Origin of the sequence: Dinoroseobacter sp. PD6 (genome assembly GCF_028807315.1) — a bacterium.
In the GTDB taxonomy this organism is placed as follows: domain Bacteria; phylum Pseudomonadota; class Alphaproteobacteria; order Rhodobacterales; family Rhodobacteraceae; genus Dinoroseobacter; species Dinoroseobacter shibae.
On the sequence record NZ_JARAMN010000003.1, the window covers coordinates 226,893 to 339,197 of the forward strand.

Here is a 112,305-nt window from a genome sequence, read left to right on the forward strand (position 1 = left end):
GTTCACCGGCCCCGGTGCGAAGAGGGCGCAAAGCGTTCTCTACGGGCTGATATTCTCCGGACCTCATGACTACGCCGATTTGGTGAATTTCTTATAGGTACACGTGAGATATAAAGAAAATCCAGCGTCCGAAATTGCTTGGATTGAAGTCGCGTTTGCGTTTGTTGCGACCGGTTTCGGAATTTCTCAGGCCATGGCCCATTCGAGCCTTTGCTTCCGACGCTCCCAATCGGGCATCCTCATCCATCTTCTCGGTGATAGCCCGGCGGGTCGCGCTGGCGATGCGATCGGCCTTTGAAGCCTCGGAGACCCCGGTCTCTTCGACGACTGCCTTAAGCGCGTCGGGATCGTTGATGTTCACCACCTCGATGATGGTTTCCGCCGGCATCGCAACGACATGGTCATCCAGCAGTTTCTGGATTTTCGGTTCGAATTCGCGGACGTCCACCGTCTCCTGGTAGCGAAGCTGGACAGACCGCTTCAGTTCAGAGAACTGCTTCCAGTCCCGCTTGAGTGCATCGATCCTGGTCTCATCGAAGACATCGAACAGCTTGTCCGACGAGAGCGAAAAGCCTGCCGGGGTGAAGGGTTTGCCCTGTGCTGTCACGATGTATGTCAGTTGTCCCGAAGATAATGTGTCAAGGACTTCGAGCAGCTGATGCAGGACAGGGAAGTGTACCGTTGTGCCTGTCTTTTGTTGCTTGATCGTCAGCCCGGCCTCGATCTGCGCGACATGTGCGCGGGTGTCGCAAGAAGTCTCTGAAAGTGTTCGGGCCTGATTACGGGTTCGGCAGACCAGGTCCTAATGGCTCGCCTGCCAAGCCGCGACGAGATGGGCGGGACCCTTGACCTGCTGTAAGGCACTCCACCCACGGAATCGCGAGCGCAGTGCGAGACTCGACACCCTAAAGGTCCTTTTTCCAAAGAAACACGAATTCACAAGCTTTGGTCGGATGGCGCATATGCAAATCCAATGAATGGCTCCGAATCGTCCAAGTCCGCAAGGTTACGCGCTGTGCGATGCTGGGCGAGGGCAACGTCGGGCCAATTCCGGAGGGATCGGGTCTTCTTTCACGACGAGGCGGCCAGCAATTTGGCATTGCCGCCTGCCGCCGTCGTGTCGATGCACAGGTGGCGTTCGAGCACGTACCGCTCGGGCGCGATTTCGTCGACGATCAGCGGGATGATTGGTCCGTCGCGTTGGGACAAGGCGACCCGCAGGGTGCGCGTCCAATCCGAAGCGCCGGCAGCGGCGACGACCTCTATGCCTGTGAGCTCTGTCAGGGTTACACAGTCGACCGTGCCGTCGAGGGTCACGACAGGGGCGCCCGCGTCGGAGAGCGGTTGGGACAGGGGCGTGCTGTCGGGCAGGGCAATCACCACCGCGCATCCTGCGCCAAGTGCCTGCACCGCCTGGGCCATCGCGATTTCCGGGGTGGGGCCGAGGCACAGGACCGTGCCGCGCGGGACCATGCTCAGGCGGTTACTCTCGCCGGTCGGCCCCGGCAGCGTCTGCGGGGACATGTCGAAGGCCGCGGTTTCCGACAAGGCGCGGCGCACCACGCCGGTACTGCCACTGAGCGCCATGCGCAGGATGTGCACCCGGTCCGGCCGTGCGGCCCAGTTTCGCGCATCGAGCGACGACAGGGCCGTGCTCAGCGCCGCTTTGCCGAGCACAGCCCCTTGCGGGGCGGGATGGCTGGTGGACTTTCCGACCTTGCGGAAGCGGGTCAGGTAAAGCGGCCCTCCCGCCTTCGGACCGGTTCCCGAAAGCCCTTCGCCGCCAAAGGGCTGACTGCCCACGATGGCGCCGATCTGGTTGCGGTTGACGTAGACATTGCCGACCTGGATTCGTTCGACGATCTGTTCGACCCGGTCGTCGATCCGCGTGTGAAGGCCGAAAGTCAGGCCGTAGCGGCGCGCATTGATGGCGTCCACCACCTGGTCGATCTCGTTCGCCTTGAAGGTCGCGACATGCAGAACGGGGCCGAAGATTTCGCGTTCCATGTCCGCGATGCCGCCCACCTTGACGATGGCCGGGGTGACATAGGTACCGCCGTCGGGTGCGGCGAGCGTCTTGATCAGGGTGCCCGCTTTCCGGTGCTGGTCGATATAGCCCAGGATATCGCTCTGGGCGTCGGCATCGATCACGGGGGACACATCGACATCCAGGTTCCAGCTGTCGCCGATCACCAGCGCATCGAGCGCGCCCGACAGCATCTCCATCAGCTTGTCATGCACGTCTTCCTGAACGTAGAGAATGCGCAGGGCGGAACAGCGCTGGCCAGCCGACTGGAACGAAGAGATCAGGATATCGCGCACGGCCTGTTCGTGCAGGGCGGTGGAATCGACGATCATCGCGTTCAGACCACCGGTTTCGGCGACCAGAACCGCCTCTGGTCCGGCGTTCTTCGCCAGTGCCTTGTGGATGATCATCGCCACTTCGGTGGAGCCTGTGAAACAGACCCCGGCAATGCGCGGATCGCTGGTCAGCGGACCGCCAACCATTGGACCGTCGCCGGGCAAAAGCTGGAGGGCGGCGTCGGGCAGGCCGCAGTCGCGCATCATCTGCACCGCGCGAGCGGCGATGATCGGCGTCTGTTCGGCCGGTTTGGCCAGCACCGCGTTGCCCATGACGAGAGCCGCCGCGATCTGGCCGGTGAAGATGGCCAGCGGGAAGTTCCAAGGACTGATGCAGACGAAGATACCGCGCGGACGGCCCGGATCCTCTTCTTCCAGACGTTCGGCCTCGTTCGCATAGAAGCGCAGGAAATCAACTGCTTCGCGCACTTCGGCAATGCCGTCGAGGACGGTCTTTCCGGCCTCGCGCGTGGTGATCGCGGTGAGTTCGGCGATGTTGTCTTCGTACATGTCGGCCAGTTTGCGCAACATATCGGCGCGCTCGGACACGGGCCGGGCCGACCAGTCTCTGAAGCCGGTTTCGGCGGCATCGAGCGCGCAGGCGACATCCTCGGCGGAGGCCTCCTGAACGGTGCCGACAAGGCGGGTCTTGTCCGCGGGCGAATGCACCTCGCGCGTGGGCCCGGTCGGGTCACGGCCCCCGGCCAGCATCGGTCGTGCATGCCAGGTGGTCTCGGCGAAGGCTTCGCGCGCAGTCATCAGCGGGAGGATCGATGCCGGTTCGTTGACGCGGTAGCCTCTGGAGTTGCGCCGGTCGGGGGCAAAGAGGTCGGATGGTTGCCGGATCGCCGGGTTCGGGATCTGATCGCCCAGCTTCTCCATCTCGGATACCGGATCGGCGGAGATCGCCTCGGCGGGGATGTCGGGATCGACGATCTGGTTCACAAAGGATGAGTTGGCCCCGTTTTCGAGAAGGCGGCGGACGAGATAGGCCAGAAGATCCTGATGCGCGCCGACCGGCGCATAGATCCGGCACCGGGTGCCTTCGGTCTCCTTGACGATCTGATGCAGCGACGCGCCCATTCCATGCAGGCGCTGGAATTCGAAGCAGTCTCTGGCGTTGCCGGCCATCTGCAAGACGGCGGCACAGGTATGGGCGTTGTGGGTGGCAAACTGCGGATAGATTCGGTCGCGCCGGTCCAGCAGCATTTGTGCACAGGCCATATAGCTCACATCGGTATTGTTCTTGCGGGTAAAGACCGGAAACCGTTCCACCCCCAATTCCTGCGCCAGTTTGATCTCGGTGTCCCAGTAGGCGCCCTTGACGAGCCGCACCATGATCTTCCGATCATACCGCTCTGCCATGTCATACAGGGTCTCGATGACGGGCCCGGCACGGCGGCCATAGGCTTGCACGACAACGCCGAACCCGTCCCACCCGTCGAGATCCGGGTCTGACATCATCGCTTCGATCACATCGAGCGAGAGATCGAGCCGGTCCTGTTCCTCTGCGTCGACATTGAAGCCGATACCGGCCTGGGCGGCTTGTTTTACCAGTGCCGCCGCGCGGGGCACCAAGTCTGCCATCACCGAATGTCGGTGGGTGTATTCGTAGCGCGGGTGCAGGGCCGACAACTTGACCGAGATGCCGGGCGAGGAGCGAACATCCCCCGTGGCCTGCCTGGCAATTGCCGTGATTGCCTGGGCATAGGCGGCATGATAGCGCCTGGCATCGGCGTCGGTGCGGGCCGCTTCGCCAAGCATGTCGTAGGAATAGGTGAACCCCTTTTTTTCCAACTCGCGGGCGTTCTTCAGGCCTTCCTCGATGGTCTGACCTAGAACGAACTGTCGTCCCAGCACCTTCATCGATTGGCCGACAGCGGTGCGCACGACCGGCTCGCCCAGGCGCTTGACCAGCCCGCGCAGGGCGCGCGCCGGCCCCCTGGGGTCTTCATCCAGAACCTTGCCGGTCAACATCAGCGCCCAGGTCGATGCATTCACCAAAGAAGACGAGGAATGGCCCAGATGCGCGCCCCAATTCGATGGCGCAACCTTGTCCTCGATCAGATCATCAATGGTGTCCGCATCCGGGACGCGCAGCAACGCTTCGGCGAGGCACATCAGGCCCACGCCTTCGGATGTCGAGAGACCATATTCGGCCAGAAACGCCTCCATCATAGAGGGCCTGGTCTCGTTTCTGACCCTTGTCACGTATCGGGCCCCGGCAGCGGCGGCCTTCTCGCGTTCGTGTGCCGACAGTTTGATGCGGGCGGCCAGAGATTTCAGAAGCGCGGTTTCCTCGGCGGTGTAATGCGCGCGCACCTGGGCGCGAAACGGATTGTCGATCTGACTGGATATGTCGAACGCCCTGTTCATTTTCGTCTCTCCCAAAGGTGCCTTGATCTCCGGCCCTGCCAGATTGCCCCTTGCTCGGTGTGCCTCCCGACCGGACAGGTTGACGTCCCGCCTGCAATTCGGGAGCATAACGTGGACGCGCGGGTTGCGCATCTGCCGTTCTTCGATCGGCTCGCGGCGACGTGCAAAGCTGCGTCTTGATGGCCGCTCAGCGAGGTCGCGCGCGCTGGATCATGCCGAACAGATCGCGGGGGTCGTCGGGGTCGGCGATGATGTCGAGGTCCTCGTAGAAGGGATGGTCCTTCAGCTTGTCACGCAGGTAGCGCAAGGCCGAGAAATCTTCGATGGCAAAGCCCACGCCGTCAAACAGCGTGATCTGGCGGTCATTGATGCGCCCAGGTGCCGCTCCGGTGATGACTTGCCACATCTCGGTCACAGGGAAGTCCTCCGGCATCTGCTGGATCTCGCCCTCGATCCGGGTCTGTGGCGGATACTCCACGAAGACGTCGGACCGGGTCAGGATATCCTGGTGCAATTCTGTCTTGCCGGGGCAGTCGCCTCCGATGGCGTTGATGTGCAGGCCTGCGCCGACCATGTTGTCGGTCAGGATCGTGGCGAATTGCTTGTCGGCGGTGCAAGTGGTGATGATCTGCGCGCCCTCGATGGCCTCTTCCGGCGTGGCGCAGGGGATCAGCTCGAAACCTTGTCCGGTCAGGTTGCGCCGCACTTTTTCTGTCGCCGCCCGGTCGATATCGTAAAGCCGCAGCGTGTCGATGCCGCAGATCGCGCGCATCGCCAGCGCCTGAAATTCCGATTGTGCACCGTTGCCGATCATCGCCATGACCCTGCTGCCCTTCGGCGCGAGGTGGCTGGCGACCATGGCAGATGTCGCCGCGGTGCGAAGCGCGGTCAGCACCGTCATCTCCGTCAGGAGTTCCGGATAGCCGGTATCGACCCGCGCGAGCAGACCGAAAGCGGTCACGGTCTGTAGCCCATCCTTCGTGTTGCTGGGATGGCCGTTGACGTATTTGAAACCGTAATCCTCACCATCGGATGTCGGCATCAGTTCGATCACCCCCTCCGGCGAATGGCTGGCAACGCGCGGGGTCTTGTCGAATTTCTCCCAGCGGCGGAAATCGTCTTCGATATAGCGGGCAAGGTCCCTGAGCATGGTCTCGATGCCGATACTGTGGACCAGCTTCATCATGTTCTCGACGCTGACAAAGCGGATATAGGCAAGGTCGGAGGGGCCAGGGACCGGGTCGTTGGCAGATGCGGACATGAGTTTGCTCACGAATGGCTGCGGGTTGGGCGGTCGAACACTCGCCGACCGAAAAGCGACGCGGTGAGATCGACCATGAGCGATGCGGTGCGCCCGCGATCGTCGAGGAAGGGGTTCAGTTCCACAAGGTCGAGGGAGGAGACAAGTCCGCTGTCATGCAGCATCTCCATCACCAGGTGCGCCTCGCGGAAGGTGGCGCCGCCGGGGACGGTGGTGCCGACGGCGGGGGCGATGGCGGGTTCCAGGAAATCGACATCGAGCGAAACATGCAGCATGCCACCCGCCGTTGCGACTCGCGCCAGGAACGCGCTTAGTGGGGCGGCGATACCATGCTCGTCGATCTGGCGCATATCGATCGCAGTCATGCCGGATTGTGCTATGAAATTGCGCTCCGATGCATCGACCGAGCGCAATCCGATGAAGCAGATGTTTTCCGGCGGTACTGGCGCGGTGAGTGTCGGGAATCCGTCAAACCCGGCTTGACCCGTGATGTAGGCGACAGGCGTGCCGTGCAGATTTCCCGATAGGGTGGTTGTCGGCGTGTTGATATCAGGATGCGCATCCAGCCAGAGCACGAAAAGCGGACGATCCTGGCCCGCGGCATGAGCTGAGACGCCGGCAACCGTGCCCAGTGACAGCGCGTGATCGCCCCCCAGAAAGATCGGAAAGCCTTGCCCGATGGCCGCCTGCGCGGCCTCCGACAGCAGTCTTGTCCATGTGATCGTTTCCGAAAGCGCGTGCACCTCTCCGGGTGGGGTGTCGGCCACCCAGGTTGGGCCCGGCAGGTTGCCGCGATCCTCTGTTTGCCAGCCCAGATCGCCGAGGGTGTCAATCAGTCCGGCGGTGCGATACGCGTCCGGGCCCATGATGCAGCCACGGCGGCGCTTGCCGCAATCCATGCCGGCCCCGATCAGAATGCATTTCTGCGTGCGCATGCCTTGGTCCCTTCCCCGCGTGCTGCGGTGATCGCCCCTTTACCATACATGCCGCGCCGGTTTGCTGCGCGCCTTCACAGGGGCGTGCGAGGGGCAGTCTCTCCAAACCCCGAGCGTCCCGAACCGCCTTTTCGTATCCGGGGCACATAGGCCAGCGGGCAGGATGGCACCTCCCAATCGGGGATGATGTTTCGAAGTCAATTCACAGATATGTCGACAGAGCCATTTTGCCTTACCATCCGGCTCATTCCCGCATTTACACCCGCTGTATCACGGAGCGCCGGTGGGTCAACGGTTTGCCTGCGGCGCTTGGCTGATCGGGCTGTCCGCCGGGGACGTCGAAGAGCAGAAACCAATCTTTTACCGGTAACAGTGCATTTGACGCTGATGCTCCGCCAGCGCGCGGTTTTCAGTATCGTCCCGAGAATGGTTGTTTGAGCCGTGCCGGTGTCGGCGATACGTCCCTGCGTGATGTGGTTCGCCGGTCTTTGGGTGACGCAGGTCGGATCTTTGCCCATGGGACAGGGCCATCACACTGCGATGCCTGCCTCCGGGCCGAGGCTGCGGGCTTCGACTGCTCCTGCGGATGTGGCCCCGGGAAAGGTGCTGGACTCGGGCGGATAGCGTGCCGCGCGGACTGAGGTTAAAGACGACGTTGGGCAGAGCCTGTTTCTCAGGTTGCCCGGCCCGGTCTCGGGGCGTCGAAGCGGGTCCGCCGCAGAACCTGACCGGTATCGTCGATGGTCAGTCGAAACGCACGACCGGCGTGATAGAAGGTCAGGCGCCAACGCCCCGCATCCGATCCCTCGCCCTTTTCGCAGAGCGATGTGATGTCTCCCGACTTCATGCCCGGGTGCACCATGGACGGCGCTATGCCGAAGGCTTCGGCCAGCAGTTCCGCGTCCACGACGATACCGTCTGCTCCGACTTCCACCTGCATCATGGTGTGTCCCTCCAGTAGCCGTTGGCGGCCGCCACGGTTGCGAAATGAGTCGCGACCACCTGGCTGACGGCGATCAGCGCGTCGGCGTCTTCGGCATACTCCGGGCGCATGCGATCGCGGGCCTCCGCATCCGGCTGGGTCAGCTTGATGGCAACGCGCGCGAGTTTGACGGCAAGATCATAGCCCTCCTCGGGGGTGGCGGTGGTCAGGGTGGGTAGCCATGATGACATGGAGTTTCCTTCCGTTTCAGGGTGTCAGGCGGCGTTGCGGGGCTCCGACAACGCGATATCGGCCAGGGTGGAACGATCGAGGTCGGTGAGAAAGGCGCGTTCCGCCGCACGAAGCCGAGCCTTCAGGCCGCACTGGCGGTCGATCGTGCAACTATGCGGGCCGGAGCCGAAGCATTCCACAATGGGCTGATCCTGTTCCAGCACGGCGATCACGCGTCCAAGGCGCAGCTCCGACGCCGGTTGCGCCAATGTCGCGCCGCCGCCGCCCCCGCGCCGGGTCTCGACGATCCCGGCCCGGGACAGCCGCTGCATGATCTTGCTCAGATGATGGCGCGACAGCTCGAACTCCTCCGCCAGATCTGCCGTGGAGAAGGCACGCTCTGGCGCACTGGCCATGCGCATCAGCATCCGCAGTCCGTAATCGGTGAAGGAGGTCAGGCGCATCGGGTCGCACTCCGTTCAATTGGTATTTACAATGCGTATTAACAGGTCTACCGCTGGATGCAAGGCACTTGACCCCGGAGGCCCGTTTGGCCGAGTTCAAAAAACAAATACCCCGCATTGCCTCGGCGCGCCCCGAAATGACACGCACGGTCATGCGTGATACCGGCCTGGACGAGGCGCAGCTCCGGGAGTTGGTCCACCGCTTCTACAAGAAGGTGCGTGACGACGGCACGCTCGGACCGATCTTTGCGGACCGCATCTCGGACTGGGACCCACATATGGCCCGCATGGTCGATTTCTGGTCCTCGGTCGCACTGATGACCGGGCGGTATCACGGTGCACCTGTGCCGGCGCATACGGGCCTGCCGGTCACGCGGGCGCATTTCGATCACTGGCTCATGCTCTTCCGCGAGACTGCGCGCGAGGTCTGCACGCCGCAAGGCGCGGACCACGTCATCTCCCGCGCCGAACGCATTGCGCGGTCTCTGCACATGGCTGTGCAGAATGCTCAAGCCATCTGCCCCCATGCCATCCCAAGCCTGCAGTGACGAAAGGACGTCATCATGACTGACCAGCCTCCCCTCCACGATCCAGCCGAGCTGACCCGCTACATCGAGACACGGTATCACGCCCGTCACCGAGATCAGCTGCCGCTGCTGGCGGAATTGTCCGCGATGGTCGAAGCGGTGCATATCGATGATCCTCGTGCGCCTGCCGGGCTTGCCGCAGTGCTCGATCGCATGATCGGTGACATGGAAGTTCACATGAAAAAAGAGGAGTTGATCCTGTTTCCCGCCATTCGCAACGGGGGCGGCCCTGGTATCGAAAACCCCATCGCCGCGATGCGCGCCGATCACGATAACCATGCGTTCGAGCTGTCCGAGATCCGGCGTATCACGGGTGGTCCGGACCTGCCCGACGATGCCTGCGGAAGCTGGACGCGCCTTTACATGGGTCTCGAAGAGTTCATGGACGATCTGCAGGAGCATATCCGGCTGGAGAACGACGTGCTGTTTCCGCAGTTCGAGAGGAAAACGCGGCTGGAGGCCTGAGAACAGGCCGCAGAGGGAGTCTGGGCGGTCGCGCCCAGGCGCCCGAAGGCCGCCGGGCAGCCGCAGAGGGAAGAGCGCCATGACCGGCGACAGATCAGGTGGATCTAGCGCATTGCCTCATGAGTTGGCGCTGAGAGGCCGCGAACCTTGCGACGCGGCTGCCGAAGGAGCCGATGACGAGCTGCGATGGCGCAAGATCCCATGGGGGGCTTCTGCTGCACCCCCTTGGCACAGCCCGCGAAATCATGGGATCGAAAGCGAAGTTCGACAGAAGGAGCGCGTGACGTGAGGACCACAAGCGAACAGATGCGTGCCTGGACGGGGCCTGCGGTGTTGTCCTACGGGTTCCGACCGTTCTTTTTGGTTGCCGGCCTGTGGGCCGCCGCCGCCATGGTCGCTTGGATCGCCATGCTTTCCGGGCAGGATGTGCTGCCCACTGCGTTCGATCCCGTGTCGTGGCATGCCCATGAGTTCCTGTTCGGGTATCTGGGGGCCGTGGTCGCGGGGTTCATGCTGGCCGCTGTGCCGAACTGGACCGGGCGGCTTCCCCTTGTGGGTTGGCCGCTGGCGGGACTGTTTGCGCTCTGGCTTGCGGGGCGCTTGGCGGTATCGATTTCGGAGGTCCTTCCGGCCCTTGTGGTTGCCGCCGCCGATCTTTCCTTTGCTGTCCTTCTCGCGTTGGCCATGACGCGCGAGATCGTGGCGGGCCGTAACTGGCGCAACCTGACGATCCTGGCGCTTCTGGCCACGTTCATCCTGGCCAATGGCCTGTTTCACTGGGAGGCGGCCCGGGGAGGTTATGCGGCCGGTAGCGCTGGTCTGCGCCTGGGGCTGGCGGCCGGGTTGATGATGATCGCCGTGATCGGGGGACGGATCATTCCGTCATTCACCCGCAACTGGTTGGTCAAGCGGGGCGATACGGTCCTTCCCACGCCGCCCATGCAGGTGTTCGATAAACTGACACTTCTTGTCTTGCTGGGCGCACTGCTGGCCTGGGTGGGCTGGCCGCTGCATATTCTGACTGGTGGGCTACTTGTCGCGGCGGGCCTGCTTCATCTGGCGCGGCTGGCCCGGTGGTCATGGCAACGCACGGCGGCCGAACCGTTGGTCTGGGTGCTGCATCTCGCGTACCTGTTCCTGCCGATGGGGGCGGTCCTGCAGGGTCTGGCGACCCTTTGGCCGGAACTCATCGGCACGGCACCGGCACAGCACGTTTGGATGGCGGGGTGTATCGGGCTGATGACCCTTGCGGTCATGACACGGGCGACCTTGGGCCACACCGGCCGGGCGCTCACAGCGGACAGGGGCACGACGGCGATCTATCTTCTGGTCGTGGCGGCAGTCCTGTTGCGGGCGCTGGCGGGCGTCTGGCCGGCATGGGCAAGCATGTTGCACGCGCTTTCGGCGGTGTTCTGGATCGCGGCTTTCGGGGGTTTCTCGCTGCTCTATGGCGGATTGCTTCTGCGCCCTAAACCAGCCGCATAGGCGCCGGGCCGGACCCGCGACGTGTTTGTGGAGCTGACTGCGACTGACCGACATGGCGCGAGCGCCGCGGGCGTGGTTCGCAACGACGCGTTTACCGTGTCGGAAGATGACGTGTTGACCGGCACCGTGCCGGCCAATGACACGCTGTCCGGTAACCTCACCGGGCTGGGACTGGTCGGTCCGGCCCCCGAGGGCGAAAGGCTGGATCTGGCCAGGGGCGGCACCTTCACCTTCGCACGCGCCCCGGCGCTGCAGGCGCTCGCACAGACAGGACGTTGCCAGTTTTGCCATCGTTGCAATCTTGTTGTTGTTAGGGTACCTTGACCGAAGATCAGTCATCGTTGGGTGCAGGATCAAGTAACGCGCCGTACGTTTGCTGACCGTGTGTCCATCTTGAACATCCGGTGGTCGGCGCCTCGACATTGGGCGCGTTGATCTGCCGCTCGCAGACGCTTTGCCGCGGACCCCCAGCGAGGCCTATCTACCTCGTTTTTATCGGACCAAACCGTCACCTGGGGCCGAGACCCGATCGCGGTTGGTGTCGGCCGCGAGTGCGGGAGCGCTCGTCTGCCAAAGGCATCTACGGCCACGTCGCGCCAGATAGGTGTGCAGGCGAGCTTTGTCATGCTGCATCGGTTACAGCGACCAGGAAAGCGCGTTGGCCCGGGATCGGGCCTGCGCACGTAGTTCGACAAAAGTATGGCGGCGCTTCCTCCGTCAAAGGATTCAGCATGACTTTTCCAGAATGGACGAAACCCGGCATCTACAACGCTCTCGGCGGAGCGATCGCGACATCGATCCTTGGTTTCAACTTCGGTGGCTGGAGCACCGGCGGCAGCGCGCAGTAGATGGCGAAGGACATGGCAGGCGAGGCGATAACCACCGCCATGGTGCCAGTCTGCCTGAGCATGGCAGCGGCCGATCCTGCGCGCGTGGAGAAGACGGCCCTCGTCCAGGAAGCGTCGACATTCAACCGCAGCAGGGTCTTGATGGACACCGGCTGGGCAACCTTGCCCGGTACCGATACCCTTGTCGCCGAAGTTATCGAGGCGGGCTTCAAGTCCTTGCCAAGCCGGGCAATCAAGGCCACCGCGTCTGGTCGCAGGATCCGACCCAGCCGGACAACGTGGCTCATCCTTGCCCTTGGAGTGCAGGACACGGATGTGCAGGGGCTGGTCATGCCCGTCGGCACCACCTTTGTGGGGGCGACCAGCGGTCACCTCGTCGTCGTTACACAGAACGCACTGCCAAGGCCGGGCGGTGAGATGCGCTTCCAATTGAATTACAGTGCCTTGATGCGGGCAATGGCAGCCCCGGACGTCGAGACGGTTCTTCGCTGTGACCGGCCACCAACGGATGCGTCCTATGCCGTCGCAGACCCTGTACTCGCGCAACACTGACATCACCAATATTGAGGAGGCCAAACCATGGTTAATCGCCCGAAATCGAGTGTATTCAAGACCCAGACGCCCAGAGCGGAAACGCCGATGGACAAGACCACCCGTATTGTCCGCGAAATCGCTGACGAAGAAGCCGAAAAGAGAAGGATCAAGAACGCGCGCTTGCGCAGCGCGCGCCTCGAGCGTGAGGCCAACACGCCGGCAGAACCTGCGAAACCGCCGCGCAAGACGCGGGCTGCCAAAGCGGTCTAGGGTCAGGACCCATTGATTTCCTTGGGATGGCGTGACTCGCGGTCCACAAAACGAGCGGTGAACATGTTTGATCTGTTTTGGCTGACCGACGCCAGATGGCGCGTCTTGAGCCCTTCTTTCCCAAGTCACACGGCAAGCCACGGGTCGATGATCGGCGTGTGCTGAGTGGGATTATCTTAATCAACCGCAATGGCTTGCGGTGGCGCGACGCGCCCGCCGCCTACGGTCCGCACAAGACGCTCTACAACCGTTGGAAGCGCTGGAGCGACAAGGGCATCTTCGCTCGCATGATGGCGGGTCTTGCTGTCGAACACGGCGAGAAGCAGACTGTGATGATCCCCTCTCATCGAAACTGCGTTTCGACTGCCGGGCAGTGGACGCCACCGACCTGAAGGCCCACCGCACAGCGATGAGTTTGGGCGTCAAAAAGTGGGGCGTGGACGCCTGATCACCGCCCGGCAGGGTATTTCCGTAGGAAATGTCCCGAGAGGGAGGCCGCACCGAATGCGGCATGAACACCAAGCTGCACGCCATCTGCGACAGACAAGGACGCCCGCTGAACCTGTTCGTGACCGCTGGCCAGGTCAGCGACTATATCGGCGCACGAGCATTGCTGAGTAGCCTGCCGGATGTCGACTGGCTGCTCGGGGACCGCGGATATGATGCCGACTGGTTTCGAGAAGCGTTAGAGGACAAAGGGATACGCGCCTGCATCCCTGGTCGGAAGCAACGGAAGAAGACCGTCAAATACGACAAGCGCCGCTACAAACGGCGCAACCGGATCGCAATCATGTTCGACAGGCTCAAGGATTGGCGAGGCGTTGCCACCCGCTACGACAGGTGCCCGAAGGTCTTCCTATCAGCCGTCGCCCTCGCAGCAACCTCATTTATTGGCTATGAGGCCTGACCCGAATATCCAACGCGGTCGTAAGAGTGAACTCCTTTTCTTAAAAGCGTTGACAAAGTCATAGCATTCCCGTTCAAGGTCCGACATCCCAGACGTGTTTCGAGCAAGGAGATCGGTCATGAAAGTCCAAACGACAGTACTTCTCGGTACCGCGGTGTCCGCGCTCGTTGCCGTCCAAGCACTGGCGCAGGATATTCCTTCGGAAGTGACGCTGTTCAAGGATGTGAACATCTTCGACGGCAAGAATGACGCGCTTCTCGAGGGGTATGATGTCCTCGTAGTCCGGAACCTGATTCAGCAGATCGCCGAGGATATCCCCGTCTCGGGCACCTATGAGCTTGAAGTGAGCACTGGTGCGCTGGAGCGCGTCGAGACCCTGCCGGGATCGGGCGTCAACGGCTACTCGATCACGATCCGCGATGCGGATGGTGTCGAGACACAGACACAGCAGGTCGCTGTCAACGTGATTGAGGGCGGCGGCAGAACCCTGATGCCGGGCCTGATCGACGCGCATTATCACCTGATGCTCGCGGCCAGCCAGGGGGATAGCTGGCGCCTCGAGCAACCCGATTACACCCATGCAACCATGGTGGTCGAGGCTAACAACCTGCTGCAGCGCGGGTTCACATCTATCCGCGATACGGCTGGTCCGGGCTTCGGGATCAAGAAGGCGGTCGACGAAGGGATGATCCCCGGCCCAAGGATGTACCTGTCCGGCACGCTCATCACCCAGACCTCCGGACACGCGGACCGCACCCTGCCTTTCGAGGAGCCCCGCATCTTCAGCGGCCGCGCGCCCGTGGGTGAGGAAGTGATGAAGCTCGACCGGGTGGTGAATGGCCGTGACGAGGTGCTGGCGGCAACGCGCCAGAACCTCAAGCAAGGCGCAACGCAGATCAAGATCGCCATCGGCGGCGGTGTCTATTCGCTCTACGATCCGTTGGACGTGACGGAGTTCACCGAGGACGAAATCCGGGCGGCTGTCGATGCCGCGTCGGACTGGGGCACCTATGTCACCGCTCACGTCTACACGCCCAAGGGAGTTCTGCGCGGCATAAGGAACGGTTTGAAGACCATCGAGCACGGCCAGTTGATGGACGAAGAAGCCGCCCGCGAAATGGCCGAGCGTGGCGTCTACCTCATCACCCAGCCCTTCGAGGCCGAGGAAAACCTGCGCGCGCTCGCCAACGACATCCAGTGGGCCAAGTACCTGCAAGTCGTCGAAGGCTGGCAGCGCACCGCCGACCTGGTCAAGCAATACGATATCAAGATGGGCTTCGGCACGGACCTGGTCTTTGCGCCGGATACCAACGGGCAGCAGGCCGACTTCCTGGCGCGTTTCGGCAAATGGTTCAGCAATATCGAGATGCTGCGCATGATCACTTCGACCAATGCCGAGATCCTGGCGCTTAGCGGTCCGCGCAACCCGTATCAGGAGGGCCCGCTCGGTGTGATCGAGGAAGGCGCCTACGCGGACATAATCCTCGTGGACGGCAATCCGCTGGAGGATGTCTCCATCCTCGGCAGCAACGGCGCGAACATCCCGCTGGTCATGAAGGACGGCCGGATCTTCAAGAACACGATGAACTGACCCGGGGACGGGTCGCGCCTTCGATTTCCGCTGCCCCGGTCGGGATCATTTCGTTTGCGCATAGACTGCGAATCCAAGTTGCGCCAGCTTACACAACCCAACTCGGAGCTAACATCTTGACCAAGCTTTTCGGAGCCATTCTCGTCCTTGTCGGGGCCCTCATGTTCGTGCCCGGCATCTGGCTGATCGCACTCGGCGGATCGTGGTATTACAGCCTTGCGGGCGCAGGGCTCGCGGCCGCGGGCTTTTACTACTGGAAGGGACAGCTCCAGGGGGCCTGGATTTTCGGGGCGGTATTCGCCGGCACCGCGCTCTGGGCCGTTTGGGAAGTCGGGTTCGAGCTCTGGCCGCTGGTGCCGCGCCTGGTCGCGCCCATGGTGTTGGCCATCCTCGCTGTCCTTCTGGTGCCATCCCTGAACGAGGGGCGCGGACGCAAAGCCAGCCTCGCGGCGGCCGGGGTGCTTGCGCTGGGGATCGCCGGGTTCTTCTGGGGCATGGCCACGCCGCAGAACGTCATCGCCAACGCGGATCCGGTCCCGGTCCGCGAGGTCGCGTCCGACGGCGAGAACTGGACCCATTACGGGCGCACCCCGAGCGGCACGCGCTTTGCGCCCTTCGACCAGATCACGCCCGAGAACGTGGGTGAGTTGGAGGTCGCCTGGACCTTCAACCATGGCGATGCGCCTTCGGGCACGGGGCAGGACCAGAACACGCCGCTCTACGTAGACGGGCTGGTCTATCACTGCTCGCCCAACAACATCGTCAGCGCCATCGACGCGGTCACCGGCGCGCAGGTCTGGCAGTTCGATCCCGAGGCCAGCTCTCCCCTGTGGCAGCGCTGCCGGGGCGTGACCTATTACGAGCCATCGCTTCTCGACGACGCTCCCGGGGACGGCAGCTGTGCTGCGCGCATCGTGCTCAGTTCTGTCGATGCGCGGTTGATCCAGATCGACGCCAAGACCGGCGCGCTCTGCACCTCTTTCGGCGACGGCGGCGCGGTGGACCTGACGCGCAACATGGGCGAGGTGCGCCCTGGCTTTTATTTCCCGACCTCGGCGCCCACGGTGATGGGCGACCGGATCATCCTCGGCGGCTGGGTCTGGGACGGCATGGCCGTGGACGAACCCTCCGGCGTAGTGCGCGCCTTCGACGGACGCACCGGCGAGATCGCCTGGGCGTGGGATATCGGCAATCCGGCCATCGACACCGTTCCGCCCGCGGGCGAGACCTATACCCGCGGCACGCCAAACGTCTGGTCCACCCCGGCCTTCGACGCAGCACTCGGCCTCGTCTACCTGCCCACGGGCAATGCGCAGCCGGATTTTTACGGCTCTTCGCGTATCGAGGCGGCGAATGACTGGAACTCCTCCATCGTCGCGCTGGATGTCGAGACCGGCAAAGTGGTCTGGAGTTTCCAGACAACCTACCGCGACATCTGGGACTACGATGTGCCGGCCCAGCCGATGCTCTATGACGTGACCACCGAGACCGGCGAGGTCGTGCCCGCCCTGATCCAGGTGACCAAGCGCAGCCAGACCTTCGTGCTGGACCGGCGCGACGGCACCCCGATCGCAGAGGTGCGCGACCTGCCCGTGCCCACGACCGGCGGGGTGGAGCCCGAGTACCTGTCGCCGGTGCAGCCCTACTCCGTGGACATGCCGGTTATCGGGGCGGAGCCCTTGACCGAGGCGCGGATGTGGGGGGCCACCCCGCTCGATCACCTTTATTGCCGCATCCGTTTCCGGCAGGCGTATTACGTGGGCGATTTCACACCCATGTCCGAACAGGGCACGCTGATCTGGCCGGGCTATTTCGGGGGCATGAACTGGGGCACGGGCACCATCGACGAGGCCCGCGGCCTGCTGATCGTGAACGACACAAGGGTCGCGCATCTGCTGCAACTGATCCCACGTCAAGAGGCTGATGCCCTGGGCGTCGAAGTCGTCGGCCCCCATGACGGGCTGGCGCCGCAGGATGGGGCGCCGTTCGGGGCGATGCGCTCGAATTTCTTCTCCTTCGTAGGGGTCCCTTGTCAGGAGCCGCCCTATGGCACGATGACCGCCATCGACCTGACGAACCGGTCGATTCTGTGGCAACGGCCCGTGGGCACCATCGAGGAGACCGGTCCCTTCGGCATCCGCACCGGCTGGCGCATGCCCGTGGGCCTGCCGCTGGTGGGCGGGCCGATCTCCACCGCGAGCGGCCTGACCTTCTACTCGGGCACGCAGGACTATTACCTGCGGGCGTTCTCATCCGAGACCGGCGAAGAGCTGTGGCGCGGGGCGCTCCCGCTCGGCTCGCAATCCACGCCGATGTCCTATATCGGGCCAGATGGGCGTCAGTATGTCGTTGTCACCGTAGGCGGCCTGAACGATATCATGGGACGCGGCGATATCGTGATGGCCTTTGCCCTGCCAGAGGAGTGAAAGGGCCTGGGCGGTGTGGTCGCATGTGAAGATCGGTTGGCAAAGGACGTGACATGAGCGAGACCCAGACATCCCCGCCTTCCGGAGGCAGCCCGGCCAGAACCGTTGCGCTGGTGGTTGTCGTGGCGCTGGTGTTGATCGCGGGGCTTTATGCGCTGATGGATCGCTATGTGCCCAGCAGCCCGCGCGGGATTGTGTCGGCCAACGTGGTGCAGATCGCTCCGCGGGTCTCGGGCACGATCACCCGCGTTCATGTGGCCGACGATGCGATCGTTGAGGCGGGCGATCCGCTCTTCTCGCTCGATCCTCGCCCGTTCGAGCTGGCGGTGCGGCAGGCCGAGGCGAATCTGAACACCGCGCTTCAGACCGTAGATGCCTCGGGCGCGTCGCTGGTCGCGGCACAGGCCGCCGTCACCCAGGCCCGCACCGCGCTTGAAAACACTCAGGCCGAGGCCGACCGGACCTTTCAGCTGGAAGAGCGCGGCATCGTGGCCACCGCCCGCGGCGATGACGCCCGCGCCGCGGTCGAGTCCGCTCAGGCCCAGCTGGATCAGGCGGAGGCCAATCTCGACAGCGCACGAGCGCAGCTTGGCCCCGAGGGTGCAGACAACCCCACCATCCAGGCCGCCACGGCACAACTGGAACAGGCGCAGTATGACCTGGCCTCGACCACGGTGACCGCGCCGCACCTTGGGGTTGTAACCAACGTGACCTTGTCGGAGGGGCAGTTCATCGGGGCAGGAAGCCCGGCCTTGACCTTCATCGACGCCGAGGCCGGTTGGATCACCGTCGATCTGCGCGAGAACCAGCTTCAGAAGATCGAGGCGGGAGATCCGGCCCGCGTCTTGTTCGATGCGCTTCCGGGGCGGATTTTCGAAGGACGGGTCCAGAGTATCGCCTGGGGTATCGCGCCAAGGCGCACGGTGCAGGGCGGGTTGGTTGCGAACCAGCAGACGACCCAGTGGTTCGAGCCGGCGCGCACAATCCCCGTGCGGATCGAGCTGGAAGGCGGGATGGAGAACTGGCCCTATGCCGTCCGCGTCGGCGGCAAGGTCCATGCGGTGATCTTTTCCGAGAGCGAAACCGGCCCCATCGCCTGGGTGGCGCGCGGGTTGCAACGGCTGCGCTCCTGGCTCAGCTACCTGCACTGAGGGGGCTGCGATGTACGTCGCCCCCCGCCCCGATGCCGCCGAGGACCCGCTTTACGGCATCCGCCTGGGGCTGACCGGTGCGCTCGCCTTTGCGGCGATACCGCTGCTGGATCCGGTGATGCCAACCATCGTCGCGGCTCTGCCCGTTGGCCTGATCGCGGCACAGCGGCGGGCCTTCTCTCCGGTCCGGGTCTTCGCCGGGCCTATCGCGGCCTGCATCATGGCTGTGCTGATGGCATGGTTCGTGGTCTGGCTCCAGCCTATGGCGGTGGTTTATGCCGGGGCAATGTGGCTTGTCTATTTTGTGGGCTTCGGGCTGATCCTGCGGACCGGGGCGGCGCCAGGCATGCTCATCGTGATCATGGGCGTGCTGTTTTCGGTTATCGGCATGAGCGGGGCTGCTGCGGTCGAGGTGCTGCGCAACCAGTTCATCCTGGGGGCGCTGCTGACCCTGGTAATCGCGCCTCTGGTCTATGCGATCTGTCCCACGCGCACGGCGGCGCCGCAGGTCGATGCGCCGCGGCCCGAACAGGGCAACGTGGTCGTCGGTGCCGCGATCCGGGCATTCGTCCTTCTGGGACTGAGCTTCTGGCTCTATGCGGTGATGCCGCCCTCTGACATCATGATGGCGATCATGGCGGCGCTGGTGCTGGTCTTCCCGACCCGCCGGGCGGTCTTCTTCGAAGCGGGCCAGCGCATGCGCGCGACGCTCTACGGCAGTGCACTAGCGGCGATCATTCTCGGGGTATTCCTGCTCTCACCGCACCTGCCGATCCTGCTCGGGCTGATCTTCCTCGCCGGGCTCTGGGTGGGGCAACGGATGCTCTTCGACCCGCGGCCCCATTTCGCCTATCAGAACGCCTATCCGGCGGCGATGGCGCTGGTGGCCGGGGCGCTGAGCACGCAAGACCCCGGTGCGGCCATCCTGTCCCGCGTGGTGCTGACTTTGGTCGGAGCGTTCACCGCAGCCTATGCCGTAGCCCTGCTCGACCAGCTCACCGGCTGGCGTCAGGACCCCGGCCCCGCAGGCACCGCACAAGCGTCCTCAGCCGGAGGATAGAGCTCGCCGTGCGCAACTCGCCACATACGATGCGCGCCTATCATGTTGTCATATGTGCGATTTGATCCCGCGCGCTCCATCCTTGCGCGTTGTCGTGAGATGCAGGGGGGATTCCAAGCCATCACCCCCTGCGGCAGGCACCGTTACTCTGCTTGGACGCTAAAAGAATATGTGACACCAGCTCGGGTTTCGATCCGCAGCGTGCGCTCCTCGACCCTGTACGATGTCGCCTGCGAGAGATCCGCCGCCATTTGTGGGACAGGGTCCGCGGCACATGCCATGCGGGTGAGGGCCACCGGTCCGACGCTCAGCGCACCCGCACTGTTCGTCTCCGGCTCGGCCTCCCAGGTCCCCCGTCCGCGATTGCAGTCCGCGCGCAGCACGAGGCCGCCATCGGCCAGAAAGCCGATCGTGTGATGCCCGGTTTTCTCGATCTCGGCTTCACCAACCTGAACCAGTTCCCACACACCGGCCACAAGTGCTGCGCCTCCGGGCACCGCGGTGCAGATCACGGGATCGGTGCCGGTGCTTTCCCATCTGAGCTCGTCGCCTTGCCCCCGCAAAGTGCCGGGGGTGCCCGAGTAGACAAACCCGGAGCCCGAAGGCTGCGCTTCAAGCGTGACCTCCATGGTGACCCGTACGCTGTCCTGTCCAAATTCGGCGACGAGGCTGCGCCCATCGTTACAGGTGAATGGAACGGCTTCCATCGACTGAGCGCTGACGGTCGTGGCGGCAAAGGTCGTCGCTATGAAGACGACGCAGGCGATACGTGGGAGGATCATGGTACTTTCCTTTGCGGTTGTCGGGCCATTCTGTCAGAATGCGGCGCGCAGCCGCAGACCGAACAGGGCGATGGTGTCCTTGTCGGGGTTCAGGGCGGGGTTCTGGATGATCTGCACGCTCGGCGTGATTTCGATCCCCTCGGTCAGTTGCCAGCGGCTGAACGCCTCCACCGTCCATTGATCGTCCAGATCGACCCCGAACGTGTCGTCGTTCGGGCGGCTCCAGTTCACGCCAAGGCCGGTCAGTTGGCGACCGGGGTTTTGGGTGTAGCCGACGCCGACACTGAGTGCCGCCTCGTAGAGGCTGCCGCCCGCATCGGCCCAGCCGCCGCGCACAAATGGCAGCCATGTGTTTTCGATACCGCGAGTATAAGAGAAGGCGATGCCGTAGCCATCGTCACTGCCGGCCTTGGTGCGCTCGTCGATTTGCCATAGGGTCACATGGGCGTTGTCGATGAAGAGCGCCTTCGGTCCGGAAGTCCAACCCAGTTCCAGAGATTTGAAGGTCTCACCCTCGTCGAACAGGGTATCGAAGCCGCCCAGCAGGTCCGTGGCGTCCCCGTTGGCGTCCACGATCCCAACCGCCGCATAGACCCTGTCGGTCAGGAATCCGGCCGCGACCGCACCCAAGGCACCATCAGGCAGGCCGCCGATGGTGCCGGAGCCGGTCTGGAACGCCAAGTTGGAAAACCCGGTCCAAGGGCTCGCCAAGGCAAAGACATCGACATAGTCGGTCACGTCGAGCCATCCGACTGATACCACGGCCTGTCCATCCGCGAGATTCTGCTGCCAGTAGAGGTTCGTGGCCCGCCATCCCTGGTCGTTGAAGACCGAATTGACCAGCCCGACATAGCCAAGCTCGGTGCCGAAATCCGTCACTGCGAGATCGCCATAGGCGTGGCGCTGTTCCAGCTTGAACACGAGGTTACCGGTGTTGGGGCCGTCCCTGCCAACCAGGGCCCATTTCCCGAAAGCGCGAAACACGCCGCTGCCGGCGGTCCGGTCGCCAGGGCTGGAACTGGCCCGGAAACCCAGGGCATTGTAATCGAACCCGAGGGTCAGCCCGGTGCGGGCTTCGAGGTCGGATTTCCACTGGGTCCACCCCTCCTGGATGTCGACGGCGAGCAGGCTGTCCTTGTCCTGCGCGTCATAGCTCAGTGTGCTCGGAGTTGCGGAAGGCCCCGACAAGGTTTCTGCCACGTTCGCGGCCTGCGCGAGGCTCGAAGGCCCGAATGCTAACAACACAGTGGATGCGGCAAGCGAGGGGAGCCGCAGAGACCGGCATGGCGGCGTCGCGGGGCATGTGTCGGGGGGTGGAAAAGCGGTTGGCATCGGTCTGCTCACAGGATGTTCTTGTGGATCACGCCACCCTTCATGATCAGGGCCAGCGAGGTTTCGGGGGTCGTGAGGATCGAGATGTCGTCCAGCGGGTTGCCGTTCACCAGCAACAGGTCGCCATAGGCCCCGGGTTCAATCACCCCGAGCGGTCCTGCCTGGTAGGGATGGCGCGCTCCGCTGCGCGCGAACAACTCGGCATTGCCCGAGGTGGCCTGCATCAGGATCTCGGTCGGGGTGTAATAGGCAGTGCGCGCGACGAATTCGAGCGACTGGAACGGGCCTTTGTCGATGGTGCCGAGAATGTCGGTCCCCCAGGCAACTTTCAGGCCAAACGCCTTGGCCCGCTCATACCCTTCGGTGGCGCCCGCCTTGGCTTGCAGGAATTTCGGCAAAGCATCGCCGGTCAGCCCTGTGTCCTCCGGATTGGCGGCATAGGTCAGGTACTGGGTCGAGAAGAAGACATCCTTGTCCTTCATCATCTGCATGGATTCTTCCGAGGCGAACAGTCCATGCTCGACCGAGCGCACGCCGGCGGTCAGGGCGTTCTGGACCGAGGCGTCGGAATAGGCATGGATCTTCGCGTAGGTGCCCCATTTTTGCGCCTCGGCCACGATGGCTTGCAACTCCTCGAGGGTGAATTCCGTCACGTCGAGCGGGTCATGCGCCCCGGTGATCGAGCCGCTGCCCATGATCTTGATCTGGGTTGCGCCGTAGCGCAGGGCCTCGCGTGTCGCCTTCATCACCTCCGCCTTGCCGTCAGCGGTGATCGTCCAGCCACGCAGATAGGCCGGGTCGAGCTGGCCGGTGAAATGCGGCGAAAGGTAATTCATCCGCGGCTCGAAATCGCCATGCCCGGAGGTTTGAGAGATGAAGAAGCCCGAGGGAAGGATGCGGGGGCCCGCAATGACGCCTGCGTCAATGGCGCGTTTCAGGCCAAAGGCGGGCCCGCCCGCGTCGCGAACAGTGGTGAAGCCGCGCATCAGCATCCGCCGCGCGCCTTCGGCCGCCATCACCCCGGTGTATTCATGGGGCGAGCCGTAGATCAGCTCCTCGATCTCGTCATGCCACATGATATGCGTGTGCGCGTCGGTCAGGCCAGGCGTCAGCGTGAGGCCTGTCGCGTCGATCACTGTAGCCTCTTGCGCCGACAGGCCCGCGCCCACGGCTGCGATCATCCCGTCCTCGACCAACACATCCACGCCGGTGATCAGATCGGGGGCGCGTCCGTCGAAGATCGCGGCCCCCTTGATGAGTGTGGCAGCCGGGCTTGCGGCCTCCTGGGCCCGCAGGGGCAGGGCGGCCGTTAGTCCAAGCGCCCCGGCGCCGCCCAGAAGGGCGCGGCGGCTGACTGTGTTGGGTCTGGTGGTGGTCATGGGGGAGTGGTCCTTGTTTGGGGGGTGGGGTCAGCCCGGTGGGGGAAATGTGATGGCCTCGGGGATCGGCCAGCCGGCCTCACGGTAGTAGCGCTCTGCCCCGGGATGCAGCCGCCCAGAGACCAGAGAGAGCGCCATTTCAGGCGTGATCGTGCCGGGCATCCAGTCGGCGGCGCCATGGATGTCGCCGAGGTTTTCCCAGATCGCCCGGGTGACTTCGTAGACGACATGTTCCGGCACATGCATTCCGGCGCTGAAATTCACGATCGATCCATGGGTGCGCGTGGCCGTGTCGTTGACCTGGTTCGGCCCGTAGGCATCCGGGGGTATCTCGTTGGCGGTTCCGCCGGTTTCCGCCCGGATCGTCACATTGCGCAGATCGACATCCAGCAACCGTATCCGGCTTGTCAGGGCGAATTGCTGGACCGCGGCGCTTGGCAGGTTCGTGGGCAGGACGATCACGTCGATCTTGCCATCCTGAAATGCCTGGATCGCGGCGTCAAACCCGAAGGCCTGGAGCTTCATCTCGCCCGGCGTGATCCCGGTGGATTGTTCGATGACACGCAGGACCACCTCGGTGGCTGCGCCGCCGGGAGGGCCCGCGAACACGGTCCGACGTCGCAGATCGGCCAGGCTCTCGATGCCGGACCCTGCGCGCGTGATGTAGTGGTAAGGCCCCATCTGGTAGGCGAAGATCATGCCCACGTTTTGCTCCAGCGCGGGTGCCGTCTCGAAATGCTGGAATGGGCCGAGGCGATTGACCATCATCCAGTTGATGGTGGGTGCACCGAACAGAAAGTCGACGCGTCCGGTTGCGGCGTCCATCATGTGCCGTGTGGCGGTGCCCGTGGCGCTGACCTGTAACTCGATTCCGTCCACATGGGTGTTCACGACCCTGGCAATGGTCGTGTTGACCACGAAAGGCGTGAGGCCCGGTGCGAGGGAGGTGACCTTGTACCGCTCGGCCAAGGCGCCCCCGGGGAACTGGAGCGTCGCAACCGCGAGGATGCCCGCACCCAGCATTCTTTTGGCACCCGACCGGATCATGTGCCATGCGCCCGCAGGGAGACCCGCTTGAACCAGCCCGCCCGGTGCAGGGGGTGCAGCACCCCCATAGCGATACCCAATGCCAGTCCGGGTCCCCAGATGGCGACCGTCGGCGCCATCACGGCGCAGGCGGCGCCCCCGCGCAGCATGCGATTGTGCCGTGACAAACGTCTCAGCACCGGGTCCGCGCCGCCCAGAGCAGTGGCAAGCAGCCAACTGGCCAATGACAGGCGCAGCGCCGTAGTCAGAAGCTCCGCCCAACTGAAGCTGCCCGCCACCAGCAAGAGCGACGGCGCATAGACGAAGGCGAAAGGCACGATCAAGCCGACGATCGAAATTCGCAGAGCCGTAAACGAGATCCGCAGGGGATCCGCCCCCGCAATGGGGGCCGCCACGAAACAGCCATAGGCAATGGGTGGCATGATCGAGGAAAACACCGCGAAGTACAGAACGAACATATGCGCGGCGAGGGGCAGAACGCCTGCCTCAATGAGCGTTGGTACGATCATGATCGCGACGATCAGGTAGGCCGGCAGTGTCGGCAACCCCATCCCGAGGACAAGCGCCCCAAGCATCGCCATCAGTAATGCCAGGGGCAGATAGGCATCGCCGACCTCGGAGAGCGCGACAGCGAAGCGGATCGCGATGCCGGTCTCGTTTACCACGGCCAGCACTATCCCGATGACCGCAACCGATAGCAGGATCCGTGCCGACGCGAGCCCGCCTGCACAGAGCGCCCACCAGATCCGGATCGGTTGCTGCCGGAGCTGGGGCGTCAACACAAGGCCCGTCATAAGGGCCGCGATCGTACCGGCAAGCCCCGCCATGGCGGGTGAGTTGCCTGACAGGAACGCGATCATCAGTACGGCAAGCGGTACCAGAACGAGGGCCGATTGCAGCCAGTCCTGCCGCGTGAGCTTGGGAATATCCTCGGCAGCCAAGGGGCGGATATCCAGGCGCAAGGCTTCCACATAGACCTGCGCGAAGAGGCCGAGATATTTGAACAGGGCGGGCAGGGCGGCGGCAGCAATCACCATCAGCAGCGGCAGCCCAACGAGGTCGGCCATCACGAAGACCGTGGCTGCCATGATGGGCGGGGTAAGTTGCCCGCCTGAGGACGCCGCGGCCTCGACCGCTCCGGCAAAGCGGCTTGAAAACCCCTGCCGCTTGATCATCGGAATGGTGAAGACGCCCGTGCCCGCGATGTTCGCGGCAACGGAGCCGTTCATCATGCCGAAGACCGCGCTGGCAGCAATGGCGGCATGGGCCCCGCCGCCGCGCACCCGCCCAAGCAGTGCCGTTGACAGCCGGATCAGGCTCTCGCCTGCGCCCGTTTGCTGCAGCACCGCACCCAGGATTAGGAAAATCAGCAGGTTACTGGCAACCAGACCGGTCATGCGCCCGAAGACCCCGTCGAAGGAGTACCACGTGATTTGCACGAAATCGCCCAAGCCTACGCCGAAATGGGCGACCGCGTTGGGCAGGTAAGGCCCGCCGAAGGCATAGAGGATCAAGGCCCCGGCGAGAATCGCCAGCGATCTGCCCCAAACCCGTGCTGCCAGCACGATCACGGTGAAAACCCCGGCCAGACCCGCGAGCATGGACAAAGGCGTCGCCACGAAAAACCCGGTCCACAATTCCGCCTTGACCGCGTGAAACCACCAAACCGCGCAGCCGAAACCGGCCAGGAGAGCAGCGTCGACCGCCCGCCCCGACGGCCTGCCACGCTTGGCGGGGTGTGCCAGACCCACAATAGCCACGGATAGCGCGATCGCCCCGAACCGGGCCGTGGCCTCATCGAGAGTTGCAAAGGCGATCACACAGATCACCAACAGCGCGAAAAGCCCGCCCAGGGGTGCACCTAGCCCGCCGGCCGGCGCCGGGTTCGCGACTGGTATGGTCGCCGGCTGATTCATCCTTCGCGCTGCCGCTCCATGAGCAGGGCATGGGCATGATCGCCAACCTTGTCGAGCAGGCGCAGCAAGGTTTCGCATTCGCTCGCCGTTAACACCGACGCGGTCACCGCGTTCCGCTCAGCGGTGAACCGGATCAACACATCGTGCAGCTTGCGCCCCGCGCTGGTCAGATCCAGCGCGAGCGCGCTCGCATTCGATGCAAGAGGTCTTTTGTGGATCAGGCCCCGATCCACCAATTGATTGACGATCCGACTGAACTGCCCCTTATCCATGTAAAGCCTTTCGCGCACTTCCCGTGAGGGAACTGGCCCGAAGGCGGACACGAGCCCAAGGATCCGCCACTGATTCAGCGTGACGTTATGGTTGAGCTTGTAATGATAGCTCCCGGCCCGGTCGTTGATCGCGTTCAACCGCGCGACCTTGAAGCTGAGCGCGTCGGTGATGTCCGCGATCTCGGGGTGAACGGACGGCCGTTCCGTCGATTTCGGCAGCGGGATCATACACACTCCTTTTTCAAATTTTTTGTGACGACACGTGTTGACCTAGTCAACAGTATTGTGCCTGATACCAGTACGGAACAGTGTCGATGCAATGCGCCAGACGCAAACCATCAGTCCTCCCGCCCGTTTGTCGTCAGAAAACGTCGATCCGGCGCAAAAAAGCAACGCAGCAGGCGGGCGGACGTGGCAGCTGTGAGTCGCCTCGGCGGCTCTTGGCGTGGCGGTCTTCACGATCTCGGCCTGCGCGGGCGTCTGCGCCGAAGGGGTTCCGTCAGACCAGGCACGTCATCAAAGGAGCCCCCTTGTTCAAGTCCCTAAGCCTTGTACTCGGTTTTGTACTGAACTTCGCCCCGGCGGCAGCCTTTGCTGTGGAGCCGCGCGAAGTCACCTGGGCCGACCTGGCCCCGCCGGCGGCGGCCATAGATAACCCGTTCGAGCGGCTGACGCCCGGGCAAATGGATGCGCTCCGATTGATTCTGCGGCACGAAACGCGGCCCACGCCGACCTCTGCGCCCGAAGCGGCCCTGCGTGTGCAGGAGCTGCGAGACACGCTGGCGAAGGATGGGGTCGACGTGGATGCGCTGTTCCAGGCGCGCCTGGACATCATCGCTCACCGGCAAGCTGCTGCTTCGCGCGTCAACGAAGGCGTCCTCGGCGCCCCCGTTCGGATGGCGGGTTTTGTTTTGCCCCTCTCGTTCGAAGGCGAAAGGGCAACCGAGTTTCTTTTGGTGCCTACGGTCGGCGCCTGCATTCATACGCCACCGCCGGCCCCCAATCAGGTCGTGCACGTTGTCTATCCCGAAGGTGTCGAGGTCACCGGTCTCTTTACGCCTGTCTGGATCAACGGGGCGCTTGTTGCACAAAGCTCTCGACCCACGGTACGCTTTTCCGACGGTCAGGCGCCCGTGTCGGTGAGCTATATGATGACAGCCGATATCGTCGACTACTTTTCTGATTGAGACGGGCCAGTCAGCGTCTCGCTGCTCGGGGCGGCCGCCGGTTGACGGCGGCCGCCATGTCTATCAGGCCGCCTTTGCAGCGCGCAGGGACGCGTAGAACGCGGTCTCGAAATCCACGTAGCCGGTGAAGGAAACCGGGTCGCCAAACGGAAGGATTTGTGTGGCCCAGAACCCTCCGAACCCGTTTGTCCGATCGATCCAGTAGAACAGGTTCGCCAGACCTGCCCAGCCCAATGCACCGGCGGGACGACCGGTCGGCGCTTCTTCGTCGTTGACCATGAAGCTGTAGGACCAGGATTTCGAGAGCCCCGGGAAAAACTCGGCATCGTTCGAAAGCGAAGGGATCACCCCCGGTAGCATCCCGATCTTCATTTCGCCCAAGTGGTTCTTCTCGGCCATGGCGACTGTTTCGGGTTTCAGCACGCGGCCGTTGGGGCCCATGCCGTCGTTCAACCACATGCGAATGAACTTCATGTAGTCGCCCGCGGTCCCATAGAGGCCGTGCCCCCCCATGTGGATCTCGGGCGTGTCGGTCAACTCGAACTCCATCGGCGTGAGCGAGCCGTCCTCGCCGCGCGCGTGCATCCCCGCGAGCCGCGAGCGCAAGCCATCGTTCAACTCGAACGTCATGTCCTCGATGCCAAGCGGATCGAAGATCCGGGTCTGGAAAACCTCGCCCAACCGCTTGCCTGTGATACCTTCGACGACCTGTCCGACCCAGTCGATATTTGAGCCATATTCCCACTTGTCGCCCGGATCGAATTGCAGCGGCGTCATGAGCGATGCTTTCGAGGCGGTGATGACGCTGGGCTGGCCTTTTTCCTGCGCAAGCCGGTTGTAGGTTTCGCTGAAGAAGTCGTAGCCGAACCCGCCCGTATGCAGCAGCAGGTGCTTTGTGGTCACCGGGCGCTTGGGCGCGCGCAGGATCGGCTCGCCCGCGTCGTCGAAGCCCTCGATCACCTGAAGTTTGCCGATGTCCGGGGCATAATCGCTGGCAGGCGCGTCGAGATCCAGCCTGCCCTCTTCTACAAGTTGAAGTGCCGCCGTCGCCGTGATCGCCTTGGTGGTCGAAAAGATCGCGAACGCGTCGTCCACGCCCATGGCCGTGTCGCCGTCGATCCGGCGCACCCCGGCGGCGCCTTCATAGATGTTGCGATCGCGATCCGTCACCATGGCGACGACGCCCGGCACGCGCGGCTCGGAGGTGACGACCCGATTGAGAATGTCGTCCGCGTTGAAAGTATGACCCATGTTTTCCTCCCGAATAGATATGTGAACAGCCGTGCGCCCCGGTCAACCCTGGCGCACGGTTGGTTGGTTTCAGGCCACCTTCGTGGTTTTGGCCTTGCTCATCTTGAAGGAGGGATAGCCCTCCTTGGCGATCGCCTCACATTTGTCGCGATAAACTCCAACTCCGCCAGTATAGGACAGCACACGCCGCGGTTTGCCCGGCACGTTGGAGCCGGTGTACCAGGAATCGGTCTTCGCGATCAGCGTGGCCTCGGCGGTTTCGTCGTGATGCTGCACCCAGGCGTCTTCGCCCTCCTTGGTCGGTTCAATCACGTCATTGCCGCTGGCACGGATGTCGCGGATGCAGTTGGTGATCCACTCGGTCTGCTGCTGGAGGCAGGTGGTCATGTTGCAGAGCGCCGCAGAAGGCGCGAGCGGTGCGCCGGTCATGAACAGGTTCGGAAAGCCATGTTTCATCATCCCGAGCATGGTGCGGATGTCCTTGCGCCATTCCTCGGCCAGTTTCATTCCGCCCCGACCGGTGATGTCGATCCGCGCCAGCGCGCCTGACCCGGCATCGAAACCCACCGCCATGATGATGGTGTCGACTTCGTAGACAGTGCCATCTTCGAGTTTCACCCCCTCGGGCACGATCTCGGCAATCGGGTTGTCGCGTACGCTGACGGCTTCGACGTTGTCGCGCAGATATGCCTCCAGGTATTGAGTTTCCAATGGCACGCGGTGGGTGCCGAAGCCGTAATCCCCCTTCTTGGGGACAAGAATGTCGATGAGGCGCGGATCCTTGAGGCGCGCACGCATCTTTTCGCGGACGAATTCGGAGATCTCTTCACTGACCTCTTCGTCGAAGAACATCTCCACAAAAGAAGCAAGCCAGAGCTTGAGCGAGCCATCGGCGTAAATCTCCTCGAGGATCTCGCGGCGACGCTCCGGTGTCAGATCAGCCCATGTGTTCTCGAAATCGTACTCGAACCCGGTGAAGGTATGGGGAATGGTGGTCTTCAACTCATCAAAGCGGTCCTTGTACCAAGCGGCCTCTTTGGGGCCATATTTGGGGTTTTTCATGGGCAGGACATATTGCGGGGTGCGCACGAACACGGTCAGCTGAGCCACTTCGGGCGCGATGGTCTGGATCACCTGGATGCCGGTGGCGCCGGTTCCGATCACGGCGACGCGCTTGCCTTCCAGCGCAAGGCCTTCCTTTGGATAGCGCCCGGTATGGACGATCTTTCCCTTGAAGCTCGCCTGTCCCGGGAAACGCTCGGTCAGGGGGGCCGACAGCATGCCGGTGCACCCGATCAGGTAGCGTGTCGTCACGACATCACCTTGGTCGGTCTCGACCGTCCAGAGCCCGCGCACCTCGTCAAAGCGCGCGCTGGTGATGGTGGTCGAGAAAGAGATATCGCGCCGCAGATCCAGCCGGTCTGTCACGTAGTGCAGCCACCTCTCGATCTCGCGCTGGCCGGGGAAGCGCTCGCTCCAGGTCCAGTCCTTGTAGAGGCGCTCGTCGAACAGGTACTGGTAGATATAAGACTCGCTGTCGAATTTGGCGCCGGGATAGCGGTTCCAGTACCAGGTGCCGCCCACATCGGTTGCGGTATCACAGGCGTGCGCGTTCAGCCCAAGCTCACGCAGTTGGTGCAGTTGATACAATCCGGCGACACCGGTGCCGATGACCAGCGCGTCGATCTCGGTCGGCAGCGGGTTTCTTTTCCGGGTCTTTGTCTCGTCCAGCATCAATCGTATCCTCCTCTGTAGCGGCCATTTTTCCGGCCACTTGGTCTTCTCGTGCCGGAGTTTCTCTCCAGCGCGTGCAGGAAGTCTGACTGCAGATTGAAGGGGCGTCTTGAACGTTCCCGGATCGATTGTTGTACGTTTCCGAATGGGAAACAGTTGTGACCCCTCCGGGAAACACTACCGAGGGGCCACGAAGGCCGACGCGTTGGTTTCAATGCGCCTTGCGACGGAAAACGGCCGGAGTTTCTCCGAATTCGGCGGAGAACATCCGCGTCAGGTGCGCCTGGTCGCAGAAACCGCAATCGGCGGCGATCGCCTTGATCGGCAACCCGGTGGTCGCAAGCAGACGGCGAGCACGCTCCAATCGTTTCGATTTGACGAAGGCGTAGGGCGGCCTGCCGAAGCTGCGTCGGAATTTCCGCGCAAACAGGCAGGTCGTCATGTCGAGTGCCCCGGCCATAGCCTTGAGGTCGAGCGATGTCGCCATGTTCGCTTCGATGAAGTCGACGATCCGCCGCTCCTGCCAAGAGGAGAGCTCGTCGTTGTTGCGGGTCTCCAAGAGGCGAACGGAAGCATAGCTTCGCAGCAGGTGGATGATTAGGCCCCGTGCCACTGCATCGACATAAAGCGCACCGCCCAGTGCCTGTGAGCGGGCCTCCCGCGCAATCGCCTCTGCGGCGTTGGCCATCACCGGATCATCCGTCCGGAGCACGTCGTGCAGCGATACCTCGGTTACGGCACAGTCCATAAGTTCGCTCGCGACCTCGGCCACAAGATCCCCCGACAGGTACACATGGGTCACGTCGATCGGATCGTGCCAGTTCCAGTAGGCGCGCTGGGCCCTGGTCAGCAGCGAGGTCGCGCCAGGCCCCAGCGTATCGCGCTGCCACTTGCCCTCGAAGCGACGCTGCATCGGTGTGGTGCCGGACTTGTAGCTGACCAGCATGAAGTCGCGCATGGCAGGTACGACAACGTCCTGACCATGGTAATGATAGGACCGCAACGCCACGTCTTTCCAGTTCTGGCCATCGCTTGCCAGAAGCACCTTGCCCGGTACATGGTCGGGCAATTCTTCAAACGGTATCAATCCTCCCATCAACCATCCTCCCCCCTGAAGGCTGTCTGGAATATGTCCCGCGCACGATTCTTGCGCAGGCCCGCTCATTCGCGATCTCCTGATATAGCACAGGCGGATCAAAGCACCTATTGCGTTGTCCGTCAGCCGCTTCCCGCTGGCGCGTTCTCTACATTGCTGCTCTTCTCGAAGGCTCCGCAGCAAACAGCCATCATCAGAAAACGTGAACGCAATGCTAGCGGCTTTCTGCGCCATGCATTTCCGGATCTCCGAACAGTCGCAGTTTACGTCAGGGAAGACGAAGACAGCGTACTCTATTGAAGTGTCGGAAAGTACTCTGCGGGCGAGGTCGGTATCTGTCCTAGCGTTTCGTCCCCGGCCCTCAGCAACCGCACCTCCGGACCCACCACTCGTGCTTGACCGGGCGCTTCCGATACAGCTGCAAGCATCGCAAGACGGGCCTGAAACATCGGGTCGTCGAAAGATGCTGCCAGGACATTGCCATTCATAAGGCTGCGCTTGATCGTGTGGCTGACATAGGTCGCCAGCATTTGCGGTCGGTCAGGCGGCGCCGCATGGGAGGCGAAGAGACCGATCGCCGCCTCGATAGCCGGAGCGCTGCCGATCAGGTAGTCGACCTTGGGGTGATGCTCCAATGCCTCTTCTGCAAGGCGCAGTTGCTGCCTCAGCCCGGTATCCGCTCTGTAGATGTCGAGGATCGTGACCGTGCTTCCGGTCAACCCGTCCCGCAGACCGGCTTCGAGCGGCCCTGTCCACCCGGATTCGGCGGGGCCGGTCAGAAGGACCGCGGTTTTCGGTTCTGAACCCGAGGGATGGCGGTCGCGCAGGAACGTTCCCAGGATATGCCCCATTTCCGTCCAGTCCACGCCGATCCGGGCGCTCAATGCATCGCTGCGAATTTCGTTGATCAGCCCGAAGACGGGGGTGTCCGCCGACACTTGGGCAAGTGTTTCGGTGAGGTCAGGATGGTCCGAGCTGACTGCCCCGATCAGGATGGCATCGACCCCTAAAGCCGCACATCGTTCCAGCTGTGCGATCTGTGTCGCCCTGGCACGATAGCCTCCGGCCTCGAAGAACAACAACTCGACGTTCTGTTTCCTGGCTTCTTCCTCCAACCCGAACCCGACACTCAGCCAATACTCGTCCTTGAAATGGGGCACGAGCACGCAAAGAACTTGTCGGTCGGCTGCGGCAGCGGAAACCGGAGGTCCCACCCCCCAGAGCCCAGCGGCAAGACCGATAGAGATGATTGTGCGCAGCATACGGCCCCCGTACTGTCGGAAGATGCGACGCACGAGTTTTGACACGCGATTGATCCAGGTCCTGAGTGCCATGGCTGCCATGGCCATTATCGTGGGTTTGGCCGCAATCGGCGTCAATCGCTATCTTATTTCGACAAAGAATGCCTTTGTCGAAACGACCTTGCCTGCCACAACGCTCGCCAGCCGGATCGGTGCCTCCAGCGAGCTGGTCGGCGCATTGGCCGCGGCATTCGTGCAAGTGGATACACAAGAGGACCTCGCGCAGATTGCAGAGACCCTCAAACTGGCCGTGGACGATATCGAAGATGGCATGCAGGAGTTGGCGGCCATCGCTCCGCCAGAGGCCGATTTTCCGCAGACATCGAGGACTCGCGATATTCTCGAGCGCATGACCGTGAATGCCGGTGCAGAGTTGCAGCTTGCAGCACGGATCCAGCAAGTCGGCGAACACGTCGCGCTGGATGGTGCGCGGCTGGACGCCTTGATCGAGGCCGAGACAGATCTGGCGCGGCTGCGGATCACCGCTGGCATCGCGGACCTTTACGCGAGCCCGGAGGAAGACCCGCGCCCTGGCCTGGACCGATTGGCCGATCGTTACTTTTTTGGTTTCGAGCGACTGACAGAGTTGGCACGCTTGATTGATGCCATGCGAATCCAGTTTCAGCAGGTGCCAGATCTGAACACGCCCGAAGACGTGCAGGCGGCCCACGAGAGCCTAGCGCGGACGCTCGTCCTGGTGCAGCGCCGCATGGTTTTTTTGCCGTCACCGCAGGTAGCCCTGGATGCGACCTCGCTTTTGCAAAGACAGCAGGCGGCAATCGGTTCCGAAGGACTCACTGCGATGGCCCTGGAAAGGCTGGCCCTCCGGGCTGGCATTGCAAGCGACAGCGCGCTTCTGCAAAGCACAATTGCCGAGCTGGCAGCGCGCGCGCGCCTCGCCCGCGATGCGGTTCAGGCGGACGGCGCGGCTCAGATCGCTCTGGCTAGCCAGCGTTCATCGGTCCTTGTGTCCGGGTTGTTCCTTGCGGTTGTGAGCGTCGCGCTGGTCGCCGCAATGCTGCTTGTCTATGCGCGCAGGCGCCTCATCGGTCGTCTTTCCGAAATCTCGCAGCGCATCGTGGCCGTGGCGCGCGGCGACTACGGCAACCCCATGCCGATCAGCGGCCACGATGAGATCGGGCGCATGGAAAAGGCACTCAACATCCTGCGCCGTCGTGCGCAGGACGAGGCTCGGCTCCGTGACAGTCTCGAAGAGGCGGTGATCGCGCGTACGGGCGATGTTGTGGCTGAAATGCGCGCCTCCAATGCCGCAAGGGCCGACGCCGAAGCCGCAAACCGCAGCAAAAGCGCCTTCCTCGCCCGTATGAGCCACGAGATCCGAACGCCTCTGAATGGCATCATCGGCATGCTGGACCTGCTGGAAGCGGAGACAGAGGACCCCGAGCGCAAGGCTCGCACCAAGACGGCGCTGAGCTCTGCGCGCGACCTGCGCGAGATCACCAATGACATCCTGACCTTCGCCAGCGGGGAAACCACCGCGGACCGCGGCAATCCGGTGCATTTTGTTCTGCGAGAGTTGGTCGGCCAGATGGGACACCACCTGCAATCCCTTGCGGCTCAAAAAGGGCTGGCCGCGGTGGTTGATCTCTCAGAGTCCGCGCCCGTTGTTCTTTACGGCGATGCAGTGAAAATCCGTCAGATCCTTGGCAACCTGATTTCGAACGCCGTCAAATACACGAGGGAAGGCACCGTGACACTGACTGTCGATCACGCGATGGATGAGCGGTCCGGGCAGCCCGTTCTCAGTTTCACGGTCGCGGATACCGGTACCGGGATGACATCGCAGGCGCTAGCGCGCGCGTTCGATGCCTATGCGCGGGCGGATTCGGCGCGGCAAGCCGGCATTGAGGGACTGGGGCTGGGGCTGGCCATCTCACGGAGCCTGACAGAAGCACTTGGTGGCGCGCTGAGCGTCGAGAGCGAAGCGGGGGTCGGAAGCCGGTTTTCGCTGACCGTCCCGCTCTCGTTGGGCGATCCTGAACAGGTCGCACAGGCCGGGGACGACTGGCTGCCCGGGCTGAAGATGTCCCGCGATGTGCTTGTGATCGACGACCACCGGGTGAACCTGATGGTTGCACGGGGCTACCTCGAAAAGCTTGGCTGCCGTGTGACCGAAGCGGGCACCGGACGTGCGGCACTGCAGCTCTGTCGGGCGCAGCGTTTCGATCTTGCGTTGATCGATCTCGATTTGCCCGACATGCGCGGGGAGGAGGTCGCGGCGGAGTTGCGACGCCGCGAAGATGCGCCCATGTTGGTCGCCCTGACGGCTCACTTGGCGCAAGACACTGCCGAGAGCCGCGCGCGCCTTGGCTTTGCCCGTATCCTCACGAAACCGATCTCGCCGCGTGCACTTGCGGAGGTGCTGGAGCAATGCGTTCCTGACACGGCAATTCGAGACGATATGTCGGTCATCGAGAGTCTGCGCGCCGATACAGAGGACCTGGGGCCGCAGGTCACGGCTGCCATCGTGCGGGAGTTTCTCGATGACCTGCCGCGGGCGGTCGATCATCTGTTCTCAAGCGCAGCAGAGGACAGGCGCAAGGCAGCGCACAAGCTCAAGGGGGCAGCGTCGAATTTCCGCCTTGATGCGTTCTGCGCGGTCCTGGCAGCAGTGGAAAAAGCCGATAGCGATCTGGATGAAGAGTTGCTCCGTGAAGTTGAGCAGCGTGCCATGGAGGCCGCCGAGTCCCTCGAAGCCGCGCTTGTCGCGACAGGACTTCAGAGCGCGGCCGGATCGACGAACTGGTAACCCTTGCCGTGTTCGGTCAGAATCCATTCCGGCCTCGCGGGATCCTTTTCCACCTTTTTTCGCAGGCGCCCGACGACGACATCGATCATGCGATTGTTTCCGCGCCCCGCGGGTCGTCCGATCATCTCGGCAATTCGCGCGCGGCTGAGGGTTTGGCCGGGGTGGTCGGCCAAGGCCGACATTACATCGAATTCCTGCTTTGACAGGGGCTCGATGCGGGCTGCCGAGATCAGCCTGCGGCGTATGCGGTCGAAACGCCAGGGCCCGAAATCGTGAACGGCGGGCGCGCCCTGTGGGGCCTGACCGATATCGGTAATCCGTGCCAGCAGGTTCTTGACCCGCGCCGCCAGTTCGCGCTTGTCGAAAGGCTTCGTCACATAATCGTCGGCTCCCATCTCCAACCCGACGATCTTGTCCACCTGATCGTCTCGGGCGGTCAGAAGGATGATCCCGACGCGGGACACGGCCCGTTGCTCCCGCGTGATGGTCAGCCCGTCCTTTCCGTCGAGATTGATGTCCACCAGCAAGAGTTCAGCCGGGTCGTCGTGAAGGGTCTGCTCCATCTGTTCGGCGTTCTCGGCTTCGCTGACACGGTAACCCTGTTCCCTCAGATACGCGGCAAGGCGCATCCGAGTCGTGCGGTCATCTTCGACAATGAGTATGTGCCCGGTCATGCACCGACTGTTACATTTCTTTACATCTTCGAACAATCCTAACTGCGGCGGATCAAGGTCTGCGCAGTTGCCGGAACATAAGGTTGGCCCAGTCCGCATCCTCAGGAGGCCAGAATGTCACTCACGCAACCCACCCGCCGCGCTTTTATCAAGGGCGGTGCCGCCCTTTTCGGCAGTGCCAATCTGTTGGGCACAACAGCATTCGCCGCGCTCGACCCGAACTCGTTCGACAGCCGGGTCTTCCATGCAACGCATTATGGCCCGTTCGAGGGCGTTGTGCGCGATGGCAAGCTCGTGGGTCTGAATACCATAATGGATATCGATGCCCGGCCGACCGAAATGTTGACCACTGGCGTCATCGACCGGACCTATGACAAGTCTCGCATCAACTACCCGATGGTGCGCAAATCCTATCTCGAAGGTTGGGAGACCGGCGACATCAAACCTGAACTGCGTGGCAAAGAAGAATATGTCCGCGTCGATTGGGATACCGCCTGGAGCTTGACCGCCAAAGCCCTTCTCGACGCGGCGACCAACCATGGCAACGAGACGATTTTCTCTTCGTCCTACGGCGGTTGGTCCAACGCGGGCACCTTCCGTCCCAACGTGCTGCAGGGTCGGTTGATGAACCTGATCGGCGGTTGCACAGTGACGGCAGGTGACTGGTCGGCGGGGGCGTCCCAGGTGGCATTGCCGCATATCATCGGCGACATGGAAGTCTATTCCACGCAATCCGCGTGGGAGACCATCCGCGACAACACCGAGGTATTCGTGCTGGTGGGCTGTGACCCGATCAAGAACAACCGGGTCGAGTACCGCGTGGCCGACCACGGGATGTATGCGCATTGGGAAACCATTCGCGATGCCGGCGTCAAGTTCATCTCGATCAACCCGCAGAAAACGGCGTCCGATGACTATCTCAATGCCGAATGGGTCAAGATCGTGCCCAACACAGATGTGGCGCTGTTCTGTGCCATGGCGAACCATGTTCTGGCGATGGGCCTCGAAGACAAGGCCTACATGGATAAGTATACCGTTGGGTCCGAGAAGTGGGTCGCCTATCTGAAAGGAGAGACCGACGGCGTCGAGAAGACACCTCAATGGGCTGCGCAGATCACCGGCATCGCCGCTGAGAAGATCCGTGAGATGGCAGAGCTTTTCGCGAAGTCAAACACCGAAATCGCCGGCGCCTGGTCGCTTCAACGTGCCCAGCACGGCGAGATGACCCACTGGGCCATAATCAACTTCGCAGCGCTTACCGGCAAGATCGGCAAACCCGGCCAGGGTGTGGGCTTCAGCTGGCACTATGGCAACGGCGGTATGCCGGCCTCTGGCAAATCCAACCCCGCAGGACTGTCTCAGGGTCGGAACTTCGTCAAAACCGTCTGCCCGGCCAGCCGGATCACCGACATGCTGGAGAACCCCGGCAAAGAGGTTTTCTACAACGGGAACACCCACACCTATCCGGATGTGAAGGTCGTCTTCAACGCGGGCAACAACTTCATGTCTCACCAGCAGGACACCAACCGGCTGATCAAGGCGCTGGAGAAGGTGGAAACCGTTGTCAGTGTGGACGTGTGGTGGACTGCGGCGACCCGTTGGTGTGACATCGTTCTGCCTGCGGCGTCCACCCTGGAACAGGACGATATCAGCTCCGGCGGCACCTATTCCAATGACAAGGTCTACGCGATGAAGAAGGTCATCGAGCCTGTGGGCGAGAGCCTGCCGGACTACGAAATCTTCGAAGGGTTGGCTGACAAGCTTGGCCTCTGGATGCAATTCACTGATGGTGAAGACAAGATGTATCACATCAAGCTTGCCTACGAGAAATCCAGCGCCTCTGCGCATACCCCATTCGAGGAGTTCTGGGAAAAGGGATTCGCCCGTCAAGAAGTGCCCGAAGAGGCCCGCAAATGGACCCGTCACGGTGATTTCTACAGCGACCCCGAAGCAAACCCACTGCACACGACATCGGGCAAGATCGAGATGTTCTGCGAAGACTTCGCGAAACTCGAGATCGATGACATGCCCGGCATGCCGATTTGGATGGAGAAACACGAGTATCTTGGCAACGCCAAGGAAGGCCAGTTGCACGTTGTCTCGCCCCACCCGTGGTTCCGCCTGCACAGCCAGATGGACCAGTCGGAAAACTTGCGCAATCTCTACAAGGTGCAGGGTCGCGAACCGGTGCGGATCAACTCCGAAGATGCCGCGTCACGCGGAATCGAGGATGGCGAATTGGTCGAGCTCTACAACGATCGGGGCACAGTCATTGCCGGCGCCGTGGTCAGCGATGAGATCATGCCCGGAGTCGTCTCGATCTACGAGGGGGCATGGCCGCAGCTCGACAGCAAGGGCCGGTGCAACTCGGGGCTGGTCAACTTCCTTACCTCGACGCAGCGGTCTTCAGGCGTTGCCCAAGCGACCACGGCGAATACGACCCTGTGCTACATGCGCAAATGCGAGGATCCCGAGGGTCCGAACACGGCATATGAAAAACCTCCGATCATCGAGAATTACGAACTGGCTGCGATCGACGAGGACAAGCTGGGGCTCGATCGGATCTATGATCTGACCGAGAAACTCCTGGCAGATATGGGGCCTGGTGAGAAGATCTACTTCGAACGTTGCACGGTCTGTCACGCGCCGCGCGAAGTGACCCACTTCACCCAGCAGCAATGGCGCGGCATCACGCCTTCGATGTTCCCGCGTGCTGGGCTGGAGGGGGACGAGGCGGCCTTGGTCATGGACTATCTGATGGAGAACGCCGCCGACGCGCCGAAATAAGCGCACTCAGATACGCTTCGAGTGGGCCGGTTGCCCGGCCCTCTCGATGATTGCCATTCTTTCGAAATTTCGAGGTCCTGGAAGATGCTCATTGCTCCCGTTCCCGGTGATTGTGGCTGCGACAGCCTTTCTGCAAGCATGGAGATGATGAGCGTTGCACAAGCACGCGATCTTGCCATCTCGTTGGTGCAACCGATCGAAGAAACCGAACGAGTGAGCCTGTCGGAGGCCCTTGGCCGAACCATTGGGCGCGCCGTGCACGCCCCGCGCGAGATGCCGTTTTTCGACAACGCGGCCATGGACGGGTTCGCACTGCGCTGCGCGGATCTGGCGGATCGCTGCTGCCTGCCGGTTGGCGCCACGGTTGCCGCAGGCGATGCGCCCATGCGGCTGCCCGAGGGTGCGGCGGTCCGCATCTTCACCGGTGCGCCGGTGCCGGCCGGTGCCGATGCAGTCGTGATGGTCGAGGCTTGCATCGACAAGCAGCACAAGGTCCATATCTCCCAAGTCCACGCGCCGGGAACGAATATTCGCCGTGCCGGCAGCGATCAGTTCGTGGGTCAAAGCCTCATCGCGGCGGGAAAGTACGTCGATGCTCACCACATCGGCCTGCTGGCGGCCAACGGTATTTATGAGATCGAGGTCGTTCGCCGCCCCCGTGTCGCCGTGTTCTCAACCGGCGATGAGCTTTGTGCGGGCCCCTGTGCGCCTGGCCAGATCCCGGATGCCAACCGGCCTATGCTTCTGGCGTTGGCGCGACAGGCAGGGGCAGAGGTCAGCGACCTGGGTATCTTGCCCGATGATCCGCGGTCGACTGCTGACGCCTTGGGCGGGATCGGTACGCGGTTTGACCTCGTCCTGTCCTCGGGCGCGGTGTCGATGGGCGGCAAGGATCACATCCGTGGCGCTCTGGAGGCGGCGGGTGGCACGGTGCAGGGCTGGCGTGTGGCCATCAAGCCCGGCAAACCGGTGATGTTCGGCCAATTGGGTGCGGCGGGCTTTACAGGCCTTCCGGGAAACCCGTTTGCGGTGCATGTCGGCTTTCATCTCTTCGTGCTGCCGCAGCTGCTACGCCTGCTGGGCGCGCGGCAGACCGCCTTTGCGCCTGTTCCGGCCGTTGCAGGGTTCGACTGGACCCGCAAGGCTGGGCGGGCGGAGGTGTTTCCGGTCCGGCTTGTCGGCCATGACACTGCAGGCTGTCCAATCCTTGGGCGGCTCGGCAAGAGCGTTTCGGCCACACTGCTACCGCTGAGCGAGGCAGATGGGCTGGCCATCGTGCCACCGAACACCTCTCGGATCACGGCGGGCACGGCGCTTGCCTGGCATCCTTTCTGCGACAAAGGAAATCCCCAATGAGTTTCTTTCCTCTTGCTGCCGTCCATTTCGATCACGGCGATATCGACACGTTTTTCAGCAATATCGCGGAGGCGTTTACGCAACGCGGCTTCGTGGTCTGCGGCGTGGTGCAAACCCGGGGTGAGGCTGGCGGCGAATGTCATTGCGCCGACATGGACCTCACCACGTTCGGTTCCAATCGGACATTCCGCATCTCGCAACCGCTGGGTAACGGATCGCGGGGTTGCCGCTTGCACCCCGGAGCCCTGGCAGAGTGTTCCGCATTTCTGGAGCAAGAGCTGGAAAAGGGACCCAACCTGCTGATCCTTAACCGGTTCGGTCGCGGTGAAAGCGAAGGACGCGGATTTCGGGATCTTATGATCAGGGCTCTCGCGCTCGACATACCGGTGCTGACCGCCGTTCGACCCGCTTATGTCGAGAGTTGGTCGGAATTCGGGGCCGGGGCGGCAGCTGATCTCGCGATGAGCTTGGAGGCTGCGCTGCACTGGTTCGACGCTATTCACCCAGACTGTGCTTCTGCGGCGTAACCAGCACAGGTTGCCTGCATGGTGAAATCCGCTCCTGTGCGACCTGTCCTTGCTACGGGGAAGGAGACATTTTCTGTCCGACCAAGATGAACCCTGTGCCTCGTGCAGCCGCTGCGCTTCGCCAGAAAAGCCGCTTGGAGTCGTCATGTCCGCCAGCCGAGATCGCGGAGACGACAGGTCTTGCGCCCGAGGTTCAGACAAGACAGCCAAATGCAGCACATCGGGCGCGTCGCGAAACCAAAAATCATGCTCGCCACTCGATCGAGTGGCCGCATGGGAGGGGATTGAACTATCAAAAAGTGGCAGCCCGTAGGGGAATCGAACCCCTCTTTCCAGGTTGAAAACCTGGCGTCCTAACCGATAGACGAACGGGCCATCAGGAACGTGGGGGGTTACTAGGCAAACCGTGCCGTGCGCGCAAGCGAAAAATGCAGGTTTATTGCCGATGCTATCGGCTTAGGCCTCGGCAGCAGCAGCGTCGTCCAGACGCAGCTGGGCCTTGTGCTGTCCGCCCCAGCTGTTGATCTCCAATCGCCCGGCGAGATGGAACGTGCCCCGTGCGGATTGGGAAAGGGCAGGGCCGATCGGGGTATCGAACGCGCCGAAGGCGATGCCGTCCATTCGGGTGCCACAGGGCCCCGCGAAACTGAAGCGGAGGTGGCTCTCACCCACGGGCTTGGCATATCTGATCGTGACGCTTGGCAAGGCAAAGCGGGGTGCCGGGGCAGAAGCGCCGAAGGGACCGGCATCCTCGATCCGGGTGATCAGCTCCGTAGTGATCGCGCGGGGGCTTAGTATGCCGTCGACATGCAGCCCTTCGGGACCCAACCGATCCGCGCCTTGCGCTGCGAGTAGTTCGGACAGCCGCGCCATGGCCGGTTCCAGAAGATCACGGCGCACCGTCAGGCCCGCGGCCATCTTGTGCCCACCACCCTTCAGGAGCAGCCCCTCATGCGCCAAACGCTGGATGGCGGCGCCGAGGTCAATGCCGGGTACTGACCGACCCGATCCCTTGCCCTCGTCACTCTCAAGGCCAATCACGATGGCTGGCCGATTGGCGGTCTCTTTCAGGCGAGAAGCGACGATGCCGACCACGCCTGGATGCCAGCCTTCGCCGGCGGCCCAGGCAAGCGGTGCATCCAGGCCCCGGGTTTCGGCCTGCTCCAGTGCGCTGGCCCTTACCTGGGCCTCGATATCGCGCCGCTCAGCGTTGAGCTTCTCCAGCCGCTCGGCGAGGGCAGCCGCCTCGTGCGGATCGCGGGTGGCCAGAAGCCGCGCTCCGAGATCCGCCGCCCCTATCCGTCCACCTGCGTTGATCCGTGGCCCCAACACGAAACCGAGGTGGTAGGAACTGGGTGCCCTGTCCAGTCCGGCGGAATCGGACAGTGCGGTCAGGCCCGGGCGTTCGCGTCGGCCCATCACCGTCAGCCCCTGCCGCACGAAGGCCCGATTAACACCCGACAACGGCGCGACATCGGCCACTGTCGCAAGCGCCACCAGATCAAGGAGCGCCATCAGGTCCTGTCCCGGCTGACCTGCCGCGCGCTGTTGCCGGTTCGCTTCGACCAGCAGCAGGAACACCACCGCCGCCGCGCAAAGGTGGCTGAGACTGCCATCCTCATCCTGCCGGTTGGGATTCACCACGGCATGGGCCGCTGGCAGGCATTCCTCCGCGAGGTGGTGGTCGAGAATAACCACATCCGTCCCTTGCGCCGCCGCCACCGGGTCATGGGACAGGGTCCCGCAGTCGACGCAGATGATCAGGTCGTGTGCGTCGGCAAGCGCCTCCATGGCAGGGATGTTGGGGCCATAGCCCTCGTCGATCCGGTCCGGGACATAAAGCGTTGCCGTCCGGCCCTGCGCGCGCAACCAGTCGATCAGCAGGGCGGCCGAGCTGCCTCCGTCCACGTCGTAATCGGCAAAGATCGCGATCCGTTCATTCCGCGCGATGGCTGCGTTCACGCGGGCGGCTGCGCGCTCCATGTCCCGCAGGGAGCGTGGATCGGGGAGCAGCGCGCGCAGGGTAGGGGCTAGGAAATCCTCGGCCTCCTCCGGGGCCACTCCGCGCCGGGCAAGCGTGCGGCAAACGGCATCCGGCAAGCCGGTGATCTGCACAAGCCGCTCCGCCGCGCGGTCCTGGTCCGGGCTCAACCCGATCCAGCGGCGTCCGGTGAGCGAGCTTTCGACGCCGAGAAACGCGGGACCATCGGTCACGTCAGGTCGCGGAGGTCGGGTTCCGGTAAATCATCCGCCGTACGGACCCGGTCTTGGAGCGCATCAGGATCGTCTCGGTGGTCAAGTAGCCCACCTCGCGCTTGATTCCCGACACGATCGAGCCGTCGGTCACACCTGTCGCAGCGAAAATGACATCTGCGGTGACCAGCTCGTCGCGTGTGTAGATCCGGTCGAGATCCTCGATCCCGGCCTTGCGGGCGCGCCCGATCTCGTCGTCGTTTCGGAAAAGCAAACGGCCGTACATCTGTCCGCCCATGCATTTGAGCGCGGCCGCGGCCAGCACGCCCTCGGGGGCCCCGCCGGAGCCCATATACATGTCGATCCCGGTAATCGCGGCTTCGGCGCAGTGGATCACGCCTGCCACGTCCCCGTCGGTGATCAGCCGGATGGCGGCACCCGTGCTGCGGATCTCGGCGATCACGTCCTCATGGCGCGGGCGCTCCAGCACGCAGACGGTAATATCCTCGGCCCCGCCGCCCTTGGCCTTGGCCAAGGCATGCACCCGCTCCGCCGGGCTCATGGCCAGGGTCACGGTATCCACCGGATACCCCGGGCCGATCGCCAGCTTGTCCATGTAGACGTCCGGCGCGTGCAGCATCGAGCCGCGCGGCCCCATGGCAATTACCGTCAGCGCGTTGGGCATATCCTTGGCGGTCAATGTGGTGCCTTCCAGAGGGTCGAGCGCAATATCGACCGCAGGGCCGGTGCCGGTGCCCACTTCCTCGCCGATGTAGAGCATCGGGGCTTCGTCCCGCTCGCCTTCGCCGATCACCACGACGCCGTTGATGTCGAGCAGGTTAAGCTGGTCGCGCATGGCGTTCACGGCCGCCTGGTCTGCCGCTTTCTCGTCCCCGCGCCCGATCAGATTTGCAGAAGCGAGCGCGGCTTGTTCGGCCACTCGCGCGAGTCCCAAGGACAGCATGCGGTCGGAAAAATCGGCAGGGGCGTTCATCGGATATCCTTCATCAACAGAAACGTCGTCGGCTGGCGCATGGATACCGGGGCGGTCCCGACTTGGAAAGCGCCACCGGCGCGGGACCGGCAGGAAAGTGCGATCAGGTCACATTCAGGGCAGGCTCAAACCGCTTCGATGCGCAGAGCAACGGGCGTGCCGAGAACGACGCCTGTCTTCGGCAATGCCTCGAGCGCGGCATCCACGGCGTTCCGAGCTGCCTTGTGGGTCACGATCAGCACAGGCGCAGAGGAGGATTCGTGCCCGTACTGACGCATCCGGTCGATGGAGACGCCCGAATCCCCGAGGACTGTCGCAACCTTGGCCAAGGCGCCCGGTTTGTCTTCCAACTCCATCCGCAGGTAGTAGGGCGCCGCCACCGCGGATTGTGCCCGGATCGGCGTTACCAAGCCCGAGGCCGGCTGGCCGAACGTGGAAATTCGGTCGCCACGCGCGATGTCCATGATGTCCGATAGAACCGCCGAGGCGGTCGGACCTTCGCCGGCACCGGCCCCGCGGAGCACGACCTGTCCGACCTGGTCGCCTTCGATCACCACCATGTTCGTGCCCCCCTCCAACTGCCCAAGCGGGGAAGTCGCTGGCACAAGACAGGGACGCATGCGCTGCTCCAGCCCGCGACCACTGCGCTGGGCTACGCCGAGCAGCTTGATCCGAAATCCCATGTCGGCCGCATGCCGGATATCTTCAAGGGTAACCTGCTCGATCCCTTCCAACTCCACACCGTCGAAGTCCACCTTTGTGCCGAAGGCGATGGAGGCCAGCAGCGCCAGCTTGTGTGCCGCATCGATCCCGCCCACATCGAGCGTCGGATCGGCCTCGAGATAGCCCAGCTTCCCGGCCTCTTCGAACAAGATGTTGTAGCCTAGCCCCTCGGCCTCCATCCGGGTCAGGATGTAGTTGCAGGTGCCGTTCATCACACCCATCACGCGGGTGATCTCGTTCCCGGCCAGCCCCTCGGTCAGCGCCTTGATGACCGGAATTCCGCCGGCAACTGCCGCCTCGAAGCGGATCACCCGCCCGGCGTCCTCTGCGGCCATGGCGAGGGCCTGGCCGTGATGGGCCAGCATCGCCTTGTTGGCGGTCACCACGTCCTTGCCCGCCGCCAGCGCCGCTTCGGTTGCGTTCCTCGCCGGGCCGTCCTCGCCGCCCATCAGCTCGACAAACACGTCGACGTCATCGCGCCGCGCCAAAGCTACGGGGTCATCCTCCCAGCCATAGGTGGACATATCCACGCCTCGGTCCTTGTCGCGGCTGCGCGCTGACACGGCGGTGATCTCGATGGGACGTCCAGCGCGCGCGGCCAGAAGCTCCTGTTTGCGCGAGATGATCTTGACCACACCGGCACCCACTGTGCCGAGCCCGGCGATACCAAGGCGAAGAGGGGACGACATGGGCAGGCTCCGTCAGTAATGGCCAAACATGGTTTGCGCCCTCGTAATCAATCGCGAAGTCAGGTGCAACGCGAAGCGCTTACCGGTTCTGTCCGGCCCTGTCGCGCAGCGCGGCCCCCCGCGCCAGAAGTGCCTCGGTCGGATCGGTATCTGCGGTGCCTGTCGAAACCGCAATCGGTAGTTCCGACAATGGTGCAAGCTCCGGCGCCTCTGCAGCCAACGCGGCCTCGGAGATGGCAGTGTCGAGGAACCTTAGGTCCGAACAGCCAGCGAGCAGGATCAGTCCGATAAGTGAAAGAAAGGGCAGGCGCATGAGCCGTACGCTAGTGCCGTTGTCCGTGCCTCGAAAGCGGAAAAAATCCCTGTCAACTGAACATCTGTTCATATAGCCTCTTCGCCATGGCACGGAAAACAGGTTCGCATTCGGAAATCACCGGGCCCCGTGTACGGGCCGCCGCGCAGAGCCTGATTGCGCGCCATGGCTACGCGGCCGTGTCTATGCGCCAGATCGCGCGCGAGGTCGGCGTGCAGGCCGGGGCGCTTTATCTTTATACCTCCGACAAGCAATCGCTGCTCTTCGACCTGATGAGGGTCCATATGGAAGAGTTGCTCGATGCCGTAGCGGAGGTCGATCTCGACGGGAATCCCGCAGAGGCACTGGACCGGTTCGCGCGCTTTCACATCACTTTCCACCTCGATCGCGCGGAGGCGGTGTTCATCTCCTACATGGAGCTGCGCAACCTGACACCGGAGAATTTCGCCCATATCGCGCAGCAACGCGGAAGCTATGAGGCCTTGCTGGAGGGAATTCTGAAACGGGGACATCGGAGCGGGCAGTTCGCCTTGCCCGATACCAAGCTCGCCACCATGGCGTTGATTGCGATGTTGACGGGGCTGACAACCTGGTTCCGGGATGGGGGGCGGCTTGATCGCAAGGAGGTGGAGCGGATCTATCTTGCTTTGGTGCACCAGACCGTGACTTCCGGGGAGATACCATCGGATATCGCCGCGGTGCGTGCGGTGTCTTGATGGACGGCGCAGGAGATACAGACGAGGATATCCGCAGGCCCGTGGTGCTGGTCTTGCAAACCAGCGCTGTGAAACGCGTCTTTTCGGTGTTGATCCTGTATCTCCTTGCGGTTCTGTTGGGTTTCGTTCTGCTGGTTCATCCGCCTGGGGACCTGGTCTGGACCCTGTTTCTCGGAGCGATGTTGGCGGGAACGGTCTGGCTGGCCATTCGGACCCAGGCGGCAACGCGCCACTGGCTCGAATTGCGCGAGGATGGTCTTTACCGGAACGGCGAGGATCTCTTGTGTGGGTTCGACGAGATCGCGAGCGTCAATCGCGGGGTGTTTGCCTTCAAGCCCTCGAACGGCTTTCTGCTGCGTCTCAAGGTACCCGGGCAGAGATGCTGGGCGCCAGGTCTCTATTGGCGGCTGGGCCCGTTCCTTGGAGTTGGCGGAGCGACACACAAGGCGCAGGCGGACATGATGTCCGAGGCCATCGCCCTGATCTTGGAACAGCGCACAGCCTCCTAGCCGCTGTAATCCACACGGGCGGCGAACCGGGGCGACGTGACCATATAGTTGTTGAACTCGAGGCCGTTGCGCACGCCGACGCGAAACAGCGTGTGGTAGATCGACCAGCTTTCGACCAGCAGGATGTGCTCTCCATCCACAAGCAGTGGCAACTTGCTCTCCATCGCAACCAGATCTGCGGTCGTCAGCGCGGTGCGATCGCCGGTGGCATAGGACCAGTGCACCTCATACTGGTTTTCGTCGGCAACCCATTTCAACGATGTGTAGCGCAAGTCTGCGTCGCTGCCGAACTTTATCAGGTACTCGTAGAGCCCGCGCAGCCCATCCAGGTAGTTCCGGTCCACGACCAGCATCTGTCGCGAGAGAATGTCACCTACCGTGTAGGTCGCCTTGATCGAGGCGTTGTACTGCCGGAACCCGTCGAAGATCGCGAAGCTGGCCACGTACCACCAGCATAACCAGCACATGGCAAATAGAAATTCGGCGATCACCAGTCCCTTTTCGTCCCGGGCGAACTGGGATCGTAAGGTTTTGAGAAGAAACCATTTCATGCCGCTCTCCTAGGGTTCGGCCACAAAAGCGGAGGCCGTGGTCATCTGGTAGCCACCGCTGGCATCCTTCGAGAGGGCCAGACCCAGACCAGTGAGCGGGAACCACGGGTCCACCACGGTACAGAGCCGAACGAGAACCAGTCTGTTGGCCTGTGCCTGCGTGTAAGTGACGACTGGCAGCGTGTTGTTGATCCTGTCGGCACAGGCCGCGCGGGTGTTGGGCCAGCTCCAGACGGGCGGGTTGATCGTCGTCATCTCGACAACGATGGTGGAGCGGCAATCGGAGATAAGCAGCGTTTCGTTGCAGATGCGGTCCTTCACATCCGACTCGCTCAGGGGCGCGTTCGCGTTGAGCCGCAACTCCCGGATCGTGATGTCCAACGCCCGTTCCATCATGGTGTATTTCGCAGTCAGCATCGCTGCCTCGAAGGTGGACATGAAAACCGCGATGATCAGCGGGAAGACGATCACGAATTCGACCGTTGCGGTGCCCCGCTCGTCACGACACAGAAATTTACGGAAGCCCCGGATCATAGCGACAACCGAAGTTGCTGGATCGTGTTCGCGATCGAGCTGAATGCTTCGGAGATCTCGACCCCCTCCACGTCGAAATAATGCCCCGAGGAAGACGCGCAGTAGCGCATCAGATCCTGTCCGCGCTGCGGCGCCTCGAAGCCGATCGTGAAGATCACGACGTCTTGCGCTTTGAGTTGGTCGCAGATCTGTTCGGTGTATCCGTCCGCCGTGCTGTTGCCAGTATACCTGGTGACGGCGTTGCGGTATTTCTCGCGGATGGTCTTCTGGTTGTCGTTCTTGACCCTGAAGAAGAACTCCGAGATGAAGCGCACGCTGAACGTCCCAAAGAGCTCCGCATGGCTCAATTGCCGTGCCGAGGGTTCTCCCAGCTCCCACTCCCAGGACCCCTTGTCAGAGTCGTTGCCGTTGGTGTCGCTCTCCGGAGTGCGCCCGACGTTCCACCAGGGTTTCTTGTCATTGTTCGCACGGTTCTGGAAGTAGACGAAATAGCTGTCACTCGCCTCGTCCCACCAGACAGGCGACATGGTTCCCTTGAACTCGTTCTTCAGATCGTATTGCGAGGTGTTTTCCCCATCTGTCATCAGCACCACGACCTTGATTGTTTCGGGGTCGCTGTAAATCACAGGCCGCCCGGCGAGATCCGCCTCCAGATGACCTCCGTCGATCATGTCATCGACGATGTTCTGGGTACCGGGATCCAACAGGGCCGCTGCCCATTTCATGCCGATATCCGTGGCCGTATTCCCGCTCGCTCCAAGCTCCGCCACCTTGTTGGTCAAGTCCGTCACGCTGGTCGACCAAGGCAGGATCGCGCCATAGGTGCCCACCTGGCACCACGGTCGACCGATGAGCCGGTCCCCGTTGAAGGTGTGGAGATTACTGTTGTTGCGGTCGAAATGGGCCAACCGGTCGAGCGTCTTGGTCCGGTCGATCGAAATCGACTGGAAATCCGTCGCCGTGAACCGCACACAGTTCGAAACCGTCTGTTGCGTGGAGACAGCGTACTCGGCCAGTAGCTCATCCGGCACATTGACCACTGCATGATAGGGGATGATCGAGACCGAGGTCAGTCCGGTGCCATCGGCTGCCACGTTGTCGTTGCCGGCCATCATGGTCCGGACGAACTGGTCAGCAGCTGTCCGCATGTTCGCCAGCTTGCCGTCCCACCCCATGGATCCTGAGATGTCGAGGACGAGGGAGACTTCGATGTTCTGGATGCGCTCTTCTGCCTTGCTGCGGGCGAAGGCATCCAGTGTTTCGATGCCGGACATGTTCATGAACCAGGTCGGAATGGTCGCACTGACCTGCGCCTCCACCTCCTTGAAGTTCAGCCCTTTGGAAACCTGCACGCCATCGAGATACTGGGACATACCCGCCTTGGCGAAATAGTCCTCGACAACCGCCTTGGCGTTGGTGGTCTGGTCAAGATCCGCTGCGGCCAGAACGGCCCGGTCCGAGGTGGCCTGCAACCGTGTGCGCACAGCCTCGTAGCGCATCAGATCGATGGTCAGGCCAGCGATCATCATCATCAGGATGAAGATATAAAGGGAGAACCCCGTCAGAACCCCTGCTTCGTCACGACAGAAAGCGATCACGAGTTTCAGGGCGCTGAGCCGGGAAGAGACGGATTTTTGATCTGTTTCGGTTTTACGCATGGGACACCTATTGGCACGCGCCCATTCCGGACGCAGAAGCTCACCCCACAATGTCACCCCGAAATCGGGCAGAAGCTTGGCACAACTCGGCTCAAACAAAGGAGTCTGTGCCGGGTTTGAACGTTTCGCGCCGCCCGACAGGCGATCCCAACTTGCACCGTGGATCATGAATTTGCGGTTAAGCCGCGTCAGAAGCTTGCAGTTCGCAGGTCGTTTAGGGACTGTGATCCTGCGGAACTTGCGCCAGGCGGCCCAAGGTACCCGCGCGGCCGGACACCGGACCGCAGACAAACCGAGCGAGGGCAGGGTGCGCTATTCCGCGCTGGAACTTCTTAAACAAGGGCTCTCAGGCAACAAGGCTTGGCCCCGGCTGTGGCGCAGCCCCGCGCCGAAGCCCGCCTACGATGCGCTCATCATCGGCGGGGGCGGGCATGGGCTCGCCACGGCCTATTACCTTGCGCGCAATCATGGGATGACCAATGTTGCGGTGCTGGAAAAGGGGTATCTCGGCAGCGGCAATATCGGCCGTAACACCACTATCGTACGTGCCAACTACCTGCTGCCCGGCAACTCCGAGTTCTATTCCCATTCCTTGAAGCTATGGGAGGGGATGGAGACGGATTTGAACTTCAACGCGATGCACTCCCAGCGCGGGATCATCAATCTGTTCCACTCCGACGGGCAGCGCGATGCCTTTGCCCGCCGCGGCAACGCCATGATCAACCAGGGTGACGATGCGATCCTGCTGGATCGGGAGGGTGTGCGCCGCGAGGTGCCCTATCTGGATTTCGACCAGACCCGATATCCGATCTATGGCGGGCTGTGGCACAAGCGCGGCGGGACCGCGCGCCACGACGCTGTCGCCTGGGGCTATGCCCGCGGAGCCGACCAGCGTGGTGTCGACCTGATCCAGAATTGCGAAGTCACCGGATTTCTGATCGAGAACGGCGCTGTACAGGGCGTGCAGACCACGCGCGGGGAGATCCGCGCCCCCAAGGTCGGCATGGTCGTGGCGGGTCGCTCGGGGCAGGTGGCCGAGATGGCGGGCTTCCGTCTGCCCATCGAGAGCCACATCCTGCAGGCCTTCGTGACCGAAGGGCTGAAACCCTGCATCGACCAGGTGATTACCTATGGCATGGGTCACTTCTATATCAGCCAGTCCGACAAGGGCGGTCTGGTGTTTGGCGGGGACCTGGATTTCTACGCCTCCTATGCGCAGCGCGGCAACCTGCCGATGGCCGAGCACGTTGTTGAGGCGGGAATGACCCTGATGCCGATGATCGGCAAGGCGAAGATGCTGCGCTCCTGGGGCGGGATCATGGACATGACGCCCGACGGCTCGCCAATCATCGACCACAGCCCCGTACAAGGGCTCTATGTCAACGCGGGCTGGTGCTATGGCGGGTTCAAGGCAGTGCCCGCCTCAGGCTGGTGCATGGCGCATCTCATGGCCACGGATACGGTACACGAGATCGCTCGACGCTATCGGCTCGACCGGTTCCGCACGGGGCACCTGATCGACGAGGAAGCCACGGGCAGTCAGCACAATCTACACTGAGCCGAGGATCGGCACTGGCCCGGCCCCGCCATATCCGTGCGCGTAAAATCGATGTCGAATAGCCCGTCGACGGACTTCAGTAACCCGCAGATCCTCAACGCGCCATCTGTGGCGCATCCCGGCACATTGTTGTCGATCGACCGAGAGCCGTACCATTGAAGTCGCTGGCATTGCGAAAGCCCGGGAGCGCGGTCAAAGCCCTGGCGGCAAGCTCTCCAAGCCGTGGTTCCGCTGAAAATCTACGACAGCCATGGTCCCGCACGCAGGCCAGCGCAGCTTCAACGGGCTGACCGTCGCGCGGTCCGTGTCCGCCTCGCATTTTTCTCCACAACGTCGCAAACCTTTCCATTCCGTGTCGCGACGATGTTGTAACGCGGCTTCGGCCGCGCTTTAGTACCCGGGAGGTGCAACCGAAAAGGCAAGCGACGTGCGCATTCCCTGTCCCCTTTGTGGCAATCGCGACCTGCGGGAATTCACCTATCTGGGGCACGAGACCTACCTCGACCGCCCTGCACCCGGCGATGCGGAGGGGCTCGATGGCTACCTGCATCTCCGGGACAATCCGGCAGGTGAGACCGGAGAGCTTTGGTATCACGGGCTGGGCTGTGGTGCGTGGCTCCATGTGCAGCGCAACACCGTCACCCACGAGATCGGAGCGGTCACCCTCGCGTCGGAAAAGGTTGCGCCATGAGGCTCGATGGTGCGGGCCTGTTCGACCGGGACACGCCGCTGCGCTTTCAGTTCGACGACCGTTGGATGGGCGGGTTTGCTGGGGACACGCTGGCCTCGGCGTTGATGGCGAACGGGGTGAAGCTGGTCGCTCGGTCCTTCAAGTACCACCGCCCCCGGGGCATCTGGTCGGCGGGTTCCGAAGAGCCCAACGCCCTAGTGCAGGTGGGCAAATTCGCGCGCCAGGTGCCGAATGTGCGTGCGACGCAGGCCGAACTTTTTGAGGGGCTCTACGCCACCAGCCAGAACCGGTGGCCGTCGCTGACCCTCGACCTGCTGTCGTTGAATGATCTGGCGGCGCCCTTCCTCGGGGCGGGGTTCTATTACAAGACCTTCATGTGGCCGCGCAGCTTCTGGGAAAAGCTCTATGAGCCCGCAATTCGGCGGGCGGCAGGGTTGGGTGCCCTGTCGGGTCAGACCAACACCGAGCCTTACGAGAAGGCCTATGCCCATTGCGACCTGCTGGTGATCGGCGCCGGGCCTGCGGGGCTGATGGCGGCCCTTACCGCGGCCCGGGCGGGTGCGGATGTGATCTTGGCAGAGGAGGGTGACCGTTGTGGCGGGCGGCTCCTTTCCGAGCAGGAGGAAGTCGACGAGGCCTCAGGGCAGGATTGGGTGAGCCGGATAGTGGCGGAGCTGGTGGCGAGTGGGCGGGTCCGGGTCATGACCCGCACCACGGTGACCGGGGCCTATGACGGCGGCATTTACGGAGCGCTGGAGCGGGTGGGCCTGCACCTGGCCGACCCGGCGCCCGCCCTGCCGCGGGAGTGTTTCTGGCGCATCGCGGCGCGGCGCGCGATCCTGTGTGCCGGCGCGTCCGAGCGGCCCATCGCCTTCCCGATGAACGACCGTCCCGGCATCCTGTCAGCCGCAGCCCTGCGAACCTACGCCAACCGTTATCGCACTGTGCCGGGGCCGCGCGTGGCGCTCTTTTGCAACAATGACGATGCGTACCGCACGGCCCGGGACCTTGTCGCCAGCGGGGTCGAGGTGGCTGCCGTGGTGGATACCCGCGCCGAGACGCCCGAGGGCGACTACCCGGTTTTCCGGGAGGCACGCGTGGTTGACACCAGGGGCCGCCATGGCCTGCGCCGGATCACCGTCGATGGCCCGGACGGACGGCGGCAGATCGAGGTGGACGCCCTTGGCGTCTCTGGCGGCTGGAACCCAAACCTGCATCTGACCTGCCACATGAACGAGCGCCCCACCTGGAACCCTGCGCTGCATGCTTTCGTGCCTTCGCCTGGGGCGGTGCCAGGTCTCGATGTGGCCGGGGCGGCCGCGGGGGTGTTTTCCACCCATGGGGCCTTGAAATCGGGGGTGTTCCGGGCGCGCAAGGCGTTGGAGTCGCTGGGGCTGGCACCGCCCTCCATGCCGATCCCGCAGGCAGATGACGCGCCTTACGTCCTGTCGCCGATCTATGCGGTCGACGGTGCCAAGGGCGCACTGGGCCGAGCCTGGCTCGACTTCCAGAACGATGTGACCGTCAAGGATGTCCGACAGGCCGCGTCCGAGAACATGACCAGCGTCGAGCACATGAAGCGTTACACCACCCAAGGCATGGCCACGGATCAGGGCAGGGTGTCGAATGTGCTGGCGCTTTCGGTGCTCGCCGATGCCACGGGGCGGGGCATCCCAGAGACCGGGACAACCACCTTCCGCCCGCCCTATACGCCCGTTTCCCTCGCCGCGCTGGGCGCAGGGGCGCAGGGCAAGGGGTTCGCGCCGGATCGGCTGACCACGTCTCATGCAGGCAGCCTCGCGCGCGGTGCACCCATGGTCGAAGCCGGTCTGTGGTATCGCCCGAGCTACTTCCCCAGAGACGGCGAGACGACCTGGCGCGAAGCTTGCGACCGGGAGGTCGGCCATGTTCGCAGTGCGGTCGGGGTGTGCGATGTCTCCACCCTCGGCAAGATCGAGTTGCAGGGCCCCGATGCGGGGGCGTTTCTCGACCTGGTCTATGCCAACACCTTCTCGACCCTGAAACCGGGGCGCGTGCGCTACGGGGTGATGCTGCGCGAGGACGGGCATGTGATGGATGACGGCACGACAGCCTGTCTCGGGCCGGGGCACTATGTGATGACAACAACAACCGTCGCAGCGCACAAGGTCATGCAGCATCTTGAATTCGTGCAGCAATGCCTGGTGCCGACGATGCGGGTGCGCTTTACCTCCGTCACCGAGAATTGGGCGCAATTCGCCGTGGCGGGGCCGCAAGCCCGCGCGTTGCTCAACGATCTGCTGGACGCGCCGGTGAGGAATGCCAACTTTCCGTTCATGGCCTGTGGGGCGGTGCGGTTGGGGGGTGTGGGTGGTCGTTTGTTCCGCATCTCGTTCTCGGGAGAACACGCCTATGAAGTCGCTATCCCGGCCCGCTACGGTGCTGCGCTGTTCGAGCAACTGGTTGCCCGGGCCGAGGCCATGGGCGGCGGAGCCTACGGGATGGAGGCGCTCAACGTGCTGCGGATCGAAAAGGGGTTCGTGACCCATGCGGAGATCCACGGCCGCGTCACCGCGGACGATGTCGGGCTGGGGCGGATGGTGTCAGCCAAGAAGGACTGCATCGGCAAGACCGCCAGTCAGCGCCCGGGCCTGACCGACCCAGACCGGGAGCAACTTGTGGGCCTGCGGCCCTGCGACGGGCGGACCGCTTTGTTGGCCGGGGCGCACCTGTTCGAGCCCGGGGCAGAGGCGGTGCGGGTCACCGACCAGGGCTACGTGACTAGCGTGTGTTTCTCACCGACGCTACAGACGCCTATTGGGCTCGGCTTCCTGCGCCGAGGTCGGGCACGGCATGGGCAGCGGGTGATGATGGTCGATCACTTGCGGGGGGTGACCACTGAGTGTGAGGTGACGGATCCCGTGTTCTTTGATCCCGACGGAGGGCGCGCCCGTGGCTGACCCCGCTTCACTCGCACCCGCATGTCCTTTGCCCGCGGTAAAGATCGGAACGGTCGCGCTGACCGAGGTCGCGGTTGGAACCGTCATGTCGGTACAGCCCTATCCCGGCGCGGGGCAAGCGGTCTCTACCAAACTGGCCCAGTTGACCGGGATACCCTTCCCGGAGCCGGGGAGATCGGCCGACTTTGAAGACTTGCGTGTCCTCTGGGCAGGGCGGGACACAGCGTTCCTGGTGGGCGAGGTGCCACCGCTTGACCTGTTGTGCGGCGAGGCCGCGCTCACGGATCAGTCGGACGCTTGGGTGGTTTTGCGGCTGAGCGGGTCGCAGGCCCGCGAGGTGCTTGCACGGCTGACGCCGCTTGATCTGCGGGACACAGCCTTTACGGAGGGCCAGACGGCGCGCACAGAACTCGCTCATATGGCGGTCTTGCTGGTTGCGCTGCCCGCTGCAGTGGAGATCTGGCTTATGCGGTCCATGCGGTTGACGGCCCTCGACAAATTATCTCAAGCGATGAAGTCCGTGGCCGCGCGTGCCGCGCGTGACCGCGACACCGGAGATGCTGCGCCGTGAAATCATCGCGCGGTGGCTCTGGACTTGCCCCCCCTAGCGCCCGATATGATGGAGCATGAGCCTTCCACCGGGATTCCTTGACGAGCTGCGCAGCCGCGTCTCCATGGCGCAGGTGGCCGGGCGCAAGCTGATCTGGGATATGCGCAAATCCCAGCAGGGCAAGGGCGACATGTGGGCCCCGTGCCCCTTCCACCAGGAAAAGACAGCCAGCTTCCACGTCGATGATCGCAAGGGGTACTACTACTGCTTCGGCTGTCACGCGAAGGGGGACGCGATCTCCTTCGTGCGCGAGACCGAGAATGTGGGCTTCATGGAAGCCGTGGAGATCCTCGCCGCCGAAGCCGGAATGCCGATGCCCGCCCGCGATCCGCAAGCGGCCGCCAAGGCGGACCGACGCACGCAACTCAGCGAGGTCGCCGAGCAGGCGGTTCAGTTCTTCCGTCTCAACCTCAAAACCGCCGCGGCGGCGGAGGCGCGCGCCTATCTGGTGCGCCGCGGGTTGTCGGAACAGGCGCAGGCGCGGTGGGAGATCGGATTTGCGCCCGACGGATGGCAACACCTCTGGGACCATCTGCGCGGCAAGGGCGTGGCCGAGGACCTGATACTCGATGCGGGGCTGGCCAAGCCGTCCCGCAAGGAGGGCGGTCGACCCTACGACGTATTTCGCAACCGGATCATGTTTCCTATCCGGGATGCGCGAGGCCGGGCGATCGCTTTCGGAGGGCGGGCCATGGACCCCGAAGACGGGGCAAAATACCTCAACTCCCCGGAAACCGAGCTTTTCGACAAGTCCCGGGTGCTCTTCAACCATGCCCGGGCCCGGGAGACGGCAGGCAAGTCCTCCCCGCTGATCGTGGCCGAGGGCTACATGGATGTGATTGCCCTATCGGAGGCCGGGTTCGCCGGGGCGGTGGCGCCTCTGGGCACGGCGGTGACCGAGCCGCAGCTCGAGTTGCTCTGGCGGATTTCGCCCGAGCCGGTCTTCGCGCTGGACGGGGACCGCGCAGGCCTGCAGGCGGGTCAGCGGGTCGTGGATCTTGCCTTGCCGCTGATCACCGCGGGCAAGTCGATGCGTTTTTGCATCCTGCCGGAGAAACAGGACCCCGACGACGTGATCCGCGCTGGCGGGGCGGAGGCCATGGTTGCCCTGCTGGATCAGGCCAAGCCCATGGTGGAGCTGCTATGGCAGCGCGAAACTGCGGGCAAGGTGTTTGACAGTCCCGAGCGCAAGGCCGCGCTGGGCAAGGCGCTGCGGCAGGCCGTGGCGAAGATTACCGACCCCACCATCAAGCAGCATTACGGCCAGGAAATCAAAACCCGGCTGGACGCGCTCTTCGGCTATGGGCCGAGCAAGGGGCGTTCGGGGCCTGCAGGCCCGTGGCGCAAGCGTGGGCAAGAGGGCCCGACACAGACCACGCGCAGCTCAGCCCTCGTCACTGCCGACCGTGAAGACCTGCTGCAGGAGAGCGTTATCCTTGCCACGCTCTGTGCCCATCCCGGTTTGATCGCGGAGTTCGAGAGCGATCTTCTCGACCACAGGTTCGGAACCGAGGCCTTCGCCCGCATGGCTGCGCGTTTGGCCAGCATGATGCCGGACCCGGATGCGCCGGAGATCTCGCTCGAAGGAACAAGCTGCGCTCAGACCCTTGAAGCGATCCTTTCGGAGCGCCATGTGACAATTTCACCTTCGCTGCGGCCGGGCTGCGATCCCGAAGTGGCGCGCATGACCGTCGCCGAGGGGTTCGCAAAATTGGCTGCGCGGACCGGTTGGCAGCGAGAGATGGAAGACGCGATCGAGGATTTCGCCTCCGTGGCCGATGAGGATCTCACATGGCGGCTGGGACAGGCAGCCGAAGCGCGGGAGGCGGCTGGACGCATCTCGCAAACGGACACGACAGAGTACGACATTGCCGACAACGGGGCACGAATCAGTCGGGACGAGCGAAATGCCCTTGATAACCTGTTAAATGGGATCAGCTTTGCAAAAGGACGGTCGAACGGGGGCTGACCCCGTACGGAAAGTTAAGTAAACACGGGTAAAAGTGGAGAGCGCGAATCACTTTGGACCTGATTCGTTTTTGGGTGGGAACCCGCGAAACCGGCACGCTCCCTTAATCAAGGAAATCTGAATGGCCGCCAAAGACACTGACGACCGCAAGACCGATGACCAAGACGCGGAGGCAATGCTCGACATGAGCCAAGCGGCGGTCAAGAAGATGATCGCCGAAGCGCGGACGCGCGGCTACATCACCTACGATCAGCTTAATCAGGTTCTGCCGCCGGATCAGGTCAGCTCGGAACAGATCGAGGACGTGATGTCCATGCTGTCCGAGATGGGCATCAACATCATCGAGGAAGACGAGGCCGAGGACGGCGATGCGCCCGCGAATGCATCGACGCAGGTGGTCGAATCCTCCAGTTCCCGCGAAGTGGCGGTTTCTACCTCCTCGTCGGAGACGCTCGACCGCACCGACGACCCGGTCCGGATGTATCTGCGCGAGATGGGGTCTGTCGAACTGCTGAGCCGCGAGGGCGAGATTGCCATCGCCAAGCGGATCGAAGCGGGCCGAAATACCATGATCGCGGGGCTCTGCGAGAGCCCGCTGACCTTTCAGGCGATCACGATCTGGCGCGACGAACTGCTGTCCGAGGACATCCTGTTGCGGGACGTCATTGACCTGGAGGCCACCATGGGTGGGGCCATGGACGAGGACGAAGACAGTTCCAGTGTCGTGGAAATGGCAGCCAACAGCCCGGCCGCCCCGTCGGAGAAGTCCGACGAGCCGGAACTGGACGCGGACGGCAACCCGATTGCCAAGACCGACGATGAAGACGACGAGGACGATCAGGCCAACATGTCACTCGCTGCCATGGAAGCGGCCCTCAAGCCCAAGGTGCTGGAGACGCTCGACCTGATCGCGCGCGACTATGCACAGTTGAGCGAGATGCAGGATCTGCGCATTTCGGCCACGCTGAACGAGGATGAGAGCTTCTCGGTCGAGGACGAGTCGAACTACCAGAAGCTGCGGGCAGAGATCGTTCTCCTCGTCAACGAGTTGCACTTGCACAACAACCGTATCGAGGCGCTGATCGACCAGCTTTATGGGATCAACCGTCGGATCATGGCGATCGACTCGAGCATGGTGAAGCTTGCCGATCAGGCGCGGATCAACCGCCGCGAGTTCGTCGAAGCCTATCGCGGCTACGAGTTGGACCCGACCTGGCTGGAGCGGATGGCCGAGAAGCCGGGCCGTGGCTGGCAAGCGTTCATTGAACGCTCTACCACCAAGATCGAAGAGCTGCGATCCGACATGGCGCAGGTCGGCACCTATGTTGGTGTGGACATCACCGAGTTCCGTCGCATCGTACAACAGGTTCAGAAGGGTGAGAAAGAAGCCCGGCAGGCCAAGAAGGAAATGGTCGAGGCAAACCTGCGTCTCGTAATTTCCATCGCCAAGAAATACACCAATCGCGGCTTGCAGTTCTTGGACCTTATCCAAGAAGGTAATATCGGCCTGATGAAGGCCGTCGACAAGTTCGAGTATCGCCGCGGCTACAAGTTCTCGACTTATGCGACGTGGTGGATCCGTCAGGCGATCACCCGGTCCATCGCGGATCAGGCGCGCACGATCCGTATCCCGGTGCACATGATCGAAACGATCAACAAGCTGGTTCGGACAGGGCGGCAGATGCTGCACGAAATCGGTCGGGAGCCTACGCCGGAAGAACTGGCTGAAAAGCTCCAAATGCCGCTGGAAAAGGTGCGCAAGGTGATGAAGATCGCCAAGGAGCCGATCAGCCTCGAGACGCCCATCGGCGACGAGGAAGACAGCCAGCTTGGGGACTTTATCGAGGACAAGAATGCGGTTCTGCCGCTGGACTCGGCCATTCAGGAGAACCTGAAAGAGACCACGACCCGGGTGCTGGCTTCGCTGACCCCGCGCGAAGAACGCGTGTTGCGCATGCGGTTCGGGATCGGGATGAACACCGACCATACGCTCGAAGAGGTTGGTCAGCAGTTCAGCGTGACCCGCGAACGCATCCGGCAGATCGAGGCGAAAGCTCTGCGCAAGCTCAAGCATCCCAGCCGGAGCCGGAAGCTGCGCAGTTTCCTGGACCAGTAAAGGCTTGGCCGCGGCTGGCGGAAGGCATTTGAGATGAGCGGCAAAACGATCTTGTTCGTTTTGGGCATCGCCGTTCTGGCGCTGGTTCTCTACACGGTCAGGGATCGTATCCCCAGCCCCTCCGTCAGTGCACAGCGCCCTTACTCGGCGCCCAACGGGCACAAGGTGGTGCCCCTGGGAAATGGCCCTGGCAGGTTCGAGGTTCTGGACACCCCCGGGGCCATGGGTCGAGGATATTTTTGTGCTGCCGCACGCTACGCGGAGGCGGTCTTGCGGGCTGAAACCAGGGACCACGTGCGCGTGATTGCAGAACTCGGGCCCAGCCAGACCCAAGACAACCGTCGCGCGGTGGGGTTCGAGTTGGTCCCTGCTGCGGAAGTCGCGGATTCCGAAACGACCAATATTTCAGCACCTCGTATCGACCAAACCGGGGAAAGCCGTTCGATAGTCGTTTCTCGGCAGTTTTGCGCCTGAAATGCGTAGCTGCCGAGCATTCGTCGGGTTGCACACTGGCTTTTGCGCACTTGCCGCGTAGGTTGCGTTGCACCTGATGTGAGGACGTCCTGTGACCCAGACCCATAGACTCCTGTGTTTGATCGGCGCCTTCATGGTGCTCGCCGCCGCGGGTATTACTCTCCCCTGAGGGTTTTCGCTCGGAAATGCGGCATGTAAGCTGTCGCAAACATGGGCGGCAGACCACCGCCACATCTGCCCGAAGGAGGAGAAATCATGCCCCGCAATTTGCTGGCTTTTATTATGGTGATTTTGTTCGGGGGCGGTGTCTCGACGGCAGGTGCGCGAGAGCTTGCAGAGCGCTACACGCCAGACACGCCGTATCGTGCCATTAACGAGTTTGGCGTGGTCCTCAGCGCAGAGCCGGAGGCCGTTGTAGAGGTGTATGCCAAGCCGGGCGCGTCGGGGCCGAAGTATTTTTGTGCGGCGGCCGAGTTCTCCAAGCGGTTTCTGGGCGCCAGTCCATCTGATCGGCTCGTCATCGTACGACCCGAAGGAGCAAGCGCCACGCGCTCCGGTGCGAAAAGCGTTCTGTTCGGGATCGTTCCGAGATCGGCATCCGGCAGCCTGCCGCCGACGGGTCTGACGATAAATCCGCGCAAGGCTGGGGAGCATCGCAGCGTGAATTCCGGCCTTTCTTTTTGCGAACCTCCGAACAAGCGGCGCCGCGACGACTGATGCCGCGCTGCGGCCCTTTGCTTGGCCTTTGCCCTTCTGGACCAGCACCATGTCCCATCAGTGCTTTACCTTCGACACCTCCGGGCCGGGCCTGACCGAGATCACGCGCGACGTGGCGGCGTGGATCGCAGCACAAGACGTGGCAGAGGGCCTGCTCACCTTGCATATCCAGCACACCTCCGCCTCGCTCCTGATTCAGGAGAACGCGGACCCGGAGGTGCGCACGGACCTGACCGAATTTTTTCAACGTCTTGTGCCGCCCACAACCGACCCATCCATGGCGTATCTCACCCACACCTATGAGGGGCCTGATGATATGCCGGGCCATATCAAGGCGGCTTTGTTGCCCACATCGCTTCAGATCCCGGTGATCGGCGGACGCATGGCCTTGGGGACGTGGCAGGGGATCTATGTCGTCGAGCATCGCGACCGGCCGCAGACCCGGCAGATCGTGGCGCTCCTGCGCTGACCGGGAGGCGGGATTAAAGGCACTTTCGCGCCTGTGTCGCCCAGATTACACACAAGATACGGCAGGTCGAATTGCCCTCTACCCAACGGATTGGGATATGCCTATGGTGCCTGTGGATAACGCGCCAACAGGCCATAAGGACGTGGAGGGAAGACGCCGATGCGGTGCCCATTTTGTGGAAACGTAGACACGCAGGTCAAGGACTCCCGCCCCGCCGAGGACCATGTCGCGATCCGGCGGCGCCGGTTCTGCCCGGCCTGCGGGGGGCGGTTCACCACCTATGAACGGGTGCAGTTGCGCGACCTTGTGGTTATCAAATCTTCCGGCAAACGCGAGGATTTCGACCGCGATAAGCTGGAACGCTCAATCCGCATCGCCATGCAGAAACGGCCGGTGGAGCCTGATCGTCTGGATCAGATGATTTCCGGCATCGTCCGGCGGTTGGAGAGCATGGGCGAGACCGATATTCCCTCGGCCACCATCGGCGAGATCGTGATGGAAGCACTCGCCCGGATCGACACGGTGGGTTACGTCCGGTTTGCCAGCGTTTACAAGAATTTCCAGGCGGCGGATGACTTTGACAAGTTCGTGAGCGAGTTGCGGCCGCCGACCGGCAAAGACAGCTGACATGTCCGACGACCTGCGCTGGATGCAGGTTGCGCTGACCCTGGGGCGGCGCGGTCTCGGCCAGTGTTGGCCGAACCCGGCGGTCGGCTGCGTGCTGGTTGCGCCGAACGGACGCGTGGTCGGGCGCGGTCGCACCCAGTCCGGCGGGCGCCCCCATGCGGAGGTCGTGGCCCTCGCGCAGGCCGGGGCGGCAGCGCGCGGTGCGACGGCCTATGTGACCCTCGAACCCTGTGCCCACCACGGACAGACCGGCCCGTGCTGCGATGCGCTGATCGCTGCTGGTGTGGCCCGTGTTGTCACGGCGCTGGAAGATCCCGATCCACGTGTCGCAGGGCAGGGGCATAGCCGCCTGCGCGCCGCCGGCGTTGCCGTCACCGAAGGCGTCGGACGTGCTGCGGCGAGGGAGGATCAGTTGGGCTTCCTGAACCGTGTAACCCTTGGCCGCCCAATGGTGACCCTGAAACTGGCGCTGACACTCGACGGCCGCATCGCAACCGCGCGAGGGGAAAGCCAATGGATCACGGGGGCCGAGGCGCGCCGGTACGGCCATGCCCTGCGGGCACGGCATGACGCCGTGCTGATCGGGGCCGGGACTGCGCGGACGGATGATCCCACGTTGACGGTTCGCAGTCTCGGCGTTGTGCGGCAACCGGTGCGGGTGGTCGCGAGCCGGGGTCTGGACGTGCCCATTCCCTCCCGCCTCTCCCAGAGCGTGACAGCCGACGCGCCGGTCTGGCTCTGCCACGGTGGAGAGGCGCCCGCGGAGCGGATCGCGCGGGCGCGTGCGGCAGGACTGAAGTGTGTGGAAGTGGCCGCAGAGGCCGAAGGCGTCTCTGTCGAAAGTTTGCTCCGGACCCTGGCGCAGCGGGGTCTGACGCGCGTTTACTGCGAGGGCGGCGGCGCATTTGCGGCGGGGTTGCTGCGGGCGGGCTGCGTTGACAGGCTCGCCGTTTTTTCCGCGGGCTGCGTGATCGGGGCGGACGGGATGCCGGGGCTCGGTGATCTTGGGGTGAACCTGCTGGCAGATGCGCCGCGCTTCAGACGGCTCGGGGTGCGGCAAGTGGGCGGCGATGTCCTGACCGAATGGGCCCGGACCTAACGCCAGATCCACGATTGCGACGCGAGAAGTCCCTGCAGCTTGGCAAGAAAACGCAAGGACGGCTTACGCGCTGCGTCTGTTTCCTGTTCCAGCCGATCGAGCACGGTTTCGACAGGGCAGGGCAGGTTCGCGACTGGATCGTGATAGCGCGGGTAGTCGATCAGACATGCTTCGACCAGTGCCGCCAGATCCGGTCGAGCCGTTCGCCGCGCGAAGGCCGGGTGATCGGCAGGGGCGAGGTCACGGGTCAGACCCCAGCCCGCATAGAAGGGAATCCCTGCACAGACCACCGGCTTGCCCCGAAGAAGTGCCTCGAACCCCATGAGCGATGACAGGGTCCAGACCTCCGCCGCGGCTGCCAGTACCGATACCGGGTCGACCCGCCGCGCGATCTCATTGGCCTGTTCGCTCTCGATCGACCCGTCTCGTAGGCCAGCCTCCACGTCCGGGTGGGGTTTGTAGACGATATGGGCGTCGGGATTGGCGGTTCGGGCGGCCAAGAGCAAATGTTCGATGTCGGGGATAACCCCACTCTGTCCGAGCAACACGGAGGCATCATCGCGGACCTGTCCGATGACCAGGATGCAGCGGCGGTGCGCGTCAGGCGGGCTGTAGCCGGGCAGGTCGAGATTGTATTTGCTCAGTCCGGAGGCCCGCAGCCGGTGCAGCAGGACGCGCCCACGGGCAGTGCTGCCGATTGCGGCACGGCGCGCAATCAGATGCTCCAGATCGCTGGGGACAGTCGGGTCATAGTAAATGCCGCGCCGGTCATGGACGAGGGACAGCGGCGGCACGAGGTTCGCGCCCAGTCCGCGGGAGCGCAGGAAGCCATCCTCGACCCGCAGCAGAGGCACATCGCGCTGGCGCGCCGCATCGACAATGGCCGGTGGCGTGCGGCTGGCCCAGCTCAGGATCGGGCGACCGCTGCGGTCGGCAAGGTCCAGTGCCTCTTGTTCGCCAGAGACATAGCGCACAGGTCCGTCCCCATGGAAGGCGGTCATGGATGCGCGTTTCCACAGGCGCATGCCATGGGCGACATATCCGGCCCGATCCTGCCGCCAGGCGCGGGCGCGGGCCGCAAGGGCCGCCATCACCTCTTCGACCGTGCAGAGTCGGTCGCGGCAGGGGTCATACCAGATCGGGTAGAGACCGAGGACAGCCAGTGCAAGTTGCGCGCGATCGAGAGTTCGCTTGCGCCGGGGAACCGGGACGCGATCGTCGCTGAGACCCCAGCCCGCATAGAAAGGTGTGCCGAAGATCTGCGGCCGCTTGCCGGATAGGATCGTCTCGAACCCCATCTGCGAGCTGACCGTATAGACCGCATCGGCGCCCCGGATCAGGGTCCAGGGCGAGACCGGGTCCGAAAATGCGGAGCCAAAATGCCCCGGCCGCGCGTCGGTCGCTGCCGGGTGACCCTTCACGATGATCTGCTTGCCCGGGTGGTCTGCGCGTGCGGCCTCCAGCATCTCGGTAAAACGCGCGGCATCCGCGCCCGCGCCGGCAATCGATGCATCGCCGCGCAGTTGGTCGATCACGAGGACATAGGGCCCCGCCGGAGCGGGCAGGGTCGGATCGTGGGTGTTGTACTTGCTCAGATCGGCTTCGATCAGCGCGTCTATAATCGCCTTCCCCCGCACGGTGTCCGACAGGGGCGCGGTGTTGAGCATGTCCTCAAGATCGCTGGGACCGGTGCTGTCATAAAACGGGCGTTGCCGGTCGAAGGTGAGACCATGGACCGGTGCGCCCGCGCGCCCGGGCAGAACCGAGCGCAGGAAGCTGTCTTCGAGATAGACGCAAGGCGCGCCGAGGCATCTGGCAAGAGCGGTTCCGCGCCGCGCGCTCTTGCCGCCATTGCCCCAAAGCGCAAGCGGGCGTGTGCTCCCCGGTCTGGCCATGGTCAATCGCGAGCCCGCAAGGATGAGAATGCGGCGGAGGTCCCGATCCCGCAGGTGGCTGAGCGAAGAAACGCACATCTCGTCCGGCAAGGAAAAAGGCGCCCGCGATATGCCGCGCGCGCCTTTTTCGGATGCTTCCTTGCCGGTCAGGGCGATCAGTTGGCTGTCAGGGTTTCGATATTCGCTGCTGGCTGGATCACGGCCCCGAACAGCAGGCTGACAGTCTTGTTCCAACGCGCGATTGGCGCTTCGGTGACGTAGACCGTGTCACTGTCCTTGATCATGAAGTCCTCCGCAGTGAAGAACCCGTTCGGTTGTGTCAGGTCGAGCACGTAGACGACGCGCTGCGGACCTTGCAGGTCCGGCCGCCCCAGAACCGTGCGGGCGACGTCTTCGCTCTCGTCGCGCAGGATGAACACTCCGGTTGGGTCCGCGAGATTCGGGTCCAGACCGCCGACCTGGGCGAGTGCCTCCAGGGCCGTCAGGTCTTGGGCATCGAAGTTCACGCGGGTCTGGCCACGGGTCGCACCGAGTGCGATGAAGCTGCGCGGGTCCTGTTCGATGATGATCTTGTCGCCGCCGCGCAGGGCGATATCCAGCGACGGATCGCGGTAGAGATCGGTCAGCCAGATCGTGCCGATTTCGCCTCCGCGGATGACCCGGACCAGGATCATGTCGTATTCGGCGAATTCCGCGTTCACACCCCCGGCCCGGGCAATCATCGAAGACAGGGTTCGTGTTGGTCGTTCGATTGTATAGACGCCCTGCCCATTGACGTTGCCAACCACCGTGACCGTCGCGCCGTCCCCGGCAATCCGACGGACGCTGACTTGCGGGTCGGGCGTTTGGGTTTCCAGTTGCCGTGTGATGATGCCGCGCAAGGCTTCGGGCGTGTTTCCGGCGGCCATGATCCGGCCAGCATAGGGCACGAAGATGAAACCGGCGCTGTCGACTTGCACCTGTTCGATCACAGATGCGGCCGCGCCGCCACGAGCAAGTAGCCCCTCAACCACGTTTTCCCAGATCGTCAGACCGAGAATGTCACCGGGCCGGATCGCGTCCGGGCTCACTGTGCCTGCGCTCAGAAAACTGCTGGAAAAGCCCGTTGCCGGGCGAGAGAAGGTCTGTTGCGCCACCACGTCGGTCACTGGAACGATGAAGGCGTTGCCAGCCTCGGACACCGAAGCGTCGAAGAGTTCGTTCTTTACCGGACCACTGCGGGGCAGGCCACATGCTGCCAAGGCGCCGGTGGTGACCAGGATCAGGGCCACGCGCGCAAGACGCGAAAGCACAGCTGTTTTGCCGAATGTCACGTTTTCTGCTCCTCAAGGCGCAAAGCGCAATTTTTTCACAAAGGCTAGTTAAGCGGACCTCGTTTGGGAAGACAGCAAGCCGAATCAGGTGCACCGTGAGACAAAAGCGTTGTTATTTCACAACGCGTATCGGGAAGCGTCGCCGTGGTGCGCCGATCTTGAGGGCTCCATAGGGGTCCTGGTCGGACAACACCATGTCCGTGACCTGCCGTAGAAGGTGTTGCCGCCCGGTCGCCGAGTAGAACCCTCCGGCCACTTGGCTGCTTTCCAGCAGGTAGTGCCGGAAGTCGCGATAAGCGCGCATGTCGGGCGGGATAGGGTCCGCAAAAAACGCCTCCAGGGGTTGGGCCGAGACAAGCTCCGGCTTGGCATAGACTGCCTGGCCCAGGGTCTTGACCGGCAGGCCGCGCCACAAGGCCTGCTGTGCAGCCGTGGAATTGACCGTCAGAACTGCGCGCGCCTGGTCGAGCAGGCGGGCAAGTTTGCCACCCTTCACGTAATGCACGCGATCGGCGATGCCGGTCTCGCGGGACAGGCGCTTGATTACCGCCGGCAGAGGCGCGCGACCATCCTCGAGCGGATGCGCCTTGAAGACGAGGTGGTGATGCGCGGGGGCTGCGCGCGCAAAGGCGCCGATGACATCGGCGAGCACCTCGGTCATGGATGCGAACGGGCTGTGGGCCTGAAATGCGCTGTCATGTTCGAGTTGCAGCAGGAAAAGGTGATAGGGGAACCCACCTCGCCGGATCCGGCGCGTTGCAAGCGCCCGTTCCACCATGGTCAGTGGCAGACGCAGCAGCATCTTAAGGTAGAGCAGGAATTCCTGCCGCACGGTCAGGGCGCGGTGGGGCTTGAACGCGGTGTAGTCCGAATTCCGGAACAGGACATGAAAGTGATAGACCGCGCCATAGAACATGTGCTGGCGAATATCGCCCCAGCGCGCCGGTGCACCCGGCAACTCGGGCGCATGGCCGCGCAGGGCCTGCGTCATTTCGGGAATCGTGGTGTCCATCAGAGGCGAGTGCCCGTTGGAGCCGCCCCGCTCATAGGTGACCCAGGAGGGACGCAGATAGCCCTCCTCGAACACATGGATGCGGCAACCATGCTGCCGGGCGGCTTCCACGGCCGTGCGGTGAATCCACCGGGTGTCGCCGTAGAGCACGATGTCCGTGATCGCCTTGCTGCGCAGCAGTTGGGCGCAGGTCTGCGGCCAGTCGGCGCGCGGCCCGGTAAACGGGATGTAGCGGGGCTTGTCTTTCCAGAACCGCGCATCTCCGGCATTGAATCCCACACGCCAACAGCTCGCGCCTGCGCGGGTCAGCATCGCGGCGAGTTGAGTGAAGAAGGGTCCGTGGGGACCTTGCAGGAAAAGAAAGCGCCGCGCGGGCGATCCGGTCATGGTGTTTCTGTGCCTCGAGACAACTGCGATCCGGGTAACGGGTATTCTTGGATTAATGAAGAGATCACAACGGTTTCCAAGTGGTAAATTTCTCAACGTCCATTCTCCGCCGTTGCGCAGGGGTTGCTGTGGCCCGGTTGCCCCGCTAGCTGTGCCCACAACCCCATGGACGGCGGAGGTTCTGACATGTTCACAGGAATAATCACCGATATCGGCACCGTGCGCGCCCTCGAACAGGCAGGCGACCTGCACGCGCGCATCGGATGCAGTTACACACCGGAGTCCATCGCGCTGGGCGCGTCCATTGCCTGCAATGGCGTATGTCTGACAGTGGTCGACAAGGGGCAGGACGATACCAGCCCGTGGTTCGACGTGACCATCAGCGCCGAAAGCGTCGACAAGACCAATATCGGCGACTGGCGTCCCGGCGCACGGGTCAACCTGGAACGGGCGCTGAAGGTCGGGGATGAGCTTGGCGGGCATATCGTGTCGGGCCATGTGGACGGCGTGGCCGAGATCACCGCCATGGCGCAGGAGGGCGAAAGCACGCGCGTCACCTTCCGTGCCCCCGAGGCCCTGGCGAGGTTCATCGCGCCCAAGGGGTCTGTCGCGCTCGACGGCACATCGTTGACCGTCAACGAGGTCGATGGCGCGGAATTCGGCGTGAATTTCATTCCCCATACCAAATCTGCGACAACATGGGGCGGCGTGAAGGTCGGCGACCGCATCAACCTCGAAATCGACACGCTGGCCCGCTATGTCGCGCGGCTGCAGGAGTGGCAGCCGTGATCGACCCGGGCGTCTGACCGCGCGCAGCGTCCGTCGCACAGCCAGTGGTGCACTAGGGCATTGCGCAAGATCGGACCGCTGCCTCTGGCCTTGTGCGCCCGGCTGCGCTATCCCGCCCGCAGATTCAGAGGACAGACCATGGCCGAAAGACTCAAGACCGACTACTCAGATGCCATCTCTTCCGTGGAAGAGATCATCGAGGATGCCCGCAACGGCCGGATGTTCATCCTCGTCGATCATGAGGACCGCGAGAACGAAGGGGATCTGGTGATCCCGGCGCAGATGGCGACGCCGGATGCGATCAACTTCATGGCCACCCATGGCCGCGGCCTGATCTGTCTGACCCTGACCAGCGAGCGGATCGATCAGTTGGGCTTGCCGTTGATGGCGTCCTACAACTCCTCTCGCCACGAGACCGCGTTTACCGTGTCCATCGAGGCGCGCGAGGGAGTGTCCACGGGGATTTCGGCTGCCGACCGGGCGCGTACCGTTGCGGTGGCCATCGACGCGGCAAAGGGCGCCGCCGATATCGCCTCGCCCGGCCATGTCTTCCCGCTTCGGGCGCGGGATGGCGGGGTGCTGGTGCGCGCCGGACATACGGAGGCGGCCGTGGATGTCAGTCGCCTTGCCGGGCTCAACCCGTCGGGCGTGATCTGCGAAATCATGAACGACGACGGATCTATGGCGCGGTTGCCGGACCTGATCGCTTTCGCGCAGCGGCACAACCTCAAGATCGGTACGATCTCGGACCTGATTGCCTACCGGCGCCGCAATGACAACCTGGTGAAGGTTACCAAGGAAACCAAGGTCTCCTCGGAATTCGGAGGCGACTGGGCACTGAAGATCTACACTGACAAGACCCAGGGGGCCGAGCATATCGCGCTGATCAAGGGTGACATCTCCACGCCGGAGCCGGTGCTGGTGCGGATGCATGCCCTCGATCCGATGCTCGATGTTGTGGGCACTGGCGGGCCCGGGCGGGCCGGGGAGTTCGGGGATGCCATGCGGATCGTGGCGGACGAGGGGCGCGGCGTGGTCGTCTTGCTGCGTGATACCACGATGAAAATCGCGGCCGGTGGCGAAGAGGTGTCGCCCCAGACCCTGCGCCAGTATGGCCTCGGCGCGCAGATCTTGTCGTCGCTGGGACTGTCGGAACTGATCCTTCTGACCAATTCACCGTCGCCCAAGGTGATTGGGCTGGAGGCTTACGGCCTCACCATCACCGGCACCCGAAAAATACCGATGCAGAGATAGACATGGCCCAAGCCGAGACACATCATGAATTGCCACTGCCGCGCTTCGAAAAGCCGGTGAAAGTGCTGATCGTCCAGTCCCCCTATTACAAGGATATCGCCGACGGGTTGCTGACCGGCGCGAAAGCCGTGCTCGAAGAGGCTGGCGCCAGCTTCGAGGTGGTGCATGTGCCCGGCGCACTGGAAATCCCGCCCGCCATTCGGATTGCCCATGTGCAGTCGAACTTCGACGGGTACGTGGCGCTGGGGTGCGTGATCCGGGGCGAGACGAGCCATTACGAGACCGTCTGCAACGACAGCTCCCACGGGCTTATGCTGCTGGGATTGCAGGGCGCGTGTCTGGGCAACGGGATCCTCACGGTGGAAAACAAAGACCAGGCGCTGGTGCGCGCCGATCCCGAAGGCCAGAACAAGGGCGGTGGGGCGGCAGCGGCCGCGCTGCACCTGATCGCGCTGTCGCGCCGCTACGCGACCCAGACGAAAGGCGTCGGGTTCAAGCCGCGCGGCGAGACCATTCAGCTGGCGGATGGGGGCGAAAGCCCGAGCCGCGCATGAGCAAGCAATCCGACAAGCTGGCCGCCAAACGCCAGGCGAAATCCGCCGCGCGGCTCTATGCGGTGCAGGCGCTTTTTCAGATGGAGGCGGCCGGACAGTCCGCCGACAGCGTGATCCGGGAATTCGAGGATCACCGGTTCGGCGCGATCTACGAGGAAGGCGAGATGGCCGAGGGTCACGTCACCCTCTTTCGCACCACCGTCGGCGAGGCGGTCAATTGGCAGGCGAAGATCGACCAGCTGACCGACCGGGCCCTTGCGACCGCTTGGCCCATCGACCGGATCGACCCGACGCTGCGCGCCCTGTTCCGGGCTGCGGGGGCGGAGCTGGTGGGGGCCGACACGCCCCCAAAGGTGGTGATCAACGAATACGTCGATCTGGCGCGCGCGTTCTTTCCGGACGGCAAGGAGCCGAAATTCGTCAATGCCGTGCTCGATCACATGGCGCGCGAGGCCAAGCCCGACGCGTTCAGCTGAGCCGGGCCTCAGCTCAGGCAGCCGGGAATCGCGACCCGGGCACGGGCATCGGTTCCGAACGTGCCTTCCAGAACGCCGCCCCCGGCCTGCAAGACCCTTGCCTTGGCGCCGTTGATTTCCGCGCCGGCGATCACGGTGGGCCTTGCGCCCGTTGTGTCATCCACGTCGATGGTGAATGCGGCGTGTTGCATCGGCATCATACGGTCGAAGCGAATCGTGACGCTGCGGTCGCCATCCTTCACCTCGCTGATCGCCGCAATGTCTTCAGCCCCGAGGATAACATCGACGGGTTGGAACACATCGACCCCCGGGCCCCCCTCGGCGACGTCGAACACCAGGGCGCCATCCGAGCCATCGAGATCGACGACAACCTCCGTCGGGCCAAGCGGGCACGACCCGGTGTAAACGATCATGAACCTGTCCTTTGGTGCGCTTTCTTCGAAGGCAATGGCCATATCCGCCGCGGCGGTGCCCGCGTTTAGAACAAGCGTGCAGGATGTCAGAAGGGCAGCGCGGGACAGTTGAAAGGCCATATCGGTTCTCCTCAAGTTGTCTTTTGATCTAGCGCGCGGAGAATCGGGGTCCATTTTCCGCCTGCCGGTTATTTCAACATGGCGTCCCTGCACCGTTGCTGGAGAGATACGCGACAGGATTGGGGCTGGCGGTTTGAGCGCCAAGTACTATCTGAGGTGTTATATGGAGGCCCCAATGCCCGAATTGATCAAACTCTACATCCGCCAGTGTTTCATTGGCTTCGGAATTTCCATCCTGTTCGTCGGAATGCTCTATGCTTTCGACATCGCAAACCTGTGGACCCTGGTGTCGACCTCCCAGGACGGTGTGTTGGTGACGGCAATGCTCGTCATTTCCAACGCGGTCGTGTTCTGCGGTGTCCAGTTCGCCATCGCTGTGATGCGCATGGCGGAACCGCATGACGACAAACGGGACGGCGGCACGCCTGCCCGACCGCACCCTCGGCTCCAGGCCAGTACGATCCCCGTGGTCCGCCGCCCGGACGGGCATGGCACCCGCCCGAAGGAGCGCATCGCGTTCTGATCGAATAAAAGGGTAAGCGGCGGGACCACGCGTACCGGGGAGGCGTTTCATTCCCGAGGACCTGTATATACAGGTGGGCGCCAGGTAAGTGGACCAGGGTCCAAACAGAGCCAGCTCCCTCGGAATTGCTTAAGGCCACTGGAATTTAGCCCATGTCGAATACAGCAGTACCCGCCTGCTTGCGCATATAGGCCCCGCGCCCTGTCCGAACAAGGGACAAAGCGTCTGGACAGGTGTTCACCTCTTGTTCATATTCGAGCCATGACTGATCTGCTGCAACCGGGGCAACGGCTGGCGCGGGGCGTGTGCCGCCATCTGCGCAGTCTGGATTTCGCCTGTGTCGAGGAATTCACCCCGGACCGGGGCTTGCGCGTCGATGTGATGGCATTGGGCCCCAAGGGCGAGCTCTGGGTGGTCGAGTGCAAATCCAGCCGGGCCGATTTCACCTCCGACAGTAAATGGCAGGGCTATCTCGACTGGTGCGACCGGTATTTCTGGGCGGTGGACAGTGCCTTTCCCTGCGACCTGCTGCCCGAGAATACTGGCCTGATCCTGGCCGATGCCTATGATGCCGAAATCCATCGGATGCCGGATCTCCACAAGCTGCCCGCTGCGCGTCGTCGGGCCCTGACACAGCGCTTCGCCCGGGCCGCTGCCTTGAGGCTTCAGGCCACGCGCGACCCGGAGATGACGCTGGCTTGACCCGCTTGCCGCCTCGGCCCCCGCGGTCTACCACGGGGAAAAACGGGAGCGGATCATGCCTGAACCAAGCTATCTCGACACTGCACGGGGCCGCCGCCTCGCGTATCACCGAACCGAAGGCACCGGGCCCTTGGTGGTGTTTCTCGGCGGGCTGAAATCGGACATGGAGGGGACGAAAGCACTCCATCTCGAAGCCTGGGCGCAGGGCAGGGGACGCAATTTCCTGCGCTTCGACTACTCCGGCCATGGCCAAAGCAGCGGCGCGTTCGAGGACGGCTCCGTCGGGGAATGGGCGGAGGACGCAGCGGACATGCTTGCGGCCATGCCCGACGACCGGCTGGTTCTGGTGGGGTCCTCCATGGGCGGATGGGTGTCGCTGCTCATGGCGCGCCGGCTTGGGGCTCGGGTCGCAGGGCTTGTGACCATCGCCGCGGCCCCTGATTTCACCGAAGACGACTGGTGGGGCGGCATGACCGAGACCGAGAAGGCCGAAATGGCGCGACTGGGCCGGATCGAACGCCCCTCGGACTATGACGACAGCCCCTACATCATCACTCGCAAGTTCATTGAGGATGGCCGCCGCAACCTCGTGTTGCGCGACCCACTGCCCTTGTCCATGCCGGTCCGGTTCCTCCATGGAACCGGCGATACGACCGTGCCCACGGCCCTCGCCTTGCGGTTGTTGGAGCACGCCGAGGGTCCGGACATGCGGCTGACCCTTGTGGACGGGGCCGATCACCGCTTCTCCGACGAGACCTGTCTCGCGCTGATCACAGACACCGTTGAAGAGGTGCTGGTCCGCATCCCTTAGCATAGCAATTTTGCAATCGTATGCATTTTGGCTTGAGGCACCGCGCCAAAACCTTATCCTGAGGTCAACACCGCAGTTCTGGAGGGGATATGGCCGAGTATCTGAAGCGAGGAAAATCCGAAACCGAGCGCGCCGAGGACGACGCGCGCACGCAGGCGACCGTGACGGGCATCCTGCAAGACATCTCGGCCCGGGGGGATGCCGCCGTGCGGGATCTGAGTGAGAAGTTCGACGGTTATACGCCACAGGCCTTCCGGCTGTCGCCCTCCGAAATCGAAGCCGCGATGCAGAAGGTCACCATCCGCGAGATGGACGATATCCGGTTCGCCCAGGATCAAATCCGCAACTTCGCGCAAGTCCAGCGCGCCAGCATGACCGATGTGGAGGTTGAAACCATTCCCGGTGTGATCCTGGGCCACAAGAACATCCCCGTGAATTCCGTGGGGTGTTATGTGCCCGGGGGCAAGTTCCCCATGGTGGCCAGCGCCCATATGTCGGTGATCACCGCCAAGGTGGCTGGGGTGAAGCGCGTGGTCGCCTCCGCACCTCCCGTGAACGGCGCGCCGCACCCGGCCATCGTGGCGGCCATGCATGAGGGCGGGGCGGACGAGATCCTCGTGCTCGGCGGGGTGCAGGCCGTCGGCGCCATGGCCCTCGGAACCGAGAGCATTGCGCCCGTGGACATGCTCGTGGGGCCGGGCAATGCCTTTGTCGCCGAAGCCAAGCGGCAGCTTTTCGGGCGCGTGGGAATTGATCTGTTTGCCGGGCCGACCGAGACATGCGTGATCGCCGACGACACCGTGGATGGGGAAATGGTGGCGACCGACCTGCTTGGCCAGGCGGAGCATGGCTACAACTCTCCTGCCGTTCTGATCACCTGCTCGCGTAAACTGGCCGAGGATACGCTCTCCGAGATTGACCGCCTTCTGGCCATCCTGCCCACCGCCGAGACTGCGCGTGTCAGCTGGGAAGACTACGGCGAGGTGATCCTTTGTACCGACTATGACGAGATGCTGCGCGTCGCGGACGACGTTGCGTCGGAACATGTGCAGGTCATGACGGACCGGGATGACTGGTTCCTCGATAACATGACCAACTATGGCGCGCTCTTCCTCGGTCCGCGCACCAACGTGGCCAATGGCGACAAGGTGATCGGCACCAATCATACCCTGCCGACGAAGAAGGCCGGGCGGTATACCGGGGGGCTTTGGGTCGGCAAGTTCCTCAAGACCCATAGCTACCAGAAGGTGATGACCGACGAGGCGGCGACGCTCGTGGGCGAGTATGGCTCGCGGTTGTGCATGCTGGAAGGCTTCGTCGGTCATGCGGAACAATGCAATGTCAGGGTGCGCCGCTACGGCGGGATCAACGTGCCCTATGGCGAGGGCGCGCCCTACCGTGACGCCGCCGAATAGGGCCGACGCGCCGGGGGCAGCCCGGGCGCTGCTCGCGCCGCTTCGGGCGGCGCTTTACCATGATCTGGGCGGGGCTGCCGGGTCCGGGACTACCGTGTTCGCCCCGCAGGCACGCATCCGCCTGTGTCACCCATTCGGCGATGTCACCGGCTGGCAGGGGCTTTGGCAAACCGCGCTCGGCCCTTTGGCCTCTGCCATGCCTGATGGCGAGCGGCGCGACCAGATCGTCCTCGCCGGACAGGACCATGACAGCGCGCTCTGGCTCGGCTGTGCGGGGCTCTATCTCGGGACGTTCATCGCTCCGTTTCTGGGTATCCCTCCGACCCGGCGCGTGGTCCACATGCGCTATCACGAGTTTTTCCGCATTGCGGAGGGGCAGGTGGTCGAGATGCAGGCGGTCTGGGACCTGCCGGAGATGATGATGCAAGCCGGGGTCTGGCCGCTCTCGCCCAGCCTCGGGCGGGAATGGTGCGTACCGAGCCCCGCTCCGGGCGACGGGCTCGGGCCTCACACGGGCGACGGAGCGCAGGCGTGCGCCCATGTCGTCGCCATGCTCGCTGCGATGATCCGCCACCCGCAAGAAGGCGGCCCGGAAGTGATGGAGTTGGACCGTTTCTGGCACCCCAGGATGATGTGGTACGGCCCGGCCGGTATCGGCACCGGGCGCGGGATCGACGGGTTTCGCCGTCACCACCAGATCCCGTTTCTCAAGGCAATGCCCGACCGGGGCCAGCAGCCGGAAAAGACAACCTCCCATTTCTTTGCCGAGGGCGCCTATGTGGGCGTGACCGGCTGGCCGAACATGGCCCAGACCCTGACCGGGGACGGCTGGCTCGGCATTGCGCCTGCCGGGCAGGAGGTCACCTTGCGCTCGCTGGATTTCTGGCGGCTGGAGGAAGGGCTGATCCGCGAAAACTGGGTGCTCGTGGATCTTCTGGATCTTTATGCGCAGATCGGTGTGGATGTGCTCGCGCGCATGGCCGAACTGCGCGATTGAGCGGAGTAATCGGATGCGCAAACCTCGCAGCTACACCGCCCTCGAGGATTTGGGCCGGATCAGACTTAGCAGATATTTTGCCTTTCGAGACTTTCTTGGCTCGGAAATTGGCAATTTCCATCAAATATCCAGTATTCCTGATGATCCCGACCTTGCGGTCAAGGCCGGGCAGGCGCTGGCGGAAAACCTGCTCGATCCACTGGTCGAAACCTTCGGGCCGATCGACATCCGCTCCGCTTATCGCGCGCCGAACCTGAACCATTTCGGGGCGACGCAGGTCAAGCCGCAGAAATGCGCCGCCAACCCCAAGAATTACGCTGGTCATATCTGGGACCGGCGCGACGTGACGGGGCGGATGGGCGCCTGTGCGTCCGTCTCGATCCCGTGGTTCGCGCGGCGCTATGCCGAGGGGCGGGATTGGCGCGACCTGGCCTGGTGGCTCTGGGATCACCTCGACTTTCACGAGGTCTATTTTTTCCCCAACACCGCCGCTTTCAACCTGACCTGGCGGGAGGCCCCGCGCAAACGCATCCTGTCGTACATCCGTCCAAAGGGGCTTCTGGCGTCGCCGGACCACCCTTCGCCGCGTGATCGGGCTGCGCACTACGCGGACTTCCCCGCTTTTCGGGGCATCGAATATCCGCGTTGACCCCTCGACAGGCTGGCGGGCGCAGGGTAGCACTTGGGACTGCATAGGAATGCAAGCTCAGGTGGTCCCATGTTGCCCCGCACCCCTTCGTTTCGGCTGGACGGCCAGCGCGCCCTCGTCACGGGGGCATCGCGGGGCATCGGACTGGGGTGCGCTGTCGCTCTGGCCGAGGCCGGGGCCCATGTGGTGATGGCCGCGCGTGGACAGGCCGAGTTGGACGCCGCTGCCACGGAGATGCGCGCCGAGGGCTGGTCGGTGGAAACCGCCGTACTGGACATCGCGGACCTGGACGCGCAGGCCGAATTCTTCGGCGCACAGGCGCCCTTCGATTGCCTTGTGAATTCGGCAGGGCTGGCGCGCCATTCTCCGGCACTCGATACTCGCCCCGAGGATTTCGACGCGGTGATGTCTGTCAACCTCCGTGCAGCCTATTTCCTCGCCACCAACGCGGCCCGGACCATGCCCGACGGCGGCAGCATCGTGCAGATCAGCAGCCAGATGGGCCATGTGGGCGGGCTGGACCGCGCGGTCTACTGCGCCTCCAAGCACGGCGTCGAAGGCATGACCAAGGCCATGGCGCAGGAATTCGGCCCCCGCGGCATCCGCGTCAACAGTCTGTGTCCGACCTTCATTCGCACACCGCTGACCGAGGCGACCTTTGCCGACCCCGAAAAGCGCGCCTGGATCATGGGCAAGATCAAGCTGCCCCGCGTCGCCGAGATCGAGGACATCATGGGCGCGGTCGTGTTCCTGTGCTCCCCGGCCAGCGCGATGGTGACGGGAACCGGCCTTCTGGTCGATGGCGGCTGGACCAGCGGCTGAGGATGGCGCGGGACCGGGTCACATCGCTGGACGTCGCGCGGGTTGCGGGGGTCAGCCAGTCCGCGGTCAGCCGGGTCTTCACCCCCGGTGCATCCGTCTCGCCCAAAACCGCCAAGAAGGTCCGCGCCGCCGCCGAGGAGCTGGGCTACCGCCCGAACGTGCTTGCGCGGTCGCTCATCACGGGCCAGTCAAAGATCATCGGGCTGGTGGTCGCCTATCTCGACAACCAGTTCTACCCGGACGCGCTGGAACGCCTGTCCATGGCGCTGCAGGATCGTGGCTATCACATCCTCGTTTTCATGGCCTCCGGCACGGGCGCGCAGGTGGACCGGGTGATTGGCGAACTGCTGGATTACCAGGTCGACGGTATCATCACCGCTTCGGTCGGCATGTCGGACGAGTTGACCAAACGCTGCAACTCCGCCGGCATCCCCGTGGTGATGTTCAACCGCGGCCAGGATGATGCGCGCCTGTCTTCCGTCACCTCGGACAACTTCACCGGCGCGCGCGAGATCGCCCGCTTTCTCGCAGCGGGCGGGCACGAACGCATCGCCCATATCACCGGCTGGACCGGGTCGAGCACCGGACGCGACCGAAAGGCCGGGTTCCTCGCAGGGCTCGAGGATGCAGGCCTCGCCGCTCACGGTATCGTCGACGGGCACTACCGGCGGGCGGAGGCGCAAGCGGCTGCGCACGCGCTCTTTGCAGGCGCGGCACCACCGGACGCGATCTTCGTCGGCAATGACCACATGGCGTTTGCCGTGATGGACACCGTGCGCGGGGAGCTGGGCGTCAGGATCCCCGAGGATGTGTCCATCGTGGGCTACGATGATGTGCCGCTGGCGGATTGGGGCGCGTACCGGCTGACCACATGGCGGCAACCTTCGAACCGCATGGTGGCCGCGACAGTCGAGCTGCTGCTGGGGTTGATCGACGATGCGGACCGCGCGCCCGAAAAACTGGAAATCGCAGGGCGGCTGATCGTGCGCGACAGCGCGCGGGTGCCCGCGGATTGGAGTGAAAATGCAAGGGTTTGACCCGAAATTCCGGGATTTTCCCGACTACATCATCGGCATCACCAAGGAGATCTGGGAAGATCGCGGCATCGCGACCCTCCATCACTATTACGCGCCGGATATCGTCGTGCGGTCCCCGGCCTCGGTCGTTATCGGCAACCAGGGCGTGATCGCGGCCACCATGGCGACACTGGCGGAGTTTCCCGACCGCACCCTGCTGGGCGAGGATGTGATCTGGTCCGGAACGCCCGAGGAGGGGATGCTCAGCTCCCATCGCCTGTTGAGCACCGCCACCCATCTGGGCGACGGTGTTTACGGGGCGGCCACGGGAAAGCCGCTGGTCTACCGGATCATCGCGGACTGCCACGCGCGCAACAACCAGATCGATGACGAATGGCTGATCCGGGATCAGGGTGCTATCGTGCGCCAGATGGGGTGGGAGCCGAAAGCCTTCGCCGCCGATCAGATCGCGCGCGAAGGTGGTCCCGAGGTCTGTGTCAAACCCCTGACACCCGCGACCGACCGGGTGGGGCCCTACACGGGTCGCGGCAATGACAATGAATGGGGCGCGCGCTATGCCGATCTGCTCACGCGGATCATGGGCGCGGATATGGCCGCCATTCCAGAGGGTTATGACCGGGCCTGCCAGTTGGAGCATCCCGGGGGCCGCACCGGGCATTCCTTCGGCGCGGCGGATCGGTTCTGGATGGGGCTGCGGGCGTCCTTTCCGTCGGCCGAGTTCCGGATCGAGCACCAGATCGGGCGCGAGGACCCCCAGATGCCGCCGCGCGCGGCCCTGCGCTGGTCGCTCCACGGGCGTCACGATGGATGGGGCGCGTTCGGTCCCCCCACCGGGGCAGAGGTCTACATCCTGGGGCTCAGCCATGCGGAGTTCGGCAGCCTTGGTGCCACCGCACCGCGCTTGCGCCGGGAATACGTGATCTATGACGAGACGGCGATCTGGAAGCAGATCCTGCTCGCGACCGGATGACGGGCGTGGGGCGATATCAGCTCGTTCTGGCCTGCCGTGGCGCGAGGCCTGGTCTGTGGGTCTCCCCGCCAAGGAGCCTTCCGTGACGTTCCCTTCAATTTCGTCCAGTCTCGCAGCTGCCGTGCTCACTTTGACCGGTACCGCGGTTTGCGCCGAGACCTGGAACTTGCGCAGCCATGATGACGGGTCCTTCTTCCTGCACAGCATGAGCGGCCCTGCGGGAAGCTTCGCTCTTGAATGCGGGGAAAAATCGGTGCGCGGCCTGTCACCGTTGCAGACGGGCAATACCACACCGCGGGTCACCCGCGCCGACGCGCTCCGGATCGGTTTCGGCAGCGCAACCTTGGGTCTGCCGCGATCCGAGGGCAGCCGCAGCGACGTGATGCTGGTGGTCGGCAGGGCGGGCTTCCAGTTGCCGGAGTTGATCTGGGATGAGCTTGACGGCTCCTGGGGGGCGGAGCTGTCGGCCACCGATCCCGCTTTCACCGAGATCGCGCAGGCGGAGGTATTCGGCATCTATACGGCGTCTGACGCGCAGATGCGGACGCTCTCGGCCGTCGGTTTCGGTTCGGTTCATGCCCGGCTGCTCCAGAGTTGCGCGGCGGGCTTTGCGGCCATCGGTCAGCCTTGGGTTGTCGGCTTGCCGGAGCCGGCAGCCCCTTGGCAGGCCAATGGAACGGAGGCGCGTGCCCGCACGGCCCTGACCGAAGGCTGCAATGGGGCGTTCGATCTGGAACCATCTGCGCTCCTGCGCGGCCAGATCGACGGGGACGGGATCGAGGATGTGGTGCTGGACTGGGGAAGCGTGACCTGCCGCTCCGGTCCGGCGCGCCCGTTCTGTGGCGCCGCCATGTGTTCGGTGGATGTGTTCCTGAGCGCCCGGAGCGGAGCGCCCGAGACCCTGTTGGCGCTCGGGGTGCGGCTGCAACCGCTGTCGAACGGGCTACAAGGGGTTGCGACGGGCGGGTCACTCGCCATGTGCCAGGACCGCGGCGGCGGATCGTGTGAATTCCTGTGGTACTGGACCGGCACCGGTCTGGAGGAGCTGCGCTAGCCGCACCTGACCACCACCGAAGCGATACCGGACTACACCTTGAGGGAGAGACAGATGACAGCCATTCGCACAACCCATGTGGGGAGCTTGCCGCGCAGTCAGGAGGTCGTCGATTTCATCTTCGCCCGCGAGCAGGGCGCAGAATATGACACCGATGCCTTCGCGGCGGCGATGACGCGGGGATGTGAGGAAACCGTCGCCAAGCAGGTCAAGGCAGGGATCGACGTGGTCAGCGATGGCGAGACCTCGAAGATCAGCTATGCCACCTATGTCAAGGACCGCTACACGGGCTTTGCCGGGGACAGCAAGCGCAACGCCCCCGCGGATCTCAAGATGTTCCCGGCCTTTCTCGAACGGCTCAAGGACGAAGGCGGCACGCCCACCTATGCCCGGCCCATGTGCGTGGGCGAAGTGCGTTCCAAGGGGCAGGGGGAGCTGCAGACCGACATCGCCAACCTCAAGGCCGCGATGGCGGCCCATGGCACATCCGAGGGCTTCATGAATGCCGCCTCGCCCGGGGTCATCTCCCTGTTTCTGCAAAACGATTTTTATCCCACCCGGGACGCGTATCTTGCCGCGCTGGCCGACGCCATGGCCGAGGAATACCGCACCATCGTGGAGGCGGGGCTCTACCTGCAGCTTGACTGCCCGGACCTCGCGCTGTCGCGGCACATGCTTTTCAACGACTTGACCGATGATGAGTTCATCAAGATCGCCGGCGCCCATGTGGAGGCGCTGAACCACGCGCTTGCGGGGATCGATCCGGACCGGGTACGGGTGCATATCTGCTGGGGCAATTACGAGGGACCCCATGTCTGCGACATCGACATGGACAAGGTCTTCGGCACGCTCATGGGGGTGTCGGCGCAGCAGCTTCTGTTCGAGACCTCCAACCCCCGCCATGCCCACGAATGGACGGTATTCCGGGACCGCAAGGCCGAGATCCCGGAGGACAAGATCCTCGTGCCCGGGGTCATCGACAGCACCACGAATTTCGTCGAACACCCGGAACTCGTCGCCCAGCGGATCGAACGCTTTGCCGGGATCGTCGGTGCGGACCGGGTGATCGCGGGATCGGATTGCGGCTTCGGGACCTTCGCCGGGTTCGGCGCGGTGGATCCGGACATCGCTTATGCCAAGCTCGCCGCCCTCAGTGATGGGGCGCGCCGAGCCTCCGCACGGTTGGGCTGACGCCTGGGTCCGAACACGAAAACGCCGCCCGGCGAGATCTGCGGGGCGGCGTTTTTCATTTCGGCTCCAAGGCGGCGAGCCGCAGGACGGGTCAGCTCGCGGCTCTCCCGGCATTCTTGTTCGCGGCTGTGGGCGCGACGTCGCTGTTGGCGTCGATGAATTCCAGCACCAAAGGACGGATGTTGTTCCGCCAGGACCGTCCCGCGAAGATCCCGTAATGGCCCGCACCCGGCTCCAGGTGGCTTGCCTTTTTCGACTGCGGCAGGCCGGTGCAGAGGTCCAACGCGGCGACACATTGGCCAGGGGCCGAGATGTCGTCGTCCATCCCCTCGACGGTTTTCACCGCGACGGTCGTGATCTTGCCGATATCCACATGCACGCCATTGACCACGAATTCATTCTTCGCGATTTCGCGGTTCTTGAAGATCCGCTCCACGGTCGAAAGGTAGAATTCCGCAGTCATGTCCATTACGGCGAGATATTCGTCGTAGAACCGGTTATGCGCGTCGTGATCGGCGGCTTCTCCCTTGGCGGCCCGCACAACTTGGTCCGTGAAGGCCTTGGAGTGGCGCTCGGCATTCATCGACATGAAGGACGCCAGTTGCAGCAGCCCGGGATAGACCATCCGACCCACACCCGCGTATTTGAACCCGACCCGTTGCAGCATGGTCTGCTCCAACTGGCCCATGGTCACGCGATTGCCGAAATCGGTCACCTCGGTCGGGGTGGCGTCCGGATCGATCGGCCCGCCGATCAGCGTCAGCGACCGCGGCTGTGCGTCCGGCTCTTCGGCGGCGAGATAGGCCGTCGCGGCCAATGTCAGCGGCGCGGGCTGGCAGACCGCGATGACATGGGTCTCCGGCCCCATCTCCTTCATGAAATCCACGAGGTAGAGGGTATAATCCTCCACGTCGAACTTGCCTTGAGACACGGGGATGTCGCGCGCGTTGTGCCAATCGGTGATGTAGACTTCGCAATCGGGCAGCAGGCTCAGCACGGTGGAGCGCAACAGGGTCGCGTAATGCCCGGACATCGGCGCCACGAGCAGAACCTTGCGGCGTTTCTTCGGCCGACCGAGCACGTTGAACCGGATCAGGTCACCGAAGGGGCGGGCGACCACGATCTCCGTCTCGACCAGGTGATCGCGCCCATCCTCGGCCACGACGGAGCGGATGCCCCAGTCGGGTTTCGTGACCATGCGCGCAAAGGTGCGTTCCGTGACCTCACCCCAGCCTGCCAGTACCTTGAAAAAGGGGTTCGGAACCATGCCGGTCACCGGGTACGATGCCATGGCCTTCGCGGTCGCCCCCAGCCATTCATTGGTGTTTCGCGCGCTTTCCATAAGATCGTAGGTCACGAGGTACTTCACGACGTCTCCTTAACTTCCGGTCGCCCGGATCAATTCGTCGCTTTGCCCCCCCGTGCAGGCGACGATACTGTCAGGTTGCGGAACATACGGGGAAAGCGGTGGTATGACAACTGAGTCGGGCGGGCGGGAAGTCGCAGGATTAGAAATGGGTGAAAATCTCGAAAAACTGAATGCGAATGTTGCGAAAATGGAAGAGCTGTCGCAACGATTGGTCCGGGCCATCTCTCAGCGGGAGGCGCATGACCAGGGCCTTCAGGGGCCTGGAACCGACGTCTACATGAAGGCCGCGAGCGCTTATGTGGCCGAGGTGCTCAACAATCCGGCCAAGCTGATGGAGCACCAGGTCCAGTACTGGGGCAAGACGCTCAAGCATGTGGTCGAAGCGCAACAAATGCTGGCCAAGGGGCAGCTGAAGGCGCCCCGTGACGAACATGCGGGCGATCGCCGCTTCAAGAACCCGCTTTGGGATACCCACCCGTATTTCAACTTCGTCAAGCAACAATACCTGATTTCCGCGGAATCGATCGAGAAGGCGGTGGCCGATCTCGACAACCTGGAGCCCAACGACAAGAAGCGGGTGGAGTTCTTTTCCAAGCAGATCGTCGATCTGTTCTCGCCTGCGAATTTCCTGTCCACCAATCCCGATGCGCTCGAGAAGGCGGTGGAAACCAACGGGGAGTCCCTGGTGCGCGGGCTGGAGAATCTGGTGCGCGACATCGAATCCCATCAGGGCGAGCACCTCGTCACCCTGTCGGATCCGTCCGCCTTCACCGTGGGCGAAAACCTCGCCACGACGGAAGGCTCGGTCGTCTATCGCAACCGGATGATGGAATTGATCCAGTATGCGCCCAAGACCGAGACCGTCTGCAAGACGCCGCTGATCCTGTTCCCGCCCTGGATCAACAAGTTCTACATCCTCGACCTGAAGCCCAAGAACTCCCTGATCAACTGGATCGTCGAGCAGGGCTATACGCTTTTCGTGGTCAGCTGGGTCAACCCGGACGAAACCTATGCCGATGTCAGCCTCGATACCTATGTCGAGGAAGGCTACATGACCGCCATCGAGGAAGTGAAGAAGATCACCGGCGAGAAACAGGTCAATGCCGTGGGTTACTGCATCGCGGGCACGACTCTGACCTCGGTTCTGGCGCTGATGAACAAGCGCGGCGACAAGTCGGTACGCTCGGCGACCTTCTTCACCACCATGACCGATTTCGAGGATGCAGGCGAGATGGCCGTGTTCCTCGATGACGATTTTGTCGACGGGATCGAACGCGAGGTCGCGAGCAAGGGCTACCTGCATTCGTTCTTCATGTCGCGGACCTTCTCTTACCTGCGGGCGAACGACCTGGTCTACGGCCCCGCGATCCGCAGCTACATGATGGGCGAGGCGCCGCCCGCCTTCGACCTTCTGCATTGGAACGGGGACAGCACGAACCTGCCCGGCAAGATGGTGGTGCAGTACCTGCGTGACCTGTGCCAGGGCAACAAGCTGGCCAAGGGCGAGTTCGAGCTGTGCGGCGAGGTGCTGTCGCTCAAGGACATGAAGACACCGGCCATGGCCATCGCTTGCGAGACCGACCACATCGCCCATTGGAAAGGCAGCTTCAACGGCTTCAAGCAGTTCGGCAGTCGCGACAAGACTTTCATCGTGTCCGAATCCGGGCATATCGCCGGCATCGTCAATCCGCCGAGCAAGATGAAATACGGCCACTATACCAATGACGGCCCGATGGAAGATCCCGAGACCTGGCTGGCCTCGGCCGAGTATCACGAGGGCTCCTGGTGGCCGCGCTGGTCGGAATGGCTCAAGCGCCGCTCCGGGGCGCAGGTCCCGGCCCGGCAACCGGGCGATGCGACTCACCCAGCCCTCGCTGCGGCGCCAGGTGAATACGTCGTTGCGCGCGTAGATGGTTGATATCAAAGGAAATAAAAAATACTGCAGCGCAGCAATTTAAACTTGAATTGCTGCGCTGCAGCGTCTATATCATTGGTCAGACGCACGAAACACCCGGCGGTCGGGTGCAAGCGCCCAGGAGATAGACCAATGGCTAAAGCCGAAGATTTCACCAAGTACATGTCCGACTTCATGGCATCGTTCCCGATGGACACCTCCGCCATGACCGACGCATTCAAGAATTCCGCCGCTCTGAGCGAGAAGCTGTCGAAAGTGGCTCTGGAAGCTGCCGACAAATCCACCGAGATCTCCACCAAGTGGACCAAAGAAACGATCTCGAAGCTGGGTGATGTCACTGCCGCCAAGACCGAGCCGACCGACTACACCAAGGCGATGACCGACTTCGCTTCCGCACAGGCTGAGATGGCTTCCGAGAACATGGCGGCCTTCGCTGAAGTCGCCAAGAAGGTTCAGATGGAAACCGTCGAGCTGATGCTGGCTGCCGGCAAGGAAGTTCAGGAAGAGACCACTGCCGCCGTCAAGAAGGCGACCGCAGAGGCCACGACCGCTGCCAAGAAAGTTGCTGCTGCGAAGTAAGCACGACCAACAGAACACCAACCTCCTCCCAATCTGGTGTTCCGTTAGAGAGGGTGGGCTTCATGCTCACCCTCTTTTTTTGCCCATGCAGCGGGTGGGGCATAATGCTGCATCGCAGAATTTGTCTTTGGTTCAGAGCATAGCCTCCCTTAGACTGACCCTATCGCAATGCCCACGTCAGAAGGGCCGCATCCAAGGACACAGACCATGGCAAACAATGACGACTTCACGAAGTACATCACCGACATGCTCAGCGCGTACAAGATGGACAACTCCACCATGACCGATGCGTTCAAGAACAGTGCCGAGTTGGCCGACCGGATGTCCCAGGTGGCCCTCGAAGCAGCAGAGCGCGCCAACGATGTCTCGGCCCAATGGGCCAAAGACACTCTGTCGAAGATGGGCGATGTCTCGGCCTCCAAGGACGCGCCGGCAGACTATACCAAGGCGATGTCCGATTTCGCAGCCGCGCAGGCAGAGATGTCCGCCGAAATGATGTCCGCCTATGCGGAGATCGCCAAGAAGGTGCAGATGGAAACCGTCGAATTGCTGATGTCCGCCACACAGGACATGCAGGCCAACGTGAGCGCGGCCCAGCCCGGCGCCAAGAAGGCCGCACCGCGCAAGCGCAAGTAACACCGCACCCTCCTGTGCCCCGGCTATGCGTTCGGGCGGGCCCTGTGCCCGCCCATTTTCATGCGCGGGTTTCTCTTTCTTTTTCTGCACACGTGCCCTAAAGTTTTCTGCACCGCCAAAACAAGGAGGGGGTTGTGGCAGAAACCGGAAAACCGTTGTTGATCAAACGGTACGCGAGCCGACGTCTCTACAACACGGAAACGAGTGACTATGTCACGCTGGAGGATATCGCGAAGTTCATTCGCGAAGGCCGCGAGGTGCAGATCGTCGATCTTAAGAGCGGCGACAACCTCACCCGTCAATATCTCCTTCAAATCATTGCAGAACATGAGAGTCGTGGCGAGAATGTCCTGCCGATCTCGGTGTTGACCGACCTGGTGCGGAGCTATGCGGGGCAATCCACCTCCGTGGTGCCCCAGTTCCTTGCGGCGTCCTTCGAGATGCTGCGCGACAGTCAGGAGAAGATGATCAACAACCTCGGGGGCATGCCCAATCCCATGGTCGCCGTGCCGGGTTTCGAGCAGATGCAGAAACAGCAGAAAGCGTTTCTCGAAACAATGATGGGCGGGTGGACACCTTCCAGCACCATGCCGACCGAGGAGGCGAGCGAAAAGCCCGAGGACTCCACAGCCGATATCGACGATATAAAGCGGCAATTGGCCGACCTGCAGAAGAAGCTTTCCGGACTGAACTAGGCATGATCCGAAAGTGGTCCGGCCGCCGCGCCGTGCCCGCGCGGGATGGTGTCGACCTTGGCGCATAGTGGCAAATTCACGCTTTGGGGTGTCGAGGTGTTCCTCGCCACCGCGGAGGAACGTGCGATCTCTGCGGCAGCACGCCGTCTGGGCGTGAGTATCTCGGCGGTCTCACAGCAGCTCACGAACCTCGAGGCCGCACTGGGAGTGGACCTTCTGGACCGTTCCGCGCGGCCCATGGCCCTGACACCGGCGGGGCGGCTGTTCCGTGCCCGGGCCCAGGCCATTCTCAACGAGGCCGAGCTCGCCCGGATGGAACTGGCCCGCACCGGCAGAGGGGCGGTGCCCCGAATCCGGCTGGGGGTGATCGAGGATTTCGATGCCACCGTGACCCCGGGTGTCCTGCTCGACCTGGTCGCGCAGTTGCCGCGCAGCCGCATCCGCCTCGAAAGCGGCGCGAGCCATCGGTTGCTCGACCTGCTGGACAGTCGCGGGCTGGATATGGTCGTCGCCACCGAAGTGGCCGCGCCGCCCCCCTGGATGGATGTGCATACGATCCTGCGCGACCCTTTCGTGCGGGTGCTACCGAAATCCGCAGGGCCGCAGATCGAGTACATCAAGTACACCAGCCGCCATGTCATGGGCCAACAGATCGAGGCGCATCTCGCCCGCCACGGTCAGCCGTCCGATGCCCGGTTCGAACTCGACAGCTACGCGGCGATCCTCGCGATGGTGGCGGAGGGGCGCGGCTGGACCATCCTGACCCCGCTCGGGGTCGCCTCGGCGCAGCGCTTCCTCGGGCAGGTCGATCTGGAACCCCTCGACACCCCGCCGCTGGCCCGCACCATTTCCGTCATGGCGCGGCAGGATGTCCTGCTCGACATGCCGGAACGCGTGGCCGAGACCCTGCGCGCGCGCGTCGCCGCGGCGGTGGTCGATCCGCTGCTGGCGCGCTGGACCTGGTTGCGGGGCCAGCTCGAGATGCTCTAGGCGCTCAGCCGCTGGGGCTCCTTCACCGCGAAAATCCCCTCCCGCAGGATCGCAATGATCGTGTTAAGCTCGTCCGGGGTCAGTCGTGCGGGCAGGCGCAGATCGCAGGCCCGCATCAGCATCTCGCGCGTCTTGGGCAACTCCGGCTGATCCCGCAGGAACTGCCAGTTCCAATAGGCCCGTGCATTGTCGGCGCTCATCCCGAACACCTGCACCGACAGGCCATGGGTCTGCGTCGCCGCGCAGAACGCCCGGACCTCTGCGTCGCTCAAACCCACAAGGTTGAACTGGATCGAATCCGGCGCGCGGGCTTCTCCGGGCAGGGGGCTGGGCACCTGCATCCAGGGCAGCGCGTTCAGGGCGGCGGCGACATAGTCGTGATTGGCGCGCCCGTCCCGCACCCGGCGCGGGATTTCCGCCAATTGCGACCGGATGATCGCCGCCGAAATGTTGCTCAAACGCGTGTTGTAAAGCGGCAGCTGGTTCTGCCACCGCGCGCAGGCCGAGCCGATGCCCGGGTGTTTCTTCCACGCATGCTCATAGGCGCCGGACATGATGATCGCCCGCGCGGCCAGATCCGCATCGTCGGTGATCAGGATCCCCCCTTCGCCCGCATTCACCAGCTTGTAGGACTGGAACGAGAAACAGCCGATCCGCCCGATCGTTCCGATCTTGCGCCCCTTCCACACCGTGCCCAGGGAATGGGCCGCGTCCTCGATCACGGGGATGCCGCGCGCATCGGCCAGCGCCATGATCGCGTCCATGTCCGATGTGTGCCCGCGCATATGACTGATCAGGATACAGGCGATGTCTTCGGTCAGCTTGGCCGCGAAATCCTCCAGGTCGATCCGGTAATCGGCGCCCACCTCGACCAGCACCGATGTGCAGTCCGCATGCACCACCGCCGAGGGCACCGCGGCGAAGGTGAAGGCCGGGATCAGCACCTTGGCCCCGCGCGGCAGGTCCAGCGCCTTCAAAGACAGGAACAGCGCCGCCGAACAGGACGCCACCGCCACGGCATAACGGCTTCCCATCATCTCGGAGAATTCCTGTTCCAGCAGCGAGACAGGCGCATTCTCCGGCGCAGTATAGCGGAACAGATCACCCGATTGCAGCAACCCGTCGATCTCGGCACGGGCCGCGGCAGGGATCGGTTCGGCATCATAGGTGTTCGGGGCGATAAGGGTCATATTGCGCCTTTCCTGAAAACTCATTTCAGGAAATCTACAGGTTTCGCCAGGTGGTTTCCAGACAATCCTGCGTTAGAACGGCAAGCGATCCCGCAGGCCGGCAAGGCTCATCGCGCCCAAGAGCAGCGGCGCGCGTAGGGCCGCGCCGCCGGGAAAGGGCGCGTGGGGCAGGGCGGCAAGCTGGTTGAACCGCTCCGGCGCCCCCGCGGCGGCCTCCGCCATCGCCTTGCCGAAGAGCAGCGACAGCGCCACGCCATGGCCCGAATACCCGCCTGCCGAAAATACCCGGGGCGAGACCTTGCGCGCAAACGGCAGGCGGCTGCGGGTGATCGCGAGCGTTCCGCCCCAGGCGTAATCGATCCCGATCCCGCGCAACTGCGGGAAGATCCGCTCGAGCGGTCCGCGCACCTTGGCGGCGATATCCGGCGTGAACCGGTAGCGATAGCTTTCGCCGCCCCCGAACAGGAGCCGCCCGTCCGGCGCGCGGCGGAAATAGTTGACCACGAACTTGTTGTCGGCGACCGCATGCCCCTCGGGCAGGATCGCATCCGCGTCCGGGCCGAGCGGTTCGGTCGCGACCATGTAGGAGTTGATCGGCATGACATGAGCTGCGGTCGCGCTGTCCAGGCCGCCGATATACCCGTTCCCGGCGAGGATGACCTGCTCGGCCGCGATGGTGGCAGCGTCCGTGGTCACGACCACATGGGGCCCTGCATCCGCGACGCTGCGTACCTGGGAGCCTTCGAAGATCTGCGCCCCCGCGACCTGCGCCAGATCGGCAAGCCCCAGAACCAGCTTGAGCGGGTTCAGGTGCGCCGCCCCGGCGTCGAGCACACCGCCCGCGTAAACCGCGCTGCCCACCAACGCGGCGATCCGGTCCCGGTCCAGTGGCGTGACCCCGTCATATCCCACTGCCGCCTGCACATGGGCGGCCTCCGCGTGATACCCGGCCACGTCTCCGGCGCGGTCCGTGGCATAGATCACCCCGGCTCGCAGATCACAGTCGAGGCCTCGCGCGACCAATTCATCGACCAGCTTCCGCGCTTCGCGAGCCAGCGCCCACTGGGCGTGGGCGGTCTCGCGGCCATAGCGCGCCTCCAGCGTGCTCAGATCCAGCCGGGGACCGGAGGCGACCTGCCCCCCGTTGCGCCCCGACGCGCCGAACCCGACCCTCTGGGCGTCGAGGACCACCACGTCATAGCCGCGCTGGGCGAGGTGCAGGGCCGCCGACAGCCCGGTATATCCGCCCCCCACGATGCAAATATCCGTATGGATCGGCCCCTGTGCTGCCGGCAGGGCGGGGCGCGCGGGCACCGTGCTGGCGTAATAGCTTGGCGGGTAGGCCCCGTCCCGATCATTGGCGCGCAGCAGGTCCATTCACACGTTCAGAAGCAGATGCTCCCGCTCCCAGGGTGAGATCACTTGCAGGAATTCGGTGTATTCGTGGCGCTTGACGATCTCGTAGACCCGGCAGAATTCCGGCCCGAGAATATCGTGCACCGCGGTCGCCTCGGAAAACAGGTCCAGCGCCGCGCCAAGCTCCGGGGCGAGGTCCTCGGACCCGGAATAGGCATCGCCCACATATTGCGGCTTCGGCGGTTTCTCGGCCAGCAGGCCGAGATAGCCGCAGGCGAGCGAAGCCGCGATGCCCAGGTACGGGTTGCAATCCATGCCTGCCAGCCGGTTCTCCACCCGCCGGGCGGCCGGGTTGGCCACCGGCACCCGCAGACCCGCCGTACGGTTGTCCCGCGCCCATTCTAGGTTTATGGGGGCGGCATTTTCCGGGACATACCGCCGGTAGCTGTTCACATAAGGCGCATAGAGCGGAACCACATCGCCCAGATGGCTCTGCAACCCGGCGATGAAATGCTGAAAGGCGGGGGTCTCGGTGCCGTCCGGCGCGGTGAAGATGTTCTCCCCCGTGGCGATGTCGGTCACCGAATGGTGGATATGCATGGCCGAGCCCGGCTCGTCCTGGATCGGCTTGGCCATGAAGGTGGCGAAACAGTCATGTCGCAGCGCCGCCTCCCGGATCAGCCTTTTGAAATAGAACACCTCGTCGGCCAGCTTCAGCGGATCGCCATGGCGCAGGTTGATCTCGATCTGGCCGGCGCCGCCCTCCTGGGTGATGCCGTCGATCTCCAGCCCCTGGGCCTCGGCGAAATCGTAGATATCGTCGATCACCGGGCCGTACTCGTCCACCGCGGACATGGAATAGGCCTGCCGGGCCGCCGCGCGCCGCCCGGTGCGCCCCATGGGCGGCTGGATCGCTATGGCCGGATCGATGTTGCGCGCCGTGAGGTAGAATTCCATCTCCGGCGCGACCACGGGTTTCCAGCCCCGCGCCTTGTAGAGCGCGATCACCCGCTTGAGCACGTTGCGCGGGGCCACCGGCATGGGCGCGCCGGACTGGTCCTCGATGTCGTGGATGATCTGCAAGGTCCAGTCGGCGGTCCAGGGCGCCGGGGTCGCGGTGCTGAAATCGGGTTTCAGAACCATGTCGGGCTCGGTGAACCCGTCGAGCGCCGCCTCCGCCCAGCCGCCGGTAATGGTCTGGAAAAAGATCGAATTGGGCAGATAGAACGACATCTGCCGCGCGAACTTGGCCGCGGGCATCGCCTTGCCGCGGGCCACGCCCGCAAGGTCGGCCACGATGCATTCCACCTCGTCGAGGCGCCGCCCTTCGAGGTAGGCGCGGGCGGGTTCGGGCACGCTGGCGAGCATCCGCTCAAGCGGCGTTTCGGCCATGTTTGGGGGTCCTGTCCATGAGGAAAAAGGCGGCGATGGCCTTGGCGATCGCCATGTTGTCGATCGGTTGATCGAGTTGGAGGGCCGCGGTGTCCAGCTGGCTGGCGGGTACGTTGTCGACTGCACGCTGGGAGGTCAGAAGGGCCGACAGAACCTCGGGCGTGAACTCGGGATGGGGCTGCACGCTCCAGGCCCGGGTGCCATAGATCAGCCCGGCATGTTTGCAGAATGCGTTCGACATGAAGGTCTGCGCATCGGCCGGCGGCTCGGTCACCTGGTCGCGGTGCCAGGCATTGAGATGCAGCGCCCCCATATCCTCGGCGTAATAACTCTGCCGCCCGACCGCCCATCCGCCCGCAAAGGGCAAGACCTCGCCGCCGAAGGCCTTTGCGAGAATCTGATGGCCGAAGCAGATGCCGACCATCGGCACATGGGCGACATAGGCGGCGCGGATGAACTGCTCCAGCTTCGGGATGAAGTCATGCGCCTCGTAGGCCCCGTGGCGGGAGCCCGAGATCAGCCACCCCTCCTGCGCGTCCGGGCCGGGCGGAAACTCGAGGTTTTCGACGTCATAGGTGGTGAAGGTGAACCCGTGCCCGGTTAGAAGCGTGGGATACAACCGTTCATACCCGCCGTGCTGCTCACGCACCTCGTCGGGCGGCTGTCCACATTGGAGAATGCCGATGTCCATCTTGGCTCAGTTGTTTCCCACCTTCAGCCTAGCCTCAATTTTTCCGATCCCGCAAGCGTGTCCTGCGGTCAACGGACCAATTGTGGGCGCAGGCGCAGTTTCGGCCGCACATGGGGCGCGAGATGGCGGTTGAGCCGACGGTTGATAAGGCTGAACACGAAGATCACCGCCAGGGTCAGCAGGATGAAATAGAACGCCACGATGGGGTAGGGGATGAACGGGTTGAAGGTCTTGTCCGCGAAATACTGCGCGTAATAGAGCGCATCGCCGCGCTGCTGAAACGCGGGAAAGCCCGCGAAAAACACCAGCGTCGTGGCATGGAACAGGAAGATCGCCTCGTTGGTATAGGACGGCCAGGCCAGCCGCAGCATGGTGGGCCAGGTCACCCGGCGGAACTTCGTCCACCCGGCCAGCCCGTAGGCATCCGCCGCCTCCAGATCGCCCTTGGGCACCGAGCGCAGCGCGCCGTAGAAAATCTCGCCCGCATAGGCCGAGGTGTTCAGGAACAGGACCACCAGCGCCCCCGCCCAGGCCGAGGTGAACGGGTCGAAGGCGGGCGAGACCGCCTTGAGCTGGATGAACAGGAAATAGGCGAGGAAGAACTGGATGAAGAGCGGCGAGCCCCGGAACACGAAGATGAACCAGTCCGCGGGCACCCGCAGCACCGCGCGGTCCGACGCCTTGCCCAGGGCCACCGCCGTGGCGAGGAAAAATCCGAACAGCAACGCGAAAGCCCCGAAATACACGTTCCAGATCAGGCCCGACCCGATCAGGGTGAACTGCTCGCACAGGGTGAAATCCGACCGCGGCAGCAGCCGCTCGCCATGGCCGATCGACCGCAGCGCATAGTCCTGAACCGTCTGCCAGCAGCTCATGTCGCGGGCGCCTTGCGCTGGGCTTCCCCGGCCATGGTGGCTTGACCGTGGCTCAACCGCCGCATCAGACGCGCAAAGATGCGTTCAGACACCGAGGTCAGGGCGAGGTAGAACACCAGCAGACCCAGGAAATACCACAGCCGCCAGTCGCCATGGGGATAATCCGAGAACCGCGCGCTCTGCACCCCGCCGAGCTCCCGCGCCCAATAGACGATGTCCTCGATCCCCAACAGGAACAGAAGCGGCGTCGCCTTCACCAGGATCTGCCACAGGTTGGACAGGCCCGGCAGTGCATAGACCCACATCTGCGGCACCAGGATCCGCCAGAACGCCTGCCGCCTGGTCATGCCATAGGCCTCGGCCGTCTCGATCTGTGCCCGCGGCACCGCGGTCATCGCGCCGTAAAGGACGTTCGCCGCGAAGGCCCCGAACACCACCGCAAAGGCGATCACCGCCAAGGTGAAGCCATAGGTCTCATGCACCCATTGCGGGCTCGTGGACAAAGGCAGCTTGGCCTCGGCGCAGACCACGAAATCGTTGCCCTGCCGGACGGCCTGCGTCCAGTCGGGGCATTTCCAATGGTGACGCAGGTATTCGAGCCCCTGGTCCAGCGCGATGGGCACAAAGAGGAAGAAGGCGATGTCCGGGATGCCCCGCACCATCGAGGTATAGCCCTTGCCGAGCCCGCGCAGCGGCGCAATCTGGGACCGCGCCGCGATCGCCCCGCCGAACCCCAGAAAGAGTGCGGCAGGCGCCGTCACCGCCAGAAGCAGCATCACCGTCCCGAAACTGCCGTAAAAAGCCATGTGCTTGCCCGTGGTCAGGTAACACGACAGCCAGGTCAGGCCGGACAGCGTCGATGGATCTGCGCAATAGGCGAACATCTGGGGAAAAGGCGTCCTTGAAATACGGCCAGAGGCGGGCAGGGACCCGGCGCACCGGGTCCCGCCACGTCAGATCAGAACAGGGCCGAGCCCGGCAGCCATTTCGCGATCAGCGCATTGAGCGAGCCGTCGTCCTTCATGGACTGGATCGCCGCGTCGAACTTGGCGCGCAGCTCTGGATCGCTCTCGCGCAGGCCCATGCCGATGCCACCGCCGAGCAGCACATCCTCGCCCACGAACACCAGGTCCGCGTTCTCGCTCACGAAGGGTTCGAGGAACGCCTTGTCCGCCAGCACTGCGTCGGCTTCGCCGTTGCGCACCGCTGCCACGGTCTCGTCCGGCGAGGCGAACTCGATCAGGGTCGCGCCGGTGCTGGCGATATGGCTCGCCTGGATCGTGCCGGTCTGGGCCGCGATCACGCCGCCCTCCAGGTCCACGTCTTCCGACAGCCCCATGAAGGCCGAGGGGTCGGGCTGCGTGTAGTTCTGGGTGAAGTCGATGACCTCGTCGCGCTCGTCGGTGATCGACATGCCCGCGATGATCGTGTCGTAGTTCCCCGACACCAGGTTCGGGATGATCGAATCCCAGTCATTGGTGACCCATTCGCAGGTCAGCTCGGCGCGTGCGCACAACTCGTCGCCCAGCTCGCGTTCGAACCCGTCGACCTCGCCCGCGTCGTTGAGGAAGTTGTACGGAGGATAGGCGCCCTCGGTGCCCATGCGGACCGTTGTTCCGTCGCTCGCGGCAAAGGCGGCGCCAGCCATCAGCGTGGCCAGGGCGGTGCCGAAGATCAGTGTTTTCATGTGGTGTGTCTCCCCAAAAAAGACGTAGTGATTGATTGTCATGCTGGCGCTGTTGCGCTCAGAAACTGTTTCAGACGCGCCGATTTCGGCTGTCCGAACAGAATATCGGGCGGGCCCTCTTCCTCGATCAGGCCCTGGTGGAGGAATACAACGTGATCGGAGACATCGGCCGCAAGCCGCATGTCATGGGTCACGATCAGCATGGTGCGTCCCTCGGCGGCGAGGTCCTTGATGACCTTCACCACTTCCTGCTCCAGTTCGGGGTCGAGCGCGGAGGTCGGCTCATCGAACAGCAGCGCCTTGGGCTCCATCGCCAGGCCACGGGCAATGGCCGCGCGCTGCTGCTGGCCGCCCGAAAGCTGCGCGGGATAGGCATCGCACTTGTCGCCGATCCCCACCTTGTCGAGCAGGGCGCGCGCCCGCGCCTCGACCTCTTTGGGCGGCTCGCCCAGCACCGTCACCGGCGCTTCCATCACGTTTTCAAGGATTGTCATATGGGCCCAGAGGTTGAATTGCTGGAACACCATGGACAGGTTTGTCCGGATCCGGATCACCTGTTTCTTGTCCGCAGGCCGGCGGTCCAGACCGCTGCCGGTCCAGGTGACCGGCTCTCCGCAGAACAACACGTCGCCCCGCTGGCTGTCCTCCAGCAGGTTGCAGCACCGCAGCAACGTGGACTTGCCCGACCCCGAGGAGCCGATCAGGGACACGACATCCCCCCGCTCGGCACGGATGCTGACCCCCTTCAACACCTCCAGGGCGCCATAGGCCTTGTGCAAATCCCTTATCTCGATCACCGGAACGGTTGGCTCTGTCACGGTCTGCGCTCTCTGCTGGTCGTCGCAAAGTAGGAGCCAGTTTGACCGGGATTGCAATGGGGCGGCGGGATTGACGCTAGGAAACCCGGTGATTTTCTGACCATTTGCCCGGCTTGCGGGCGATGCGGGCCCGCTGGTACAGGGGCCGAAGCAGCCTGCAAGGCTCAGGCGCCGGCTTCGACCCGCTGCCGGGCCAATGCACTGTCGCGATCGTTCACGCCCAGCAGGTTGGCCGTGAGCCGCAGGAGCGAATCCTCCTCCGGGTCGCGCACCCCGTCCGCAAGCACCACGCCCCACAGGGCTTCGATCACCGCGGTCCGGTCCTCGTAGGGCACGCCATCCTTGATCGCGCGGGTGAAGCGCACCGTGTCGGGGGCCTGCGCCTCCAGCGCCTCGGCATCGCCGCGCATCTTCGTCGCCTCGAAGGGGGACAGACCGTGCCGTTTCGCGAGGATCTTGTCGATCCGGGCCTTCTCGGCCTCGGCATAATCCCCGTCCGACCGGGCGATACGCACCAGCAGGGCCGCGAGCGCGAGCCGGGCATCGGGTTCCGGGAAGGCTTCGGGCGCGGGCGCCGTCAGGCGCTTGAGCAAATCACCAAACATGCAGGGGATATAGCCTTTGGAGCGGACATGGAAAAGGGCGCGGTCGACCGCGCCCTTGGAAAGCTGCAGCGGCCCGGGATCAGGCCAGAACGATGTTGGTCGCGCTCTCGCGGCCGTCACGGCCGGCTTCGATGTCGAAGGTCACCTTCTGGTTGTCCTTCAGGCCGGTCAGCCCGGCGCGCTCCACGGCAGAGATGTGCACGAACACATCGCGGCTGCCGCCATCGGGGGCAATGAACCCGTAACCCTTCGTTTCGTTGAACCATTTCACGGTGCCAGTGGCCATCCGATTTCTCCTTGGTGTGGCTGCCCGCGGAGGTGCGGCAGCTTCGGCGTCAGTGGTAGCATGTCGAAACTGAAGCCATCGGGAGACAGTGGATCGAAGTGCGGAACCGTTCGCACACTGGAATTGAGCACGGTCCGGCAAGATTGCAAGAGGTTTTTGCACTGACTTGACAGGCCAGACACGATGATGGGGACTTGGGCGGAAACCTGCAGGAGGCCGTCATGGCGCCCAACCCCCCGGAAACCCCTGATGAAACCCCGAAGGGCGCGTTGACCCTGCGTACCCTTGCGATGCCCGCGGATGTGAACGTGAACGGTGACATTTTCGGCGGCTGGGTGCTCAGCCAGATGGACATCGCCGCCGGGATCGTGGCCGGCGAACGGGCGCAGGGGCGGGTGGCGACCGTGGCCATCGATGCCATGAAATTCATCCGCCCCGTGAAGGTCGGCGACGTGCTGTGCATCTATGCCGAGATCGAGCGGGTCGGTCGAAGTTCCATGGGCGTGGCGCTGGAGGCCTGGGTGCTGCGCGGCCGGATCGGGGCGCGGGAAAAGGTCACCGAAGCCCTGTTCACCTTCGTCGCCATCGACGAGGAGGGCCGGACCCGCCCCGTCCCGAAACCGCAGGCCTAGCGCGCGGCACCCGCAATGGCGTCGCCCGCCTCGGAAACATCCTGTCCGATCCCCTCCACCGTGTTGCAGGCGGACAAAAGGAGCGGGGTGGCGAGAAGAAGGGCAAGCGCAACACTGCGGATCATGGGAGCCTCATGGAGAACGTTTTGCCGGATTTAGCCGCAGTCCCGGCGTGCTGACAAGGGCTGGCCCCTCAAAGGGCCGCCCAATCGTCGAAGCGGAACGGCGGCGCGTCTTGCGAAGGATGCGACGGCGGGGCGGGTTGCGGGGCGGGGCGTGTCATGGTGTGTCCTGTGGTTGCGTGACCTCGATATGGGCACGACGTGCTCCAAAGCGATGGGTATTGCAAGGATATCGCGCAGCCGTGAGGCGGGGTCGCGGATTTGTGAGCGGCCGAAAGAAATCAAGAGGCTCCGCGCGGCACCCGGTCGGTTGATCCCGCGGTATGCCTGACGGGGCCGTGATCCAGCGGCGCGCGCTGCGCGCGCATACCTGCGGCCAGTGCCGGGCCGATGCTGAAGGGGGGCGCTGCCCCCGGCCGCGCTGCGCGCGCCTCCCCCGGAGTATTTTCACACAAATGAAGATGCGGACGAGGCCTGCGGGCTTACGTCTCGACATATCTCCCGGTGGCGCGCGGAGCGCCGCGGGGGCCGCGCCTTTCCCAAGGGTCAGAAGTCGAACAGCTCCATCAGGAAGCTTTCCTTCTTCTTGCGCTTGGGGCCCCGTCCACCCGGATAGTCGTCGTCGAATCCACGGGTCGGCTGCGGCGCCGCGGCGGGGACGGAGCGTTCGATGATCTTGTCCAACTCCCCCCGATCGAGCCAGACCCCCCGGCAGCTTGGGCAGTAGTCGATCTCGACCCCGCTGCGGTCGGTCATCACGAGCTCGGTTCCGTCGATCGGGCATTTCATGGGCGTCTCTCCGTTTGTTCCTTTTACAGATGGGATCGGAGCGTCCCATGAAAAGACCTCACTCGAACATCTCCATGATCTCCCGGTGCAGCGCCTCCACCTCGGCCACGGCGGCGCCCTTGCGGGCGGCCTCCTGCGCGCCGAGGCCCTGACCCAGGGTCTCGGCATAGACGATGCGGTTGGCCAGGTGCGCGTCCGCCAGGTCCGCGGCGGTCTGGCCCGCGGCCTCGGCCACCTCGGCGCCCAGGCGCGTGCCCGCCCGGGTCCGGTTCAGCACCAGCAGCGTCGGCTTGCCCACCCGGTCCGCGAGATCCAGTACCCCTTCGGTCGCCCACAGATCCAAATGGGAGGTCGCCACCGGCACCACCACCAGGTCCGCGGCGCGCAGGGCGGGCTTGAGATCGCTGTCCACCTTGGGCGGCGTGTCGATGATCACCAGGTCGCAGGCCTTCGACAGCTTGCCCACCTCATAGCCCACCCCCCAGGCCGAGGCGGTGGAGAACTCCATGTCCGGAACCCCCTCCAGCCGCTCCAGCCGGGTCATGAACCACCGGCCCAGCGAGCCCTGGGGGTCGGTGTCGATCAGCGCCACGCTCTGGCCCGCCCGCAACCCCGCCACCGCGAGATTGACCGCCAGCGTGGTCTTGCCCGACCCGCCCTTTTGCTGTGCCACGGTTATGATCTTGCCTGTCATCTCTGTCCCCTGCGCTCCACAGGACACAATTTGCGGTGATTCCGAACCAGACGCACGCGAAATGTGGGAGGGCACTGGACAGGCGGGTGAATTTGTCGGGAATTTGGGCGGGACATGACACGGCTTGGTCTCCTCCTGCTGCCTCTTCTGCTCGCCGCACCCGTTCAGGCCGGACCCTGGCCGCAACCGGACGGGCAGGTCTTCGTGTCCGGAACGGTCGAACACGCTGGCGGCGATGACTGGGTCGGCACCGGCTATGGCGAGTACGGTCTGACCCAGAACATCACCCTGGGCTTCGACAGTTCGGTCACGGCCTTCGTGGGCGAGGGCTACGTGTTCCTGCGCTACCCGATTCTGCAATCGGACGGACCGAACCGGTTCGCGGTCCTGGGCGGGGTGGGGGCCTCGGGCAATCTCGAACGCGGGGTTCAGCCGCTCTGGGTGATCGGGGCGAGCTGGGGCAGGGGGCTGCAATACCCGTTCGGAAACGGTTGGGCCGCGGTGGATGCCAGCATCCGCTTCCGCGAGGAAAACAGCTTCGCCAGCACGCGGTTGACCAAGCTCGACGCCACGATCGGCTGGCAGCGCGACAATCGCGACCTCGCCATCCTGCAGATCCAGACCTCCGAAGAGCGCGGGCAGGACGCGCTGATCAAGTTCGCGCCGAGCTATGTGTGGCACTTCACCGACTGGTTCCAGCTGGAAACAGGCGTGACCGTGCCCCTGGCCGGGGACGACGTGGCCAAGGTCAAGATCGGGGTCTGGTCGCAGTTCTAGGAGCCGCGCTCAACCGGGCGTGTCGAACACGGCCGCCACGTCGTAGAGCACCGGCTCGAAGCTGCGGCACATGTCGCTGATCTTGCGATTGCGCGCGCGCATCTCGTCGCTGCGCAGCATGGCCTGGAAATCCTCCCGCCGGGCCCATTGGCTGTAATTGGCGATCCGGGTCTGGGCGTCGTTCACATGCAACCCGGCGGAGATGAAGCCGGGTTGCTTCGAGATGAAACTGGCATAGGCGTCGGTCAATTCTTCGAGCAGGTCCTGGCAGGTGCCGGGCGTCACCTCGAAGGTGGTCAGAACGGTTTGCTGGTTCGTTGTCTTGGCAATCTGGGGCATGTCGGGGTCTCCTCCCCCGACAGCCTAGACCCAATTCCGTCCCTTTGGCTAGCGGATCACATGGACCGAGCAGGGGGCGTGCCGCACCACGCGGCTGGCGGTGGAGCCGAGGAAGAAATCCTGCAACCCGGGCTTGTGGGACGAGATCACGATGCAGTCGACGCCGTGGGTGGTGGCATAGTCCACCAGGGTCGCGCCCGAATGCCCGGTCACGACCTTGACCGTAACGTCCTCGGGCATTCCCAGCTCGGTGGCGAGCGCCGTCTCGAATTCCTCGATCCGGTGCGCGGTATGGTCCTCGGGCAGGTACTGGGTGGCATAGCTCGGCAGCGCTTCGAGCACGTAGAGCGCCGTCACCTGTGCCCCTTCGGCGCACAGCGCCCGGCCAAGGGCCAAGGCATCCTTGCCGGTTTCCGCATGGTCGATATCGACCGCTACCATCACATGTTTGTACATAAGATTGGTCCTTGTCTCAGGTGTTTGGCTCCGCGACACTGCTATCAAGTCCGGGCGGCGCGCGCCTTGATTGAAATCATGATCCGGAATTCAGCCATGCCTGACAAGATCAATCCGATCCGCGACACCGACGCCAAGGCCCGCGATCTCGCACGCGGGCTCATCGCGGGGGCGCGCTTCGGGGCGCTGGCGGCACTGGACCCGGCGACCGGTGCCCCGGTGGTCACGCGCATCGCGGTCGGGCTCGATCCGGCGGGCCATCCCCTGACGCTGGTCTCCGAGCTGTCGCACCACACCAGGGCGCTGGAGGCCGATGCCCGCTGCTCGCTTCTTCTGGGGGAGCCGGGGCCCAAGGGCGACCCGCTCACCCATCCCCGGATCACGCTCCAGGCCACCGCCGCCTTCACCCGCCACGGCACGCCGGACTACGCGGTCTTGCGCGATCACTACCTGCAAACCCATCCCAAGGCGCAGCTCTACATTGATTTCACGGATTTCCACTTCGCCCGGTTCCAGGTGAGCGGTGCCGCGCTCAATGGCGGCTTCGGCAAGGCCTACACCCTGACGCCCGCCGATCTCGGCCTCGGCTGAGGGGGCTCACCAGCCCTCGGTGCCCGGCCCGCCCTTGACGATGCCGCGCAGGTTCGAGGTCACCCAGCCGCCATAGAAGGTGCCGGGTTGCTCGCTCGCCAATTCGTCGCCCACGAAACAGGCCTCCATCCGTTCCGGATAGAACGCCACGTAATCCTTGAGGGCCGCGAAGCGCGCGGTCGGGGCGCTGTAGCTCCAGGCGGCCTTGTGGCTCACCATCCGGTCGGCCTTCACGTCGAAATACCGCGCGCGCCCCTTCCATTCGCAAAACGAGCTGCCCGGCGCCGGCACCAGGGCGGTCTTCAGGATATCCTCGGGCGGGAAGTAATAGGTCGGCGCGTGATGGGTCTCCAGAACCCGCAGGCCCTTCACCGTCTCGGCCACCACCATCCCCGAGAACACCACGCGCAAACGCACGCCCACCGGCTCGAGGGCCGGTGGGCGCGGGTAGTCCTGAACGTCTTCTATGGCGAGTTCGGTCACGCAGGCCTGTCATGTTCGGGAGGGTGGCAATGCACGTCTTTGCCCGACCCTAACACGCGCGCGCGACCGATACCACGGCCCAGACCCCGCCCCGACCCGGGCTCAGACGGGCCGATCCGCGCGCACGGTCACATGCACGGTGCCCTTGCACGGTTCGGGCCAGTTCAGCCGCACCTGGTCGCGCTCCGGCCCGTGGTTGAAGTTCATCGTCGGCATCGCATAGACCAGCCGCCCGGTGTCGTCGGTGATGTTGCCCTCGGCGATCACCCCGGTGACGAACCGCGCCCGCCCCTCGAAGGGCAGGTAGCCATCGGTGTCCAGCACCCATTGCTGCGCCTCGGTGTTCTGCTCCAGTGGCAGGGTCACCGGGTTCACCGTGATCCGGGTGATCGCGTTATAGGCATTGGCGTCGAAGGTGACGTTCCGCGTGCGGCCCACATCCAGCGGCGCGATGGAGGCATCCACCCCCTCGACCCGGTCGATCTCGCCATTGATCGACTTGAACACATTGCCCGACACGCTCAGGCCCTGGATGAAATGACCCGCGCCATAGGGCTTGATCTGGATGAACCGGAACCACGGCCCGGCGCCGTTCACCGTGAAGATGTTGCCGGTGATGGTCAGCCCGCCAAAGGACAGCTCGACCCCGAAATCCGGCGTCGCGTCATGCTCGTTGGTCCATTCCAGGGTGCTGTTGTCCAGGTAGTTGCCCGTGAAGGTGGTCTTCACGTTCAGGTTGGTCAGCACGATGCCCGCCGTGCGCGGCCCGCCCAGGGTGCCATCCCCCTGGAACCAGTGGTTCCCGGTGAAGATATGGCCGGCCCCATGCACCACCATGAAATGCTTGAACCGCACCGCCCGGTTGTCGCGGATCTTGGCATCGTTGGCATTGATGTTGATCCCGATGGAGGTCCGATCGATCACGTCCTCGTCGATCTCCGGCGACAGGAACTGGCAGCGATCCACATGCAGGTTCTGACACCCCACCCCGTGCGAGGTGATCGCGCGATCCTTCGGCTTGGTGAAATCGCATTCCTCGACCGCGAACACGTCGCCATCGGGCGCCAGCAGGATGCCCGAGGCGTTCTCGTTCAGCCGCAGGTCGATATTCTGCAAGGTGAACTTGGCCAGCCGCGAGAAGCCGCTGAAATCCAGCGCATACTGGAACTTGCGGAAGGTGTAGGTCTGCGTGCCCTCCGCATCGTACAGAGGCTGGCTCAGGGTCAGCCGCCGTGCGCCCACGTTCACGTCACGGACATAGACCTCGCGGCCCACGCCCTCGCCCTCCACCAGGCTGCCGGGCTGGATCTGCGCGATGTTCTCCACATCGAACAGCTCGAAGGGCGTGTTGACCGTGTAGCTCGCCGCCGAGCTGGCCTCCACCGTGTCCCAGGCGGGGCTCGGGGCGCAGTTGAACTGCCCGTTGCGGATCACCCGGCGGATGGTCGAGGTGTCCTTGTTGCCCACCGCGGCATGGATGTCGATCGGCTCGGTCAGCGAGATCGACCGGCCCGACAGGTCCAGAACATCGTGGTCCGAGAAGTTCAGATAGGTCTGCACCGCCTTCTTGAAGGCCAGAACCTCGTCGCCGAACGCGTCGAAATAGGCGTTGAGGTTGAAATTCCGCGTCAGCGACAGCCGCTTGTTGTCGGGCATGGTCACCGTGCCCTCGAACCGGGTCTCGGCGGTCATGGTCACATGCTCGGCCAGGAAATAGAGCCCCTCGGGCACCAGCACCCGGCGCCCGTTCGCGGCCGCATCCGCGGCGATGAAGGCGGCACTGTCATCGGTCACCCCGTCGCCGCGCGCGCCGTAATCCTTGACGTCGACCCAGTCCATCATCTTGCGCAGATAGACCGTGGTCACATCCTCGATCCGGATGTCGTCGATCCGGATCAGCCCGCCATTGGGCCCGCTCAGGTCCAGCCCGAAATGCCCGTAGATCGGCGTGGTGCCCCAGGCCATGTCGACGCCGCCGCGGCTGCCCGAGCCGACGATGGCCGAGATCTCGTAGACCTCGCCGAAGCTGTCGATCGAGACCAGCGGCCCGTCCTCGACGATGCCGCCCACGCTCGCGCCGCCCGCGGCTCCGGCCCAGGCTCCGATCCGCGCATCGGGCAGCGCGCCCGACAGCACCTTGACCCGCGCCGTGATCCGCAGGTAGCAGCCCGGCAGGATCGGCGTCTCGCCCTTGTAGCGGATGCGCGTGGTGTTGTTGACCTTCTGGATTTCCAGGCAGCTGCCGAAATCCGCGTCGGACGGCACCAGCACCGCGTTCGGTGCCCCGTTCCAGGTCGCGGTCGGCGGTGTCCCATTGCCCTGGGACCACACATCCAGCCCCGCCGAAAACGGCGGCGGCATCAGATCCAAACCGTCGGTGATCGCCTTGTTCATCCGAACCCCTTTCGATTGACATACAGGCGCAGCTCACCCCGCGCGTTCTGCGCCAGGCCGAAAACCCACTGTGCTCTGTCGGAAAATGCGCCGGACGGATCCGGCATTGCGGGCAGATTACCCCGGGGGTGTTAACGCCTCGGAAACCCGGCGTACGCTCACCCCCGGCGCAACAGCAGCGAGCCGAACCCGGCCCCCACCAGCATCGTGAGCCCCACCAGGGCCAGCCCCCCCGGCAGCTCTCCGAAAAAGAGCCAGCCCAGGATCGTCGCCGCGATCAGCTGGAAATAGACGAACGGCGCCAGCTGGCCCGCCTCCGCCCGCCGGAACGCCATGACAAGCATCAGGTTGCCCAGGGTCGAGCCCGCCGCCGACCACAGAACCAGCCCCGCCACGGGCCAGCTGAACGCGGGCACCGTGCTCAGCCCGAACGGGGCCAGCACGAGCGCCGCAATGGCCACCTGCGACAGCAAGAGCGCCCGGGGCCGCGCCACATCCGCCACCCACCGGCTCGCCACCAGAAAGAGCCCGTAGAACACCCCCGCCGCCACCGCGAAGCCCAGCCCCACGGTCATCCCGAACCCCGGCTGCACCACCAAAAGCACCCCCGCGAACCCCATCAGCAGCAACAGCGTCCGCCCGGTGGACAATCGCTCCCCCAACAGCACCCCCGACAGGAAATAGGACAGGATCGGCCCGACGAAGAACGCCCCGAACACATTGGCCAGCGGCTCGGTCCTCAGCGCCGTCAGGATGCAGGCCACCCCCGCCCCGATCAGTGCTCCGCGCAGCCAGATCCGCCAATCGAGAAAGATCCGCGGCTCGAACGCCCCGGCCATGAACGGCAGCACCAGCACCACGCCCAGGGCAAACCGGCTCCAGCCCACGAAAAACGGCGACACCCCCGCGCCCACGAGCATCTTGCCCGCAGTGTCGCCCAGCGGGATCAGGCTCATGGCCAACAGCATCAGGGCAACCGTGCGCGCCATGTCGCCTCCGGGGGGCAGGGCAGGGATCAACCCCCTCCGCTTAGGGCAAAGCGGCGCAGATTGACAAGCGCGGACGCGCTCTCTTGTTCCGGCCCGATTGATGCGCTTTAGTCGGATCATGTCTGGCGCACGCACAACCAAAGGGCGAGTGATCGACCGCCGCACCCTGCTGACCGGGCTGGCCGCCCAGGCCGCGCTCTGGCCTGTCGCCGCCCGCGCGCTCGGCAGCTCGCCGCATCCCGCGCCTCGCCCCGAGGGGCTCTGGCGCCGCGCCGTGCCGGAGGCGGAACGGCTCCTGCAATCGGCGGGACTCGGCGGTCAGACCAGCTTTGCCGTGATCGACCTGCGCAGCGGCCTCGCGCTGGAATCCGTCGCCGGGCAGACGCCCCTGCCACCGGCCAGCGTCGCCAAGGCCGCCACCGCGCTCTACGGACTGCGCGTGCTGGGGCCGGAACATCGCTACACCACCCGCCTCTTGGCCACCGGTCCGATCCGCGCGGGCCGCCTCGACGGCGACCTGATTCTCGCCGGCAGCGGCGATCCCAGCCTCGATACCGCCGCCCTTGCACGCCTCGCCCGCCTGCTGCGCGCCGCCGGAGTCTCGGAGGTGACGGGCGCCCTGCGGGTGCAGGCCGACGCGCTCCCCGCGATCCGCTCCATCGACCCGGGCCAGCCCGACCACCTGGGCTACAGCCCGGCCATCGCGGGGCTCAACCTCAACTTCAACCGGGTCTATTTCGAATGGAAACGCCAGGGCAGCGATTACGCCGTCACCATGGACGCCCGCACTGGCGACCTGCGCCCGCAGGTGCGGGTGTCGTCGATGTCGGTGCAGCCCCGGGACCTGCCGATCTACACCTATGAACAGCGCGGCGAGGCCGATCACTGGACCGTCGCCCGCGGCGCGCTGGGGGCCGAAGGCGGCCGCTGGCTCCCGGTGCGCAACCCCGCCGCCTATGCTGCGGACGTGTTCCGCACGCTCTGCGGCGCGCAGGGTATCCGCGTGACCCTCGGTGCGCCCGTGACGGCCCTGCCCGAGACCGCCACGCTCATCGCCAGCCATGACAGCGAAACCCTCCCCGGACTGCTGCGCGGCATGCTGAAATACTCCACCAACATCACCGCCGAATGCATCGGCCTGACCGCCTCCAACGCCCTCGGCGCCCGCCCCGACAGCCTCGAAGCCTCCGGCGCGCAGATGGCCGCCTGGCACGGCGCCCAGCTGATGGAGGCCGGGCCGATCCGCTTTGCAGACCATTCCGGCCTCGGTGACCGCTCCCGTATCTCCAGCCTCGACATGGCCCGCCTGCTGAGCACCCACGGCACCCGAACCGCGCTCACGCCGCTGCTGAAACCCTACCTGCCACGGGATGCCAGCGGAGCGCGCATGACCGACGCCCCGGCGCAGGTGGTGGCCAAGACCGGCACGCTCAACTTCGTCTCCGGCCTCGCAGGCTACATCACGCCGCCCTCGGGCCGCGCGCTGGCCTTCGCGATCTTCTCTGCGGATATGGACCGCCGCGCCGCCCTCAGCCGCGCCGAACGCGAACGCCCCGAGGGGGGGCGCGCCTGGGCCCGCCGCGCGCGTCGTTTGCAAAACGATCTCGTCCTGCGCTGGAGCCGCCTCTACGGCGCCTGACCCCCCCGTGTCCGGGCCCACGCGTGGCCATGTCGCGCCCCGCGCCGTCGAAGACCAATGACGCCACAGGACACCTCAGCCCCGTTGACCTTGACGGCGCCCCAAGGGATCCCTCCCGACGCGCCCCGCAAACCCTGCGCTTCGGGCCATTAACCTTAACGGCCCTGCGGCAGACCGAAGGCGCCCGGGTCGGCCCCCGTGGGCCGCGCCTGCCTTCATCTGTGTGAAAATACTCCGGGGGAGGCGCGCAGCGACGGGGGCAGCGCCCCCACACGCCCGGCCTCAGGCCCCGATGCTGGTGTCGCGCAGGATCTGCACGCCGTTGATCCGCCATCCGGCCTGGTTGCGGATCATCTGGTATTCCAGCAGATGCGATCCCCCCTGGGCGTCCCGGATACGGACCCGCTGGTAGAGGCTCCCGCCGCGATCCTCCAGCTCCAGGAACCGCACCTCCGCGGGCCGCCACACCATCGGGTAGCCGTTGCGCACCATGCTGCCGAAGCGCTGCCAGGTGCCGAACATGGTCTGGATCATCGGCGAGGCATAGGAAAACGCCTCCGCGAAATCATCCGCCTTGAACGCCTCCAGCTGCGCCCCGATCACCGCCTCGATCTGCGCCGCATCGGCCCGCGCGCCCGTGGCGGCGAAGGCCAGCGCCGTTGCGAGAAAAGTCCGTCTGATCATGGAAAGTCCTCCGGGTCGCTCCGGCCCAAGACCTATCCCGAACCCGCCCCGGGTCAATCCGCGCGGCCGATGGCTCGCCCCCGAACCCTCAGGCGGCGTCCCCGATCAGCTCCCCGGCCAGCGCCCGGTCGATCAGATCCGCCGTGGCCTCGGGGCCGTAAAGCGCCGCGAACCCGCCAAAGCGCGGGCCCTCCGACGCGCCCAGCAGCACCTCGTAAAGCGCCTTGAACCAGTCGCGCAGATTGGCGAACCCGTGCAGCTTGCCGATGGCGAAACACACCGATTGCAGGTCCTCGTCCGACCCGTAATCCAGCGTGGTGACCGCACTCTCCTGGCCCGCCGCCGCGTTCTTGCGCGCGATCATATCGGCGCCGAGACCGGGGTCGCGCAGGGCCTTGGCCAGATCCGCCATCCCCGCCCGCTCCTGGTCGCTGGGCGCGCGGAAGCGGCGCGTCGGCTTGATCCGATCGTTGAAATACCGCACCGCGAAACCCGCCGCCGCGTCCAGACCCGGATGGGTCTCGGCGGTGGCCTCGGGCGCATATTTCCGGATGAACCCCCAGAGCGCATCCTTGTTCTCCGCACCCGACACCGACGCGAGGTTCAGCAGCATCGCGAACGACACCACCATGTCCGAGCCGGGCACATCCGCCCCGTGGATATGGAACACCGGGTTGTTCAGCTGCCCCTTGGCGTCCTGGCCCGGATAGGCGCGCAACTGCTGGTGATACTCGTCCACCGCCTTGGGGATCACGTCGAAATAGAGCCGCTTGGCGGTCTTGGGCTTGAGATACATGAAATATTGCAGGGATTCCGGCGCGGCATAGGTCAGCCACTCCTCCATGCTCAGCCCGTTGCCCTTGGACTTGGAAATCTTCTGCCCGTTCTCGTCGTTGAACAACTCGTAAGACAGGCTCTCGGGCGGCCGCTTGCCAAGCGCGCGACAGATCTTGCTTGACTGGGTCACACTGTCGATCAAATCCTTGCCCGACATCTCGTAATCCACGCCGAGCGCGGCCCAGCGCATGGCCCAGTCGGGCTTCCACTGCATCTTGACGTTGCCGCCCGTGACCGGGATTTCCACCCGCTCGCCATCCGGCTCCTCATAGACGATCGTCCCCTTCGCGACATTCCGCTCCAGGGTCGGGACCTGCAACACGTGACCCGTCTTGGGGCTGATCGGCAGGAAACACGAATAGGTCGCCTGCCGGTCCGCGCCCAGGGTCGGCAGCATGATCTTCTGGATCTCGTCGAACCGCTCCAGCGCCACCAGCAACATCTCGTCGAACTTGCCGGAGGTGTAATACTCCGTCGCACTCGCGAACTCGTACTCGAACCCGAAACTGTCGAGGAACTCGCACAACCGCGCATTGTTGTGCTGGGCGAACCCCGCGTGGGTGCCGAACGGGTCGCGCACCTTCGTCAGCGGCAGGTTCAGGTCCGCGCGCAGCTCCTCCTGCATGGGCACGTTTCCGGGCACCTTGCGAAACCCGTCCATGTCATCGGAAAAACAGATCAGCTTGGTGGGAATGTCGCTCAGCAATTCGAAGGCGCGGCGCACCATGGTCGTGCGCGCCACCTCCCCGAAGGTGCCGATATGCGGCAACCCGCTCGGCCCGTACCCGGTCTGGAACAGTACATGGCCCTTCTCCGGCGCGCCCTTGGCATAGCGTTTGAGCACCCGGCGCGCCTCTTCGAACGGCCAGGCCTTCGACGCCATCGCAATCTCGCGCAAACTCTCGGTCATCTGCTCTTCCTCGGGGGGCTCGGAAACGGGGCGGGCAAACCGTCACCCGCGTCCGCGCTGCCTATTGCGGGCGCGCGCGCAGGTCAATATCTAGGCCGCATGCACCCAGAAAGGACCCAGAGATGAGCACCAACCCGCTACTCAGCCCGCAAGACGCCCTGGTGGCGCTCATGGTGGCCGCCTCCGCGTCCAACGAGCATATCGAAACCTCCGAGCTGGTGAAAATCAACCAGACGATCAACCACTTGCCGATCTTCGCGGATTTCGACGCCGACCGCCTGCCGACGCTCAGCCGCGCGGTGTTCGACCTGTTCGAGGAGGAAGACGGGCTTGATGCGCTCTTCGGGCTGCTGCGCGAGGCCCTTCCGGCGGAGCTCAACGAGACCGCCTATGCGCTGGCCTGCGACGTGGTCGCCGCCGATGGCACGCTCGACGAGCCCGAGCTGCGCTTTCTCGAAGAGGTTCGGTTCGAGCTCAATGTCGACCGGCTCAACGCCGCCGCGATCGAGCGGGGCGCACGGGCGCGTCACATGACCCTGGGCTGACGCACGAAAAAGGGGCGCCGCTCGGCGCCCCCGGAACCCTTACTGCACAGCCTGCGCTGGCGCATTTTCACGCGCCTCCCGGCTTTCGGCGGCCCGGCTGTCCTCGCCCGGCGGCTGTACGTCGAGCATCGGCACCGTCACCTCTTCCTCGCGTGTGGTCACCTCCACCTCCGGCACGTCCACGGTCATGGTCTCGTCCACGATGTCCACGTCGCCCACGGTGGTCTCGTACTCTGGCAGCTGGCCGCCCTCCACGTCGATCTCCACATTCGGCAGTTGCGCGTCCTCGGTCTGCTCCACGTCGATCATGTAACTGGCCGCGGCAATGGCGACAACGGCGACGGCGCCGACCCCGATGATAAGTCCCGTTTTCATGTTCTGTCCTTTCCAGGCGTGATGTCCGTTTCACAACCTCAACGCCCAAACCCCTGGAAAGTTTCCCGAACGCGCCGAGCGCCCCGCGCTACCAGTCCCCGCGCGCCCGGATCTCCGACGAGGACAGGTCCACCAGCGGCACGTTCACGAAGGCCCAGGCCGGGGCCTGCGCGCGACCCAGCCCGGCCGCCCCGCGCCGCGCACCCGCAAACCGCTGTGCCGCCGGGGCGCGCAGGGCGGCCAGCCGCTGCCCGGGCCGGGCCAGAACCCCCACGGGCACCTGCGCCATGATCTCGTCCCACCGATCCCAGCGATGGAACTGCGCCAGGTTGTCCGCCCCCATCAGCCACACGAACCGCACGCCGGGATAGCACCGGCGCAAGCCCGCCACCGTCTCGGCGGTGTAGCGCGTGCCCAGCTCCGCCTCGATCCCGGTGATCCGTACCCTGGGGTGGCGCATCAGCGCCCGTGCCCGGGCACAGCGCAGCGCCAGCGGGGCAGGGGGGTTGGGCTTGAGCGGGTTGCCCGGACTGACCAGCCACCACACCCAATCCAGCCCGAAGCGCGCCAGGGCCTGCCGGGTGATATGCACATGCCCCCCATGGGCCGGATCGAAGGATCCGCCCAGCAAGCCCACCGTCTGGCCCGTCCCGGCCATTGGCCACCCTGACCGCATCCCGCCTCTCCTGTGCCAGGGGCCTTGATGGGGGCCGCCCGCGGCCAAGTCAATTCCATGTCGACCTGCCCGGCCCGACTGCCTAGGTTTGACCCATGCCCACCGGCCTCCGCCTCCTGCTCGCGCTCTGCGTCCTGCTGCTGCCCGCCGCCGCCCCGGCGGAGGTGCGCGACGATGCCAACACGCCCGCCGCCAACGCGGTGGTCTCGCTGGGGCGCTGCACCGGCACGCTGATCACGCCCCGGATCATCCTCACGGCGGCCCATTGCCTGCCCAGCGGCCTCCGCGTCGACGCCACTGCATCCGTGCCGGAGCGCTGCGCCCGCTTCCCCCAGCAACACGAGATTTCCAAAGAGCCCCACGAGAACCCCTTCGCCTGGACAACCTTCCCCACCCGCGCCGCGCCGGTCGCGCGCTTCGGCACCGACAGCGCCAGCCGCCGCATCTCCATGAAGGCCGAGGCCTACAGCCTGCCGGCCTGCGCCGACATGGCGCTCCTGCGCCTGTCCCACGACGTGCCGAGTGCGGTGGCCACGCCGCTGCCGGTGCTTGTGACAGGCCCCGAGGGCCTGCCGCCGCCCTGGCGCGACTTCCCCCTGCGCCACGCGGGCTGGGGCGCGGCGAGCGTCGAGGAGCTCGACGGCGCCGTCCGCCAGACCGGCACCGTGCGCCCCTGGACCGAGAACGCCTGCACCCTCTTCGCCCTGCCGCCCGTGCGCCCCAACGGCGCGCGCATCCTCACCGGCGACAGCGGCAGCCCCCTGCTGGCCATGCTGGAGACACCCCAGGGCCCCCAGGAACACGTCATCGCCGTGCTCTTTGCCAGTGGCGCGCCGGATATCGCCACCTGCGGCCCGCCCGCCCTGCGCGTGCCCCAGCGCCACGGGGCCTACACCGCGACCTGGCGCAAGGCCCTGCCCGAGAGCGACGCGACCGATCTGGGCGCTTGGCTCACCCACCACGCCCCCGACGCCGTCCGCACCTGGCCCGACCTCACCCCGCCGCCGGGCTGAGCCCTCCGCGCTCTGCCGCGCGATCGGCCCCGGCCAGACCGAACCGGTCCGCCGGTGGCGACACCGCGCCCGGGTCGCGGCAACCCCCCAGCCCGCGCGCAAACCGCCGAAGGCGGCCCTCTGCGCGCCGCGACACTCTCTCATTGACGCAAATTAAATGATAAAATATATTTTTTATTTATAATCTTTTTCCGGAGATGCCCATGACCCGACTCATTCCTCCCATCCTGGTTCTGATCCTGCTCTCGGCCCTGGTCCCTCTGCGCGTCTTGCATCCCGAAACGCTGGTGATGCGCGCCGATGCAGCCATGCCTTGGGATGTTCCCCTGTCGCTCGGTCTCGTGGTGCTGGCCTGGGCGTTTTGGCATTTCAAGCGCCGGGATGCCGAGATCCACACCTTCCGGCAACCGAAGGTCATGGTCACCGACGGACCCTTCCGCTACAGCCGCAATCCGATG

The 112,305-nt window shown here is 64.0% G+C and carries 107 protein-coding genes, 1 tRNA gene, 1 other RNA gene and 1 pseudogene (1 of these 110 cut by a window edge); 56 read left to right on the top strand and 54 right to left on the bottom strand.

Translation table 11 applies throughout. The features are described from left to right. Window positions 1-91: 91 nt before the first annotated feature. From PVW48_RS06790 to PVW48_RS06820, 7 genes are all read right to left on the bottom strand, one after another. Window positions 92-607 carry a hypothetical protein gene (locus PVW48_RS06790; RefSeq protein WP_012178979.1) on the bottom strand — a complete coding sequence of 172 codons (516 nt, stop codon included), beginning with the start codon at window positions 605-607 and terminating at the stop codon, window positions 92-94. A gap of 464 nt (window positions 608-1,071) precedes the next feature. After that, a complete protein-coding gene (gene putA / locus PVW48_RS06795; RefSeq protein ID WP_274580798.1) occupies window positions 1,072-4,737 on the bottom strand; it encodes a bifunctional proline dehydrogenase/L-glutamate gamma-semialdehyde dehydrogenase PutA in 3,666 nt (1,221 codons plus the stop codon). A gap of 187 nt (window positions 4,738-4,924) precedes the next feature. Next, complete coding sequence (locus PVW48_RS06800) at window positions 4,925-5,998, bottom strand: ornithine cyclodeaminase (RefSeq protein WP_274580799.1); 1,074 nt, start codon at window positions 5,996-5,998, stop codon at window positions 4,925-4,927. Window positions 5,999-6,006: 8 nt separating this feature from the next. After that, window positions 6,007-6,933, bottom strand: a complete 927-nt coding sequence (rocF, locus tag PVW48_RS06805) for an arginase (RefSeq protein ID WP_274580800.1) — start codon at window positions 6,931-6,933, stop codon at window positions 6,007-6,009. 673 nt (window positions 6,934-7,606) lie between these two features. Then, a complete protein-coding gene (locus PVW48_RS06810) occupies window positions 7,607-7,876 on the bottom strand; it encodes a DUF6522 family protein (RefSeq protein WP_050757843.1) in 270 nt (89 codons plus the stop codon). Then, window positions 7,873-8,106 (bottom strand): hexameric tyrosine-coordinated heme protein, encoded by a 234-nt coding sequence (locus PVW48_RS06815; protein WP_012178974.1) that lies wholly within the window; start codon window positions 8,104-8,106, stop codon window positions 7,873-7,875. The genes PVW48_RS06810 and PVW48_RS06815 overlap by 4 nt, the downstream gene beginning before the upstream one ends. A gap of 24 nt (window positions 8,107-8,130) precedes the next feature. Next, complete coding sequence (locus tag PVW48_RS06820; protein WP_274580801.1) at window positions 8,131-8,550, bottom strand: RrF2 family transcriptional regulator; 420 nt, start codon at window positions 8,548-8,550, stop codon at window positions 8,131-8,133. 152 nt (window positions 8,551-8,702) lie between these two features. Between PVW48_RS06820 and PVW48_RS06825 the strand changes: the two genes are divergently transcribed. From PVW48_RS06825 to PVW48_RS06875, 11 genes and pseudogenes are all read left to right on the top strand, one after another. Beyond that, a complete protein-coding gene (locus PVW48_RS06825; RefSeq protein WP_274580802.1) occupies window positions 8,703-9,098 on the top strand; it encodes a group III truncated hemoglobin in 396 nt (131 codons plus the stop codon). A gap of 15 nt (window positions 9,099-9,113) precedes the next feature. After that, window positions 9,114-9,602 (top strand): hemerythrin domain-containing protein, encoded by a 489-nt coding sequence (locus PVW48_RS06830; RefSeq protein WP_274580803.1) that lies wholly within the window; start codon window positions 9,114-9,116, stop codon window positions 9,600-9,602. A 285-nt stretch (window positions 9,603-9,887) separates the two neighbouring features. Beyond that, on the top strand, window positions 9,888-11,087 hold the full coding sequence (locus PVW48_RS06835; RefSeq protein ID WP_274580804.1) for an NnrS family protein: 1,200 nt from the start codon (window positions 9,888-9,890) through the stop codon (window positions 11,085-11,087). 72 nt (window positions 11,088-11,159) lie between these two features. Further along, window positions 11,160-11,411: a hypothetical protein gene (locus tag PVW48_RS06840; RefSeq protein WP_274580805.1), complete on the top strand. Its 252-nt coding sequence runs from the start codon at window positions 11,160-11,162 to the stop codon at window positions 11,409-11,411. A gap of 524 nt (window positions 11,412-11,935) precedes the next feature. Further along, window positions 11,936-12,487 carry a hypothetical protein gene (locus PVW48_RS06845; RefSeq protein ID WP_274580806.1) on the top strand — a complete coding sequence of 184 codons (552 nt, stop codon included), beginning with the start codon at window positions 11,936-11,938 and terminating at the stop codon, window positions 12,485-12,487. Between the two features lie 87 nt (window positions 12,488-12,574). After that, on the top strand, window positions 12,575-12,739 hold the full coding sequence (locus tag PVW48_RS06850) for a hypothetical protein (RefSeq protein ID WP_157865321.1): 165 nt from the start codon (window positions 12,575-12,577) through the stop codon (window positions 12,737-12,739). Between the two features lie 63 nt (window positions 12,740-12,802). Continuing rightward, a pseudogene (locus PVW48_RS06855) lies at window positions 12,803-13,639 on the top strand (IS5 family transposase). A gap of 125 nt (window positions 13,640-13,764) precedes the next feature. Beyond that, the gene (locus PVW48_RS06860) at window positions 13,765-15,237 is read left to right on the top strand and encodes a metal-dependent hydrolase family protein (protein WP_274580807.1); all 1,473 of its coding nucleotides are present in this window, start codon (window positions 13,765-13,767) and stop codon (window positions 15,235-15,237) included. A 116-nt stretch (window positions 15,238-15,353) separates the two neighbouring features. Beyond that, window positions 15,354-17,663 carry a membrane-bound PQQ-dependent dehydrogenase, glucose/quinate/shikimate family gene (locus PVW48_RS06865; RefSeq protein ID WP_274580808.1) on the top strand — a complete coding sequence of 770 codons (2,310 nt, stop codon included), beginning with the start codon at window positions 15,354-15,356 and terminating at the stop codon, window positions 17,661-17,663. Between the two features lie 53 nt (window positions 17,664-17,716). Next, on the top strand, window positions 17,717-18,814 hold the full coding sequence (locus PVW48_RS06870) for an HlyD family secretion protein (protein WP_012178960.1): 1,098 nt from the start codon (window positions 17,717-17,719) through the stop codon (window positions 18,812-18,814). Between the two features lie 10 nt (window positions 18,815-18,824). Next, window positions 18,825-19,874: an FUSC family protein gene (locus PVW48_RS06875; RefSeq protein WP_274580809.1), complete on the top strand. Its 1,050-nt coding sequence runs from the start codon at window positions 18,825-18,827 to the stop codon at window positions 19,872-19,874. Window positions 19,875-20,017: 143 nt separating this feature from the next. Here PVW48_RS06875 and PVW48_RS06880 read toward each other — a convergent pair whose 3' ends face one another. The 6 genes from PVW48_RS06880 to PVW48_RS06905 form a co-directional block, all read right to left on the bottom strand. Then, window positions 20,018-20,656, bottom strand: a complete 639-nt coding sequence (locus PVW48_RS06880; RefSeq protein ID WP_274580810.1) for an META domain-containing protein — start codon at window positions 20,654-20,656, stop codon at window positions 20,018-20,020. 33 nt (window positions 20,657-20,689) lie between these two features. Further along, window positions 20,690-21,856, bottom strand: a complete 1,167-nt coding sequence (locus PVW48_RS06885) for a carbohydrate porin (RefSeq protein ID WP_050757841.1) — start codon at window positions 21,854-21,856, stop codon at window positions 20,690-20,692. A gap of 140 nt (window positions 21,857-21,996) precedes the next feature. Beyond that, a complete protein-coding gene (locus PVW48_RS06890) occupies window positions 21,997-23,367 on the bottom strand; it encodes a metal-dependent hydrolase family protein (protein WP_274580811.1) in 1,371 nt (456 codons plus the stop codon). 30 nt (window positions 23,368-23,397) lie between these two features. Continuing rightward, window positions 23,398-24,414, bottom strand: a complete 1,017-nt coding sequence (locus tag PVW48_RS06895) for a TAXI family TRAP transporter solute-binding subunit (protein ID WP_274580812.1) — start codon at window positions 24,412-24,414, stop codon at window positions 23,398-23,400. Further along, complete coding sequence (locus tag PVW48_RS06900) at window positions 24,411-26,330, bottom strand: TRAP transporter permease (protein ID WP_274580813.1); 1,920 nt, start codon at window positions 26,328-26,330, stop codon at window positions 24,411-24,413. The genes PVW48_RS06895 and PVW48_RS06900 overlap by 4 nt, the downstream gene beginning before the upstream one ends. Continuing rightward, window positions 26,327-26,830, bottom strand: a complete 504-nt coding sequence (locus PVW48_RS06905) for a MarR family winged helix-turn-helix transcriptional regulator (RefSeq protein WP_274580814.1) — start codon at window positions 26,828-26,830, stop codon at window positions 26,327-26,329. The genes PVW48_RS06900 and PVW48_RS06905 overlap by 4 nt, the downstream gene beginning before the upstream one ends. 302 nt (window positions 26,831-27,132) lie before the next feature. Here PVW48_RS06905 and PVW48_RS06910 point away from each other — a divergent pair, with 302 nt between their 5' ends. After that, window positions 27,133-27,789 (top strand): DUF3299 domain-containing protein, encoded by a 657-nt coding sequence (locus PVW48_RS06910; RefSeq protein WP_012178952.1) that lies wholly within the window; start codon window positions 27,133-27,135, stop codon window positions 27,787-27,789. Window positions 27,790-27,852: 63 nt separating this feature from the next. Here PVW48_RS06910 and PVW48_RS06915 read toward each other — a convergent pair whose 3' ends face one another. The 4 genes from PVW48_RS06915 to torT all read right to left on the bottom strand — a co-directional run bounded on the left by PVW48_RS06915 (window position 27,853) and on the right by torT (window position 33,219). Then, window positions 27,853-29,040: a serine hydrolase domain-containing protein gene (locus tag PVW48_RS06915; protein ID WP_274580815.1), complete on the bottom strand. Its 1,188-nt coding sequence runs from the start codon at window positions 29,038-29,040 to the stop codon at window positions 27,853-27,855. Window positions 29,041-29,109: 69 nt separating this feature from the next. Then, window positions 29,110-30,774 (bottom strand): flavin-containing monooxygenase, encoded by a 1,665-nt coding sequence (locus PVW48_RS06920; protein ID WP_012178950.1) that lies wholly within the window; start codon window positions 30,772-30,774, stop codon window positions 29,110-29,112. A 211-nt stretch (window positions 30,775-30,985) separates the two neighbouring features. Then, window positions 30,986-31,870: a helix-turn-helix domain-containing protein gene (locus PVW48_RS06925; protein WP_012178949.1), complete on the bottom strand. Its 885-nt coding sequence runs from the start codon at window positions 31,868-31,870 to the stop codon at window positions 30,986-30,988. A 293-nt stretch (window positions 31,871-32,163) separates the two neighbouring features. Continuing rightward, window positions 32,164-33,219 carry a TMAO reductase system periplasmic protein TorT gene (gene torT / locus PVW48_RS06930; protein ID WP_274580816.1) on the bottom strand — a complete coding sequence of 352 codons (1,056 nt, stop codon included), beginning with the start codon at window positions 33,217-33,219 and terminating at the stop codon, window positions 32,164-32,166. Between torT and PVW48_RS06935 the strand changes: the two genes are divergently transcribed. Continuing rightward, window positions 33,212-35,941, top strand: a complete 2,730-nt coding sequence (locus PVW48_RS06935; protein WP_274580817.1) for an ATP-binding protein — start codon at window positions 33,212-33,214, stop codon at window positions 35,939-35,941. The two genes, torT and PVW48_RS06935, sit on opposite strands and share 8 nt — an antisense overlap. On the opposite strand, the gene PVW48_RS06940 is transcribed toward PVW48_RS06935, so the two are convergent. Beyond that, window positions 35,911-36,615, bottom strand: a complete 705-nt coding sequence (locus PVW48_RS06940; RefSeq protein WP_274580818.1) for a response regulator — start codon at window positions 36,613-36,615, stop codon at window positions 35,911-35,913. The genes PVW48_RS06935 and PVW48_RS06940 overlap by 31 nt on opposite strands. A gap of 114 nt (window positions 36,616-36,729) precedes the next feature. On the opposite strand from PVW48_RS06940, the gene PVW48_RS06945 reads away from it, so the two are divergent. The 3 genes from PVW48_RS06945 to PVW48_RS06955 all read left to right on the top strand — a co-directional run bounded on the left by PVW48_RS06945 (window position 36,730) and on the right by PVW48_RS06955 (window position 41,285). Continuing rightward, window positions 36,730-39,402, top strand: coding sequence for a molybdopterin-dependent oxidoreductase (locus PVW48_RS06945; RefSeq protein WP_274580819.1), 2,673 nt, complete (start codon window positions 36,730-36,732; stop codon window positions 39,400-39,402). A gap of 147 nt (window positions 39,403-39,549) precedes the next feature. Continuing rightward, window positions 39,550-40,758, top strand: a complete 1,209-nt coding sequence (locus PVW48_RS06950; RefSeq protein WP_274580820.1) for a molybdopterin molybdotransferase MoeA — start codon at window positions 39,550-39,552, stop codon at window positions 40,756-40,758. Beyond that, a complete protein-coding gene (locus PVW48_RS06955) occupies window positions 40,755-41,285 on the top strand; it encodes a DUF2478 domain-containing protein (RefSeq protein ID WP_274580821.1) in 531 nt (176 codons plus the stop codon). Before PVW48_RS06950 ends, PVW48_RS06955 begins: the two co-directional genes overlap by 4 nt. A gap of 300 nt (window positions 41,286-41,585) precedes the next feature. Here PVW48_RS06955 and PVW48_RS06960 read toward each other — a convergent pair. From PVW48_RS06960 to PVW48_RS06980, 5 genes are all read right to left on the bottom strand, one after another. Next, window positions 41,586-41,660, bottom strand: a tRNA-Glu gene (locus tag PVW48_RS06960). Window positions 41,661-41,741: 81 nt separating this feature from the next. Further along, a complete protein-coding gene (recJ, locus tag PVW48_RS06965) occupies window positions 41,742-43,499 on the bottom strand; it encodes a single-stranded-DNA-specific exonuclease RecJ (protein WP_274580822.1) in 1,758 nt (585 codons plus the stop codon). Window position 43,500: 1 nt separating this feature from the next. Continuing rightward, complete coding sequence (gene glpX, locus PVW48_RS06970) at window positions 43,501-44,472, bottom strand: class II fructose-bisphosphatase (RefSeq protein WP_012178941.1); 972 nt, start codon at window positions 44,470-44,472, stop codon at window positions 43,501-43,503. A 125-nt stretch (window positions 44,473-44,597) separates the two neighbouring features. Continuing rightward, window positions 44,598-45,884, bottom strand: coding sequence for a homoserine dehydrogenase (locus tag PVW48_RS06975; RefSeq protein WP_274580824.1), 1,287 nt, complete (start codon window positions 45,882-45,884; stop codon window positions 44,598-44,600). Window positions 45,885-45,963: 79 nt separating this feature from the next. Continuing rightward, entirely contained in the window at window positions 45,964-46,197 is a 234-nt protein-coding gene (locus PVW48_RS06980) for a hypothetical protein (RefSeq protein WP_274580825.1), read from the bottom strand. An 86-nt stretch (window positions 46,198-46,283) separates the two neighbouring features. Between PVW48_RS06980 and PVW48_RS06985 the strand changes: the two genes are divergently transcribed. Then, window positions 46,284-46,913: a TetR/AcrR family transcriptional regulator gene (locus tag PVW48_RS06985; RefSeq protein ID WP_274580826.1), complete on the top strand. Its 630-nt coding sequence runs from the start codon at window positions 46,284-46,286 to the stop codon at window positions 46,911-46,913. Between the two features lie 89 nt (window positions 46,914-47,002). Next, on the top strand, window positions 47,003-47,422 hold the full coding sequence (locus PVW48_RS06990) for a hypothetical protein (protein WP_274580827.1): 420 nt from the start codon (window positions 47,003-47,005) through the stop codon (window positions 47,420-47,422). Here the strand turns inward: PVW48_RS06990 and PVW48_RS06995 are convergent. The 3 genes from PVW48_RS06995 to PVW48_RS07005 are packed head-to-tail and all read right to left on the bottom strand — an operon-like array spanning window position 47,419 to window position 50,165. Further along, window positions 47,419-47,973 carry a hypothetical protein gene (locus PVW48_RS06995; protein WP_274580828.1) on the bottom strand — a complete coding sequence of 185 codons (555 nt, stop codon included), beginning with the start codon at window positions 47,971-47,973 and terminating at the stop codon, window positions 47,419-47,421. The two genes, PVW48_RS06990 and PVW48_RS06995, sit on opposite strands and share 4 nt — an antisense overlap. A 9-nt stretch (window positions 47,974-47,982) precedes the next feature. Continuing rightward, window positions 47,983-48,507, bottom strand: coding sequence for a TadE/TadG family type IV pilus assembly protein (locus tag PVW48_RS07000; protein ID WP_274580829.1), 525 nt, complete (start codon window positions 48,505-48,507; stop codon window positions 47,983-47,985). Beyond that, the gene (locus PVW48_RS07005; RefSeq protein WP_274580830.1) at window positions 48,504-50,165 is read right to left on the bottom strand and encodes a TadE/TadG family type IV pilus assembly protein; all 1,662 of its coding nucleotides are present in this window, start codon (window positions 50,163-50,165) and stop codon (window positions 48,504-48,506) included. Before PVW48_RS07005 ends, PVW48_RS07000 begins: the two co-directional genes overlap by 4 nt. 307 nt (window positions 50,166-50,472) lie before the next feature. On the opposite strand from PVW48_RS07005, the gene PVW48_RS07010 reads away from it, so the two are divergent. The 11 genes from PVW48_RS07010 (at window position 50,473) to ribD (ending at window position 63,434) form a co-directional block, all read left to right on the top strand. Then, window positions 50,473-51,723, top strand: coding sequence for a sarcosine oxidase subunit beta family protein (locus tag PVW48_RS07010; RefSeq protein WP_274580831.1), 1,251 nt, complete (start codon window positions 50,473-50,475; stop codon window positions 51,721-51,723). 427 nt (window positions 51,724-52,150) lie between these two features. Beyond that, window positions 52,151-52,414: a sarcosine oxidase subunit delta gene (locus tag PVW48_RS07015; RefSeq protein WP_274580832.1), complete on the top strand. Its 264-nt coding sequence runs from the start codon at window positions 52,151-52,153 to the stop codon at window positions 52,412-52,414. Beyond that, complete coding sequence (locus PVW48_RS07020) at window positions 52,411-55,353, top strand: sarcosine oxidase subunit alpha family protein (RefSeq protein ID WP_274580833.1); 2,943 nt, start codon at window positions 52,411-52,413, stop codon at window positions 55,351-55,353. Before PVW48_RS07015 ends, PVW48_RS07020 begins: the two co-directional genes overlap by 4 nt. Window positions 55,354-55,381: 28 nt before the next feature. Next, window positions 55,382-55,924, top strand: a complete 543-nt coding sequence (locus tag PVW48_RS07025; protein ID WP_274580834.1) for a sarcosine oxidase subunit gamma — start codon at window positions 55,382-55,384, stop codon at window positions 55,922-55,924. Window positions 55,925-55,979: 55 nt separating this feature from the next. Then, window positions 55,980-57,932: a DNA primase gene (gene dnaG, locus PVW48_RS07030; RefSeq protein ID WP_274580835.1), complete on the top strand. Its 1,953-nt coding sequence runs from the start codon at window positions 55,980-55,982 to the stop codon at window positions 57,930-57,932. A gap of 121 nt (window positions 57,933-58,053) precedes the next feature. Beyond that, window positions 58,054-60,048 carry an RNA polymerase sigma factor RpoD gene (gene rpoD, locus PVW48_RS07035; RefSeq protein WP_274580836.1) on the top strand — a complete coding sequence of 665 codons (1,995 nt, stop codon included), beginning with the start codon at window positions 58,054-58,056 and terminating at the stop codon, window positions 60,046-60,048. A gap of 33 nt (window positions 60,049-60,081) precedes the next feature. Then, window positions 60,082-60,522 carry a hypothetical protein gene (locus PVW48_RS07040; RefSeq protein ID WP_044027822.1) on the top strand — a complete coding sequence of 147 codons (441 nt, stop codon included), beginning with the start codon at window positions 60,082-60,084 and terminating at the stop codon, window positions 60,520-60,522. A gap of 255 nt (window positions 60,523-60,777) precedes the next feature. Continuing rightward, window positions 60,778-61,239 carry a hypothetical protein gene (locus PVW48_RS07045; RefSeq protein ID WP_044027820.1) on the top strand — a complete coding sequence of 154 codons (462 nt, stop codon included), beginning with the start codon at window positions 60,778-60,780 and terminating at the stop codon, window positions 61,237-61,239. Window positions 61,240-61,288: 49 nt separating this feature from the next. Further along, a complete protein-coding gene (locus PVW48_RS07050) occupies window positions 61,289-61,708 on the top strand; it encodes a secondary thiamine-phosphate synthase enzyme YjbQ (protein WP_012178925.1) in 420 nt (139 codons plus the stop codon). A 159-nt stretch (window positions 61,709-61,867) separates the two neighbouring features. Beyond that, the gene (gene nrdR, locus PVW48_RS07055; protein ID WP_012178924.1) at window positions 61,868-62,335 is read left to right on the top strand and encodes a transcriptional regulator NrdR; all 468 of its coding nucleotides are present in this window, start codon (window positions 61,868-61,870) and stop codon (window positions 62,333-62,335) included. A 1-nt stretch (window position 62,336) separates the two neighbouring features. Then, window positions 62,337-63,434 carry a bifunctional diaminohydroxyphosphoribosylaminopyrimidine deaminase/5-amino-6-(5-phosphoribosylamino)uracil reductase RibD gene (gene ribD, locus PVW48_RS07060; RefSeq protein ID WP_274580837.1) on the top strand — a complete coding sequence of 366 codons (1,098 nt, stop codon included), beginning with the start codon at window positions 62,337-62,339 and terminating at the stop codon, window positions 63,432-63,434. On the opposite strand, the gene PVW48_RS07065 is transcribed toward ribD, so the two are convergent. From PVW48_RS07065 to PVW48_RS07075, 3 genes are all read right to left on the bottom strand, one after another. Next, window positions 63,431-65,329 carry a capsular polysaccharide biosynthesis protein gene (locus PVW48_RS07065; RefSeq protein ID WP_274580838.1) on the bottom strand — a complete coding sequence of 633 codons (1,899 nt, stop codon included), beginning with the start codon at window positions 65,327-65,329 and terminating at the stop codon, window positions 63,431-63,433. The two genes, ribD and PVW48_RS07065, sit on opposite strands and share 4 nt — an antisense overlap. Before the next feature lie 155 nt (window positions 65,330-65,484). Then, the gene (locus tag PVW48_RS07070) at window positions 65,485-66,642 is read right to left on the bottom strand and encodes a polysaccharide biosynthesis/export family protein (RefSeq protein ID WP_012178921.1); all 1,158 of its coding nucleotides are present in this window, start codon (window positions 66,640-66,642) and stop codon (window positions 65,485-65,487) included. Window positions 66,643-66,754: 112 nt separating this feature from the next. After that, window positions 66,755-68,041, bottom strand: coding sequence for a capsule biosynthesis protein (locus PVW48_RS07075; protein WP_012178920.1), 1,287 nt, complete (start codon window positions 68,039-68,041; stop codon window positions 66,755-66,757). Window positions 68,042-68,227: 186 nt separating this feature from the next. Here PVW48_RS07075 and PVW48_RS07080 point away from each other — a divergent pair, with 186 nt between their 5' ends. From PVW48_RS07080 to nusB, 4 genes are all read left to right on the top strand, one after another. Then, window positions 68,228-68,830, top strand: coding sequence for a riboflavin synthase (locus PVW48_RS07080; RefSeq protein WP_274580839.1), 603 nt, complete (start codon window positions 68,228-68,230; stop codon window positions 68,828-68,830). 138 nt (window positions 68,831-68,968) lie between these two features. Continuing rightward, a complete protein-coding gene (ribB, locus tag PVW48_RS07085; protein ID WP_012178918.1) occupies window positions 68,969-70,084 on the top strand; it encodes a 3,4-dihydroxy-2-butanone-4-phosphate synthase in 1,116 nt (371 codons plus the stop codon). A 2-nt stretch (window positions 70,085-70,086) separates the two neighbouring features. Next, on the top strand, window positions 70,087-70,638 hold the full coding sequence (locus PVW48_RS07090; RefSeq protein WP_274580840.1) for a 6,7-dimethyl-8-ribityllumazine synthase: 552 nt from the start codon (window positions 70,087-70,089) through the stop codon (window positions 70,636-70,638). Further along, entirely contained in the window at window positions 70,635-71,114 is a 480-nt protein-coding gene (gene nusB / locus PVW48_RS07095) for a transcription antitermination factor NusB (protein WP_274580841.1), read from the top strand. Before PVW48_RS07090 ends, nusB begins: the two co-directional genes overlap by 4 nt. A gap of 8 nt (window positions 71,115-71,122) precedes the next feature. Here the strand turns inward: nusB and PVW48_RS07100 are convergent, their stop codons facing one another. Then, window positions 71,123-71,647: an aggregation factor core gene (locus tag PVW48_RS07100; RefSeq protein ID WP_274580842.1), complete on the bottom strand. Its 525-nt coding sequence runs from the start codon at window positions 71,645-71,647 to the stop codon at window positions 71,123-71,125. Between the two features lie 175 nt (window positions 71,648-71,822). Between PVW48_RS07100 and PVW48_RS07105 the strand changes: the two genes are divergently transcribed. Further along, window positions 71,823-72,170 (top strand): hypothetical protein, encoded by a 348-nt coding sequence (locus PVW48_RS07105; protein ID WP_274580843.1) that lies wholly within the window; start codon window positions 71,823-71,825, stop codon window positions 72,168-72,170. 18 nt (window positions 72,171-72,188) lie between these two features. Here PVW48_RS07105 and ssrS read toward each other — a convergent pair. Continuing rightward, window positions 72,189-72,344, bottom strand: a non-coding RNA gene (gene ssrS / locus PVW48_RS07110) — 6S RNA. Between the two features lie 87 nt (window positions 72,345-72,431). Between ssrS and PVW48_RS07115 the strand changes: the two genes are divergently transcribed. The 10 genes from PVW48_RS07115 (at window position 72,432) to PVW48_RS07160 (ending at window position 81,818) form a co-directional block, all read left to right on the top strand. Continuing rightward, on the top strand, window positions 72,432-72,872 hold the full coding sequence (locus PVW48_RS07115; RefSeq protein WP_274580844.1) for an MmcB family DNA repair protein: 441 nt from the start codon (window positions 72,432-72,434) through the stop codon (window positions 72,870-72,872). 55 nt (window positions 72,873-72,927) lie between these two features. Next, on the top strand, window positions 72,928-73,683 hold the full coding sequence (locus PVW48_RS07120; protein WP_274580845.1) for an alpha/beta fold hydrolase: 756 nt from the start codon (window positions 72,928-72,930) through the stop codon (window positions 73,681-73,683). 89 nt (window positions 73,684-73,772) lie between these two features. Further along, on the top strand, window positions 73,773-75,098 hold the full coding sequence (hisD, locus tag PVW48_RS07125) for a histidinol dehydrogenase (RefSeq protein WP_274580846.1): 1,326 nt from the start codon (window positions 73,773-73,775) through the stop codon (window positions 75,096-75,098). Further along, the gene (locus PVW48_RS07130; protein ID WP_274580847.1) at window positions 75,061-76,095 is read left to right on the top strand and encodes an ester cyclase; all 1,035 of its coding nucleotides are present in this window, start codon (window positions 75,061-75,063) and stop codon (window positions 76,093-76,095) included. The genes hisD and PVW48_RS07130 overlap by 38 nt, the downstream gene beginning before the upstream one ends. A 13-nt stretch (window positions 76,096-76,108) precedes the next feature. After that, window positions 76,109-76,744, top strand: a complete 636-nt coding sequence (locus PVW48_RS07135) for a hypothetical protein (RefSeq protein WP_012178907.1) — start codon at window positions 76,109-76,111, stop codon at window positions 76,742-76,744. A 69-nt stretch (window positions 76,745-76,813) separates the two neighbouring features. After that, on the top strand, window positions 76,814-77,566 hold the full coding sequence (locus PVW48_RS07140; protein WP_012178906.1) for an SDR family NAD(P)-dependent oxidoreductase: 753 nt from the start codon (window positions 76,814-76,816) through the stop codon (window positions 77,564-77,566). Between the two features lie 2 nt (window positions 77,567-77,568). Then, on the top strand, window positions 77,569-78,603 hold the full coding sequence (locus PVW48_RS07145; protein WP_012178905.1) for a LacI family DNA-binding transcriptional regulator: 1,035 nt from the start codon (window positions 77,569-77,571) through the stop codon (window positions 78,601-78,603). Beyond that, window positions 78,590-79,573 carry a nuclear transport factor 2 family protein gene (locus PVW48_RS07150; protein WP_274580848.1) on the top strand — a complete coding sequence of 328 codons (984 nt, stop codon included), beginning with the start codon at window positions 78,590-78,592 and terminating at the stop codon, window positions 79,571-79,573. The genes PVW48_RS07145 and PVW48_RS07150 overlap by 14 nt, the downstream gene beginning before the upstream one ends. 82 nt (window positions 79,574-79,655) lie before the next feature. Then, the gene (locus PVW48_RS07155; RefSeq protein WP_274580849.1) at window positions 79,656-80,627 is read left to right on the top strand and encodes a hypothetical protein; all 972 of its coding nucleotides are present in this window, start codon (window positions 79,656-79,658) and stop codon (window positions 80,625-80,627) included. A 54-nt stretch (window positions 80,628-80,681) separates the two neighbouring features. Further along, entirely contained in the window at window positions 80,682-81,818 is a 1,137-nt protein-coding gene (locus PVW48_RS07160; protein ID WP_274580850.1) for a cobalamin-independent methionine synthase II family protein, read from the top strand. A 91-nt stretch (window positions 81,819-81,909) separates the two neighbouring features. Here PVW48_RS07160 and phaZ read toward each other — a convergent pair whose 3' ends face one another. Continuing rightward, window positions 81,910-83,187 (bottom strand): polyhydroxyalkanoate depolymerase, encoded by a 1,278-nt coding sequence (gene phaZ, locus PVW48_RS07165; protein ID WP_274580851.1) that lies wholly within the window; start codon window positions 83,185-83,187, stop codon window positions 81,910-81,912. A 103-nt stretch (window positions 83,188-83,290) separates the two neighbouring features. Here phaZ and PVW48_RS07170 point away from each other — a divergent pair, with 103 nt between their 5' ends. The 5 genes from PVW48_RS07170 (at window position 83,291) to PVW48_RS07190 (ending at window position 88,002) form a co-directional block, all read left to right on the top strand. Beyond that, window positions 83,291-85,105, top strand: a complete 1,815-nt coding sequence (locus PVW48_RS07170; protein WP_012178900.1) for a PHA/PHB synthase family protein — start codon at window positions 83,291-83,293, stop codon at window positions 85,103-85,105. Between the two features lie 129 nt (window positions 85,106-85,234). Then, window positions 85,235-85,681, top strand: a complete 447-nt coding sequence (locus PVW48_RS07175; protein WP_012178899.1) for a phasin family protein — start codon at window positions 85,235-85,237, stop codon at window positions 85,679-85,681. 207 nt (window positions 85,682-85,888) lie between these two features. Further along, the gene (locus PVW48_RS07180) at window positions 85,889-86,317 is read left to right on the top strand and encodes a hypothetical protein (protein ID WP_012178898.1); all 429 of its coding nucleotides are present in this window, start codon (window positions 85,889-85,891) and stop codon (window positions 86,315-86,317) included. Window positions 86,318-86,451: 134 nt separating this feature from the next. Next, window positions 86,452-87,012 carry a polyhydroxyalkanoate synthesis repressor PhaR gene (phaR, locus tag PVW48_RS07185; protein ID WP_012178897.1) on the top strand — a complete coding sequence of 187 codons (561 nt, stop codon included), beginning with the start codon at window positions 86,452-86,454 and terminating at the stop codon, window positions 87,010-87,012. Window positions 87,013-87,060: 48 nt separating this feature from the next. Then, the gene (locus PVW48_RS07190) at window positions 87,061-88,002 is read left to right on the top strand and encodes a LysR family transcriptional regulator (RefSeq protein ID WP_338020469.1); all 942 of its coding nucleotides are present in this window, start codon (window positions 87,061-87,063) and stop codon (window positions 88,000-88,002) included. Here the strand turns inward: PVW48_RS07190 and PVW48_RS07195 are convergent. The 10 genes from PVW48_RS07195 to PVW48_RS07240 form a co-directional block, all read right to left on the bottom strand. Continuing rightward, window positions 87,999-89,192 (bottom strand): DegT/DnrJ/EryC1/StrS family aminotransferase, encoded by a 1,194-nt coding sequence (locus PVW48_RS07195; protein ID WP_274580853.1) that lies wholly within the window; start codon window positions 89,190-89,192, stop codon window positions 87,999-88,001. The two genes, PVW48_RS07190 and PVW48_RS07195, sit on opposite strands and share 4 nt — an antisense overlap. 72 nt (window positions 89,193-89,264) lie before the next feature. Next, window positions 89,265-90,569, bottom strand: coding sequence for an NAD(P)/FAD-dependent oxidoreductase (locus PVW48_RS07200; protein WP_274580854.1), 1,305 nt, complete (start codon window positions 90,567-90,569; stop codon window positions 89,265-89,267). Next, window positions 90,570-91,940: a glutamine synthetase family protein gene (locus tag PVW48_RS07205; protein ID WP_012178893.1), complete on the bottom strand. Its 1,371-nt coding sequence runs from the start codon at window positions 91,938-91,940 to the stop codon at window positions 90,570-90,572. Next, entirely contained in the window at window positions 91,921-92,631 is a 711-nt protein-coding gene (locus PVW48_RS07210) for a type 1 glutamine amidotransferase (RefSeq protein ID WP_274580855.1), read from the bottom strand. Before PVW48_RS07210 ends, PVW48_RS07205 begins: the two co-directional genes overlap by 20 nt. A 68-nt stretch (window positions 92,632-92,699) precedes the next feature. Further along, the gene (locus PVW48_RS07215) at window positions 92,700-93,506 is read right to left on the bottom strand and encodes an ABC transporter permease (RefSeq protein ID WP_012178891.1); all 807 of its coding nucleotides are present in this window, start codon (window positions 93,504-93,506) and stop codon (window positions 92,700-92,702) included. After that, the gene (locus PVW48_RS07220) at window positions 93,503-94,390 is read right to left on the bottom strand and encodes an ABC transporter permease (protein ID WP_274580856.1); all 888 of its coding nucleotides are present in this window, start codon (window positions 94,388-94,390) and stop codon (window positions 93,503-93,505) included. The genes PVW48_RS07215 and PVW48_RS07220 overlap by 4 nt, the downstream gene beginning before the upstream one ends. A 74-nt stretch (window positions 94,391-94,464) precedes the next feature. Continuing rightward, window positions 94,465-95,193 (bottom strand): transporter substrate-binding domain-containing protein, encoded by a 729-nt coding sequence (locus PVW48_RS07225; RefSeq protein ID WP_274580857.1) that lies wholly within the window; start codon window positions 95,191-95,193, stop codon window positions 94,465-94,467. Between the two features lie 38 nt (window positions 95,194-95,231). Then, window positions 95,232-96,011, bottom strand: coding sequence for an ABC transporter ATP-binding protein (locus PVW48_RS07230; protein ID WP_012178888.1), 780 nt, complete (start codon window positions 96,009-96,011; stop codon window positions 95,232-95,234). 164 nt (window positions 96,012-96,175) lie between these two features. Beyond that, window positions 96,176-96,616, bottom strand: coding sequence for a tellurite resistance TerB family protein (locus PVW48_RS07235; protein ID WP_274580858.1), 441 nt, complete (start codon window positions 96,614-96,616; stop codon window positions 96,176-96,178). A gap of 79 nt (window positions 96,617-96,695) precedes the next feature. Then, a complete protein-coding gene (locus tag PVW48_RS07240) occupies window positions 96,696-96,902 on the bottom strand; it encodes a cold-shock protein (protein ID WP_012178886.1) in 207 nt (68 codons plus the stop codon). A 221-nt stretch (window positions 96,903-97,123) separates the two neighbouring features. Between PVW48_RS07240 and PVW48_RS07245 the strand changes: the two genes are divergently transcribed. Next, complete coding sequence (locus tag PVW48_RS07245; RefSeq protein WP_012178885.1) at window positions 97,124-97,534, top strand: acyl-CoA thioesterase; 411 nt, start codon at window positions 97,124-97,126, stop codon at window positions 97,532-97,534. On the opposite strand, the gene PVW48_RS07250 is transcribed toward PVW48_RS07245, so the two are convergent. From PVW48_RS07250 to parA, 3 genes are all read right to left on the bottom strand, one after another. Continuing rightward, window positions 97,531-97,659, bottom strand: a complete 129-nt coding sequence (locus tag PVW48_RS07250; RefSeq protein ID WP_083768381.1) for an entericidin A/B family lipoprotein — start codon at window positions 97,657-97,659, stop codon at window positions 97,531-97,533. The two genes, PVW48_RS07245 and PVW48_RS07250, sit on opposite strands and share 4 nt — an antisense overlap. A 543-nt stretch (window positions 97,660-98,202) precedes the next feature. Further along, window positions 98,203-98,445 (bottom strand): TFIIB-type zinc ribbon-containing protein, encoded by a 243-nt coding sequence (locus PVW48_RS07255; protein ID WP_012178884.1) that lies wholly within the window; start codon window positions 98,443-98,445, stop codon window positions 98,203-98,205. A 58-nt stretch (window positions 98,446-98,503) separates the two neighbouring features. Then, window positions 98,504-99,139 (bottom strand): ParA family partition ATPase, encoded by a 636-nt coding sequence (parA, locus tag PVW48_RS07260; protein WP_274580859.1) that lies wholly within the window; start codon window positions 99,137-99,139, stop codon window positions 98,504-98,506. A gap of 114 nt (window positions 99,140-99,253) precedes the next feature. On the opposite strand from parA, the gene PVW48_RS07265 reads away from it, so the two are divergent. Beyond that, complete coding sequence (locus PVW48_RS07265; RefSeq protein WP_012178882.1) at window positions 99,254-99,916, top strand: hypothetical protein; 663 nt, start codon at window positions 99,254-99,256, stop codon at window positions 99,914-99,916. Window positions 99,917-99,925: 9 nt separating this feature from the next. Here the strand turns inward: PVW48_RS07265 and PVW48_RS07270 are convergent, their stop codons facing one another. Further along, complete coding sequence (locus PVW48_RS07270; RefSeq protein ID WP_274580860.1) at window positions 99,926-100,255, bottom strand: antibiotic biosynthesis monooxygenase family protein; 330 nt, start codon at window positions 100,253-100,255, stop codon at window positions 99,926-99,928. Window positions 100,256-100,303: 48 nt separating this feature from the next. Then, window positions 100,304-100,711 (bottom strand): universal stress protein, encoded by a 408-nt coding sequence (locus tag PVW48_RS07275; protein ID WP_012178880.1) that lies wholly within the window; start codon window positions 100,709-100,711, stop codon window positions 100,304-100,306. A 96-nt stretch (window positions 100,712-100,807) separates the two neighbouring features. Between PVW48_RS07275 and PVW48_RS07280 the strand changes: the two genes are divergently transcribed. Continuing rightward, a complete protein-coding gene (locus tag PVW48_RS07280) occupies window positions 100,808-101,302 on the top strand; it encodes a HugZ family pyridoxamine 5'-phosphate oxidase (protein WP_274580861.1) in 495 nt (164 codons plus the stop codon). A 6-nt stretch (window positions 101,303-101,308) separates the two neighbouring features. Here the strand turns inward: PVW48_RS07280 and PVW48_RS07285 are convergent, their stop codons facing one another. The 3 genes from PVW48_RS07285 to PVW48_RS07295 form a co-directional block, all read right to left on the bottom strand. Next, window positions 101,309-101,785: a DUF427 domain-containing protein gene (locus PVW48_RS07285; protein WP_274580862.1), complete on the bottom strand. Its 477-nt coding sequence runs from the start codon at window positions 101,783-101,785 to the stop codon at window positions 101,309-101,311. A 102-nt stretch (window positions 101,786-101,887) separates the two neighbouring features. Then, window positions 101,888-104,179, bottom strand: a complete 2,292-nt coding sequence (locus PVW48_RS07290; protein WP_274580863.1) for a glycosyl hydrolase family 28-related protein — start codon at window positions 104,177-104,179, stop codon at window positions 101,888-101,890. Window positions 104,180-104,337: 158 nt separating this feature from the next. Next, window positions 104,338-105,168, bottom strand: a complete 831-nt coding sequence (locus tag PVW48_RS07295; protein ID WP_274580864.1) for a DMT family transporter — start codon at window positions 105,166-105,168, stop codon at window positions 104,338-104,340. A gap of 118 nt (window positions 105,169-105,286) precedes the next feature. Between PVW48_RS07295 and dacB the strand changes: the two genes are divergently transcribed. Then, complete coding sequence (dacB, locus tag PVW48_RS07300; RefSeq protein WP_274580866.1) at window positions 105,287-106,807, top strand: D-alanyl-D-alanine carboxypeptidase/D-alanyl-D-alanine endopeptidase; 1,521 nt, start codon at window positions 105,287-105,289, stop codon at window positions 106,805-106,807. A 282-nt stretch (window positions 106,808-107,089) separates the two neighbouring features. Here the strand turns inward: dacB and PVW48_RS07305 are convergent, their stop codons facing one another. Beyond that, window positions 107,090-107,491: a DUF4864 domain-containing protein gene (locus PVW48_RS07305; RefSeq protein WP_274580867.1), complete on the bottom strand. Its 402-nt coding sequence runs from the start codon at window positions 107,489-107,491 to the stop codon at window positions 107,090-107,092. An 88-nt stretch (window positions 107,492-107,579) separates the two neighbouring features. Next, window positions 107,580-109,238 (bottom strand): lysine--tRNA ligase, encoded by a 1,659-nt coding sequence (locus PVW48_RS07310; protein WP_274580868.1) that lies wholly within the window; start codon window positions 109,236-109,238, stop codon window positions 107,580-107,582. Between the two features lie 122 nt (window positions 109,239-109,360). Between PVW48_RS07310 and PVW48_RS07315 the strand changes: the two genes are divergently transcribed. Next, a complete protein-coding gene (locus tag PVW48_RS07315; protein ID WP_012178872.1) occupies window positions 109,361-109,783 on the top strand; it encodes a tellurite resistance TerB family protein in 423 nt (140 codons plus the stop codon). A gap of 39 nt (window positions 109,784-109,822) precedes the next feature. Here the strand turns inward: PVW48_RS07315 and PVW48_RS07320 are convergent, their stop codons facing one another. Continuing rightward, on the bottom strand, window positions 109,823-110,158 hold the full coding sequence (locus tag PVW48_RS07320; RefSeq protein ID WP_012178871.1) for a hypothetical protein: 336 nt from the start codon (window positions 110,156-110,158) through the stop codon (window positions 109,823-109,825). A gap of 88 nt (window positions 110,159-110,246) precedes the next feature. Continuing rightward, entirely contained in the window at window positions 110,247-110,834 is a 588-nt protein-coding gene (locus PVW48_RS07325) for a nicotinate-nucleotide adenylyltransferase (RefSeq protein ID WP_012178870.1), read from the bottom strand. Between the two features lie 95 nt (window positions 110,835-110,929). On the opposite strand from PVW48_RS07325, the gene PVW48_RS07330 reads away from it, so the two are divergent. Both PVW48_RS07330 and PVW48_RS07335 read left to right on the top strand, forming a co-directional pair. After that, the gene (locus PVW48_RS07330) at window positions 110,930-111,847 is read left to right on the top strand and encodes a trypsin-like serine peptidase (RefSeq protein ID WP_274580869.1); all 918 of its coding nucleotides are present in this window, start codon (window positions 110,930-110,932) and stop codon (window positions 111,845-111,847) included. A 203-nt stretch (window positions 111,848-112,050) separates the two neighbouring features. Continuing rightward, a protein-coding gene (locus tag PVW48_RS07335) for a methyltransferase family protein (RefSeq protein WP_274580870.1) crosses the window boundary here: on the top strand, window positions 112,051-112,305 show its 5' portion. 189 nt of this gene lie beyond the right edge of the window; 255 of the gene's 444 nt are visible here — the first part of the coding sequence; the start codon lies at window positions 112,051-112,053; the stop codon falls past the right edge of the window.

Excerpts from the sequence above, each read along its gene's own strand:
- putA (WP_274580798.1), bottom strand. The coding sequence starts at position 4,737 with ATGAACAGGGCGTTCGACATATCCAGTCAGATCGACAATCCGTTTCGC.
- PVW48_RS06800 (WP_274580799.1), bottom strand. The coding sequence starts at position 5,998 with ATGTCCGCATCTGCCAACGACCCGGTCCCTGGCCCCTCCGACCTTGCC.
- rocF (WP_274580800.1), bottom strand. The coding sequence starts at position 6,933 with ATGCGCACGCAGAAATGCATTCTGATCGGGGCCGGCATGGATTGCGGC.
- PVW48_RS06810 (WP_050757843.1), bottom strand. The coding sequence starts at position 7,876 with ATGATGCAGGTGGAAGTCGGAGCAGACGGTATCGTCGTGGACGCGGAA.
- PVW48_RS06815 (WP_012178974.1), bottom strand. The coding sequence starts at position 8,106 with ATGTCATCATGGCTACCCACCCTGACCACCGCCACCCCCGAGGAGGGC.
- PVW48_RS06820 (WP_274580801.1), bottom strand. The coding sequence starts at position 8,550 with ATGCGCCTGACCTCCTTCACCGATTACGGACTGCGGATGCTGATGCGC.
- PVW48_RS06825 (WP_274580802.1), top strand. The coding sequence starts at position 8,703 with ATGCGTGATACCGGCCTGGACGAGGCGCAGCTCCGGGAGTTGGTCCAC.
- PVW48_RS06830 (WP_274580803.1), top strand. The coding sequence starts at position 9,114 with ATGACTGACCAGCCTCCCCTCCACGATCCAGCCGAGCTGACCCGCTAC.
- PVW48_RS06845 (WP_274580806.1), top strand. The coding sequence starts at position 11,936 with ATGGCGAAGGACATGGCAGGCGAGGCGATAACCACCGCCATGGTGCCA.
- PVW48_RS06850 (WP_157865321.1), top strand. The coding sequence starts at position 12,575 with ATGGACAAGACCACCCGTATTGTCCGCGAAATCGCTGACGAAGAAGCC.
- PVW48_RS06860 (WP_274580807.1), top strand. The coding sequence starts at position 13,765 with ATGAAAGTCCAAACGACAGTACTTCTCGGTACCGCGGTGTCCGCGCTC.
- PVW48_RS06870 (WP_012178960.1), top strand. The coding sequence starts at position 17,717 with ATGAGCGAGACCCAGACATCCCCGCCTTCCGGAGGCAGCCCGGCCAGA.
- PVW48_RS06875 (WP_274580809.1), top strand. The coding sequence starts at position 18,825 with ATGTACGTCGCCCCCCGCCCCGATGCCGCCGAGGACCCGCTTTACGGC.
- PVW48_RS06880 (WP_274580810.1), bottom strand. The coding sequence starts at position 20,656 with ATGATCCTCCCACGTATCGCCTGCGTCGTCTTCATAGCGACGACCTTT.
- PVW48_RS06890 (WP_274580811.1), bottom strand. The coding sequence starts at position 23,367 with ATGACCACCACCAGACCCAACACAGTCAGCCGCCGCGCCCTTCTGGGC.
- PVW48_RS06895 (WP_274580812.1), bottom strand. The coding sequence starts at position 24,414 with ATGATCCGGTCGGGTGCCAAAAGAATGCTGGGTGCGGGCATCCTCGCG.
- PVW48_RS06900 (WP_274580813.1), bottom strand. The coding sequence starts at position 26,330 with ATGAATCAGCCGGCGACCATACCAGTCGCGAACCCGGCGCCGGCCGGC.
- PVW48_RS06905 (WP_274580814.1), bottom strand. The coding sequence starts at position 26,830 with ATGATCCCGCTGCCGAAATCGACGGAACGGCCGTCCGTTCACCCCGAG.
- PVW48_RS06915 (WP_274580815.1), bottom strand. The coding sequence starts at position 29,040 with ATGGGTCATACTTTCAACGCGGACGACATTCTCAATCGGGTCGTCACC.
- PVW48_RS06920 (WP_012178950.1), bottom strand. The coding sequence starts at position 30,774 with ATGCTGGACGAGACAAAGACCCGGAAAAGAAACCCGCTGCCGACCGAG.
- PVW48_RS06925 (WP_012178949.1), bottom strand. The coding sequence starts at position 31,870 with ATGGGAGGATTGATACCGTTTGAAGAATTGCCCGACCATGTACCGGGC.
- PVW48_RS06935 (WP_274580817.1), top strand. The coding sequence starts at position 33,212 with ATGGCCATTATCGTGGGTTTGGCCGCAATCGGCGTCAATCGCTATCTT.
- torT (WP_274580816.1), bottom strand. The coding sequence starts at position 33,219 with ATGGCCATGGCAGCCATGGCACTCAGGACCTGGATCAATCGCGTGTCA.
- PVW48_RS06940 (WP_274580818.1), bottom strand. The coding sequence starts at position 36,615 with ATGACCGGGCACATACTCATTGTCGAAGATGACCGCACGACTCGGATG.
- PVW48_RS06945 (WP_274580819.1), top strand. The coding sequence starts at position 36,730 with ATGTCACTCACGCAACCCACCCGCCGCGCTTTTATCAAGGGCGGTGCC.
- PVW48_RS06950 (WP_274580820.1), top strand. The coding sequence starts at position 39,550 with ATGAGCGTTGCACAAGCACGCGATCTTGCCATCTCGTTGGTGCAACCG.
- PVW48_RS06955 (WP_274580821.1), top strand. The coding sequence starts at position 40,755 with ATGAGTTTCTTTCCTCTTGCTGCCGTCCATTTCGATCACGGCGATATC.
- glpX (WP_012178941.1), bottom strand. The coding sequence starts at position 44,472 with ATGAACGCCCCTGCCGATTTTTCCGACCGCATGCTGTCCTTGGGACTC.
- PVW48_RS06975 (WP_274580824.1), bottom strand. The coding sequence starts at position 45,884 with ATGTCGTCCCCTCTTCGCCTTGGTATCGCCGGGCTCGGCACAGTGGGT.
- PVW48_RS06980 (WP_274580825.1), bottom strand. The coding sequence starts at position 46,197 with ATGCGCCTGCCCTTTCTTTCACTTATCGGACTGATCCTGCTCGCTGGC.
- PVW48_RS06985 (WP_274580826.1), top strand. The coding sequence starts at position 46,284 with ATGGCACGGAAAACAGGTTCGCATTCGGAAATCACCGGGCCCCGTGTA.
- PVW48_RS06995 (WP_274580828.1), bottom strand. The coding sequence starts at position 47,973 with ATGAAATGGTTTCTTCTCAAAACCTTACGATCCCAGTTCGCCCGGGAC.
- PVW48_RS07000 (WP_274580829.1), bottom strand. The coding sequence starts at position 48,507 with ATGATCCGGGGCTTCCGTAAATTTCTGTGTCGTGACGAGCGGGGCACC.
- PVW48_RS07005 (WP_274580830.1), bottom strand. The coding sequence starts at position 50,165 with ATGCGTAAAACCGAAACAGATCAAAAATCCGTCTCTTCCCGGCTCAGC.
- PVW48_RS07020 (WP_274580833.1), top strand. The coding sequence starts at position 52,411 with ATGAGGCTCGATGGTGCGGGCCTGTTCGACCGGGACACGCCGCTGCGC.
- dnaG (WP_274580835.1), top strand. The coding sequence starts at position 55,980 with ATGAGCCTTCCACCGGGATTCCTTGACGAGCTGCGCAGCCGCGTCTCC.
- rpoD (WP_274580836.1), top strand. The coding sequence starts at position 58,054 with ATGGCCGCCAAAGACACTGACGACCGCAAGACCGATGACCAAGACGCG.
- PVW48_RS07040 (WP_044027822.1), top strand. The coding sequence starts at position 60,082 with ATGAGCGGCAAAACGATCTTGTTCGTTTTGGGCATCGCCGTTCTGGCG.
- PVW48_RS07045 (WP_044027820.1), top strand. The coding sequence starts at position 60,778 with ATGCCCCGCAATTTGCTGGCTTTTATTATGGTGATTTTGTTCGGGGGC.
- PVW48_RS07050 (WP_012178925.1), top strand. The coding sequence starts at position 61,289 with ATGTCCCATCAGTGCTTTACCTTCGACACCTCCGGGCCGGGCCTGACC.
- nrdR (WP_012178924.1), top strand. The coding sequence starts at position 61,868 with ATGCGGTGCCCATTTTGTGGAAACGTAGACACGCAGGTCAAGGACTCC.
- ribD (WP_274580837.1), top strand. The coding sequence starts at position 62,337 with ATGTCCGACGACCTGCGCTGGATGCAGGTTGCGCTGACCCTGGGGCGG.
- PVW48_RS07065 (WP_274580838.1), bottom strand. The coding sequence starts at position 65,329 with ATGGCCAGACCGGGGAGCACACGCCCGCTTGCGCTTTGGGGCAATGGC.
- PVW48_RS07075 (WP_012178920.1), bottom strand. The coding sequence starts at position 68,041 with ATGACCGGATCGCCCGCGCGGCGCTTTCTTTTCCTGCAAGGTCCCCAC.
- PVW48_RS07080 (WP_274580839.1), top strand. The coding sequence starts at position 68,228 with ATGTTCACAGGAATAATCACCGATATCGGCACCGTGCGCGCCCTCGAA.
- ribB (WP_012178918.1), top strand. The coding sequence starts at position 68,969 with ATGGCCGAAAGACTCAAGACCGACTACTCAGATGCCATCTCTTCCGTG.
- PVW48_RS07090 (WP_274580840.1), top strand. The coding sequence starts at position 70,087 with ATGGCCCAAGCCGAGACACATCATGAATTGCCACTGCCGCGCTTCGAA.
- nusB (WP_274580841.1), top strand. The coding sequence starts at position 70,635 with ATGAGCAAGCAATCCGACAAGCTGGCCGCCAAACGCCAGGCGAAATCC.
- PVW48_RS07100 (WP_274580842.1), bottom strand. The coding sequence starts at position 71,647 with ATGGCCTTTCAACTGTCCCGCGCTGCCCTTCTGACATCCTGCACGCTT.
- PVW48_RS07105 (WP_274580843.1), top strand. The coding sequence starts at position 71,823 with ATGCCCGAATTGATCAAACTCTACATCCGCCAGTGTTTCATTGGCTTC.
- PVW48_RS07115 (WP_274580844.1), top strand. The coding sequence starts at position 72,432 with ATGACTGATCTGCTGCAACCGGGGCAACGGCTGGCGCGGGGCGTGTGC.
- PVW48_RS07120 (WP_274580845.1), top strand. The coding sequence starts at position 72,928 with ATGCCTGAACCAAGCTATCTCGACACTGCACGGGGCCGCCGCCTCGCG.
- hisD (WP_274580846.1), top strand. The coding sequence starts at position 73,773 with ATGGCCGAGTATCTGAAGCGAGGAAAATCCGAAACCGAGCGCGCCGAG.
- PVW48_RS07130 (WP_274580847.1), top strand. The coding sequence starts at position 75,061 with ATGGCGAGGGCGCGCCCTACCGTGACGCCGCCGAATAGGGCCGACGCG.
- PVW48_RS07135 (WP_012178907.1), top strand. The coding sequence starts at position 76,109 with ATGCGCAAACCTCGCAGCTACACCGCCCTCGAGGATTTGGGCCGGATC.
- PVW48_RS07140 (WP_012178906.1), top strand. The coding sequence starts at position 76,814 with ATGTTGCCCCGCACCCCTTCGTTTCGGCTGGACGGCCAGCGCGCCCTC.
- PVW48_RS07145 (WP_012178905.1), top strand. The coding sequence starts at position 77,569 with ATGGCGCGGGACCGGGTCACATCGCTGGACGTCGCGCGGGTTGCGGGG.
- PVW48_RS07150 (WP_274580848.1), top strand. The coding sequence starts at position 78,590 with ATGCAAGGGTTTGACCCGAAATTCCGGGATTTTCCCGACTACATCATC.
- PVW48_RS07160 (WP_274580850.1), top strand. The coding sequence starts at position 80,682 with ATGACAGCCATTCGCACAACCCATGTGGGGAGCTTGCCGCGCAGTCAG.
- PVW48_RS07170 (WP_012178900.1), top strand. The coding sequence starts at position 83,291 with ATGACAACTGAGTCGGGCGGGCGGGAAGTCGCAGGATTAGAAATGGGT.
- PVW48_RS07175 (WP_012178899.1), top strand. The coding sequence starts at position 85,235 with ATGGCTAAAGCCGAAGATTTCACCAAGTACATGTCCGACTTCATGGCA.
- PVW48_RS07180 (WP_012178898.1), top strand. The coding sequence starts at position 85,889 with ATGGCAAACAATGACGACTTCACGAAGTACATCACCGACATGCTCAGC.
- PVW48_RS07195 (WP_274580853.1), bottom strand. The coding sequence starts at position 89,192 with ATGACCCTTATCGCCCCGAACACCTATGATGCCGAACCGATCCCTGCC.
- PVW48_RS07200 (WP_274580854.1), bottom strand. The coding sequence starts at position 90,569 with ATGGACCTGCTGCGCGCCAATGATCGGGACGGGGCCTACCCGCCAAGC.
- PVW48_RS07205 (WP_012178893.1), bottom strand. The coding sequence starts at position 91,940 with ATGGCCGAAACGCCGCTTGAGCGGATGCTCGCCAGCGTGCCCGAACCC.
- PVW48_RS07210 (WP_274580855.1), bottom strand. The coding sequence starts at position 92,631 with ATGGACATCGGCATTCTCCAATGTGGACAGCCGCCCGACGAGGTGCGT.
- PVW48_RS07215 (WP_012178891.1), bottom strand. The coding sequence starts at position 93,506 with ATGAGCTGCTGGCAGACGGTTCAGGACTATGCGCTGCGGTCGATCGGC.
- PVW48_RS07220 (WP_274580856.1), bottom strand. The coding sequence starts at position 94,390 with ATGTTCGCCTATTGCGCAGATCCATCGACGCTGTCCGGCCTGACCTGG.
- PVW48_RS07225 (WP_274580857.1), bottom strand. The coding sequence starts at position 95,193 with ATGAAAACACTGATCTTCGGCACCGCCCTGGCCACGCTGATGGCTGGC.
- PVW48_RS07235 (WP_274580858.1), bottom strand. The coding sequence starts at position 96,616 with ATGTTTGGTGATTTGCTCAAGCGCCTGACGGCGCCCGCGCCCGAAGCC.
- PVW48_RS07240 (WP_012178886.1), bottom strand. The coding sequence starts at position 96,902 with ATGGCCACTGGCACCGTGAAATGGTTCAACGAAACGAAGGGTTACGGG.
- PVW48_RS07245 (WP_012178885.1), top strand. The coding sequence starts at position 97,124 with ATGGCGCCCAACCCCCCGGAAACCCCTGATGAAACCCCGAAGGGCGCG.
- PVW48_RS07250 (WP_083768381.1), bottom strand. The coding sequence starts at position 97,659 with ATGATCCGCAGTGTTGCGCTTGCCCTTCTTCTCGCCACCCCGCTCCTT.
- PVW48_RS07255 (WP_012178884.1), bottom strand. The coding sequence starts at position 98,445 with ATGAAATGCCCGATCGACGGAACCGAGCTCGTGATGACCGACCGCAGC.
- parA (WP_274580859.1), bottom strand. The coding sequence starts at position 99,139 with ATGACAGGCAAGATCATAACCGTGGCACAGCAAAAGGGCGGGTCGGGC.
- PVW48_RS07265 (WP_012178882.1), top strand. The coding sequence starts at position 99,254 with ATGACACGGCTTGGTCTCCTCCTGCTGCCTCTTCTGCTCGCCGCACCC.
- PVW48_RS07270 (WP_274580860.1), bottom strand. The coding sequence starts at position 100,255 with ATGCCCCAGATTGCCAAGACAACGAACCAGCAAACCGTTCTGACCACC.
- PVW48_RS07275 (WP_012178880.1), bottom strand. The coding sequence starts at position 100,711 with ATGTACAAACATGTGATGGTAGCGGTCGATATCGACCATGCGGAAACC.
- PVW48_RS07280 (WP_274580861.1), top strand. The coding sequence starts at position 100,808 with ATGCCTGACAAGATCAATCCGATCCGCGACACCGACGCCAAGGCCCGC.
- PVW48_RS07290 (WP_274580863.1), bottom strand. The coding sequence starts at position 104,179 with ATGAACAAGGCGATCACCGACGGTTTGGATCTGATGCCGCCGCCGTTT.
- PVW48_RS07295 (WP_274580864.1), bottom strand. The coding sequence starts at position 105,168 with ATGGCGCGCACGGTTGCCCTGATGCTGTTGGCCATGAGCCTGATCCCG.
- dacB (WP_274580866.1), top strand. The coding sequence starts at position 105,287 with ATGTCTGGCGCACGCACAACCAAAGGGCGAGTGATCGACCGCCGCACC.
- PVW48_RS07305 (WP_274580867.1), bottom strand. The coding sequence starts at position 107,491 with ATGATCAGACGGACTTTTCTCGCAACGGCGCTGGCCTTCGCCGCCACG.
- PVW48_RS07310 (WP_274580868.1), bottom strand. The coding sequence starts at position 109,238 with ATGACCGAGAGTTTGCGCGAGATTGCGATGGCGTCGAAGGCCTGGCCG.
- PVW48_RS07315 (WP_012178872.1), top strand. The coding sequence starts at position 109,361 with ATGAGCACCAACCCGCTACTCAGCCCGCAAGACGCCCTGGTGGCGCTC.
- PVW48_RS07320 (WP_012178871.1), bottom strand. The coding sequence starts at position 110,158 with ATGAAAACGGGACTTATCATCGGGGTCGGCGCCGTCGCCGTTGTCGCC.
- PVW48_RS07325 (WP_012178870.1), bottom strand. The coding sequence starts at position 110,834 with ATGCGGTCAGGGTGGCCAATGGCCGGGACGGGCCAGACGGTGGGCTTG.
- PVW48_RS07330 (WP_274580869.1), top strand. The coding sequence starts at position 110,930 with ATGCCCACCGGCCTCCGCCTCCTGCTCGCGCTCTGCGTCCTGCTGCTG.